Annotated in this window: 75 protein-coding genes and 1 pseudogene; 41 read left to right on the top strand and 35 right to left on the bottom strand. The window is 56.5% G+C overall.

Features of this window, described 5'->3' with window-relative positions; all coding sequences use genetic code 11:
- Positions 1-171 precede the first annotated feature (171 nt).
- From JIF53_RS12755 to JIF53_RS12690, 14 genes are all read left to right on the top strand, one after another.
- The gene (locus tag JIF53_RS12755) at positions 172-789 is read left to right on the top strand and encodes a hypothetical protein (protein WP_199452666.1); all 618 of its coding nucleotides are present in this window, start codon (positions 172-174) and stop codon (positions 787-789) included.
- Positions 790-823: 34 nt separating this feature from the next.
- Positions 824-3,292, top strand: a complete 2,469-nt coding sequence (locus JIF53_RS12750) for a dynamin family protein (RefSeq protein ID WP_199452664.1) — start codon at positions 824-826, stop codon at positions 3,290-3,292.
- The gene (locus JIF53_RS12745) at positions 3,289-4,200 is read left to right on the top strand and encodes a diguanylate cyclase regulator RdcB family protein (protein ID WP_199452662.1); all 912 of its coding nucleotides are present in this window, start codon (positions 3,289-3,291) and stop codon (positions 4,198-4,200) included. The genes JIF53_RS12750 and JIF53_RS12745 overlap by 4 nt, the downstream gene beginning before the upstream one ends.
- Positions 4,197-5,228 (top strand): patatin-like phospholipase family protein, encoded by a 1,032-nt coding sequence (locus JIF53_RS12740; protein ID WP_199452660.1) that lies wholly within the window; start codon positions 4,197-4,199, stop codon positions 5,226-5,228. Before JIF53_RS12745 ends, JIF53_RS12740 begins: the two co-directional genes overlap by 4 nt.
- A gap of 57 nt (positions 5,229-5,285) precedes the next feature.
- A complete protein-coding gene (locus JIF53_RS12735) occupies positions 5,286-5,624 on the top strand; it encodes a hypothetical protein (RefSeq protein WP_199452658.1) in 339 nt (112 codons plus the stop codon).
- Between the two features lie 10 nt (positions 5,625-5,634).
- Positions 5,635-6,669 (top strand): hypothetical protein, encoded by a 1,035-nt coding sequence (locus JIF53_RS12730; protein WP_199452656.1) that lies wholly within the window; start codon positions 5,635-5,637, stop codon positions 6,667-6,669.
- A gap of 112 nt (positions 6,670-6,781) precedes the next feature.
- Positions 6,782-8,404 (top strand): MotA/TolQ/ExbB proton channel family protein, encoded by a 1,623-nt coding sequence (locus JIF53_RS12725; protein WP_199452654.1) that lies wholly within the window; start codon positions 6,782-6,784, stop codon positions 8,402-8,404.
- Positions 8,405-8,413: 9 nt separating this feature from the next.
- Positions 8,414-9,121 (top strand): OmpA/MotB family protein, encoded by a 708-nt coding sequence (locus JIF53_RS12720; protein WP_199452652.1) that lies wholly within the window; start codon positions 8,414-8,416, stop codon positions 9,119-9,121.
- Positions 9,118-10,236, top strand: coding sequence for an HNH endonuclease (locus JIF53_RS12715; protein WP_199452650.1), 1,119 nt, complete (start codon positions 9,118-9,120; stop codon positions 10,234-10,236). Before JIF53_RS12720 ends, JIF53_RS12715 begins: the two co-directional genes overlap by 4 nt.
- A gap of 66 nt (positions 10,237-10,302) precedes the next feature.
- Complete coding sequence (locus JIF53_RS12710) at positions 10,303-12,546, top strand: GmrSD restriction endonuclease domain-containing protein (protein ID WP_199452648.1); 2,244 nt, start codon at positions 10,303-10,305, stop codon at positions 12,544-12,546.
- A gap of 72 nt (positions 12,547-12,618) precedes the next feature.
- A complete protein-coding gene (locus tag JIF53_RS12705) occupies positions 12,619-13,686 on the top strand; it encodes a helix-turn-helix domain-containing protein (protein WP_199452646.1) in 1,068 nt (355 codons plus the stop codon).
- Positions 13,667-14,146 (top strand): PIN domain-containing protein, encoded by a 480-nt coding sequence (locus JIF53_RS12700; protein ID WP_199452644.1) that lies wholly within the window; start codon positions 13,667-13,669, stop codon positions 14,144-14,146. Before JIF53_RS12705 ends, JIF53_RS12700 begins: the two co-directional genes overlap by 20 nt.
- Positions 14,147-14,266: 120 nt before the next feature.
- The gene (locus JIF53_RS12695) at positions 14,267-20,713 is read left to right on the top strand and encodes a DEAD/DEAH box helicase (RefSeq protein WP_199452642.1); all 6,447 of its coding nucleotides are present in this window, start codon (positions 14,267-14,269) and stop codon (positions 20,711-20,713) included.
- A gap of 1 nt (position 20,714) precedes the next feature.
- A complete protein-coding gene (locus JIF53_RS12690; RefSeq protein WP_199452640.1) occupies positions 20,715-22,835 on the top strand; it encodes a UvrD-helicase domain-containing protein in 2,121 nt (706 codons plus the stop codon).
- A 325-nt stretch (positions 22,836-23,160) separates the two neighbouring features.
- Here the strand turns inward: JIF53_RS12690 and JIF53_RS12685 are convergent, their stop codons facing one another.
- Positions 23,161-23,625 (bottom strand): hypothetical protein, encoded by a 465-nt coding sequence (locus tag JIF53_RS12685; RefSeq protein ID WP_199452638.1) that lies wholly within the window; start codon positions 23,623-23,625, stop codon positions 23,161-23,163.
- A 441-nt stretch (positions 23,626-24,066) separates the two neighbouring features.
- Here JIF53_RS12685 and JIF53_RS12680 point away from each other — a divergent pair, with 441 nt between their 5' ends.
- Together JIF53_RS12680 and JIF53_RS12675 are read left to right on the top strand one after the other, a co-directional pair.
- Positions 24,067-25,557 carry a Fic family protein gene (locus tag JIF53_RS12680; RefSeq protein ID WP_199452636.1) on the top strand — a complete coding sequence of 497 codons (1,491 nt, stop codon included), beginning with the start codon at positions 24,067-24,069 and terminating at the stop codon, positions 25,555-25,557.
- 118 nt (positions 25,558-25,675) lie between these two features.
- Positions 25,676-25,996: a metallophosphoesterase gene (locus JIF53_RS12675; protein WP_379944482.1), complete on the top strand. Its 321-nt coding sequence runs from the start codon at positions 25,676-25,678 to the stop codon at positions 25,994-25,996.
- A 29-nt stretch (positions 25,997-26,025) separates the two neighbouring features.
- On the opposite strand, the gene JIF53_RS12670 is transcribed toward JIF53_RS12675, so the two are convergent.
- Entirely contained in the window at positions 26,026-27,756 is a 1,731-nt protein-coding gene (locus JIF53_RS12670) for a putative bifunctional diguanylate cyclase/phosphodiesterase (RefSeq protein ID WP_199452634.1), read from the bottom strand.
- A gap of 150 nt (positions 27,757-27,906) precedes the next feature.
- Here JIF53_RS12670 and JIF53_RS12665 point away from each other — a divergent pair, with 150 nt between their 5' ends.
- A complete protein-coding gene (locus JIF53_RS12665; protein ID WP_011784826.1) occupies positions 27,907-28,758 on the top strand; it encodes a putative RNA methyltransferase in 852 nt (283 codons plus the stop codon).
- On the opposite strand, the gene JIF53_RS12660 is transcribed toward JIF53_RS12665, so the two are convergent.
- The 3 genes from JIF53_RS12660 to JIF53_RS12650 all read right to left on the bottom strand — a co-directional run bounded on the left by JIF53_RS12660 (position 28,740) and on the right by JIF53_RS12650 (position 31,005).
- A complete protein-coding gene (locus JIF53_RS12660; RefSeq protein WP_011784827.1) occupies positions 28,740-29,486 on the bottom strand; it encodes a DUF3581 family protein in 747 nt (248 codons plus the stop codon). The genes JIF53_RS12665 and JIF53_RS12660 overlap by 19 nt on opposite strands.
- 193 nt (positions 29,487-29,679) lie before the next feature.
- Positions 29,680-29,886 (bottom strand): cold-shock protein, encoded by a 207-nt coding sequence (locus JIF53_RS12655; protein ID WP_011784828.1) that lies wholly within the window; start codon positions 29,884-29,886, stop codon positions 29,680-29,682.
- A gap of 246 nt (positions 29,887-30,132) precedes the next feature.
- Positions 30,133-31,005 carry a LysR family transcriptional regulator ArgP gene (locus JIF53_RS12650; protein WP_199452632.1) on the bottom strand — a complete coding sequence of 291 codons (873 nt, stop codon included), beginning with the start codon at positions 31,003-31,005 and terminating at the stop codon, positions 30,133-30,135.
- Positions 31,006-31,094: 89 nt separating this feature from the next.
- Between JIF53_RS12650 and JIF53_RS12645 the strand changes: the two genes are divergently transcribed.
- From JIF53_RS12645 to JIF53_RS12625, 5 genes are all read left to right on the top strand, one after another.
- Entirely contained in the window at positions 31,095-31,700 is a 606-nt protein-coding gene (locus JIF53_RS12645) for a LysE/ArgO family amino acid transporter (protein ID WP_023008268.1), read from the top strand.
- Positions 31,701-31,816: 116 nt separating this feature from the next.
- Positions 31,817-34,174, top strand: coding sequence for an EAL domain-containing protein (locus JIF53_RS12640; protein WP_199452630.1), 2,358 nt, complete (start codon positions 31,817-31,819; stop codon positions 34,172-34,174).
- Positions 34,175-34,281: 107 nt separating this feature from the next.
- The gene (locus JIF53_RS12635; RefSeq protein ID WP_011784831.1) at positions 34,282-35,436 is read left to right on the top strand and encodes an efflux RND transporter periplasmic adaptor subunit; all 1,155 of its coding nucleotides are present in this window, start codon (positions 34,282-34,284) and stop codon (positions 35,434-35,436) included.
- Positions 35,433-37,367 (top strand): MacB family efflux pump subunit, encoded by a 1,935-nt coding sequence (locus tag JIF53_RS12630; RefSeq protein WP_011784832.1) that lies wholly within the window; start codon positions 35,433-35,435, stop codon positions 37,365-37,367. Before JIF53_RS12635 ends, JIF53_RS12630 begins: the two co-directional genes overlap by 4 nt.
- Before the next feature lie 4 nt (positions 37,368-37,371).
- On the top strand, positions 37,372-38,805 hold the full coding sequence (locus JIF53_RS12625) for an efflux transporter outer membrane subunit (protein WP_199452628.1): 1,434 nt from the start codon (positions 37,372-37,374) through the stop codon (positions 38,803-38,805).
- Here the strand turns inward: JIF53_RS12625 and JIF53_RS12620 are convergent.
- The 7 genes from JIF53_RS12620 to JIF53_RS12590 form a co-directional block, all read right to left on the bottom strand.
- The gene (locus JIF53_RS12620) at positions 38,753-39,547 is read right to left on the bottom strand and encodes an RES family NAD+ phosphorylase (protein ID WP_199452626.1); all 795 of its coding nucleotides are present in this window, start codon (positions 39,545-39,547) and stop codon (positions 38,753-38,755) included. The two genes, JIF53_RS12625 and JIF53_RS12620, sit on opposite strands and share 53 nt — an antisense overlap.
- Positions 39,544-39,909 (bottom strand): MbcA/ParS/Xre antitoxin family protein, encoded by a 366-nt coding sequence (locus tag JIF53_RS12615; RefSeq protein WP_011784835.1) that lies wholly within the window; start codon positions 39,907-39,909, stop codon positions 39,544-39,546. Before JIF53_RS12615 ends, JIF53_RS12620 begins: the two co-directional genes overlap by 4 nt.
- Positions 39,910-39,975: 66 nt before the next feature.
- Positions 39,976-41,535: an FGGY-family carbohydrate kinase gene (locus tag JIF53_RS12610; RefSeq protein WP_199452624.1), complete on the bottom strand. Its 1,560-nt coding sequence runs from the start codon at positions 41,533-41,535 to the stop codon at positions 39,976-39,978.
- Positions 41,528-43,126: a glycerol-3-phosphate dehydrogenase/oxidase gene (locus JIF53_RS12605; protein ID WP_199452622.1), complete on the bottom strand. Its 1,599-nt coding sequence runs from the start codon at positions 43,124-43,126 to the stop codon at positions 41,528-41,530. The genes JIF53_RS12610 and JIF53_RS12605 overlap by 8 nt, the downstream gene beginning before the upstream one ends.
- Before the next feature lie 7 nt (positions 43,127-43,133).
- On the bottom strand, positions 43,134-44,738 hold the full coding sequence (locus JIF53_RS12600) for an FAD-binding oxidoreductase (protein WP_199452621.1): 1,605 nt from the start codon (positions 44,736-44,738) through the stop codon (positions 43,134-43,136).
- Between the two features lie 123 nt (positions 44,739-44,861).
- Entirely contained in the window at positions 44,862-45,521 is a 660-nt protein-coding gene (locus JIF53_RS12595; protein ID WP_014421651.1) for a transglutaminase-like cysteine peptidase, read from the bottom strand.
- A gap of 8 nt (positions 45,522-45,529) precedes the next feature.
- Positions 45,530-46,186 carry a type II secretion system protein N gene (locus tag JIF53_RS12590; RefSeq protein ID WP_199452620.1) on the bottom strand — a complete coding sequence of 219 codons (657 nt, stop codon included), beginning with the start codon at positions 46,184-46,186 and terminating at the stop codon, positions 45,530-45,532.
- A 206-nt stretch (positions 46,187-46,392) separates the two neighbouring features.
- On the opposite strand from JIF53_RS12590, the gene gspE reads away from it, so the two are divergent.
- From gspE to gorA, 11 genes are all read left to right on the top strand, one after another.
- Positions 46,393-47,901 carry a type II secretion system ATPase GspE gene (gene gspE, locus JIF53_RS12585; protein WP_022992398.1) on the top strand — a complete coding sequence of 503 codons (1,509 nt, stop codon included), beginning with the start codon at positions 46,393-46,395 and terminating at the stop codon, positions 47,899-47,901.
- 3 nt (positions 47,902-47,904) lie between these two features.
- Entirely contained in the window at positions 47,905-49,116 is a 1,212-nt protein-coding gene (gene gspF / locus JIF53_RS12580) for a type II secretion system inner membrane protein GspF (RefSeq protein ID WP_011784842.1), read from the top strand.
- An 88-nt stretch (positions 49,117-49,204) separates the two neighbouring features.
- Positions 49,205-49,651, top strand: coding sequence for a type II secretion system major pseudopilin GspG (gspG, locus tag JIF53_RS12575; protein WP_031210904.1), 447 nt, complete (start codon positions 49,205-49,207; stop codon positions 49,649-49,651).
- Between the two features lie 6 nt (positions 49,652-49,657).
- Entirely contained in the window at positions 49,658-50,185 is a 528-nt protein-coding gene (gene gspH / locus JIF53_RS12570) for a type II secretion system minor pseudopilin GspH (RefSeq protein WP_014421646.1), read from the top strand.
- Positions 50,182-50,559: a type II secretion system minor pseudopilin GspI gene (gene gspI, locus JIF53_RS12565; RefSeq protein ID WP_011784845.1), complete on the top strand. Its 378-nt coding sequence runs from the start codon at positions 50,182-50,184 to the stop codon at positions 50,557-50,559. Before gspH ends, gspI begins: the two co-directional genes overlap by 4 nt.
- A complete protein-coding gene (gene gspJ, locus JIF53_RS12560) occupies positions 50,559-51,323 on the top strand; it encodes a type II secretion system minor pseudopilin GspJ (protein ID WP_199452619.1) in 765 nt (254 codons plus the stop codon). The genes gspI and gspJ overlap by 1 nt, the downstream gene beginning before the upstream one ends.
- The gene (gspK, locus tag JIF53_RS12555; RefSeq protein ID WP_011784847.1) at positions 51,316-52,314 is read left to right on the top strand and encodes a type II secretion system minor pseudopilin GspK; all 999 of its coding nucleotides are present in this window, start codon (positions 51,316-51,318) and stop codon (positions 52,312-52,314) included. Before gspJ ends, gspK begins: the two co-directional genes overlap by 8 nt.
- A gap of 2 nt (positions 52,315-52,316) precedes the next feature.
- Positions 52,317-53,624: a type II secretion system protein GspL gene (gene gspL / locus JIF53_RS12550; protein ID WP_011784848.1), complete on the top strand. Its 1,308-nt coding sequence runs from the start codon at positions 52,317-52,319 to the stop codon at positions 53,622-53,624.
- Positions 53,625-53,628: 4 nt separating this feature from the next.
- Entirely contained in the window at positions 53,629-54,162 is a 534-nt protein-coding gene (gene gspM / locus JIF53_RS12545) for a type II secretion system protein GspM (protein WP_011784849.1), read from the top strand.
- Between the two features lie 39 nt (positions 54,163-54,201).
- Positions 54,202-54,876, top strand: a complete 675-nt coding sequence (locus JIF53_RS12540; RefSeq protein WP_199452618.1) for a GNAT family N-acetyltransferase — start codon at positions 54,202-54,204, stop codon at positions 54,874-54,876.
- Positions 54,877-54,893: 17 nt separating this feature from the next.
- The gene (gene gorA / locus JIF53_RS12535) at positions 54,894-56,255 is read left to right on the top strand and encodes a glutathione-disulfide reductase (RefSeq protein ID WP_023010225.1); all 1,362 of its coding nucleotides are present in this window, start codon (positions 54,894-54,896) and stop codon (positions 56,253-56,255) included.
- Between the two features lie 50 nt (positions 56,256-56,305).
- Here the strand turns inward: gorA and JIF53_RS12530 are convergent, their stop codons facing one another.
- The 3 genes from JIF53_RS12530 to JIF53_RS12520 form a co-directional block, all read right to left on the bottom strand.
- On the bottom strand, positions 56,306-58,240 hold the full coding sequence (locus tag JIF53_RS12530) for an ATP-binding protein (protein WP_199452617.1): 1,935 nt from the start codon (positions 58,238-58,240) through the stop codon (positions 56,306-56,308).
- Complete coding sequence (locus JIF53_RS12525) at positions 58,237-59,151, bottom strand: ABC transporter substrate-binding protein (protein ID WP_227548824.1); 915 nt, start codon at positions 59,149-59,151, stop codon at positions 58,237-58,239. Before JIF53_RS12525 ends, JIF53_RS12530 begins: the two co-directional genes overlap by 4 nt.
- A 117-nt stretch (positions 59,152-59,268) precedes the next feature.
- Complete coding sequence (locus JIF53_RS12520; RefSeq protein WP_153740127.1) at positions 59,269-61,482, bottom strand: TonB-dependent receptor plug domain-containing protein; 2,214 nt, start codon at positions 61,480-61,482, stop codon at positions 59,269-59,271.
- A 123-nt stretch (positions 61,483-61,605) separates the two neighbouring features.
- Here JIF53_RS12520 and JIF53_RS12515 point away from each other — a divergent pair, with 123 nt between their 5' ends.
- A complete protein-coding gene (locus JIF53_RS12515; protein WP_199452616.1) occupies positions 61,606-62,298 on the top strand; it encodes a J domain-containing protein in 693 nt (230 codons plus the stop codon).
- On the opposite strand, the gene JIF53_RS12510 is transcribed toward JIF53_RS12515, so the two are convergent.
- The 4 genes from JIF53_RS12510 to JIF53_RS12495 all read right to left on the bottom strand — a co-directional run bounded on the left by JIF53_RS12510 (position 62,254) and on the right by JIF53_RS12495 (position 66,525).
- Positions 62,254-63,276, bottom strand: a complete 1,023-nt coding sequence (locus tag JIF53_RS12510; protein ID WP_199452615.1) for a bile acid:sodium symporter family protein — start codon at positions 63,274-63,276, stop codon at positions 62,254-62,256. The two genes, JIF53_RS12515 and JIF53_RS12510, sit on opposite strands and share 45 nt — an antisense overlap.
- Before the next feature lie 3 nt (positions 63,277-63,279).
- Positions 63,280-63,954: a FadR/GntR family transcriptional regulator gene (locus JIF53_RS12505; RefSeq protein WP_011784857.1), complete on the bottom strand. Its 675-nt coding sequence runs from the start codon at positions 63,952-63,954 to the stop codon at positions 63,280-63,282.
- A gap of 113 nt (positions 63,955-64,067) precedes the next feature.
- A complete protein-coding gene (locus tag JIF53_RS12500; RefSeq protein WP_011784858.1) occupies positions 64,068-65,549 on the bottom strand; it encodes a flavin-containing monooxygenase in 1,482 nt (493 codons plus the stop codon).
- Positions 65,550-65,616: 67 nt separating this feature from the next.
- Positions 65,617-66,525 (bottom strand): LysR family transcriptional regulator, encoded by a 909-nt coding sequence (locus JIF53_RS12495; RefSeq protein WP_011784859.1) that lies wholly within the window; start codon positions 66,523-66,525, stop codon positions 65,617-65,619.
- A gap of 107 nt (positions 66,526-66,632) precedes the next feature.
- Here JIF53_RS12495 and JIF53_RS12490 point away from each other — a divergent pair, with 107 nt between their 5' ends.
- Both JIF53_RS12490 and JIF53_RS12485 read left to right on the top strand, forming a co-directional pair.
- Entirely contained in the window at positions 66,633-68,246 is a 1,614-nt protein-coding gene (locus JIF53_RS12490) for an NADH-quinone oxidoreductase subunit L (RefSeq protein WP_199452614.1), read from the top strand.
- Positions 68,243-70,648, top strand: a complete 2,406-nt coding sequence (locus tag JIF53_RS12485) for a YbcC family protein (protein ID WP_199452613.1) — start codon at positions 68,243-68,245, stop codon at positions 70,646-70,648. The genes JIF53_RS12490 and JIF53_RS12485 overlap by 4 nt, the downstream gene beginning before the upstream one ends.
- A 7-nt stretch (positions 70,649-70,655) precedes the next feature.
- On the opposite strand, the gene JIF53_RS12480 is transcribed toward JIF53_RS12485, so the two are convergent.
- From JIF53_RS12480 to JIF53_RS12455, 6 genes are all read right to left on the bottom strand, one after another.
- Positions 70,656-71,777 carry a sulfate/molybdate ABC transporter ATP-binding protein gene (locus tag JIF53_RS12480; protein WP_014421629.1) on the bottom strand — a complete coding sequence of 374 codons (1,122 nt, stop codon included), beginning with the start codon at positions 71,775-71,777 and terminating at the stop codon, positions 70,656-70,658.
- Position 71,778: 1 nt separating this feature from the next.
- The gene (gene cysW / locus JIF53_RS12475; protein WP_011784863.1) at positions 71,779-72,636 is read right to left on the bottom strand and encodes a sulfate ABC transporter permease subunit CysW; all 858 of its coding nucleotides are present in this window, start codon (positions 72,634-72,636) and stop codon (positions 71,779-71,781) included.
- Entirely contained in the window at positions 72,637-73,509 is an 873-nt protein-coding gene (gene cysT, locus JIF53_RS12470) for a sulfate/thiosulfate ABC transporter permease CysT (RefSeq protein WP_011784864.1), read from the bottom strand.
- A gap of 9 nt (positions 73,510-73,518) precedes the next feature.
- Positions 73,519-74,523: a thiosulfate ABC transporter substrate-binding protein CysP gene (cysP, locus tag JIF53_RS12465; RefSeq protein ID WP_011784865.1), complete on the bottom strand. Its 1,005-nt coding sequence runs from the start codon at positions 74,521-74,523 to the stop codon at positions 73,519-73,521.
- A gap of 117 nt (positions 74,524-74,640) precedes the next feature.
- The gene (locus tag JIF53_RS12460; protein ID WP_199452612.1) at positions 74,641-75,609 is read right to left on the bottom strand and encodes a beta-ketoacyl-ACP synthase III; all 969 of its coding nucleotides are present in this window, start codon (positions 75,607-75,609) and stop codon (positions 74,641-74,643) included.
- A 128-nt stretch (positions 75,610-75,737) separates the two neighbouring features.
- Positions 75,738-76,793 (bottom strand): NAD(P)-dependent alcohol dehydrogenase, encoded by a 1,056-nt coding sequence (locus JIF53_RS12455; protein ID WP_011784867.1) that lies wholly within the window; start codon positions 76,791-76,793, stop codon positions 75,738-75,740.
- Between the two features lie 123 nt (positions 76,794-76,916).
- Here JIF53_RS12455 and JIF53_RS12450 point away from each other — a divergent pair, with 123 nt between their 5' ends.
- Entirely contained in the window at positions 76,917-77,498 is a 582-nt protein-coding gene (locus tag JIF53_RS12450) for a hypothetical protein (RefSeq protein WP_011784868.1), read from the top strand.
- Positions 77,499-77,520: 22 nt separating this feature from the next.
- Here JIF53_RS12450 and JIF53_RS12445 read toward each other — a convergent pair whose 3' ends face one another.
- Positions 77,521-78,477 (bottom strand): peptidoglycan-binding domain-containing protein, encoded by a 957-nt coding sequence (locus JIF53_RS12445; RefSeq protein WP_199452611.1) that lies wholly within the window; start codon positions 78,475-78,477, stop codon positions 77,521-77,523.
- A gap of 209 nt (positions 78,478-78,686) precedes the next feature.
- On the opposite strand from JIF53_RS12445, the gene JIF53_RS12440 reads away from it, so the two are divergent.
- Entirely contained in the window at positions 78,687-79,676 is a 990-nt protein-coding gene (locus JIF53_RS12440) for an XdhC family protein (RefSeq protein WP_011784870.1), read from the top strand.
- Here the strand turns inward: JIF53_RS12440 and JIF53_RS12435 are convergent.
- From JIF53_RS12435 to JIF53_RS12420, 4 genes are read right to left on the bottom strand one after another with little or no spacing between them, the layout of a single operon-like run.
- Complete coding sequence (locus JIF53_RS12435) at positions 79,669-81,510, bottom strand: protein kinase domain-containing protein (protein ID WP_011784871.1); 1,842 nt, start codon at positions 81,508-81,510, stop codon at positions 79,669-79,671. The two genes, JIF53_RS12440 and JIF53_RS12435, sit on opposite strands and share 8 nt — an antisense overlap.
- 9 nt (positions 81,511-81,519) lie before the next feature.
- Positions 81,520-83,106 carry a dihydrolipoyllysine-residue acetyltransferase gene (locus JIF53_RS12430; protein ID WP_199452610.1) on the bottom strand — a complete coding sequence of 529 codons (1,587 nt, stop codon included), beginning with the start codon at positions 83,104-83,106 and terminating at the stop codon, positions 81,520-81,522.
- 26 nt (positions 83,107-83,132) lie between these two features.
- The gene (locus tag JIF53_RS12425; RefSeq protein WP_199452609.1) at positions 83,133-84,110 is read right to left on the bottom strand and encodes an alpha-ketoacid dehydrogenase subunit beta; all 978 of its coding nucleotides are present in this window, start codon (positions 84,108-84,110) and stop codon (positions 83,133-83,135) included.
- A 1-nt stretch (position 84,111) separates the two neighbouring features.
- Positions 84,112-85,296, bottom strand: a complete 1,185-nt coding sequence (locus JIF53_RS12420) for a thiamine pyrophosphate-dependent dehydrogenase E1 component subunit alpha (RefSeq protein ID WP_199452608.1) — start codon at positions 85,294-85,296, stop codon at positions 84,112-84,114.
- 275 nt (positions 85,297-85,571) lie between these two features.
- Here JIF53_RS12420 and JIF53_RS12415 point away from each other — a divergent pair, with 275 nt between their 5' ends.
- On the top strand, positions 85,572-87,035 hold the full coding sequence (locus JIF53_RS12415) for a malate:quinone oxidoreductase (RefSeq protein ID WP_011784875.1): 1,464 nt from the start codon (positions 85,572-85,574) through the stop codon (positions 87,033-87,035).
- Between the two features lie 29 nt (positions 87,036-87,064).
- Positions 87,065-87,526: a methyltransferase family protein gene (locus JIF53_RS12410; protein WP_041656281.1), complete on the top strand. Its 462-nt coding sequence runs from the start codon at positions 87,065-87,067 to the stop codon at positions 87,524-87,526.
- Here JIF53_RS12410 and JIF53_RS19460 read toward each other — a convergent pair.
- Positions 87,523-87,915: a pirin-like C-terminal cupin domain-containing protein gene (locus JIF53_RS19460; RefSeq protein WP_049756870.1), complete on the bottom strand. Its 393-nt coding sequence runs from the start codon at positions 87,913-87,915 to the stop codon at positions 87,523-87,525. The genes JIF53_RS12410 and JIF53_RS19460 overlap by 4 nt on opposite strands.
- Positions 87,854-88,051 carry a pirin family protein gene (locus JIF53_RS19595; RefSeq protein WP_236078988.1) on the bottom strand — a complete coding sequence of 66 codons (198 nt, stop codon included), beginning with the start codon at positions 88,049-88,051 and terminating at the stop codon, positions 87,854-87,856. The genes JIF53_RS19460 and JIF53_RS19595 overlap by 62 nt, the downstream gene beginning before the upstream one ends.
- A gap of 397 nt (positions 88,052-88,448) precedes the next feature.
- Between JIF53_RS19595 and JIF53_RS12400 the strand changes: the two genes are divergently transcribed.
- Positions 88,449-88,754 carry a hypothetical protein gene (locus tag JIF53_RS12400; RefSeq protein ID WP_014421613.1) on the top strand — a complete coding sequence of 102 codons (306 nt, stop codon included), beginning with the start codon at positions 88,449-88,451 and terminating at the stop codon, positions 88,752-88,754.
- 602 nt (positions 88,755-89,356) lie between these two features.
- Here the strand turns inward: JIF53_RS12400 and JIF53_RS12395 are convergent.
- From JIF53_RS12395 to JIF53_RS19650, 3 genes and pseudogenes are all read right to left on the bottom strand, one after another.
- Entirely contained in the window at positions 89,357-89,941 is a 585-nt protein-coding gene (locus JIF53_RS12395; protein WP_011784878.1) for a hypothetical protein, read from the bottom strand.
- On the bottom strand, positions 89,938-90,573 hold the full coding sequence (catB, locus tag JIF53_RS12390; RefSeq protein ID WP_011784879.1) for a type B chloramphenicol O-acetyltransferase: 636 nt from the start codon (positions 90,571-90,573) through the stop codon (positions 89,938-89,940). Before catB ends, JIF53_RS12395 begins: the two co-directional genes overlap by 4 nt.
- Before the next feature lie 459 nt (positions 90,574-91,032).
- Positions 91,033-91,148, bottom strand: a pseudogene (locus JIF53_RS19650) (cytochrome c biogenesis protein CcdA); the annotation flags it as partial.

Genomic DNA, 91,148 nt, shown 5'->3' with positions numbered 1-91,148 from the left:
GTACCACCAAACCCTTGATTACCAAACGCCCGATGAGGTGTACTACGGGCAACCCATATCTCTGGCAGCCTGAGCCAGGGAAACAACCGGATCATAGCTTAGGGACACCATCAGGTTGTCCAACTGAATGGGTCCATCTCATATTATCGACCGGCGTTGCATGCTCGTGGTTTGTCTTTAATCAGCCTCACTAATCACTACGCCGACCTCTGGCAATCCAATTGGCAAGATAGCTTCCGCCAACAACACTGGGCCACTCGCGAACCCATCGCCGCGCTGCCGCAGGACTTCTTCGCCAACCTCACCCCCGAGTGGCAACGCAACAACGCCCTGCGCACCGACTACGCCCGCCGCCAGGCCCTGGTCGAAATCGACGTCCTCGTCGCCCAGGCCCTCGGCCTCACGCTGGAAGAACTGCTCACCATCTACCGGGTCCAGTTCCCCGTCATGCGCCAGTACGAAGCCGAAACCTTCTACGACCAAACCGGCCGCATCGTCTTCACCCCCAGCAAAGGCCTGGTCGGCGTAGGCCTGCCCAGAAAAGCCAACAAGAAGGAGCTCACCGAAGGCACCTTCTACTGCATAGACACACCAGAAAGAAAAGAAGACGACATCGCCCTCGGCTGGGAAGATATCCAGCATTTGCAGGAAGGCAGCGTTTACAAAACCTATACGGACGACACATTGCCCGGGGGGCTTGTTGAACGGACAGTAGAGTATAAACCCCCGTTCTTCCGGCCAGATCGGGAACTGGACTATCGGGTGGCTTGGGAGATTTTTGCGTCTTGAGCACACCATGGCAAACCGTTATCGAAGGATCAGTATGCACGCAGATAACCTGGAAGTTTTAAGAAAAGAAGCTGTTCGGCTAATTCAACTTGAAAGTTCGCTGCTGTCAAAGGTTTCAGACACGCCGGGGCTGGTGTCTGTGGCGGGCTCGTCAGATCAGCAGACGTTGGATTCCGGCATAATTCAGCAATCACTGGAAATGCTCGAGGGCGAGAAAACCAAGTTAGAAGCAATGGATATGGTGGTGGCGGTTGTCGGAACCATGAAGGCGGGTAAGTCCACCACTATCAATGCGATTGTGGGGGCAGAGGTGCTGCCGAACCGAAATGCGCCGATGACGGCGATACCAACGCTGATACGTCATACCCCCGGCATGAAAGAGCCAAAGCTCCTGTTCCGCAATAACGCACCGATTAATAACCTGTGCGAATCCATTAACAAGGCTCTTTCCCATACTCCTGGGCTTACAGACCAAATTGTTCAGGAGGCGCCGGAACTAGAGGGTGCTCTCGCATTCGTGACACGGGGAGCGAGTGTCAGTGAGGAATACTCGGGGCAGTCGGGAATTTTTGAGTTTCTGAAATCGATAAACGATTTGGTGAGAATCTGTCGGGTGCTTGAGCTCGAATTTCCCTTTTCCGATTACGATGAAATGCACGAGCTGCCGGTTATTGAAGTTGAGTTTGCTGCGCTCTCAGACAAAGAGGCGGCACTTGGCCGGCTAACCTTGCTCGACACCCCTGGCCCCAACGAGGCGGGCCAGAAACATCTGAAGGTTATGTTACGTGACCAATTACGAAAAGCCTCTGCCGTTATTGCTGTGCTCAATTACAACCAGCTGAAATCACAAGGCGATCAGGATCTTCAGGATGAGATCAATGCCGTGACAACTCTGGCGAAGGGGCGGGTGTATGCGTTTGTAAACCGGTTTGATGAAAAACGGCGCAACGACCCAGATGAAGACAGTATCAAAACAATGGTTAACCGTCGTTTTGATAACGATATTCCTGTCGAGAGTATTTTCGCCGTGTCGGCGTATCGTGCCTTTATTTCAGAGCTTGCACAGAAGAGCCTGGAGGAGCATGGGCACCTTCCCGATCCTGACCAGCCGGAGAATGCCTGGGTGGAAGAGTTCGGGCAAACCTGTCTGGGGATGGATTGGGAAGACAAGCTGGATGATATCGATACGGTATCCAGGGCTGCAGCATTTTTCTGGGAAAAGTCCGGCTTCGGGGTTCCGCTGGAACGTGTGATACATACCGCGCATCAGAATGCCGCCTATTATGCGCTGGACTCTACTGCATCCAAGCTTGTGAACCTTTCAGAGCGGCTATCTAACTTTATCAATAGCCGCGACACAGCGCTCAGCAAAACCGCTGCTGAATTGCAGAAACATATTGACTCCCTTAGAGGCGATGCCCAGCGGATTACAGCGCTGCGTGAAGAAAAAGAAAAAGAAGCAGAAGATTTGTTGGGCGATCTCAGGGGTCGCGTTTCAGATGCGCTCGCAAAGACTAAGAAGCAAGGTCAGGCCATTACACGAAGCTTGTTTGAGAAGGGCGTGATTGCACAGGTAGCGCGGGAAAAGGAAGTCATGAGCCTTACAAAAGCCGAGCGGGAACGCCTGGGCATTGATACGGTTTCCGACGAAAAGAAGCGTTCCGTAGTGTCGCTTGGCGATTTGATGGCTGGTAAACGTACTTTGGCCGCTGGAGGTGAAAATTCCAAAGAACAGGTTGTTGACCCGAACGAGCGGGATCTGGAGTTTACCAGTGCTGACGATGCCAAATCTTTTTTGACCAAGATTGAACAGGCTCTTGAGGTACCAATCAGTGATCTTAGTGAGCAGTTGAGGGAGGCTTTGAGCTCTACCTTCCAACATTTCAATGGCCAGTTGGAGTCCGAAATCGCCAGAAAATCCGGTGAAATCCTGAATGCTGTCAGTAAGCGTCTCGGTGAGGACGGCTTCAATATATCGCTGAAGGTGCCATCGACCATCAACTCGTCTGCCTTTGAGCTGAGCTCACTGGATATGAGCGATGGTATTAAAAAGGACAAGAAGTCGGTTACGCGGCTACGCAGGCAAAGCTCAGCCGGCGCGGGTGTAAAGCGTTTTTTTGGCAACATTTTCGGCACGGACTGGGGGTATGACGAATACCAGGAAAAGATAAACGTGTTCCGCGTGTCTCTCGATGAGTTGAGTACAATTACCGATCGGCTATTAGAGCAACAGGAAAATAGCTGGCATGACGTTGTTAGAGAAGATGTAGAGGTTCCAATTAATACCTCTCTGGAAGATTTTTTCGGAGAACTTGAGAAAAAAGTTGAGGGGCTGCGCGGAGATCTCCTGCAGGGAGTAGCGGACAAGGAGAAAAGCAAGAATGAGCAGGACGAGCTGCTCAAAGCGTTAAAATCGATGATTCGGGATCTCCCTGCGTTGCAGGAAGACTCTGAGGCATTACATACCGATGCCCACGGCAGGTTAAAGGATCGTATCCATTGACTACAGAAACTGAACTGCAGCAGGCAGCCGATCTGTTTCCGCCGTTAAGGGACAAGTGTGCGATTCGTCTGGTTAGCAGGTTGAACGTTGCACGTGAGCAAACGAGAGTGCAAAAAGAGAGCGAGGGTTTCTTGAAAGACCTGGTTTCATTCTTTACGGGTGAGTCTGCCAGGAGGCAAAACCAGATCAACGCCTCGCTTACGGATGTTGTTGGGCAAACTGTTGAGGACTTGTCGCTGGTGATGGAGTCCTTGGCGAATAACAGTCGTACCCTGGGCCTCGTTCATGATGAGCTTCGGAATATCCAGAATCACACCGAGGTAATTGGTCTTGAAGTTTTGAACCTTAAGGATCGTGTTACTGAGCTTGATGCGCGGGTTACCGAGCGTTTTGCGATATTAACAGAAGCCGTTGAGCGTGTGGATTTTCGGGTTCGGGCGGCGCACCACCTGGACCGGGTTATCTGGAGGTGGAAGGGGGGAGCTCTCGCCGGGCTTCCCATCCTGTTGCGCTGTTACAGTGTGTACGAAGATCTGTGGTGGGGGGACTTTGGTTTCTACATTCAGAGGTTCCCGGGCAAGGATGCAGACCAGTTGCTCTCGGACTTGCGCTTACGGATTGCTAGCTGTCTTGCGGAAACAGTTGAGGCCTTGCCGAGGGAAAGGTTGCCCCGCGATGATTGGTTTGCTGGTTCGACGGGCGGGCATCAAAAGGTTGCTCCAGTTTTATCCCATAGTGTGGCTTTATTGTCGGATTGGGCTGAGTCGGTTAAGGCACCTTATGTCTCTATGGTTTGTGAAGCCCTGCCGCAGGATTCAGAGTCACTAGTGGTTCCACATTTGTTCAGTGCCGAACGATTAGGACGAGAGTTCACCAGAGAGTTTTTTGTTGACAGGATGGCCGTATGAAAATTGGATTGGTGCTATCCGGGGGGGGCGCAAAAGGAGCGTACCAGGTAGGCATGGTGCAGTCACTTGCAAAGCATGGCATTGAGGTGGCAATGGTGTCGGGAGCGAGTATTGGTTCGCTCAATGGAGGTATTGTGGCTTCGGCACCAAATATCGCTATAGCAGCTCAGCGGCTGAATGAAGTTTGGGCGCTAGTTGCGGAAGAGGGGGTCCTTGAGGTCAATAAAAAAGCGATACCCCGTTATCTCATGATGCTGGCAGCGGCAGGTCTTACTGGCCCTGGCAGAGTTGGCGTTAGTCTTCTTTCGAGTATTTACGGAGCCACGGATCATTCGGGTATTCTCGCAACCACACCATTAAGCCGCATTCTTGATCGTTATCTTTCGCCCACTGATCTGGCCAATGGTAAAAACCTATTTGTCTCACTGTACCCCTACAGTGGGCGTCTCGGTGCGCTATCGGACCTGTTAAAAGGCGAGTTTCTTCAACGATTCGATACTCGTGAATCTGTATTTCGGCATATCCAGTCACTGAATGAAGTCGATCAGCGTGAGGCATTGTTGGCTTCGGCTGCAATACCTGTTTTGTTTACTCCAAGGAAGGTGGAGGGTGAGATTTACTCAGATGGAGGGCAGGGAAATTACAGGAAGGCTCAGGGAAACACGCCTATTACCCCTCTTCTTGATAAGGGCCTTGATGCAATCATTGTTTCGCATTTGAGCGACGGATCATTGTGGAGTGCGGATGATTTCCCTGATGAAACTATTCTCGAGGTTCGACCTGCTAGCCGCATTTCGGATAGTAGCCTCGACATGCTGGGTTTTGATGGCGAAAAGATCCAAGCCTGGATAGATCAGGGGCGTGCAGATTCCGATGTGCTCCTGGACAAGTTATCCCGTTACGCTGGTGCCAGGTCTAGCCTGAGAGAGGCAGATGCAACGCTTGGGGACAAGGTGGATAAGCACGCGGAGGGGCTTGAGAGTACTTCTTTGGAGGCAGTGATGCGGAGATTGCGGGGTTCGGATTAAACAGGTTAAAGACTTTTAGTATAGGACTAATCACCAAAGGAACTGACATTGATCCCTATGAACAATATTACCGAAGCGGCTGAACAAAAAGGATTTTTCTCCAAACTCTCTACCGGCGATTTCGGCCTGGCTAAAACCTATTGGCTGTACGGTGTTGTGGTCGGCATCGTTATTAACGTCGTCATACAGATTGTGCCATCTATTGGCGCAATTGCTGTCGTCCTCGCATTAGCGACTGTCTATCAGGTGATGGTTCTGCTGGGTATATGGCGAGCTGCGACCCGGTACCAGGGCCGGAAGGTATGGGCCATTTTGGCCAAGATCGCCACGGTGCTGGGGTGGATGGGCGTGCTCACGAATATTGGTGTGTTCTTCCAGATTGTTGGCTACCTGTAAGGAATAGGGCATGAGAAGTTTCTTACTTCTGGTGTGGATGCTTTTATGCGCCACACCGCTAAAAGCCATTGAAGTGAATCAGGGAAACCTCCCAGGCCTGGCGGAGGCTTATGGCTTTGTGCTGGGCCAGAAACTGTCCCTGGAGCGCATTGCACGTGAGTACCCGGACCTGGCTCGGGACGCTTTGCTGGCAAGGTTAGCGTTTGAGCGAGCGTTTGGAGATATTCATGGGAAGCTCCGACCGAAGATGGTTGCGTTCATGGGCCAGGAGCTTTTCCAACAATTCCATTCGGATTTGAACGCTCATTTAGAACAAATAAACGGGCACCAAGAAATAACACGGGAGATTGCAGAGCAGTTCCTCGAGGAGGTGGGTAACCGCCGAGCCAAGGGCGATATTTACAGCCCCACACTGGAATACCTGCTGGCTATAAGGTTTGGCGATAACCCCGCGCAGGAATACACGAAAGGTTTTCGCCAGCGATACCACACTGATGGCACCGGCAAATCTCTTGGTGTGATTTTAAACCTGCAGTTGCCGAAATCCTGGCAAGAGCAGGAGGGAAACCGGCCGCATATCGTACGCAAATGGAAAAGCGAAGCAGGCACAGGCATGGAGCTGATTATGCTCCAGGTTAGAGGGACTGAGGGTGTTTCCGTAACCCGCGCAGGTGTCGCGGAGATGATGCAATCAGGCGAGATAGAGGGGCTTGTTCCGGAAGGTGGCGTTTTGCTGGATTACGGTATGGTGTCGGTTGAGGGGTTGCCGGGTTACTTCATGGATTTCGATGTACTGATGGAGCGAGCAGGGATGGCTGTGTACCAAAAAATGCGGCAATACTCGTTCTTCTATCACGACCGCATGATTTCTGTGCAGTGCTCTGCCGGTGCACTCGAAAGTGATTATGAGAGCGCCGAGGCTCGGTTTGAGAGGGTGAAGCCGCTATGTGTGCAGGTTTTTAATTCCGTGGTGTTGCCGGATAAGTATTTGCGGCCGGAGCCGGAAAGGCGCGGTAATGAGGGTGTATTAATGCCGGCTATTTAGGGTTGTCTTAAAGGTATTCAGTGTGTGAATGAATTGCTGGGCTCAGGATGAGCATGTTGTTTCGAAGGATTTGAAGCTGCGTTGTATCTAACTTCGAAGATATGGAGTTCTTATGTTCTCGGCACCTCTGGAGAACGCGGTAGCGTCTGTTGAGATTGGTCTGGTTACCGATGTATTTCTTGGCCTTTTGTTGGCTGTATTTTTGTTGTCGTGTGTTTGGAAGCGCGGTAACAAACATCATCCTTTCACCCAGTACGCACCAACACTGCTAACAACGCTGGGTATCTTGGGGACCTTCTTCGGTATTGTTGCCGGCCTCCTGGCTTTCGACGTTCAAGACATTGATGGCAGCATCCAGGGCCTGTTGTCCGGGATGAAAACCGCTTTTATCACCAGTTTGGCCGGTATGCTCCTGTCCATCGTTTACAAAGTCCTGGTGTCCACAGGGATCCTGACCGTGGCGGCCACGGAAGAGATCGATGAAGACCAGATAGGTGCCGCAGAACTTTATGGCGTAATGGTTGAGCAGCGTGAGGGTATTTCCGCGCTGAATCAGGCCATTGGCAGTGGCGATGAGTCCAGCCTGACCGGCCAGATGAAGTTACTCCGCTCTGATGTGAACGATGCTGAAAAGCAGTCCCGCAAGGAATTCGGCGAGTTTCAGGAAAAGCTCTGGATCAAGCTTCAGGATTTTGCCGATATGATGTCGAAGTCCGCGACTGAGGCGGTGATCGATGCGCTCCGCCAGGTGATTACTGACTTCAACCAGAATCTGACCGAGCAGTTTGGCGATAACTTCAAACAGCTGAATGAAGCGGTTGAGAAGCTGGTTGAGTGGCAGGATAACTATAAAGGCCAGCTGGATGACATGACCAAGCAGTACGCCCAGGGCGTTACTGCGATTACGGAAACCCAAACGGCGGTTTCCAGCATTCGGGAGAATGCGGGCCAGATTCCTGAATCCATGAACCGGCTTGGTGAGGTGATGACGGTGAACCAGCATCAGATTCAAGAGCTGGGCCGGCACCTGGATGCGTTCAAGGATGTGCGGGACAAGGCGGTTGAGGCGGTTCCGCAGTTGAAGGAGCAGATTGGGCTGACGGTTGAAGGCGTTGAAAGCGCCTCGAAAATGCTGACCGACGGAATCACCAAAACCAGTGAGGCCCTGAAGGAGTCGATCTCTCAGAGTGCGAGTGAATTCCAGGAAAGCGCATTCAGTGCCAACCAGTCTTTGGTCAGCGCGTCGGATGTTATCCAGAAGAGTTCAGAGCAAACCGGTGAGTTGTTGAAAGACCTGAGTGAAGAGCTGAATAACAGCTTCCGAAACCTCGTGGCTGATATGAACGAGCAGAACAAATCGATCTCAGAAGCACTTCGTGATTCTGGTAGGGCTGTGGTTGAAGAGGCAGCTCGCAGCCGGGAAAGCTTCGAAACCGGCCTTGAGTCTATGCGTAATCAGCTGGTTAACAGCCTGGAGCAGATGGCGGATCAGCAAGCCAATCAGGTTCAGGGTCTGATTGCTGGCCTGAAACAGTCAATGGAAGAAGCGATGCGCAAGAGCGCGGAGTCTGTTGAGGGCAGTGTCGAGATTCTGGACCAGGCTCTGCAAACCGAGATTAACCGTTCAATGGAGCAGATGGGGCAGGCGCTGGTGTCGATTACTGGCAAGTTCACAGAGGACTACCAAGGCCTGGTACAGGAAATGAACCGTGTTGTCCGGACTCAGTCTGCGTAAGGAATCGAAATGGCTGAGTTTTTGAAACCCAAGGCTTCCGAGCAGGAAGAGAACCACTGGCTTTCGGTGTCGGACCTGATGGCAGGTTTGATGGTGGTGTTTCTGTTCATCGCGATTGCCCTGATGCGCGACGCGTTGATTGAGCGTGACCGGATTAAGGAAGTAGCGGTGGCCTATCAGGAAACCCAGGTGAATATCTACCAAGCATTGATAGGGGAGTTCTCTGAGGACCTTCCTCGCTGGGACGCAGAGATCGATAAAGACACCCTCACGTTTACGTTCAACTCGCCAGAGGTTCTGTTCGCGAGGGGAAAGATTGAGCTGAGTGACGACTACCAGGAGCTACTTTCCGACTTTTTCCCGCGCTATATGGAAGTACTGAATCAGTTCAAAGATTCTATCAATGAGGTGCGAATTGAAGGGCACACCAGCAGTGTCTGGAACAACTCCACCAGTCCCACTGATGCCTACTTCCTGAACATGGCGCTCTCTCAGGGGCGGACGCGGAGCGTGCTTGAGTATGTTTATCGGCTGGCGGAGGTTAGCCCGCATCAGGACTGGATCAAATCTCATGTGGCGGCTGTTGGTTTTTCATCTGCGAAGCCAGTGCTGAATTCTCAAGGCGCCGAGAACTTTGAGAAAAGCCGAAGGGTTACCTTTCGGGTTATCTCCAATGCGGATATTCGGATAAAGCAGATTCTGGAGATTGATGGATGAAACTGCGGTTTCCGGTTGATGCACTGTGGGCTCAGGTTAACAAGATGGGAGGCAGCAAGCGTGAGTACTCCCTGAATCATCGCATTCAGACTCCGCTTCCTGAAATCGTGACATCGAAGAAAGGGGTAGATGTCACGATTGATGAGGTGGATACCGAGTTTGGCCTTCTTAGTTGTAACGGTGCCCAGGTTGTTCTTTATATTCCGGATCATGGCCGAAATGTTGATGGAGTGCTGCAAGATGGAAGTACCGGTAGAAGGGTGCACGTTGCGGACTGCACTACGCTGGAGCAGATGCGCCAGAAGAACAGGTTCCAGCGCTATCGTGCAGTGGTGAATGTGACGGGCGAATTCGAAGTTTTTGGTTTTTCGATGTTTACTCAAAAGAGTGTTGAGGGCACTGCAAGGCTTCAGGTTTGTATTAACTGCCTCAAGCACCTCAATTACCGGGGCTATGTGACAGACCCCCGGCGGCAAACAGAGATTCGGCGTAGCTTTAGCCTTAAGGATTTCTTCGCCGAACACAGCACGCTTTTTCGTTATTTGCCCAGCTCGTTTATTGAGCGCAAAGAGGGCTATGCGCCGGACTGGCCGCAGATCTCGGAAAACTTCAGGGCCAGCAAAGACTATCGCTGCGAGAGCTGCCGACTGGACCTCAGTTCAAATAAGTATCTTTTGCATACTCATCATATTGATGGCAACAAACGGAATAATCAGGAAAGCAATCTGCAGGCTCTATGTGCTGACTGCCACCGAAAGCAGCCATTACACGACTATATGTCGATCAAGAGCAAGGATATGGCGCTGATCCAGCGACTCCGCAAAGAGCAGGGCATATTGGGCAGTGCGGCTGACTGGGACGATCTGTACAAACTGGTGGATCCACCCTATGACGGGCTTTTACGTTACCTGAAAGGTGCCGGGGACGGTAAGCCGGAAATTGGTTATGAGATAACGGATGCCAACGGAGCGGTTGTGGCGGAAGTTGAGATTGCGTGGCCACACGCTAAAGACGGCATTGTTGCTGACGATGCGGAGAAGAAGGTTCTGGAAGGGCTGGGCTGGAAGGCCAAGACGCTTGAGGTGGCTCTTCGGGAGTTTAGGGAGAAGCGGTAAGCATGATTCTTCAGATCAAGCAGGCTGAGTACCTCTTGATCAAAATAAACTGACACGGGATGTAACATGAAAATCTCCACCCTCCTTGATCAAATCGAAATCGGCCAGATTGCCCTGCCGGAGTTTCAGCGAGGCTACGTCTGGAACCGGGATCAGGTTCGTGGCCTGGTGCGGTCTTTGTACAAACGCTATCCGGTGGGCAGCTTGCTCGCCTGGATCACGGACTCTTCTGAGGCGCAGGGGAGGGGGACCAGTGCGCTGGCGTCTGGGCAACAGGTGAAGATGTTGTTGGATGGCCAGCAGCGAATGACCTCGTTGTACGGCATTATCAAGGGTGAGCCCCCTGCTTTTTTTGACGGCGATGCCAATGCCTTCAAGGGGCTGTATTTCCATGCGGAAACAGAAGAGTTCTCCTTCTACATGGCTTCGAAGATGCAGGGCAATCCGCTGTGGGTGGATGTGACGCGTCTGATGAAAGAGGGCGTGGATACCATTCTTGAGGAGATTCTGGAATCCACCCAGGATTTCAAGCGCACAACTCACTGTGGCAATCGCCTTAACCGGCTGCGGGATATCCGTGAGATTGATGTTCACATCGAAGACGTCTCCGGCCCGGAAATGACTCTGGATGTGGTGGTGGACATCTTCAACCGGGTAAACAGTGGTGGCCGCAAGCTATCCAAGGGTGACCTGGCCCTGGCTCGGATCTGCTCGGTTGAGCCGGATGCCCGGTCCCGCATGCGCAAGGCTCTGGACGAATGGAACGCAGCGGGTTTTGCATTCACGCTGGACTGGTTGTTACGCAGTGTGACTACGATTGCCACTGGCGACGCGCGCTTCGTGGCTCTCCATGACCTTGATGCGCCATCGTTCAACAGTTCGCTGCAGCGAGCTATTAATCATATCAACACAGTTCTCGATTTGATCGGTGCCCGGTTAGGCCTCGACCATCAGCAGGTGCTGACCGGCCACTTCGCTTTCCCGATTCTGGCGCGTTTCCTGGATGATGCCGGTGGCGCTGCACAGGGCCATGCAACTCAGAACAAGATCCTGTTCTGGTATGTGCAAACTGCCATCTGGGGTCGTTATTCCGGTTCCACTGAGAGTGTGCTCTCCCGAGATCTGAATATCCTGCTGGACGCCGGGCCGGAGGAAGGGCTGGACGCGCTCATCCGGGAGTTGCAGCTGTGGCGAGGCAACCTGCGTATTCGACCTGAGCACTTCACGGGCTGGAGCCGCGGCAACCGGTTCTATTCCATTCTCTACATGCTGACCCGGGTTGGCGAAGCACAGGACTGGGGCTCGGGCCTTCCGCTGAAAAAAGGGTTGTTGGGCAAGAACACATCCCTGGAAGTTCACCATGTTTTCCCGCGGGATTACCTCAAGAAAAACGGCCATGACGACAAGAAGGCGGTCAACGCCCTGGGCAACTTCTGCTTTCTGACCAAGAGCAGCAACCTGAAGATCAGTAACCGGCCACCCCGGGACTATTTCCCCGAAGTGGAGGGTCAGCACCCGGGTGCCCTCGCCAGTCAGTGGATTCCTCAAGATCCGGAGCTACGTAAGCCGGAAAACTATATGGAGTTCCTGCGCCAGCGCCAGGCACTGCTGGCTGAAGCGGCTAATCGTTTTCTGGATACTTTGTATGACCTGCCATCGGACGAAGAAGCTCCTGAATATCAGGTTGTAGAGCAGGGCGAATCTGCTCCGGGTGGAATTGCGGATGAGCAGGAGGAGAAGCTTCTGGATGAGATGAATGCCTGGATTACGGAGCGGGGCCTACCGTCGGGAGATAAGGAGTTCGAGTTGAGAGACCCGGATACAGGTGAACTGAAGGCTTTTCTGGATCTTGCCTGGCCGGAAGGTTTGCAGGAGGGTTTGTCCGACCCGGTTGCATTGATTCTCAATGAGGAGATGGATGTCTTTAAACTGGCGACTAATGCGGGATTTCAGGTGTTTGATGATGCCGAGAGCTTCCGGGTTCATACTGCCCGTAAGGTACTTGGTGACCTACATTATGGCCTGCCTGATTGGGCGCAGCAGGTTGAAGAGGCTGCCATTCCGGTAGTGAACCATATTCTGAAGAGCGAGCTGCCTGCGCCTGAGTGCGGCGCTGAGATCCAGATGGATACCGGTGAGGTAGCCGGTGAGTTCGAGTTTGTGTGGGATGATCAGCGGGTTGCTGTGTGGGTGTCGGCAGAAAGGGCACCCCAGCGTGCAATGCTGGCAGCCCAGGGCTGGCGGTTATTCTCCCTTGAGGAGGTGGTGGAGTTGCCTAAGTTGTTGGAGGTGGCTTTGGAGAGGTCTTAGTTGAGGTGGCAATCACACCTGGGAAGGTTTACGATTACTAAAGTTAATTTAGTTTTGTAAACCGGTGATTCTATGATTGGTGACCGCTTGAAACGCGCCCGGGCTGCTGCTGGCCTTTCAATGAAGGCTTTGGGGGAGCAGGTTGGGGTAAGTGCGAACATGATCAAGAAGTACGAGCATGACGATAGTATGCCGACTTCTCCTGTGCTTATTCGCTTGTCTCGTGCCCTCGGTGTCCGCTCAGAATACTTCTTCCGTCCAGTTCGGGTATCGTTTAATCGCGTTGAGTATCGAAAACGTGCCAGTACCACTAAAGCTGAGCTCAAACGAATCGAAGCAGATGTTCTCGATCAGGCCGAGCGTTGGCAGGAACTTGCTGACCTGTGGCCCGAGTTTCCGGTTGCCGGGTTTTCGGGTGTTGAGGGATTGCCTGAGAGAATAACCGATTACGCTGAGCTGGAAAGCGTTGCCAACCAGGTTCGCCGCAGCTGGAAGCTGGGCCTGAATCCGCTGCCGGAGGTCATTGATGTTCTGGAGTCCAAGGGCATTCTGGTGATCACTACCGATGTTGATGTGGCTGGCAAGTTTGATGGTTTGCAGGCAACCGTAGCCGGGCAGCCATTAATCGTCGTCTCTAATCAGTGGCATGGTGACCGGCAGCGGTTCACGCTGGCACATGAGTTGGGCCATCTACTTCTGGAAGAACGGTTATCGCCAGATCTTGATGAGGAGAAGGCGTGCAACCTCTTTGCGTCTGCGTTCCTTTTACCAGCCGAGAGTGTGCGCGAGCAGATAGGCGAATCTCGCCATAGTATCGAGGTTCGTGAGCTGTACATGCTCAAGCATGAGTATGGCCTGAGCATGCAGGCGTGTCTGTATCGCCTCAAAGTGCTCAAGATTATCTCCGATAGCTTGTTTGATAAGTTAATCAAACGATTTTCAGCGGCGGGATGGCGAAAGCAGGAACCCGGAGATCAGGTGCCTCAGGAGAGCACCATTCTATTTCAACAGCTCGTTTATCGTGCGCTGGCAGAGGGAATTGTTGGTGAGTCAAAGGCCGCAGAGCTTCTCAAACTTCCCTTGATGCAGTTCCATCAGATGCGGAAGTTGGAGGCGTTCGATGCAGTTGTTGATCAGTGATGCAAACATCCTTATTGACCTTGAAGAGGGTGGGTTACTGAGGCAGCTTTTCGGCCTTCCGTATGAATTCCGGGTGCCGGATATTCTTTTCTACGAGGAGTTGGAGGACCAGCATGGTTACCTGGTAGATCTTGGCTTGGGATTGGGGGAACTGGATGAGAAGGGAATGCGTGCAGCCTTCGAATACACCCGGAAATACAATGGCCCCAGCCGAAACGATTGCTTTGCACTGGCACTGGCCCGTCAGGAAAGATGTCCACTGCTGACAGGTGACAAGGCCCTGAGGAAAGCTGCTGAGAAAGAGGCGATATTGGTCAATGGAACCTTGTGGGTTGTCGAGCAACTGGTCATTCACTCTGTGGTTACTATTGATCAGGCCAGAAATGCCTACCAACGGATGAAAAATAGTGGGCGCAGATTGCCTTGGGCTCTTGCTTTGCAGCGGCTGGAGGCTCTTTGAAGCAATAGAGATGTTGTTGTCTTGGCCCCGAGCCTTCAGCTATACCTCATTCAAAACAAAGACATATTTCTGAATCTAAGCTAAGGTTACTATCTTGTAGTAACCACCCACGGAGCCCTCATGATCCCCGGTTTGTTGGCCACGGAAGTTTCAGCAGCCCTGCGTGAATTCATCGTTACCGGTTACGAAACCGAGACCGATCCCTTCAAGGGGGAGTTCCGCCGCCTGGTGGAGGAGCAGCAAGACGGTGAGGCGTTTATCAAAGGGCCTTACGTTTCTGTTGGCCTGCCTTTTCTGACCGGCTCTTCTGGCCAGGATTTCTTCAAAAGTTTTGAAACCGAACACCCGCCTTATGCCCATCAGGAGCAGGCCTGGCAGAGGTTGGCTTCAGATCGCCGTGCTGCAAATACCCTGGTAGCTACCGGCACCGGTTCCGGTAAGACCGAATGTTTTATGTATCCGGTTCTGGACCACTGCCAGCGTGCGGCCGCGCCGGGCATCAAGGCTATTGTGATATACCCGATGAACGCGCTGGCAACGGATCAGGCCAAGCGCTTTGCTGCGGAGATTCATCGGCAGTCCACGTTAAAAGGCCTGCGCGTAGGGCTGTTTGTGGGTGGCGATGGCCAGGGCACCAAGGCCATGGGGCCGGATCAGGTAATTACCGACAAGGAAACCCTGCGTAATAACCCGCCGGATGTCCTGCTCACCAACTACAAGATGCTGGATTACCTGTTGATGCGCCCGCAGGACCAGAAGCTGTGGGCCCATAACGGGCCGGATACCCTGCGCTATCTGGTGGTGGATGAGCTGCATACCTTTGATGGCGCCCAGGGCACGGATTTGTCGTTGTTGATCCGCCGGTTGCGCGCCCGGTTTGATTTGAAGCCTGATCAGCTTGTATGTGCGGGTACATCCGCCACCTTGGGTGGTGATGACAGCATTAATGGCCTGCTTGCCTATGCTTCGGATATTTTCTCAAGCCCGTTCCGGCGTGATTCGGTGATTGCCGAGCAGCGGCAGAGTGATTCGGAGTTTCTCGATAATTTGGCCTATCTGGGTCTGAACAATCGAATTGGGCCGGATGATCTTTCCGCTGCTTTGAACGAAGGGTTGCAGGCTTACCTGGTCAAAGCTTACGACCTGTATTTCAGCAAGCAGCCGGAAGTGTCGCTGGATTCCAAAGAAGGAAGGATTCAGCTGGGCAGGGAACTCAAGCAGCATGGCCAGTTGGCGAATTTGCTAAGGCAGCTGAAGCTGGGGCAGGGCACGCCGCGATTCCGTGAGCTGGTACAGAAGCTGGCTTCGCAAATTCCACCTTTGTTCGCGCGCCAGCCGGATCAGGCTCTGATCGCGTTGCTGGCATTACTTTCCCATGCCCGGGATGAGGTGGGCCGGCCTTTCGTGCAGTTGCGTTTGCAGCTTTGGTCACGGGAATTGCGGCGTATTGTCGGGACATTGCGGGAGCCTAAGCCTCTCGGGCTGGCGGTTGAGGAGGATGCTGGAAACGGCCATTCTTCGGTTTTGCCGCCACTGCTGGCATTCGGTGATGACAAACCTCCGAAAGATCAGCACCGGGTGCGCTTGCCGCTGGTGCAGTGCCGTGAATGTCATGGTACCGCCTGGTTGACTCGCATGGAGAAGAGCCACGTTTCTGAACAGGTGGTAGAAACGGAGCTGCAGAATATCTATAGCGCGTTTTTTGGAAACCACGAGGAAACAGCTTTGCTGCTGCCCTGGCAACAGGGAGCGGGAATATCTCCGGCTGGCATGCACCTGGATAATTTCCGGGTGTGTCGGGACTGCGGCCGCACCGCAACTGCGGATTATTCCGGTGAGTGTAAGGGCTGCCAGGCCGGGAACGAGGCTCTGGTGCGAGTGAGCAAGCCGCATCAGCTAAAGGAGGTGAAGCGGGACAATGTGAATCGGATGGTTCACGAACACGATTGCCCGTATTGCTCAGCTAAATCTTCGTTGGTGGTATTTGGTGCCCGGGCCGCTAGTTTGAGTGCGGTGGCCATTCACCAGTTGTTCAGCAGTCGTGATAACGACGATCGCAAGCTGCTCACCTTCAGCGACTCCGTGCAGGATGCAACCCACCGTGCGGGTTTCTTCGCGGCGCGTACCTGGCAGAACAACGTGCGCATGGCGCTGACCCAGCTTCTTGAAAACCAGCCGCAGCCGGCTCCGCTGCTGCAGTTGCCGGAGCTGTTCGAGGCTTACTGGCTGAACCATGGCGAACACCAGGGGCGATTGGAGCTTGCCATATACCTGCGCGAGTTCATGCCACCGGACAAGCGTTTTACCGCCGAGTTCGAGCATTTTGAAACCACCGGAGAAGTGCGCGACCCTGCCCGGTTGCTCAAGCTGATTCGCGGGCGCATGTTGTGGCAGGTGCTGGAGGATCTGGGCTGGCGGTCTCAGGTGGGGCGTTCTCTTAACCGCTTGGGCATCGCCGCGCTGGACTGGCCGGCGGAACCCGTGGCCCGTGCAGCGGCTTCGTGGCGCGAGGTTGCTGATAACACGCTGGGTTATCGGATTGATAAAGAGGCGGCTGCGGGCCTGATGACCGGGCTGGTTCAGCACATGGTGAATCTGGGGGCTTTCGGGCTGAAAGACCTGGCCTTTTACCGGGAGAAATCCGGCAAGAGCTACCTGCTCAAGTTTGTGGATTATGCTCCGCCTTTGGGCCCTTCATCGCCCAGGCCCCGGTATCCGGCGCTTGCTACAGCGGAAGGTTATGAGCCGCTGAGCCATAACAACGCCTCGCGCTCCTGGTATGAGAACTGGCTGAGTTGCCTAAACCCGGATGCCATGGCGGATCGCAAGCAACTGGAACACGTGCTTGCCGCTGCACTAGATGCGTTAGCCAGCGCCGGCATGGTGCAAACCGAAACCAACGAACGCGGCGTGAAACTCTGGGCCCTGAACCCGGAAGTGCTGACTATCGCTACGGATATTCAGGCGGTGGAGTGTGAAGGCTACCGCCCGGTGCACGTGCCGGCAGGTAAAGCTCGTGGCTGGCTCGGGCTGCCAATGATCAGTGCGGCCGGGCCGGAGCTGTTGTATGAAAACGTGGTACCTGTGCGCAATACGTTGTACCGGAACCTGTATCGGCATGGCGAAATCCACCGGGTGATTGCCCACGAACATACCGGGCTGCTGGCCACCAGTGAACGGGTTCGGGTCGAAAACAGCTTTATCAAAGGCGAAAAGCCCTGGGAATATAACCTGCTGTCTGCCACGCCTACGCTGGAAATGGGTATCGATATTGGTGACCTGTCCAGTGTGCTGCTGTGCTCTGTGCCACCGGCCCAGGCCAACTACCTGCAGCGGGTGGGCCGGGGTGGCCGCCGCGATGGCAATTCCTTTGTGCTGACGGTGGCCAACGGCCGTCCCCATGACCTGGTGTTCTACGCAGACCCGGGCCGGATGCTGGACACCCCGGTGGAACCACCGGCGGTGTTCCTGAAAGCCCGCCACGTGCTGCGCCGACAATTACTGGCCTACACCATGGATTGCTGGACGAGCTGGGCGAGCGGGGACAATCAGGTGCCGCACACCATGCAGCCGGTACTGGATGCGGTGGAAAAGGCCCAGGAAGATCGTTTTCCATACACCCTGCTGAATTACCTGAAACACAATATGCAGGAGATCTGGGACGGTTTCAGTAGCCATGTGGCCACGGAGCTGAGCGGGGATGACCTGGAGTTGCTGCGCCAATATCTGTTCGGCGGGCCGCAGTACGATGAAGATCGCCTGGAGTTGTACCTTATCGCGCGCCTGAAGTTGGTTGCCGATGAGCGTAACCGCATGGCCACGACCATCAAGAACCTGGACAAACAGCTGGAAAAGCTGCGCAAACAGCCCCAAGACGAGCATACCCAGGCAGAGATTCTGGAACTGGAGCGGGAAGCGGCCGGGTATCGTGGCATGCGCATTCGTCTGAACAAGCGCGAGACCCTGAACTTCTTCACCGACGAAGGTTTACTGCCCAACTACGCCTTCCCGGAAGAGGGCGCGACGCTGCATTCGGTGATTTTCCGTTCCGAGAAAGGCGCGGGCGGCGATGGTGCCGAAAACGAGTTCGTGAAGCGCGAATACGAATACCAGCGCCCGGCCCAGGCAGCGCTGACGGAGCTGGCACCGGAATCGGTGTTCTATGCGGGCAACCGCAAAGTGAAGGTGACCCGGGTGGAAACCGCCAAGGGCCGCAACATTCAGGACTGGCGTTTTTGCCCGCGATGCCATTATTCCGCGCCGGCCGATGAGCCGGATGCCGGCTTCAGCGCCAAAACCTGCCCCCGTTGTCACACTAATCAGTGGGGCGATGAAAGCGCCCGCACCAAGATGCTGAAGATGACGCAGGTTTATGCGTTCACCAACGCCAGGGACGCGATTCTGGATGACCGCTCGGATGACCGGGAACCGGTGTTCTTCAATAAGCAGATGTTGATTGATTTCAAGCCGTCTGACGTGCCGATCACCTGGGTGCTGGACGACAAAGACAAGCCTTTCGGTTTTGAGTTTATCCGTTCCGCCCGGTTCCTGGAGGTCAATTTTGGCCGCCGGGAAGGGGAAGAGATGTACTTCGATGTGGCCGGTGAGCACATTCAGCGCGCGGGTTTTCCCATCTGCCGCGAATGCGGTTCGGTGCAGACCAAAGCCGCAGCCAAGGGCAAGAAAGAAGCGGAACACCTGAAGTCTTGCAGCTATGCTCGTGGGCCCAAGAAGTTGCCTGGCGGCAAGGAAGACACTGGCCTTGAAAACTGCCTGTACCTGTACCGCCAGTTTTCCTCTGAGGCGTTGCGAATTTTGCTGCCCCGGTTGTCGACCGGTGGCACCGAGGAGCAGGTGAATTCCTTTGTAGCAGCCCTGCAGTTAGGCCTTAAGCGCCGGTTTGGCGGCAAAGTGGACCACCTGCGGGTGGCGTACCAGAGCGAACCGGTGGGTGAAACTGACGAACGCAGGCACTTTATCGTGCTTTACGATTCCGTGCCCGGTGGCACGGGTTACCTGCATGAGCTGCTGAGCCGTGTCGAGAACATGCAGGAGGTATTCCGCAAAGCCTATGAGGTGATGGATGCATGTGACTGCTACCAGAACACCATGGACGGCTGCTATCGCTGCCTGCTGGAGTATCGCAATGCCTACGGCATGGAGAGCACCAGCAAGGCGCTGGCTCTGGAGATGCTCAAGGATATTGTGGACGGCGACCATCAGTGGGTTCAGGACAAACAGGGCCTGAGTGCTTTGGGTGGCAATCCCTGGATCGACTCCGAGCTGGAGGCGCGTTTTCCAGAGGCCTTGGCGCGATTCTCCGGCGAAGACTGCGTGGGCAACCACAAAGTGCGGGTAGGCAAGGATATTATCCGTGGCAAAAGCGGTTACCGGCTGACCATTGGTGACCTGGCCTATGAAATCGAGCCCCAGGTGAATTTGAGCATGGCGGAGGGCGTTCAGTTCGCCAGCAAGCCGGATTTCGTGCTCTGGCCCGTGCGCACGGGCTTGCTGCCGGTCGCTGTTTTCCTGGATGGATACAAGTTCCATGGTGATAAGGCCAGCGAAGACCTGCTCAAACGCCAGGCCCTGATGCGCGCCGGTTTTGTGGTGTGGACCTTGAACTGGTACGACGTAAACAAAGTGATGGGCGACAAGGCTATGGATGTGCCCCTGCCATTGGGCATGACCTCGCCAGAGCAACATCACCAGGCGATCGCCGGGCTGGCCAAAGTGGCTGGGGTAAATAACACGGCACAACACCTGAACAAGAGCACCTTTGACTTGCTGATGCACTTACTCACTGAGCAAGATGTTACGTTGCTGAGCCAGCAGGCGCTGTTTTTCCTGCTGCAGTGCCTGCCGGCGCGTTCGATTGCTGACCCCTCCGTTAAATCGGGCGTTCTGGACAGCCTGAACGGACTGCCAGCAAGTTTCACTGACCTGACACCAGATCCGGCTGCATTGGCTGCCACGGTGGATCTGACGGACGAGAAGGCTGCAGCGGCGATCTCTCTGAGCTTGCTGGCCGGCCCGGATCTGCTCAAAACCTTTGACCTGAACAAAGCGATGGTCTCCGCCAGTTACACGTTGAAAAAAGGCAGCGAAGACCAGGCCCGCTATCAGTGGCAGCGATTCTGGAGTGCTGTCAATTTCCTCCAGTTCCTGCCCGTGTTCTACGCCTGGACTCCCGACTCCAAAAACAGCGGCCTAGCCGCCGGCCTCGAGTGGGGTAAGACCCAGGCCCAGAATGACAAGCCTGAAAAGCGCGAGCAGGCTCCCGCCTGGTTTGAAAATCTAGAGGAAGAGCTCCGCCTGAAGCTGGACGCTCATTCGGCAAACTGGCCTGATGAGGCGTTGGTGGCTGAGGCTGTGGTTGCCGGCGAGCTGGATGAAGTGGTTGGTGAAGCAGAGCTGATGTTTGTTGATGCGAAGATTGCTTTGTTGCTTGAGGACATTGAGGATCAGGTGGCGGCGGGGCCACACCTGGAAGCGGATGGATGGCGGGTCTGTACTTCGGTTGAAGAGTTGGTTGCTGCCATGAATGAATTGGAATCGGGAGCCTGAGATGGCGAGTGTTGCATTCTCTGACAAGTACTTTGAAAGCCTGCTGGAGCTGACCCCCAAGGAGCAAAGCCAGGCGAATAAAGCGGTTATGCTGTTCCAGCAGGACCGTAACCATCCCAGCCTCAACTATGAGAAATTGCCCGCATTCAAAGACAACAAGGTTCGGTCCATTCGCGCCAATCAGGATGTACGTATCATTCTGGCCGCTGCCGAGAAGGAAGATCTTTATCTGATGCTGTACGTGGATCACCACGAGCCGGCGTATAAATGGGCGGAAAAGCGCAAGATCGAGATCAACCCGAATACCGGTAGTCTGCAGGTATTTACGGTTGAGGAAAGTACGCTCGAGCAGGCAACCGGTATACAGCAAACGCCCGCTCAGCCCGGTCTGTTTGATGCCGTGCGCGATCGCCAGTTACTTCAACTCGGCGTTCCGGAAGAAGCACTTCCCGTAATTCGCTCCATGAGGATCGAGGCAGATCTGGAAACGGCTCTGATTAACGAGCAGATTCCCAAAGACGCTCACGATGGCCTGTTCATGCTGATGGCCGGAGCCAGTTTTGAAGAGGCCTACAACGAAGTAGTTCCTGCGGCACCGCAGACAGTGGATACCGAAGACTTCACCGCAGCACTGACTCGGCCCGAATCCCGCGCGTTGTTTACGGTGGCCGAAAACGAGCAGGCTCTGCAGGAGGTGCTCAATCAGTCCATTGAGAAATGGCGGGTATTCCTTCACCCGGCCCAGCGCCGCCTGGCGGAGGGAAAGAAGAACGGCCCGGTTCGGGTACTGGGTGGTGCCGGTACGGGTAAGACGGTTGTTGCCATGCATCGGGCCAAGTGGTTAGCCAATCATCTTGATGAAGGTGACGGAAAGATTCTGTTCACGACCTTTACCAAAAACCTCGCTGCAGATATCCAGCAAAACCTGAACAAAATCTGCTCCCAGGACGCTCTTTCCTGGATTGAGGTACAGAACCTCGATGCCTGGGTGATGAACTTCCTGAAAAAGCAGGGCTACGATTACGGATTGCTTCTGGATAGCCGTGAGGAGAAGAAGCTCTGGGAGCAGGCCTATTCGGAAAAGCCTGCCGGCATTGATCTTGGGATGTCCTTCTTTCAGGAGGAATGGGCGAGGGTGGTTCAGTCTCAATCGGTTAGCAATGTGGATGAGTATAAAAAGGCATCCCGTATCGGCCGAGGCACTCGTCTGAATCGTCAGCAGCGGGTGGAGATCTGGCCGGTTTTCGAGCGTTACCGGCACCTGCTTGCCAGCAACTATCTGAAAGAAACCGATGACGCCTACCGGGATGCCCGTGAACTGATCGAGAACAAGCCAGAGCTTCGGCCTGCCCTGGCGGCTGTCATCGTGGATGAGGCGCAGGACATGGGTAGTCAGGCATTCATGCTGATCCGCGCCTTAGTACCACCCGGCCAAAACGATCTGTTTATCGTGGGTGATGGCCACCAGAGAATCTACGGCAAGAATAAGGTTGTCCTGGGCCAGTGCGGTATTGATATTCGGGGCCGTAGTGCTCGCCTTAAAATCAATTATCGAACCACGGATGAAACCCGCAAGATGGCGGTGAGTATTCTGGAAGGTGTGGCAGTGGATGACCTGGACGGAGGGGAAGACACTCAGAAATTCTACCATTCACTAATGCATGGCCCGGTACCGGAGGTGCGTTGTTTCGATTCCATGGATCAGCAGGCGGAAGCCATTCTGGAAGCTGTGAGAGCAAATGATCTTGCGCCGGAAGCCTGCTGCGTGATCGCCCGAACTCGCCGGGAGGTCAACGAACTGAAAGCCGCACTGGAAAACCGGCAGCAGCTTTGCCACGTTCTGGAAGGACAAAGTGCCGCCACTCCGGACGGTGCTCTGAATCTGGCCACCATGCACCGCGTAAAGGGCCTGGAATTCGATGGAGTATTTTTGGCCTCCGCGAATCAAGGGCTTGTACCGCTGGACTTTGTCGTTAATGCCGCCGCAGATGCGGTTACGCGCCTACAGCGAGAGAATGAAGAACGGGCTTTGGTGTATGTCAGCCTCACCCGGGCCAGGAAATTGGCCTTTGTATTTGGGTATGGGCAGATGAGTGAGTGGTTTTCAGGGTTCACGAATTAAGGTTTATAGAAGGGATTTTGAGCATAGAACAGCAAAATCCGCCGTGCAAACGTGACCAGAATAACCAAACTCAGGATCGATACACCACCTGTCTCCTCGGCGGCGAAATAGGCGATGCCCAAGCTTGACGGTTTTTGGAATTTTACCCGGCTTTCTAGCTTTTAAGCTTACGATAAGCCCAAGCCTCGAGCTCGTCAGCTTTCCAATACCCAACGGCGCCAATGAACAGCAGGGATACTACAAACCCGCCGTAACCGAGAAGGGCTGCTGCCATGTTCATAGTGATTCCGAATCTATCCTCAATATGTGTTGATCATACCTGTTTTTAGAGGTCCGAAGCGAGCAGCAAGACCTCGTTGAGGTCTTGCTCAGTTGCCAGCCAGTCTCGAGGCGAAACGATGCCGCTCGGTAGTTCTAGATCGGGATGTTTGCGGGTCATAAAGCGGTTTATGGTGAGCACTGATAACTCTGGCGAAAGTCGATTCAGAATTTCAGAAAGGTGAGGTAGGGCTCCCTGATTCGTAAACTGCCATCCGGGCAACAAAAGGGTTCCATCGGGTGCTTCAAATGCAAAGAACTCTGGGGATTCTGTGGTTGCAAGGCCTCGAATTACTTCTTGTGGTAAGGACAACCACTGTGAAGCCTCTTCAAGGGTCATGGCTTCTCGAATCATGGTACCTATTTCGTTCTGAAGCTCTTGGCGACGGCTTTGGGCGATCTCAGCAGTATGAGTTCCGTGAACATTCTCGAACCGTGCTCCACCTGCTGCTTTTTCGCTGCGAAGATGCACTACTAAGCTATTGATTCTAATGACTGCTAAAGGTGTATTTAGGGCTAACAAAATACCTTAAAAAATAGCGTTAACATATTGTATATCCGGTAATTTTGTTTCATTAGGGTTTCGAACTGCAACTCCGTGTACGCCGGTTCGATTCCGACCCGCGCCTCCATTTTACCCTTGCTTTTCAGTTGCTTACGATTTCGGAAAATAACCGGCGTCTTTCCCGCGAACGTTTTCCTAATTTTTTCCATCTCTCTCAGCGATTTCAGCGTCGATTTTGACTATAACGGCGAGATGATTTCCTGCTCTCGCTTTTAGTGCCTCGCAGCAGGTACAGTCAATGTGAGCACCCGGACCTTGCGTGTAAAAAATGTTGCCTATATTATCAAAAGTGTAAAAAAAGGGAGTTTCGTGTAAATAAAGTTTTGGCGAGGGGATGAAAGGGAAAACATGCAGTACGCAGGTTACGCACATCTTATTAATCAGGACAGTATCTCGGCCATAGCGCCGGCGATATCTGCGGAAGTGCGCTCGGTCACCCGCAAGGAAACCATCGGCCAGACTATTGCTGTGCCCGCAAAGCTGGCCCCGGCCCCGGACGATCGCCTGGGGCACGTTCTGTTTGCCATCAAACACGAAGGTATCAACTTGCAAGTATTGGCCCAGGCACTGCCGGCCATCCCAGAGCCTGAGATCCGGCAGGCCTTTGATGCCTCCCCAAACAGCCAATACCTGCGCAAGGCCTGCTTCCTGTGGGAACACTTTACCGGTGAGACGATTCGACGCGCCACGGAGAGCATCCAGCAGGCTTACGTGCCGTTGTTTAACCCCAAAGCCTACATTACCGGCCAGGGACAGAAGAATCCCCGTTGGCGAGTGATATTCAATGGCCTGGGCACACTGGATTACTGCATCACAGTGCGGCGAACCAGAGAGCTTCAGGCGTTGCTTGATGAACACTTGCTGCAAAAAGCAACCGAGTTTACCGAGTCGCTGCCGAAAGACATTCTTAACCGCACGCTGGCCTGGGCCTACCTGCACGAAACTAGGGATTCCTACGCCATTGAAAACGAAGCACCGTCGGAAGATAAAGCCACCCGCTTTGTGAACCTGCTGAAACAGGCCCACAGCCCCCGAAAACTGGATGAAGACTACCTGGTAGACCTGCAAAACGCCGTTATCAGCAACGTGTTCTCCCAGGCGGTGTCTTTCCGAACGGAACAGAACTATCTCAGTAACGGCCTGCGCGGTGCGCTGGGTGTTAGCTATGTGCCGCCGGCCCCGGAACTCTCGCGTTCCTTGATGGAACATCTGATGGTGCTGGCAAACCAGCAGCCGGAAGATACGGACCCACTGGTATTGGCCAGCATCGTATCTTTTGGTTTTGTTTTTGTTCATCCCTTTATGGACGGCAATGGCCGCCTGTCCCGGTTTTTGTTTCACCAGGTACTGTGCCAGCGTGGAGCCCTTCAGAATGGCCTGGTGCTTCCTGTATCCATAGTGTTACGCCAGAATGAATCCGAATATCTAGGTGTGCTGCAAGCGTTTTCGGAACAAGCGAGGCAGTACTGGGATGTTACTTACATCGACGAAAACCAGTTTCAGTTCGAATTTAAGGGCCATGAAGCCCTTTACCGGTACTGGGATGGCACCCACTGCGCAGAATTTATGGCCCGTGCAACCAAACAGGCTATTGAACAACACCTGAAAGAAGAGACCGTGTTCCTCACGCGGTACGACGAAATCTACCGCCGCATAGACCAGTCCTTCGATATACCCAACACCGATCTCTCCAGGCTGGTGATGTTCTGCCTGGACCAGAACGGCCGCATTTCGAATCACCGACGCAAGCAATATCAGTACAAGGTTCCAGAAGAGATCTTCGATGCGCTGGAACAGGCATATCGAATCCTGGTAAATGAAGACATCAAGCCTATGTAGCAGCGAGGGCTTCTACCCCTGATTGTCGAAAAAGGGTTACCGAAATTGCCAACAGCTTGCTGTTATCTTGTATACAGTGGAGCGAAATCTCTAACCCATTAAACACAGATTGAATGAAATGAAATTGGTCTGTATTTCCGACACCCACAGCCTGCATAGGTGCATTCCAGGCATCCCGGACGGTGATGTGCTGATTCATGCCGGGGACTGCCTGGGGCAGGGTACGTTAGAAAACGTCATAGACTTCAACGACTGGCTTGGGACTTTGCCTCACAGGCACAAGATTGTTGTTGCCGGTAACCATGACTGGGCTTTTCAGGAAACTCCGGAACTCGCGCGGCAGGCATTAACCGAAGCCATCTATTTGGAAGACAGCGGTGTTGAAATCGAGGGAGTCCGATTCTGGGGGCCCCCTGGCGTACCCCTTCAGCAAGGCTAATCCGAATGAAATCAGGCTTCGTTCGTTGCTTATAAATTGCGCGAAGTCCGGAGCTTCATAAACGCCTCTGCCGCTTTCGCCGGCATCGGTTTGGCGTAAAGAAAGCCCTGAGCGAAATCGCAACCGAGATCACGTATCAGCTTTGCCTGTTGCTCCGTCTCTACACCTTCTACAAGAATGCTCAACCCGAGACTCTGGCCGACCGTAACCATGGCTTTCATGATGGCCATGTCGCTTTCGTTTTCCATGGCATAGTGAAGAAAGCTTCGATCGATCTTGATGCTGCATACCGGGAGCTTCCGAAGATAAACCAGGGAAGAGTATCCGGTGCCGAAGTCGTCAATGGATATATGGAGCCCGGCAGCCTTGAGGCGCTCCAGTTGCCTGGTTTGGTCTTCTTCGCTGCCAAACACCTCGTTTTCCGTGAGTTCTACCCCGAGTTGCTCAGGTTTCAAACCATAGTGTTCGATGGTTTCCAGGATCTGGTCAGCCAGGTGTGGATTGGTCAGTTGGCGACCGGACAGATTGACGTCAATGCGTACGCCCGCGAGCTCAGTTCGCTGCCAGGCTTTGAGCTGCTTGCATGCGGCATCGATGACCCAGTCACCGATACGGTTTATAAGCCCCGATTTTTCAGCAACAGGGATGAACGTCGCCGGCGAGACAAGGTTTGATGCCTTGTCGAAACACCGCAACAGCGCCTCGCAGGAGGTGGCCCCGCCAGTTCTCAGATCTATTTGTGGCTGGTAGTAAAGTTCCAATCCGCCGTTCGTCAGTGCCTGTCGGAGCAGGGCGGTAATCTGTTGGTATTTGACGAGCCGGTCGTTGATATCAGAGGTGTAGAAGCAGACCGCATTCTTTCCGATCTCCTTGGCGCGGTACATGGCCGCGTCTGCGTTGCCCATAAGTTCCGCTGCGGTGCCGCCATTGTGTGGGTACAGGCTGACGCCAAAACTCGCCGATACCTGATAGCAATCACCGTGAAGCTGCACCTTGCTTTCGAGTGCCTTGACCAGCCGTTGAAGTAATTCATGGATGCCTTCTGGGCCATGAAAATCGAACAGTAACAGAACGAATTCGTCGCCTCCGAAACGGCAGAGCAGATCGCTGTGTCGTAATTCCTGCTTTAAGGTGTCAGCAACCGATTTGAGGAGGGTGTCGCCCTGATAGTGGCCGAGGGTATCGTTAATCAGTTTGAAGTTGTCCAGATCCATGAAGATCACCGCAACTTCGCGATTGCAACGATCTGCCTCGGCCAGCCGGCTTTCAAGTTCAGACTCCATCAGGCGTCGGTTGGGTAACCCGGTAAGATCATCAAAACTGGCGCGGCGAACCAGTTCTGCCTTGGCTTGCGTTTGTTCTTCCAGGCTGATGTCGATACAGAACATTTCGCACTCGCCGGTATCCTGTTTGATCATGACATGACTGGAGTAAACGGGAACCAGGTGGCCATCCTTGTGTTTCAGTGCCAGTTCTTCTGCGGGAATGCTGATGTTGTGATCGAGCCAGTTGGTGTGGGCCTCAATGACGGCTTCGCGCATGGCTTTCGGAATAATCAGGTCCTCCAGCCGTTTTCCCTGAGCCTCATTTCTGGAGTACCCGTATAGTCTTGTGCTGGCTTCATTCCAGTAGATGACCCTCCGATTCCGGTCGTAGCCCTGAACGGCAACCATCGGAAGGCTCTCAATCAACTCATGGAACTTTTGTTCACTTTGCTCCGATTGTGACGATGACGACGATCTGTCCTTCTTCTTATCCATGACGGACGAGACTCCTCCCGGTTGGGTGAGAACGCATCTATGCGCTTTCCAGTCGTTCACAACAAGAATAGGAAGCCATTCCTCCGTTTGCGAGCCTGATGGGATATTCCTTGTTAGAATACGCCGGCATTTCCAACGTTTGGACGCTCAGTGAACACCACTTCCTTTGAATCCCTCGCCTGTCCGCTCGACGGCAATCCGCTACAGCGGGAAAACAAAGTCTGGCGCTGTCCGCAGGGCCATAGCTTCGATATTGCCCGCCAGGGCTACGTAAATTTGCTGCCAGTTCAGAAAAAGCGCTCGAAAGAACCTGGTGACAGCAAAGCCATGGTGGCCGCGCGCCAGCGCTTTCTGGAGGCGGGATACTATCGCCCGATTGCGGATGCCGTGTCGGCTGCAATCCTGAACGGCGCTGCCAGGGGCAGCGAACTCAGTTGCCTGGATGCCGGCTGTGGTGAGGGCTATTATCTGCGCCAGCTAGCGTCCCCGAACGGTGAAATCTCACTATCGTTGCTCGGATTGGACATTTCCAAGTGGGCGGTGCTGGCGGCTGCGCGCAGGGAAAAACGCGCAGGTTGGGTGGTTGGCAGCAATGCCAATTTGCCGGTGTTACCAGCTTCAGTCGACCGTCTTCTTTGCCTTTTCGGGTTTCCGGTGTATCCGGAGTTTGCCCGGGTTATGCGGCCGGGTGGGCGATTGGTGCAGGTAGACGCCGGCCAGGATCATCTGAGGGAATTGCGGGAGATTGTCTACCCGGAAGTTCGCGCAGACTCCCGTAAAGTGGCTCCGGTACCGGAGGGATTTCGGCGAATCGGCACTCAGGACTTACGCTTTACAGTGCATCTCGAAGGCGCCGAGCCCATTGCCGATTTATTGGCAATGACCCCGCACCTCTACCGGGCGAGTGCGGAAGGCAGGGCACGGGCTGCGGCGCTGAAAACGTTATCGGTAACCGTGGATGTCTGCCTGCAAACGTTTGAGCGTTATAATCCTGCCGGCTGATCAGCGCTTTCCATCCCCCAGCGGGTGCCTCTCGCCTTGAGCCGGTAAAACTCCTCGATGATGCCGGCCATGGCCTCAGGGCAGTACTCTCGAAGGCCGCCCAGTACCAGCCGCTTGGCAACCTCGCCAACGGTTTTGCCGGAAGACTGCAGGTTGTATTCAAGCGTTACGTTGCCGCGTTTACCCGCAACTTCCAGGTCCGCGTTGTTCAGTTCGAGGTCTGGGTGAGGATTCTCCAGCTGTGTGAGAGCCAGGCTCATGCTCTCATACATCACCATTGGCCGGTCGGGATTGAACATCACCCCGTGTGATTCCATCAAGGGCTTGAGCGTGTGCGGAAAGTTTTTCCCGGACGCCGCAACATAGCACCGACTGAACTCTTCAATCACTTTTTCATCCCGGGTTACCGCGCCTTTACGGGTAACTTCCAGGTAGACCTTACCGGCTTCGTCGACAACGTTGATGGCTTCGCCATTGTCGCTTTCGCGGAACTCAAGCGGAACCTCGGCACCAAGCAGGTTACGGAACTTGAAGGTCATATTTTCTGAGAGCCCGAAACGGGACACCACAATGGTGAACAGCAGGTCGCCGGGCACGCAAAAACGACGGGCGTCCGGATCGTGGATCGGATTGAAGTCCCCGGCGATCTCTTTGGCAAAGTAGCTGGCCTGGGGTGCGGAAATCACAATACGTCCGTCCTGGACGGAATAGAACTGTTCAGAAAACATGGTGGGCCTTTTCTGGTTTGCTGAGCCTCGAGGGCCTGGGGAGTGAATTCACCCGAGCGGGCATTATAGGCCTTAGCGTGGCTCAAGGTGAGCCCGACCATGGTACTAATAAGGATGAATACGGACTAACACGGAAATTCAGGCAACAAAAAAGGCAGCCGAAGCTGCCTTTTTGATCGTACTGGGCTGTTATTTACAGACCAACTACGTTTTCCGCCTGAGGACCTTTCTGGCCCTGAGTCACGGTGAATTCAACCTGCTGGCCTTCTGCCAGAGTCTTGAAGCCGCCGCCCTGAATGGCGCTGTAGTGAACGAAAACGTCCGGGCCGCCTTCACGAGTGATAAAGCCGAAGCCTTTGGATTCGTTGAAGAACTTAACAGTACCGGTAACAGTAGACATATTTTACTATCCTGAATTCAATCATTTAATGTGCTGCCTGGTCTCGTTGTGAGGGCAGGTCAGCGGTGTGCGGAAACATAAAAACTGGCGTGATCAAAAACAGGACGAACACTACTTATAACAACAGGGATGCGTCTTATTGATGAATGCTTTGCTAAATCTTTCCAACGACGGCCACTGTACTCCTGTCTCGATGGTTTGCATAGCTATTTTTTCTAGGCAGATACCCTGATCACCGGAAACCACTCAAACCAACTCGCTCGAATCCTGCAGTTTGCGCGTTAACCGGGACATCAACTCCCCACCGTGACGCCAGAAGTGCCAGTAAAGAGGAACTTCCAGGCCGCTGCCCGGGGAGATACTAACCAGTCGATTTGCCTCGATATGCTCCCGGGCCTGAATTTCCGGAATCATTCCATAACCCATGCCGGCCAGCGCAAGCTTTACGAAGCCCTCGGATGAAGGGCACAGGTGGTGCGGAAATTTGCCCTGATAGCCCACCTGGGCCAGGAACCGATGCTGGAGTTGATCGTTGGGCCCAAACACAATGGCAGGCGCGGATTGCAGGCTCCCGTTGTTCAGCCCGTCAGGAAAATAGCGGCGGGTATACTCCGGTGTGGCCAATGGCTGATACGTCATCACTCCCAGCGGTATGCACCGGGCGCCGGCAACCGGCTGAGGGCTGCTGCAAAGGCAGGCGGCTACATCGCCCTCGCGCATGCGCCGCAATCCGACGTCCTGGTCTTCTACCACCATGTCCAGAAGTATTCCCTCTTCGGTACAGAAGTCGCCGACGGCAGAGGCCCACCAGGTTGCGAGGCTGTCCGCATTGAGCGCGACGCGGAATCGAGTGGCTGGTTCGGCCAGGGAGGGAATGGAACTGGTCAGGTCGCGTTCCAGCAGGCGCACCTGATGAACATGATTGAGTAATCTCTGGCCTGCGGGCGTTGCTCTTGGGTTTTGGCTTCGCACCAGCACAGGCTGGCCAAGCCTGACTTCAAGTGTACGAATTCGCTGAGAAATGGCGGACTGGCTGATGCCCAGCATGTCGCCGGCTTTGTCAAAACCGCCGGCGTCGACCACGGCCGCAAGGGCTTCCAGCAATTTGTAGTCAAGCATAAGAAAAACTTATCAGGTATTAACAGGATGAATTTCAAGTATAGCGGTAACGGGGTAGGCTTTCGCCATTAATCATAAGGAGTGCAGTGGTGTTTGAGAGTTATCTGACAGGCCTGGTTGTGTGTGGTGGAATTATCGTGGCTATTGGTGCCCAGAATGCCTACGTTCTCAGTCAGGCCATTCGTCGTGAACACCATTGGTGGTCGGCCGGTTTGTGTATGACCTCGGATATCCTGCTGTTCACTCTGGGCATGTTTGGTGTGAGTGCGGCACTGATGGCCATGCCCGAGGCGCTGGACGTGCTCAGATGGCTGGGCGTTGGGTTTCTCGGTTTGCTGGCAGGACAGGCGTTCTATCGGGTTCTGAAGGGGAGGGCGTCACTGGCGGCTGGGGAAGCTCGGCGCAGCACCGTCAAAGGCGTGATCCTGACAACCTTGGCTGTCACCTTGCTGAATCCCCAGGTTTACCTGGATACGTTACTGTTAATTCCGGCAGTGGGAGCCCAGCAATCGGATCCGGCCACGTTCGTGGCGGGTGCCAGCAGCGCGTCGGTGCTTTGGTTCGGCGCGCTGGCCTGGGCCGGTTCCCGGCTGGCGCCCTGGTTGGCCAGGCCTGCGGCGTGGCGTGTGATTGACGGTGTTATCGGGCTGATGATGGCTGCGATTGCCATTCAACTGGCGGCCGGAGGACTGTGAAGCCCGAGTGTGGCGGCCTGTATTCTGCAAATTGCTGATATTCATTCCGGCATGGGTGAACTAGGATAAACATAACCGAGTGTTCGTAGTTGCCGCCCACAGGGGAGCATGCCCGAATGACCACGGATCCTATCGAAAAACGTCGCCTTGCGGCGCTGAAGTTGTTAGGGATTCTGGATACACCGCCGGAGGAGCGTTTTGATCGCTTGGTAAGAATCGCCCGGCAGTTCTACGGTGTGAAAACCGCATTGTTCTCGATCCTGGACGAGGAGCGGCAGTGGTTTAAATCCAAAGACGGCATGGATGTACAGGAAACACCCCGCTCTGTGGCATTCTGCGACCATGCCATCCGGCAGGACAAAGCCTTTATTGTTGAAGATGCCACCCGGGATCCCCGGTTTCGGGGCAATCCGTTAGTGACCGGCGATCCTCACGTTCGATTTTATGCCGGTATCCCTGTTCGCGAGCCCGGCGGTTTCAAGCTTGGCACCTTGTGTATCATTGATGACAAGCCCCGTGCAGTTCGAGAAGTGGACCTCGATGTACTGCGCACTCTGGCGAGCTTGATCGAGGACCAGCTTGAGTGTGCCGTTCGGGAAAGCAGTGCCGACGATGAACTACGGGTCTCTCACTTGAGCCGGGCTATTCAGCGTGCCCAGAATGTTTTTCTGACCAGTGATAACGAGCGTGCAGCCTTTGAGCTGATGCTTACGGACCTTCTCTCCTTAACCGGCAGTCAGTTCGGCTTTATCGGGGAGGTTCTCTATCGGGATGACGGTGCGCCCTATCTGAAAGTCGGGGCCATTACCAATATTGCCTGGAGCCCCGAAACCCAGGCCCTGTATCAGGAAGTCGAACGCCGCGGCATGCGGTTTGAACGGCTAGACAACCTGCTGGGTGCCGGGATGCTGTCCGGTGGCCTCGTGCTCACCAATGACTACTCCAATGACAGCCGGCGCGGGGGATTGCCTCCAGGCCACCCGCCTATTGAAAGCTATGTTGGCTTGCCAGTGTACTCCGGGGATGAGCTCATTGGGCTGGTTGGTCTTGCCAACCGCAAGGGTGGATTTCAGCCAAGAATGGCAGATGAACTTGCGCCACTACTGCAAACGGTCGGAACACTGCTTGAACGCCGCCGCTTGTATCAGGAGAAACGGGAGCACCAGCGGAACCTGGAAAAGGCGGCGAACTTCGATGCATTAACGGGCCTGCCCAATCGTCGTCGACTGACGGAACTGTTCGAGCAGGAGTTGTTTGAAGCCGACCAGCGCAAAGGCACGCTCTCGGTGTGTTTTGTCGACCTGGATGGCTTCAAGGACATTAACGACGAACATGGCCACGCCGTGGGCGATGCGGTGCTTAAATCCGTTGCCGAGCGGCTTAAATCGGCGGTTCGGGCCCATGATGTGATTGCCAGGCTTGGTGGTGATGAATTTGTCGCCATCCTTCGGGATGTGAACGACGAACGCGTGTATTCCCGGATTCTGGAATCTATTCGGCAGCCCATCAGTTATCGGCATTTCGTGCTTCAGCTTTCAGGCAGCATGGGCGTGACGGTGTATCCGGACGACGATGCCGACACAGATCTGCTGCTGCGACATGCGGATCAGGCTATGTATGCCGCCAAGGAATCTGGCAAGAACGCCTACAAACTGTTTGATCTGGAAACGCATCTGAACCGCAAGGAAAGGGTCAGGGTGCTCGAACAGATTGGCCAGGCCATCGCGAGGCAGGAGCTGGAGCTCTACTATCAGCCAAAGGTGGACTTTAACCGCCAGTGCGTTGAGGGATTCGAGGCGCTGATTCGCTGGAACCATTCCGTCGACGGTCTGCTGGGCCCGGGGCATTTTCTGGATCACATTGAGTACACCGAGTACGCCAACAGGGTCGGGCAATTTGTTCTGTCAGAAGCGGTCCGGAATCTCATCCACTACCAGAAGCAGGGGTTACCTTATTCCCTGAGCGTGAATCTGAGCCCTTCCCACTTTCTGGGAGACCAGTTCATCGATGATCTCCAAGCCGCCATCGCTCCGCTGGAGCCAGCGCTCCGCAATCGATTGATTCTGGAACTACTGGAAACCACCGCATTGGATGATACGGAAAAGGTCATCAAGACCCTGCTTGAATGCCGGGCTCTGGGCGTGGAAATAGCGCTGGACGATTTCGGCACCGGATATTCTTCCCTAGACTACTTCCGGAGGTTGCCGGCCCAGGAGATCAAGATTGATCGCTCTTTTGTGATGGACATGGAAGGTGATATCGAGGGCGAAATGGTGATCAAGGCGATTCTGGGGCTGTCGAAAAGCTTTGGGCGCCGTGTTATCGCCGAGGGCATAGAAACCGAGCAAGCCCATCGGCGACTGATCGGGCTTGGTTGCGATCTGGGCCAGGGGTTCTATTACGCGCGCCCAATGCCCCATGACCAGGCCCTTGGATGGGCTCAGAGCTTCCAGTGGCCATTCAGTGCGGCGTGACCGGCAACAGCTAGTGTAAAGGTTTCGCAAAACCCTGATCCCCGGCTTCTTTTTCCCGTATCAGTTCTCTATGGTTCGGTCTGACTTGAACTCTTGGAGATATCTGAATGGCCTCTGCTACCCGTGCCGGGCATCGCTGGCTGAAGTGGGTTGGATTTCTGTGTGTGCTGTGCGCGATAGCCTTCGCTGTCGTTTGGTACGCCCGCAATGCTAACGGCAATGAACCGGCTTTGAATACCGTGGCGGTTAGCCGAGGCGACATCCAGAACCTGGTTTCGGCCACCGGCGTGCTTGAGCCGAGTAATTATGTGGATGTGGGTGCACAGGTTTCCGGCCAGCTGGAGCTGATTCACGTACGAGTGGGCCAACCCGTTAGCACCGGCGATCTGCTGGCGGAAATCGACCCTACCGTGTATGTGGCGAAAGTGGATGCCACCCGCGCCCAGTTGAAGAACCAGCAGGCCCAGCTAGCCGATCGCAAGGCCCAGCTGCGCCTCGCCGAGATCCAGTTCCAGCGCCAGCAGAACCTGTGGCGTGAAGATGCGACCACACGGGAATCCCTGCAGACCTCCGAAGCATCTTTAGCGTCCGCCCGGGCGCAGTTGGCCATGCTTGAGGCACAGATAGAACAGACCTCCTCCACCCTGAGGGCTGAAGAAGCCAATCTGGGTTATGCCCGCATCTATGCGCCGATGGATGGCACTGTGGTATCCATCGAAGCCCGCCAGGGGCAAACTCTGAACGCGAGCCAGACCGCGCCGTTGCTTATGCGCATTGCCAATCTGAGCACCATGCGGGTGCGGGCCCAGGTGTCTGAGGCCGACGTTGGCAAGCTGCAAGCGGGCATGCGGGTGTACTTCACCACACTCGGCGATGCCGAGCATAAGCTCTACGGAGAGTTGCAGTACATTGAGCCAACTCCCGAAGTAACCAACAACGTGGTGCTCTACAACGCCCTGTTTACGGTGGATAACCAGGAGGGACGGTTGCTGCCCCAGATGACCGCCCAGGTGTTCTTTATTCAGGAAGAAGCGCTGGACGTATTGCGGGTGCCAGTCAGTGCGGTGGCGAGAAACCAGGTCAAGGTCCTGGATGCGAAGGGGCAGCCACAGATTCGGGCCATCGAAACCGGCATCAGCAACCGCGTATACGTGGAGGTTCGGTCCGGATTGAATGAGGGTGATCAGGTGGTTCTTGCAAACCGGGATCCGCGGGCCGGTCAGGGTGAGAGCCGGGCTGCCTTTCGGGGTATGCTGAGATGAGCCCGCGACCGTTGATTGAGCTTCAAGACATTACCCGATCCTTTGGCGAGGGCGAACTGGCGGTTCCTGTGCTCAAGGGCATTGATCTGAAAATCTGGCCCGGTGAGTTTGTGGCCATCATGGGGCCATCGGGCTCCGGCAAATCTACCCTGATGAACATCCTCGGCTGTCTGGATCAGCCCAGCGCTGGCCAGTACCGGTTCAATGGCAGGGACGTGTCTGCCCTGGACCGGGACGAACTGGCACGGCTTCGGCGCGATGCCTTTGGTTTTGTGTTCCAGAGCTATAACCTGTTGCCTGGAATGACTGCCCGGGAGAATGTTGAGATTCCGGCAATTTATGCCGGTATGGCGCCGGCCGAGCGGCATGCAAGGGCGGAACGGTTACTCACCGGGCTCGGGCTGGGCGAGCGCCTGTCCCACAGGCCGGCCCAGTTATCCGGTGGCCAGCAACAGCGAGTGTCAATTGCCCGGGCCCTGATGAACGGCGGCCAGTTAATCTTCGCAGACGAACCGACCGGTGCTTTGGACAGCAAAAGCAGCCAGGAAGTGATCCGGCTGTTAACCGATCTTTCCAGACAAGGCCATACCATCATCTTGATTACCCACGATCCCGACGTGGCAAAAGTGGCCCGCCGTCAAATCCGCATTGCCGATGGTGAGCTTGTTGAGGACACCGGCGCCGAAATGCCATCCGCGCAAATACCAGAAACTGACCAGAATGGCCGTCGCCACTCTCGTCTTGGGGATTGGCAGGAGGCCCTGAAAAGCGCTGTGCGTTCCCTGCACAGCAACCTGTTTCGGACGGCGTTGACACTGCTTGGCATCGTGATCGGGGTTGCCTCGGTGATCACCATGCTGGCGATCGGGGAGGGGGCCCGAAAGGATGTCGTCGACCGAATCAGCACCATGGGCAGTGATCTGCTGCTGGTGCGCCCGGGTGGTCCCGATCAGCGGGGTGGGCGCTGGAGCGTGACCACACTGGTGCCATCTGACTTCAAAGCAATCAATGAGATAGAGGGTGTTCTTGCAGCAATACCTGAGCTTACTGGCGGCCAGACGCTGCGCTATTCCAACCGGGATCACTCGGCTGAGATCAATGCCACCTCCTTCCGGTTCCCGGTGGCCCGCCAGTGGCCTGTTGTTGAGGGCACCTTCTTCAGCGCCCAGGATGAAGCCAGTTACGCAGCCGTAGCAGTATTGGGCAAAACCACCGCCAACGCTCTGTTTCCTGACGAAAGCCCCCTTGGTAAACACCTGATGGTTAACAACGTGCTGTTTCAGGTGATTGGCGTGATGGATGAAAAAGGCGCCTCTCCCATGGGACAGGACCAGGACGATGTGGTGTTTGTTCCCTACACCACGGGCAGCCTGCGCATTTTCGGGCAAACGCACCTGCGCAACATCACCGTGGCTGTGGCCGACATCGACCGTATGGATGAGATCGAAGCCCTCATTCACGACACTCTGATGGCCCGCCATGGCATTGAGGACTTTACTATCCGCAACATGGCTTCATTGATTGAAACCATTTCGGAAACCCAGAATACACTCACCTGGCTGCTGGGCTCTATTGCAGCAATTTCCCTCCTTGTGGGTGGCATCGGGGTGATGAATATCATGCTGGTGAGCGTCACTGAACGTACCCGCGAAATCGGTATTCGCATGGCCACCGGTGCCCGGGCGTGGAATATCCTGCAGCAGTTTCTGACCGAGGCCTGGCTGGTATCGGCCATAGGCGGGTTGATTGGTGTTGTCATCGGCATTGCCGCAACCCGGATTATTGGCTCTCTGGGCACACCCATTCACATGACGCTGCTACCCATGGCTCTGGCCTTTGGTTGCGCTTTTGCCACAGGCCTGCTGTTCGGGTTTCTGCCCGCCCGTAAGGCCGCCCATCTGGACCCTGTTCATGCCCTGGCCTCGGAGTAATGTTATGAGCCTTCGCCATATTGCACTGTTGTCGGTGTTGTTGACCGGGTGCGCGAGCTTTCCGCCACAACCCATTGAGCTGCCGTTGAATCCGCCAGCCCATTGGCACATCGGGGCTGGCGCCGGTGAAGCGGTTGGTTCGCGTTGGTGGTATGCCTTCGGTGACGAAGAGCTCAACCGTTTAATAGACCGGGCACTTTCGAATAATCCGGATCTGGCTGCCACCGCTCAGGCAGTGATTCAGGCAGACTTGCAGTTGCGCAACGCCGGAGCTGCCTTGCTGCCGACCCTTGGTGCGTCGGGAAGCACGGGTAAACAGGCAAGCGAGGCCTCCGGCCAGGATCGTGTCACGAGTGGTTCGAGTAGCCTCGGGCTGTCGGTTGACTACGAGCTGGATCTCTGGGGTCGCCTGTCCGCCGTGGAAGCCGGGGCTCTCGCGGGTTTCCAGGCCTCGGAGTATGACTATGACGCCGCCCGAATGACGCTGGCTACCTCGGTAGCCAGTACCTGGTTCGAATGGCAGGAGTTGCAGCAGCGTTTGGATATTGCGCGTCGGAATCTGGAACTGGGTGAAAAAACACTGGCCCTCGTCGAGGCCCGGTATCGTAACGGTGTGGCCGATCGCTCGGAATTGTCCCGCCAGCAAACCTCCGTACTGAACCTGAAGAATGAGGTGCCGCCACTGGAGTATCAGGCCCGGCAACGGTTAGCGGCTTTGCGGCTACTGACCGGGGATTATCCGTTTACGGAAGAGATTCCGGAGGCTGGGCTACTTGCGGTTCAAGTGCCGGAGATCAACCCGGAAACGCCGGCCAGCCTGGTTACCCGAAGACCGGACCTGGCGGCTGAGGAGGCTCGGCTGATGGCCGCCAGTGCGGACGTCGAGCAGGCCAGGGCGGCCTTGATGCCATCGGTGTCGCTCAGCGGCGCGGTTCGCTTCTCTACCAACAGCTTTTTAAGCCTGGCAGACCCACTGCAAACCGCCAATGGCCTGCTTGCCCTCAGCCAGACTCTGTTTGATGGAGGCCAGCGTCGCAACAATGTGGCCATTTCGGAATCCCGGCGGGTGGCTTTGTTGGAGAATTACCGTGCCAGCCTGCTCTCGGCATTCCAGGAAGTAGGGGATGCACTCGACAGAGAAGCGCTGTACCTGGATCAGGAGCAGCGGTTACAGAGTATTCTCGCCCAGGCGGAAGAGACCTTACGGTTGACCGAAGTGCGCTATCGGGAAGGGGCAGATGACCTGCTCACCTTGCTGGAAAGCCAGCGAACGGTGTTTGATGCCCGGCAGCAGCTCAGTCAGGTACGACTGAACCGACTGATTGCAGCGGTGGATCTTTACAAGGCGCTGGGAGGCGGCTGGCAGACAGAGCCTCAAGGGCGTGCTACGGCGCCGGCTGAGGTAGTTCGCCTTCGATCAGAAACTGGTCCAGGCTGAATTCGTAAACCTGCTTGCTGCCATCCGGCTCCGACAGGCTCATGGACACCTGGCTGGGCGACGTCACGGCAATCAGTTTTTGATAACTTCTGGGGGCGGCGTCCCGGAACACACTGGCATTGAACAAAGCTACATTGACGCCTTCGACGCCGTTGTCCGGATGGACGGGGAGCTCATAGAGGCCTGCCTGCAGAGCGCGGGCTGAGAGAAACTGGAAGGCGCCCACTTGCAGGCTGCGCATGTCGGTACCCAAGGCCTGGCTTTCCCGGTAGCTGACTGGATCTGCCAGCGTATGATGCAGATCCTGCCAGTGTTCAGACTGCAGCCGAACACCTCGTTCCGTGCGGAATCGGGCGCTGAACACCGTATGCAAGGTGGTTAACGGGCGCTTGAACGGGACTTTCAGATGGCTCATGAATACAAACCGATAAAACGCGGTTTCCGCCAGAGCCGTGGGAATGCTCATGGCTCCGTAAAACAGACTGGGTTCGAAACTGCGGCCAAAACGTGAGCCGTATTTCAGGGGCGGGTAGCGGAACGGGGTGGTCAGCAGGTAATGGCGTTTTCGGGCCGTGCCGGGCACCGGTGGTTTGTTGCTTTCCAGCAGTTCCTCCAGTCGATTCTGTTCCTGCATACTGTCTACGATGCGTGCCGTCGCGATGTCTTCCTGACTTTCCACCACCCGAAACAGGTTGCCTTGCAGCGGTGTGATGGACTGGGCAATCCGTTCCCGATAGTTCAAATCCGCCCCCGCATGGCGTCCAGGTAGTGAACCACCCGAACCAGGCCTTCCGTGCTCTGGATCATTTGTCTGGGTGTATCCTCAAAATAGTGGTTGGGCGTGTTCAGCCAATGGGTCATGGCCTCCCGTTCACCGCCGGTCAGTGCATAGACGCTGCGGTAAAGCCGGATAAACAACAGTGCCAGTTCACCCGACTTACTGGCCGGATCAATGCCGTCGCGGGTCAAACCTGTGCGGTTGCGGCCAACCACGGCCGCGATTTCCGCTTGTGGCAAACCAAAGGCTTTGGCTGCGTTCAGCAGGGCTTTGGACAGCAGAGCTTTATCGCTGGTTTCCGGTGCTGCACTAACAGCTTCTGGCATGCCCTGGCCTCCGTTGATGAATTTTCATCATTATAGGCTCCCCTGAATAAAAAGTCACCAAAAGGGCTAGCGCGGATAGCCGGTAATCTCCCGGATCTTTTTGTACAGTGGTTGCAGGCGAGGATACATATCCTGATAAACCTCCCGGTAGAGACGTTGATAAAGCGCAGATGCTTCCGGGTTGGGCTCGAATACCCGGCCGGTTCTGGTCATAGCCGTGACCGCCGTGTCGAAATCCGGGTGTAATCCCAGCCCCACGGCGGCATCAATAGCCGCTCCCAGTCCGGAGGTTTCATAGGTATGCGGGCGTTCCGCCGGCAATCCAAATATATCAGCCGTCAATTGCATGGCCGCATCACTCTGGGACCCGCCGCCTGCCACTCGAAGCCGCTTGATAGCCTGGCCGCTGCGTTTCTCGATGCGTTCCTTGCCTTCCTTCAAGGCGTAGGCCAGCCCTTCCAGTATGGCCCGATAGACGTGAGCTCGTGTGTGCACGTCGCCAAAGCCGATAATGGACCCCTTGGCTTCCGGGCTAGGTTGGCGCACGCCGGGGCTCCAGTAGGGCTGTAGCATCAAACCCATGGAGCCTGGCGGCACCGCATTCACCAGTTCGTCAAACAGGGCTTCGGGTTCAATGCCTTTCTGTTCTGCCAGCTTTTGCTCACGCAGCCCGAACTCCCGCTTGAACCAGCTCACCATCCAGAAACCCCGATAGATCATGACTTCGGTGGAGTAGTGGCCGGGCAGGGCAGACGGATACGGCGGCATGAACCGGGTGGGTTCCACATAGCGGGCATTGGTGGTGTTGATGGTGGCCGTGGTTCCATAGCTCATGCAGCCGGTCTCCGGAGACAGACCGCCGGAGCCGAGAATTTCGCAGGCTTTGTCTGATGCCGCGGCGATGACGGGCAGTCCACCCGGCAGGCCAAGGTGCGCCGCCGCCTCAGGCAGCAGGGTTCCGATCTGTTCACCAGGCGGTATCAGTTCAGGCAGCATACCCGGGGTCACCGGCATCACCTGCCATTTGAAATCCCGGGGCCCCGCCCAACGCTGGCGTTTATAATCAAAGGGCAGGTAGCCCACCTGACTGCCGGTGGAATCGCGGTATTCACCGGTCAATCGGTAATTCAAATAGCCTGATAACAGCAGGTACTTGTGGGTTTTCGCCCAGATGTCCGGCTGATTCTGCGCGATCCAGTTCGCCTGGGTTTTTTCCCGGAAGCGGCCAATGGTCTCCTCCAGGCGGGCAAGCTTGAACAGCCAGCCCCAGGGGCCTTTCACCGCCCCGTCTACCCGTGCATGGCGCTGATCCAGCCAGATGATGGCGGGCCGCAGGGGCTTGCCCCCACGATCGAGGTTGACCACCGTGCCGCGTTGCGTGGTGACGGTCACGCCCACCACCTGCTCCGGGCGGGCGCTGGTGGTTTGCCAGAGTTGCTGGCAAGCAATGCCAAGGTTGTCCCAGAAGTACTCCGGGTGCTGTTCTGCCCAGCCGGGTTGCTCGGAAAAGTAAGGCTCGATTTCCTGCTTGCCCTTACCCAACAAGTTACCCTGGGTGTCAAACAGCAGGGCGCGGATGCTCTGGGTGCCGTTGTCTATCGCCAGTATCAGTGGGGTCTCAGGCATCCCGGGCATCCTCGCCCATCGGCAGTTGGTAGGCCTTACGGTAGGTTGCCAGATACCGCTCTTGCTCCTGATCCCAGCGGGCATCATTCCAGCCAAGCAGGCTCTGGCATCGGTTGCGGATTTCAGGAAGTAAGCTGGCCGCCCCGTCAGGCAGGATCAGCCCCAGGCGGGTACGCCGCAGCATCAGATCATCCAGATGCTGAACCTGTTCATGGCGACAGGCCCATTCCAATTCGGCCCAGAGCAAACCGGTGTCCGGGATTTCGGTCGCGTCACCCTGGTTCAGAATAGACTGGCGGTGCGGGCCGTAATAGCCGCCCAGCCGATGCCAGGCCAGCGTCGGAATATCATCGGGTTTACGGTCGTTTGGCGTGGCCGTGAATACCCGTTGCTCGTCGCTACGAAGCCGGTCTTCATGCTGATCACCCAGGGCCATGGCCAACGCCTGTCGTGCCATCTGGCGGAAGGTGGTGAGCTTCCCGCCGGCGATGCTGATCAGGCCCTTGTCGTACCGAATGGCGTGTTCCCGATTCTCCCGGGACGGAGCTCTACCTCCGCCGTCGGTGACCACAGGTCGAACGCCCGCCCAGGTGGACAGCACGTCGGCCCGTTCAATGGTCGCACCGGGGAATAAACGGGTGGCAATTTGCAGCAGATAATTTACTTCCCCACCGGTGATGGCCGGCTCCTCGTTCAGATCTTTGGCGTGTTCGAGATCGGTTGTTCCCAGAACCGTGGCACCTGCCCAGGGGAAGGCAAATACAGGCCTTCGGTCATCCGGGTGCATCAGAGAAACCGCGCAGGTCACCGGCAGCTTGTGCCACGGAATGACCAGGTGACTGCCTCTCAGCGGTCGGATGGTGAGCGGGTGATCTGTCGCTGATTGTTTCTGCAACCGATCGGCCCAGGCGCCGGTAGCGTTAATAACGCATCGGGTATTGACCGTGATGGCGCTCTGCTCTGCATTCTCTTCGGCAGTCAGTCTTAATCCGCAGACAGTTCCGTTATCATCCCGATCGACGGCGGTCGCGGCGACGTAGTTCAGGCACATGGCGCCGTCGTGGGAGGCTTCGGCAATCAGCCTTTGGACCAGGCGGGCATCGTCTGTCACCGCATCGGTAAAACGACTGGTGGCGCGCAGGTTGGTAGTATCGAGCCCCGGGGCCCAGTTCAGGGTTTCCGCTGGCGTATATTTCTGATGGCTGCGGGTGCCGGCCAGGCGGTCGTACATGGCCAGCAGCATCTGGAACAGCCCGGGGCCCGGGAAACTGCCTTTGTAGTGGGGCATCAGGAAAGGCAGTGGATCGACCAGTCCAGGCGCTTCCAGCAACATGCGTTCGCGTTCCCGGACAGCATCGCGGGTTAACCCGATGTGTCCGCTGGCCAGATAGCGAAGTCCGCCATGGACCATCTTGGAAGAGCGGCTGGAGGTGCCCCAGGCGAAATCTTTCTGCTCCACCAGCAGCGTCTTCAATCCGCTGCCCGCGGCTTCGCGGGCAACGCCGGCGCCGGTAATGCCGCCGCCCACCACTACCACATCGAAGGTCTGCGTTTCGCCCTTCAGGTTTTCCAATATCTGTTGTCGATCCATGATCACTTCAATCCAGCAGAGTTTTGGGATTCAGGCGCTGGTCCGGATCAAAGCTCTGGGTCAGCGAACGAATTGCACGCATACCCAGCTCTCCCTTTTCGACAGGGAGGAAGGGGGCATGGTCCTTGCCTACGCCATGCTGATGGCTGATGGTGCCCCGGTTCCGCACGATCAGGTCTGAGGTGGTGTTTTTCAGATGTTGCCAGCGGCTCAGGGTCTCGTCATAGCTATCCGCAACCCGGAAAACATAGGTTGTATAGATGGAACAACCCTGGCCGTAAAAGTGGGACAGGTGGGTAAATACGTGGGTTCGCTCGTTCTTGTCTGCCAGACCTTCCCTGAGGTTGGTTTCAATCCGGTTCATCAGGGTATCAACGTTGTCCCAGTCGGTGGCGGTTTCCAGGGTGTCCACGGCATAGCCCATTTGCCACAGGGCTTCGCGCAGGTAGGGCATGGTGAAGCGCTTCTCCGCCCACTTCGCGCCAAGTTTTGTGCCGGTATAGACACCTTTGTAGTCACTGCAGAGTTTGCGGGCCTCCGTAAGTGCTCCCCGGCACTGGGCTTTGCTGCCGGTTACGCCAAAGGTCATCATGCATTTGCCGTCTTCCGCACCGCGGAAAGCCAGAAAACGTTCCAGTAGCCCGATCAGTTTCGGATGCCCGGCCAGCGCCAGCTGGGTTTCGGTTTCAATGGCGTTGCTCAGTCGTAGCATGGAAAGCTGAACCCGGTTCTGAACCAGCTTGCGAGCGGCGGTTCGGGCCTTGTCCCAGTCCGGGAAGAACACCACGTGAAAGCTTTCCTGTTCAGGCAGACGGCTGATCCGGGCTTTGACCTCGGTAATCAGGCCCAGCCGGCCCTCCGAACCGAGGATCATTTCCCTGACATCCGGGCCGGCGCTGGAGGCCGGAATGGTGGGGATTGTCAGGGTGCCTTGCAGGGTTTCAATCCGGCCGCCGGCAAACAGCTGTTCTATGCGGCCGTACCGCAGTGACTGCTGGCCACTGGAGCGGGATGCCACCCAGCCGCCAATCGTGGAGAGCTCGAACGACTGAGGGAAGTGTCCCAGGGTATAGCCATGGGCTCTTAACTGGGATTCCACCAGTGGGCCGGGGGTGCCTGCTCCGAAGGTGGCGATCTGGCTTTCCCGATCGAGGTCCATCAGGCGGTTAAGATTTGCAAGACTGACGGTCAGAACCGGTTTGCCCTGGTCTACCGGGTTGATGTGGCCAGCCACGCTGGTGCCACCCCCGTAGGGGATCAGTTGGATATCCTTGTCGTTAGCGTAATGGAGCAGGGCGCGAACATCGGTACTGGTGTTCGGGAAGGCCACGCCGTCCGGGAACTCGCCAATATCACCGCTGCGCATGGCCAGCCAGTCTGGCAGGCTTTGGCCCCGGGCGTGCCGGACCCGGGTTTCCGGGCTTCGGTCAATCAGATCGTCAACTCGGGCATCCGAGGGCAACCGGGATCCCGGAACCTGCTCACAAGCGGCATCCAGGGTGATATCCGCCAGCGGGGAGCCGCCTCCCACACGATCTGTGAGAAAGGCCTGACCTTGCTCCGGTAATTCCAGTGAGAACTGTTCGTCACCCCATCCATTCCAGCGTCGCATTCTGTACTGCTCCATCGTTTATCGAATTGCGGGCATTCTAACGGCTGGCCGGCCGTTACCAGTGTCAGAGAGCGACAAGCTCACTGTCATTTGCCGACAATCGGTATTCACAGCGCGTTCTTCTCAAGGGCGGAGGGCTTCGGTCAGCCTGTCGTTAAGATCCCGCCAATGCTCCAGCTTCCGGGCATCGCCAATTCTGGCATTGTCGCCGGATGTGCGATTCAGCCACAGGCCTTCACCGTTGAAGCTGTATACCGGTTCCAGATCGTTTCTCTGGGAAGCCGGTTTGATGTCATTGATCAGGTTGTCGAGAATCAACGGGTCGGAGCCCGGCGTTTTATACCAGGCCAGAACCATATGGGCCTGGTTCAACTCCAGTGCCTTGACGTAGATAATCCGGAGTTGGTCATCCGGGACGCCCATGGCCCTCAAGGTGAGGTACTTGGCGATGGAGAAATCTTCACAGTCACCGCCGTTGGTGGTGAGCAACTCCACCGGCGTGGCCCAGTAGTCTTCCTGGCCCCAGTGGCGGATGTCGCTGACAAACGTCACCCGGTTGAAGAAGGAATTAACCAGCCGAAGCTGGCGATCTGTCGGAGCGTTGGCAGCCAGCGCATGCAGGCGTTGCCAGTTCTCAAGCCGCTGGTGCGCGGCCTCGCCGAACTCTTCCAGCACATAGGTCATCAGGCGGCTGCTTAATTCAAGTGCGCTGACAACAGACACGGTAAGGATAAGGGGAAGCAACAGGGACTGGCGACGTGTAAGTCTGCTTGCCGCTTCCATGGCGGGCCTCAGTTGTTGTTCTGAAGCCGCTGGCGTAACTGTTCCAGCCGTTGACGGATTTCCTCTCGCCGCTGTTGCTGGTCGGCCGACGAGGCGCTGGTTTGGGGGCGTGCTCTTTGCACCTGAACCTCTTGCTGTGGGGGAGCTTCGTAGGCAGGCTCGTCATTGCTTGCGAAATCGTCCCCGGAGCGATCTTCGGTCTCCGGGAAGTAGAGGTTTTCCAGTTTGCCGGATCGTTCAATGATGACCCGATTGGCAAACACAGTACGAAGCCTGGCATTTCCGGGCAGTTCATCACCCACCAGAAAGGCCTCGGTTTTGCCTTTGTCGTCTTCGATCAGGGCGCTGCCGGGGAAGTCGCCGTCTGCTGCCAGCACACCGCGCAAGGACAGGCGAAGGTTGGTTTCCGGCAGGTTCTCTGTGTTGGTGTCTTCATTTTGCGGGGTGGCAGTCGCCGAGCCGAACACTTCCAGATCCGACAACTGAACATCAGGCACGGTTCTGGCCTGATCTGCACCTGTTGAAGCTTCCCGGGTCGGTTGCGGCAGGGTACGTTGGGTTTCATTCTGCCAGAACTGATAGCCTTGCCAGCCGGTCAGCGCCAGCATGGCCGTTGCTGCTGCTATGGCCAGAAGCAGCGGAGTCCTTCGATCAATTGCAAGCATTGTCGTTCCTGAATGCATTGGGAAATCGTAAAAAGCTCACAGGTTATCAGACTGCAATGAATTAGTGGCAGTATAGTGTATAGAGTTGTTCAGTGGTTCCCATTCCTGTGGTAGCCTTTTTGCTTACGCTGACAACGTGGAGGGCCGTCGCAACGGGTGGCCCCATAAGAACAATCAGTGACCAGACGGATTTAACGAGGACGAGCTTGACCACCCAAACCGACATTCAGCCGCAGGATGCGCCGCTGGGCAGACTTCCCTTTACCTTCGCCAAGCGTAATGGAGTCATCCTTACCCGCAACGAAGAGGGCGAGCCGGTCATTCTCGTGCGCCCGGGGGCTTCCCACACCGCACTGGCCGAGGCAAACCGCGTGAGCGGTGGCCGGGCGAAGTTCTCTACCGTCGAACCGGACCGCTTCGACCAGGCCCTGAATGCCGCCTATCAGAATGATTCGGCGGAAGCCATGCAAATGGTGGAGGGGATCGGTGACGACATGGATCTGGCCTCCCTGGCGGACTCAGTTCCGGAAACGGAGGATCTGCTGGAGCAGGAGGACGACGCTCCCATTATCCGCCTCATTAACGCCATTCTTACCGAGGCGGTCAAAACCAACGCCTCGGACGTTCACATCGAAACCTATGAGAAACAGCTGATTGTCCGGTTCCGGATTGACGGCGTGTTGCGGGAAGTGGTCCAGCCCAAGCGGGCGCTGGCACCATTATTGGTCTCGCGGATCAAGGTTATGGCAAAACTCGATATTGCAGAAAAGCGGGTACCCCAGGACGGCCGCATTGCTTTGAGGGTGGCCGGCCGGGAAGTTGATATCCGGGTGTCGACCATGCCTTCGTCCAGTGGTGAACGGGTGGTACTGCGCCTGCTCGACAAACAGGCGGGCACCATTCGGCTGGAGTCACTCGGCATGGCCGGGCAGGATCTGAAAACCCTGCGCAAGCTGATCTATCGTCCGTACGGTATTCTGCTGGTGACCGGTCCCACAGGTTCCGGTAAATCCACCACGCTTTACGCCTCGCTGCAGGAAATCAATGATCGTAGCCGCAATATACTGACGGTCGAGGATCCGATCGAGTACAACCTGCCGGGGATTGGGCAGACCCAGGTGAACCCGAAAGTGGATATGACCTTTGCTCGGGGCCTGCGAGCCATTCTGCGCCAGGATCCGGATGTGGTGATGATCGGGGAAATCCGGGATCTGGAAACCGCGGAGATTGCCGTTCAGGCGAGTCTGACCGGGCACCTTGTGTTGTCTACCCTGCACACAAATACCGCCGTGGGTGCCATTACCCGTTTGATGGACATGGGTATCGAGCCTTTCCTGATCTCCTCCAGTCTTGTCGGTATCGTTGCGCAACGGCTGGTGCGGGTGCTCTGTACCCACTGCCGCGAGCCCTATATGCCTACCGAAGAGCATTGTGAGTTCCTCCAGCAGGACCCGGCCAACCCGCCCACCATCTTCCGCGCCAAAGGCTGTGAGCATTGTAACCAGTTGGGCTATCGGGGCCGGATTGGTATCTACGAAGTGGTCGAGATCACGGAAGAAATCAGCACCCTTATTCATAAACGCGCAGGGGAGCTGGATCTGGAACGGGAGGCCCGCCTGCACAGCCCGAGTATTCATGCCGATGGCGTTCAGAAGATTCTGGATGGCGTAACCACGGTGGAAGAAGTACTGCGTGTGACCCACCGGAGCCAGTAATCCATGCCGGCCTACGAATACAAAGCTCTGGATGCCAGAGGCAAGCAGAAACAGGGCGTGCTGGAAGCCGACGCGCCCAGAGCGGTGCGCCAGCAACTCCGGGAAAAGGGGCTGACCCCGCTGGCGGTAGAAGCGGCCGTAGAAAAACAGGCCCGTAGCAACCCACTGAGTAGCCGCGGCTCTCTGAGCGCAGCCGATCTCGCGCTGGTCACCCGACAGCTGGCCACGCTAATCCAGTCCGGGATTCCGGTCGAGCAGGCACTGAGTGCGGCCGCCCAGCAATCCACCAAGCCGCGGATTCGCAGCATGCTGATTGCTATCCGGGCCAAGGTGATGGAAGGCTACACACTGGCGGACAGCTTCGGTGAATTCCCCAAGGCCTTTCCCCGGCTCTACCGCTCCACGGTCGCTGCCGGTGAACATGCCGGGCATCTGGACCTGGTGCTGAACCGGCTGGCGGACTACACGGAAAGTCGCCAAGAAGCCCGCCAGAAGATTCAGTTGGCTGCGATTTACCCGATTATCCTGAGTGTCGTAGCTATTGCCATTGTGGTGTTCCTGCTCACCTATGTGGTGCCCGACATTATCGAGGTCTTTCTCAAGCAGGGACAGGAGCTGCCCGGGCTGACGGTGGCTATGCTCTCGGTGTCGGAATTTCTCGGCAGTTTCGGAGTCTACCTTCTAGTCTTGCTGGTGGTGGCGATCATCGGCTTCCGTTTCGCGTTGACGAAACCGGCGGTGCGCCTGAAGTTTCACAAGCGGCTACTTCACCTGCCGCTGTTTGCAGGCATGGTACGAGGCGTGAATACGGCCCGCTACGCCAGTACCCTGAGCATTCTGACCACCAGTGGTGTACCACTGGTTGAAGCGATGCGCATTGCCGGGGAGGTGCTTTCCAACGATTATCTCCGGCAGGAACTGCGGGAGGCTGCCCGGAAGGTCAGTGAAGGGGGATCGTTGCACCGTTCACTGGACCAGACCGGTTACTTCCCGCCAATGATGCTGCATATGATTGCCAGTGGCGAGGCCAGTGGCGAGCTGGACAGTATGCTTGAACGCACGGCCCGCATGCAGGAAAACACCCTGCAATCCAAGATCGCCGCTATTGTGGGATTGTTTGAACCCATGATGCTGCTGTTCATGGGGGCGGTGGTGCTGATTATTGTTCTGGCGATCATGCTGCCGATTCTGAACATGAGCAACCTGGTGGGATGATGGCCCGCCGTCGGGCCAGCAAGGAAGCCAGAAAACTTTTCTGAAAGCGACGAGAAACAACGGACCCAAGATGAGTGAAACTATGAGCATGAACCAACCGAAAGCGCTGGCCCGGACCAAGGGCTTCACCCTGATCGAAATCATGGTAGTGATGGTCATTCTCGGCCTGTTGGTGGCAATTGTGGCGCCCAACATCATGGGGCGCAGTGATCAGGCCAAAGTAACGGTGGCCGAAACCCAGATCAGTAACATCGCCAACGCACTGGACCTGTATCGCCTGGACAACAGCCATTATCCCTCTACCCAGCAGGGCCTTGAAGCACTGGTCAACAAGCCCAGCGGCAGCCCTGAGCCCAAGAACTGGAACCCGGATGGCTACCTGAAAAATGTTCCCGAAGACCCCTGGGGTAACAACTACCAGTATGTCAGCCCTGGTGTAGACGGGCCGTACGATCTGTATTCCTATGGTTCTGACGGCCAGGAAGGCGGGGATGGCGATGCCGCTGATATCAGCGTCTGGGACAGCGGGAACTGATTGATTGTGGGCCGCAGGGCTGACCAAAACGGCTTTACGCTGATCGAGATTCTGGTAGTCCTGATCATCGTCGGACTGCTGGCGGCACTGGCGGTGTTCAATATGGCCGGCAGCTCCCAGCAGCGCGAGCTGGAAAGCCAGGTTCGGGAGCTCTACCTCCTGATGCAAACGGCACAGGAACAGGCGGTTCTCAATAACCTGGAAATGGGCTTGCTGCTGGAAGAAGACGGTTATCGGTTCGTGGCGTTTCAGGATAAGACAGGCGAGTGGAAATCCTCAGGTGAGCGCATATTCCACAAGCGAACCCTCCCGGAATGGTTGACCGTTACCCAGTATATCGAAAGTGACGCTCCGCGACTGGCCTCGGCCGAGGATCGGCTCAGGCCAGACGTGGTGTTCTTCTCCAGTGGTGAAACCACACCGTTTGAAATCGAATTCACCCTGGGCCGGGACACTGACCTGATGCACGTGGTTGCTTCAGATGGCGTCTCGCCGTTGGAATGGCGCAAACCTGGTTCCGGGGATGAGTCATGAGTCGGCCTCAGCGTGGTTTCACCCTGATTGAAGTCCTCGTCGCATTGCTCGTGTTCGGTCTGATTGCAACGGCCGCCGCCGAAGTGGGCGGGAATTACATCACCAGTTTCGAGCGCATACGTGACAAGACGCTGGCAGGCTGGGTGGCGGAAAACCGGATTAACGAACTACGGCTTCAGGATGAGCTGCCAGGGATTTCGGAGAATTCGGAAGATACCGACTTCGGAAATTTCCGCTGGCGGGTCACCACCGTTGTTGAGGCTACGGCAGAGCCCACGATGCGGCGGATTGAGGTAACCGTAGCCAAATACTCCGGGGCGCAATCAGAACCGTTTGCCGTCCATACCCTGGCTGCCTTCCTGGGAGAAACCTGATGAGCATGCCCGCGCGCCAGGTCAGGTTAGCCGGGGAGTCCGGTTTTACGCTGATGGAGGTACTGATTGCCGTCACTATCACAGCCGTGATCGGGCTGGGTGTTTGGCAGGTGGTGAGCAGTGTAATGAACTCCCGGGACCGGGTGGATGAGGTTGCCCAGGCGTTCGACGGTTTGCAGAAAACCATGTTGCTGCTGGAACGTGACATCACCCAGATCATCAACCGGCCCGCCCGGGATGTTTATGGTGATTATTCACCGTCCTTAACCTCAAGGGATGATGCGTTTGCGTTGATGCTGACCCGCCAGGGTTGGCGCAATCCGCTTGGTCTCCGGCGTAGCGGTCTGCAGCGCGTCGGCTGGGAATATACCGGAACTGAACTGCGCCGTCGGTATTGGCCTGTGGTGGATCAGGGGCAGGAAGACGAAAGCCTGGACATTCTGATGCTGGACGAGGTTCTGGAGTTTGAAATCCGGTTTCTGGATGAGAACGGTAACTGGCAGGAGCAATGGCCGGAAGATGACGCTTTGGCGCAGATGACGCCGGGTACCCGACCCGACATCTCCTTGCCTCGTGGGATTGAGATTACACTGGAACATGAACGCTTTGGTGAGTTGGTCCGCACATTCAGCTTGCCGGATTTTGAACCGTCGCAGGCCCAGGCGGTGATCAATCAGCAACAGGAGACTCAGACCGAGTCGGAAGATGACGCGGCTGAAGACGGATCTGGCCAGGCCGCGGGCGGGGTGACCGGCAATGATTAAGTTTGCCGGGAGCAGGCAGCAGGGCGTCGCCCTGATCATGGTGCTGTTGGCGATGGCTCTGGTGGTATTGATGGCATCGGGCATGACCCGCCAGCAAAGCCTGCGGGTGTTCAAGGCTGGCCATTACCTGGCCCAGCAACAAGGCCAGAGTATTGCTCTGGGTGCCGAGGAATTTGCCAAGCGTATTCTGGTTCGGGACTACGAAGAGGATAAGGAAAACAGTGTGATGGTCGACAGCCCGGATGAGTTCTGGGCCATGCACGCTGCCATTCTGCCTCTGGACGACAGTGGTGTTGCCGAGGTCCAGATCGATGATCTTGGAGGAAGAATCAACCTGAATAATCTGGTCACCGCGAGCGGAGAAGTGGACCCCATCACCAAAGACCGGCTCACCCGGTTATTTCGTGCTCTGGGTATCACCGGCCTCACCGTAGACCCGCTCATTGACTGGATGGACGCCGACGACCAGGCCATCAGTGCTTATGGCGCCGAAGACGGCCAGTATCTGATGGCAGACCCTCCGTATCGCACTGGCAACCAGCCCTTTGTTTCCATTACCGAGTTGCGTCTGATTGAGGGCATGACCGAGGAAATCTATGCTGCGCTGCGGCCTCATCTGGTGGCACTGCCAGTCTCTGGCGTCGGCATTAACGTGAATACTGCGACGGCGCAGGTTCTGATGAGTCTGCACGAGGATATGAATGAGGCTCAGGCGGAATCGATTATTGCCAAGCGCGAAGAAGAACGATTCGAAAACCTTCAGGATTTCCTGGCACTGCCGGAGTTCTCGGGGATGGGCCTGAAAGCCAACGGGTTAACGCTTCAGACCCGTTTTTTTGAAGTTGTCTCACGGATTACCTACGATAATCGTGTCGTCAATATGGTCAGCACCGTGTATAGAAACCCGGAGGGCGAAGTCCGGACGGTTCACAGGGATACCGGGCAGAAGAATCGCATTACCAAGGAACCTTACACTTTCTCAGAAGGATAACCATGTCTTACCGCCTTTTTGTCCGGCCGGTGCCTCCGTATGCGGACCCGGACCAGAGCCCCGATGCCCAGCTGTTCAGCTGGGTGCTCCAGGATGCCAGTGGCGATGCTCAGGCCAGAGGCACGGCTGATACACGGGAGCATATCGAGCAAACGCTGGCACAGAATGCGCTGGAGAAAGTGCTGCTGATCGGGCTGATTCCCGGTGACGAGGCGGTTTTCTGTCTGGCGGATATACCGGCGAAACAGACCCGTTTTATTCAGCAGGCCCTGCCGTATGCCGTTGAGGAGCAGATAGCCCAGGACATTGACTCGGTGCATCTCGCGCTGGGGCCGCACACGCCTGAGGGCTACCGGGTTGCTGCCATCGATCGCGAGCAGATGGCCCGCTGGCGCCAACTGTTTTCTGGCTGGTACCACGCCCGTCTGGAGGCCGTCTATCCTGACGCTTCACTGTTGCCGGCAGCGGAATCCGGATGGGTGATCTGCCTGGATGCAGAGTCGGCACTCCTGCAGAGCCAGCGGGGAGAGTGGCTGCGCATGCAGGCAGATAATCTTCCGCTGCTTGCAGTGACACTTGCTGCGCCTTCGTCTGACGAAGTGGTGGCCGAAATTCCGGTGCAGCTATATGGCACCGAGGCAGATCTGGACGCGAGCCAGGCCCTGGTGAGCGAGCTTTCGGGAACCACCGGGCTTCTTCGTATCGAAAAGAAGCCGTTGGAGTTTTCAGTAACCGAGTTCCTGGCGTGGTCGTACCACCATCACCTGAGCCAGCCCATTAATCTGTGCCAGGGGGCGTTCGCGTTCAAGGCGGAGGGCAGCAGCCCCCTGAAACCCTGGAAGCCGCTTATCGCCGTAGCATCACTCTGGTTCGTGATCCAGATGGGGCTGGAGATCGGTATGGGAATCTACCAGCAGCAGCAAGCGGAGCAGCTTGAAAGCCAGGCCATGGCAGTTTACCGGAATGCCTTTCCCTCGGACCGCCGAACCCATGCCGGAAACGTACGACGTGTGATCGAAGGCCAGTTACGGGTTGCTGGCTCCCAGGGCTCTGACGTCGATTTTATCACCCTGATGAAATACACCGGCGATCAGTACGGCCGGCTGCAGAATCCCGGAGCTGTTACCTTTAACTCGATCAACTACAGCCGGAGCCGGGGCGAACTCGTGGTGGATATCCGGGCCGACAGTTATGATCGGTTAAGCCGTCTGCGTAACGGACTGGCCAGCGAAGGGCTGCAGGCCCAGATCGGTTCCGTGGTCAACGAATCCAGCGGCGCCCGAGGCCGCCTCACGGTCTCAGGAGGATAAGCCCATGTGGTCACGCATCAAGGATCAACCAGCCGTGGGCAAACTGATTGCTCGCTATGATCAGTTACCCACCCGCGACCGTCAGGCATTGACTGCTCTGGGTATAGCCCTGTTGCTGGCATTGATTTATCTGCTGATCTGGCAGCCGGTGACTCAGTTTCATGACCGGGCTGCCTCGAGTCGTGAGAATGCCGCAGAACTCCTGGCCTGGATGCGGGCTAACGAGACGACCATTCAGCGCCTGGGCTCGGCTGGTGGCGCAGCGACAACTGCGGCAGGGGCTGACAAGCCGGAAGACGGGCGGGCATTGATGGCCCTGGTGACTCGTTCAGCCGGAGAGGCGGGGCTTTCTTTGCAACGCTTCGAGCCCAGCGGTGAGGGTGCCATCCGGGTCTGGCTTGAAAACGCCGCCTATGCGGATGTGGCAGCCTGGCTTGAGCGTTTGCACAGTAATCATGGCGTGGTGATTGACCAGGCCGCACTTGATCGGGGCAATGGGCCCGGGCAGGTATCCGTGAGGCTTACGCTGGCGATCTGACCGGCAAGCGTGACCCCACACTAGCGAGGGAGCAACACAATGGCAGACAATAACAATAATGCTGAAGCTGTTCTGGTTCGCCTAGACGAGACGGCACGAAACGAGGCCCAGTCGGTGCTTTTTCATGCCTATCGGGAGGAGCCGACATTCCAGTACCTGTTCGATCACCGGAAACCCGGTTACAGCCAGAGGGTGAGGGCGACCATCCGGGAATTGATCGACCTTTATCTGGAGCTGAATCAGGATGCCATCGGTGTGATGGTGGACGAAACCCTGGTTGCTGTTGCGTTTGTGGGTGAGCCGGAACTCAGGCTGAATCTGGCAGACCAGCTTGGCTGGCGGGTGCGTATGGTTCTGACGGCGGGCTTTTCATCTACGCGCCGGTATCTGGAGTATCATCGCAGGATTCGCGACCTTTTGCCGCAGAGGCAGGCGCATCAGTTGCCGTTGATGGGAGTCAACCCAAAATACCAGCACAAGGGGTATGGTCGGATGTTGCTGCAGGCAGTGGAGCGCCTGTGTGAGGAAAACCCCCGGGGCAGTGGATTGGTGCTCGATACCGGGAACAGCCGTTACCTGCCGTTTTATGAATCCGAGGGGTTCCGAAGCCTGGGCAAGATCCGGCTTGGTGATTTTTTTGAAGACCACGTGTTGTTCCGGGAAGTGCTCGCAGACGAAGATCAGTCGAGTGAGCCCCGGCAACAGCAATCTTGAAGTAAACAGGAGAAACAGTGTCTGAGAGCCATGATTTTGATCTGATCGTTATCGGGGCCGGTTCCGGCGGTGTCCGGCTCGCCCGCATGTCGGCCCAGCGCGGTGCCCGGGTGGCGGTGGTGGAATCCCGTTACCTGGGAGGAACCTGCGTTAACGTGGGTTGTGTTCCGAAAAAACTCTTTGTCTATGGAGCGCACGTCAGGGAAGAGCTCGAAGATGCACACGGATATGGCTGGTCTGTGCCAACAGACGATGTCTCGTTTGACTGGCCAACGCTGGTCGCCAACAAGAATGCCGAGATAGAGCGCTTGAATGGCATTTATGGCCGATTGCTCGAGAATGCCGGCGTCACCATCATTGAGGGTACGGCCAGTCTCCGCGACCCTCACACGGTGATCGTTGGTGATAGAGCTTTTTCGGCAGCGCACATCACAGTTGCCACGGGCAGCTGGCCAGTGGTTCCGGATGTTCCCGGCAAGGAATTTCTGCTCACCTCCAATGAGATGTTTTACCTGCCACAGTTACCTCGCCACGCCGTGGTCTGGGGCGGTGGTTACATTGCCGTCGAGTTCGCCGGCATTCTCGCGGGTCTTGGTGTGGAGACCACGCTGCTGTACCGGGGCGAGCTGTTCCTGCGAGGGTTTGACGAGGATATCCGCAAGTTCACGGAACAGGAGATGCGCAAGAAAGGCGTGGATCTCCGGTTCAATGTCACGATTGAATCTGTCGAGCAGTTGAATGCTCACTACCAGGTGAATCTGAGCGATGGCAGCAGCATGGAGACCGGGCTGGTTATGGCTGCGACAGGTCGCCGCGCGCTCGTAGACGGACTCGGGCTGACCGATCTGGGAGTGGAACTCAATGCTTCGGGTCATGTTGAGGTGAACGATCATTTCCAGACGGCGGTACCGTCCATCTCCGCCCTTGGTGATGTCATCGGAACGCCGCAGCTAACGCCGGTTGCGCTGGCGCAGGCCATGGTGCTGTCCCGGCGGCTGTTTGGTGATGGCCAGGGTGATATGGACTACAGCGCAATACCGACCGCTGTCTTCTGTCAGCCTAATATCGGAACGGTCGGGTTGACCGAGAAAGAAGCGCGGGACGCGGGGCATTCGCTGCGGATTTACCGTTCCGAGTTTCGCCCCATGAAGTACACCCTGAGCGGCCGTGATGAGCGCTGTCTGATGAAGCTGATTGTGGATGATAGTTCAGACAAGGTACTGGGCGCCCATATGGTTGGGCCGGATGCCGGTGAAATCATCCAGGGACTGGCGGTGGCTATTAAAGCCGGTGCCACCAAGGCCCAGTTTGACGCTACGATGGGCATTCACCCGACATCCGCTGAAGAGTTTGTCACCATGCGAGAGCCGGTGGCCTGACAGGGTGGATAGCGCCGGAGTGCAAAGCCTGCCAGCTCCGGCGCTCGTTATTACACGCGAATCCAGCGAGAGAGTACCTCCCGCAACGTATCCCTTCGCACGGGCTTGGTCAGATAGTCGTTCATACCTGCTTCTTTGCAGGCTTTCTCAGTATCCTCAGACACATCGGCGGTCAGTGCGATAATGGGTACGCCGCTCTGACCATTTCCCTGTTCCCAGTCGCGGATCATACGGGTGGCATCATAGCCATCCATTACTGGCATCTGGCAGTCCATCAGAATGACATCATAACCTTCGTGGTCATTTTTGATTCGTCTAACAGCATCGGTACCATTGGTCACGCATTCGGTCTGGAATCCGAACTTCCGCAACAGCGCTTCCGTTACTTTCTGGTTCACCAGGTTATCCTCGACCACCAGCGCCCGGGCGGTACCGGTCACCTGTTCCCGTGGCTCATCGGTTGGAGGATTCTGATAGGCTAGCTCGAAAGGCAGCTCGAACCGGAATGAGGACCCCTGGCCGATGTCGGACTCCACCTGCACATGCCCGCCCATCAATTCGACCAGGCGTTGGACCAGCGACAGCCCGAGCCCTGTGCCACCGTGAGCCCGGTTATCGCCGGCGTCCAGCTGCTCAAAGCTGTTGAAGACACTTTGCAGTCGTTCCGCAGGAATACCAGAGCCTGAATCCTTAACCGAGCATTGGACGAGTACGCAGTGGTTTTCAAGCTCAAGCCAGTTCACCCGGATACCGACGAACCCTTCGCTGGTGAACTTCAGTGAGTTGTCGATCAGCCCGGCAAGGATCTGTCTCACTCGCGGCGCATCCCCCAGCACGGCAGGATGCCGTGGCCATTCACCGAGGAATTGGAGATCCAGGCTCAGCCCCTGCTTTTCTGCGGCGTGACGGTATGAGGCGACGCAATTGGTGAACAGGCTCTGAAGATCGAAGGCCTGTTGGTCCAATACCAGATTGCCATTGTCCATTCTGGCGTAGTCCAGGATATCGGAGATCACGGTCAGCAGGTCTTCCGTGGATTGCCGGGCCGTGGTCAGGTAGTCGCTCTGACGTTTGGTCAGCGGCTCTTCATGAATCAGGTCAACCATGCCGAGCACGCCGTTCAGAGGAGTCCGAAGTTCGTGACTCATGGTAGCGAGAAACTCTGACTTGGCCTGGCTGGCGTGTTCAGCTTTCTCCCGGGCACTTTCAGAAATCGCCAGTGTCTGGTCTCGGGCAGATCGAAGTTGTTCCAGGTGAACTGCGAGTTCGTTCAATTGTTGCTGTATCTCCGCAATTTCCCGGGCACTGCCCTTGCTCGAGACCGGTTGCGTGGTGTAGTCACCAACAATCAGCTTGCCAACGCGGCTGGACAGTTGTCGCATGGGCTGAAGGATATTGTTCAGGAAATGGTTTGCCAGCAGCAGGCTGAACACCAGCAAGGCAAAGCCCACGGTCAGGGAGCTCCAGAGAATATCCTGCCTACGGGTTTCCAGAACGTCGGGGTTCACCCCGACTTGCACCAGTCCGACCCGAAGCGATCCGGAATTGAAGTTCCAGCCGCCGGTAAACCAGTCACCCGCTCCTCCGGAACCGATCTCCAGCGGTTCCTGAAGAATCTCGGCCTCATAGATGTCGAAGATCCCGGTTTCTGTGTGTTCCGATTCAACACCTCGGCTGACAAAACCGAGCTCTTCACCAACAACGTCGGTCACGCGAATCCAGTCTGCTTTGCTGCGTTTCAGGGACTGCCCGAGGACCTGCTCCAGAGCCGTTGAGTTACCGGAGACCACGGCATACTCAAGTGCCGGAGCGAGGCTGTCTGCAAGCATCTGACTGCTTTGGGCCAGATCCAGACGGGCATCTTCAAGACGGGCTGAGGTAAAGAAAACCATCAACGCCACAAAAATCACGACCGCGGGCAGGGCGCCAAGCAGGAGAAGGCGCCGCGAGAGCGACATGCCGGGAGTGTTGGCTGTGTTGCTCATTGGCCGGCCTCCTGGTTGTTCTCGCTAATCATGTTTTGTACCGCCTGGGCAATCCACTCCCGTTCTGGCATCGGGATGTTCAGGGATCGCGCAACCTGCTGGTTTACCTCAACCCGGTATTCGTCCGGGTAGGTTGGCGCCGGGAAGGTACCAGAGTCGAAATAGGCTATCAGGTGACCGGCTGCAAGCTCAGCCATCTCAATGAACGGCGCGTAGCTGGAGGCGAGGGCGCCGGCCTTGACGTAGGCCTGGCTCGGGCCGATCAGGATCTTGTTCCTGCGATAGGCGGTTAGCAGAATGTGTTTGATATTGCGTGGGTTGTAAATGGCATCATCCTGTCCGGCAAGCAGAAAATCACCGAAGCTGAGGGCACGAATCAGGCTTGGGATAAGTTGATCCTCGGTATCGGCAATAAAGACCTTGGCCTCCAGGCCGTAGGGTGCCAGTTGATCGATGAGGGGTTCGTAAAGTTCTACGCTTTCGGTCGTGGCAAGCAAGGCGACGCGGGTTGCCTGGGGCAGGATGACCTTGCCGGTCAAGGCTTGCCGTAATAAGGGCGCATCGTAATAGACGGCAGAAACCTGGCCGGAAAATCGTGTGGTATACCCCTCGATGAAATCCTTATCAACCAGTAATGCCAAAACCGGAAGATCTCTGTTGGCCTGGCGCACCCGTGAGAATGCGGCAGGCCCTATTGCGATCACTGGTTCATTCTCGAGAACGGCGAGCTGGCTTTCAGTCAGTGGCTCCAGTGTGACCTGGTCGCCAAGCTGTTCTGTCAGCAGGCGAGCAACGTGGTCATCCAGAGCCGCGTTTCCAGATCCGGCGATATAGGCTGATCTGGTCCCCGATTCCTGGCCTAGCGCGAGACCAGAATTCACGAACAGCAAAGCCATCAGCCAGACCAACATAGAGGTGAATCTGGCAAGTTTGAGTGTACGGCCCGTTGTAACGTTACCGTTAGGGTTGAGCATCGTCTGACAGCTGGCCCATTCCATTGACTGTTTAGTTTCCTGCCCTGCACACCGTCAAAAGCGAATACCGGCTTCAACAAAAAACTGGTTATGATCTTCGATGTTGTTGTCTGAGCTTAGCTCAGGTTCCCGGTTCAGGTAATGTTGCATGGATAGCGCGATTTCAGCCGTATAACGGGGCTGGAATATCTGTTTCACCAACCGGGTATCAAAGCGCTCAAACCGGGTGTTGAATTCGTCGGCCCAGTAAAATGCACCAGACCACTTAAAGCCTGCGGGAAGATCCTGAATAATCGCCAGGCTACCCGAGTGCCGGACAGACATCCGCTCCAGCAGTTCGGTCATGTAGCGCTGCTCGTTTTCGTTTACCGTGCCGTCAGATTCCAGAATTGGCGCGCCGGTATACCAGGTCTCCTGATCAAGATAACCGTAGCTTGCTCGAAGCAGGGTGCCGGGAAAATCGAGGCTGGCTTCAACCTCAAAGCCCTTCTGGTCAACGGCCACGTTGTTTTCCAGCGTCCACTCCTTGAGCTGGATAACGCCACTGATCATGTCTCTGAGCTCATCGCGAAAGCCTCTGACTTCAAGCGAGAACAACGCTTGATCCAGAGGAAACTGCCCGAAGTAGCTGATTTCGTGAGAGGTTATGGTCTCCTCCTCAAGATCGTTACCCAGTGTGAGGATACTTGTTTCCTGGGCGGCGTCCTCAATCGTGACGCGGCGACCTTCAAGGTCAGAATAGATTGCCGGTCTGACATTACGCAGGGTGTATCCCCAGTCAGGGCTTTGTTCAAAGCCATCAGGAGTTCTGACAGCCTGGGAGAACACAAACCTCAGGGCGTGGTTATTGTTCACCACGAAGTTTGCGGCTGCGCGGGGAGAGAAATAGCTGTCGCCTGTGGTGCTGGTTCGCTCCCAGTTGCCGCCGGCATTAAAGGTGACCCATTGCCAGGGACTGTATTCCAGGTTGCCGAACAAGCGGGACTGATAGTTGTTTCCGCGCCCGTTGAAGTAGGTTTCTGAACGGAAGATATCTTTACGGAAACCCGCGCCGGAAACCAGTTTCAGGCTGTCGCTGACAATCAGCGTATCCTGAGCTTCCAGTTCAATCCGGGTATCTTCGGAATCTGCATCCACTACTGCAAAAGCGTCGGGACCGCCCTGGGATATGAAACAGCGCCGTTCCCGCCCGCCGGCCGTGTACGTGTACTCGTACAATGGAGTGTTGTTTCGGAGGCATTCCACCGTGCTGTCCGGGAAACTGATGGCATATTCCTGGCGCCGGTCAAAGTTCTCAACGCTGGCCTGCAAGTGGATGAAATGCTCGCTTGAGAAACTATGGTTGAGCTTGCTTTGCAGATAGTAGTCCCGCACGTCGATGTCCGGATGATCCAGCGGATTGAGTTCGCCGCTTTTGTCCTTGTCCTGGTATTTGGTGCCATCGACCACGCCGCCCTGAAGTTCCAGGTTAGTCCGCGGCGTAAATGTCAGTCGAGAATCGTAGATAAAAGAGTTAATGTCGTGACCATCATTGAACGGGAAGCGTTCATCGTCATCGACCTGATAATCAAATCCGTCGAACTTGCGTTTCTCGAAACTCAGGCGCCAGTCGTAGCTCGAATCCGCATTGCCGGTGGAGGCAAACGTGCGCAGGTAGCCCCTGGAGCCACTGGTGACCGTCGTTTCCAGGTTGGCGCTGTCCGCAGGATCCCGAGTAATGATGTTGATGGTGCCCAGAAATGCGTTGATACCATAGGCGGCCGAATTCGGTCCTCTGGCAACCTCAATGCGCTCGATCAGCTCGAGGGGCACAGGCATGGTTTCCCAGTCCATGTCGGACAGGGTTGCCCGGTGAGCCGTCCGGCCGTCTACCAGAACCTGCATTCTCCGCTGTTCGTAGTGGACTGTGCCGTGGTAGGTAACCACGGGCTGATGGCTGCCAACAAAGTTCACTACCATGCCTGGCACCAGGCGGAAGACTTCATACAGGCTTCTGATACCCAGGTCCCGAATCAGGTCTCCGGCAATCACCGTCGTACTGCCGGGCACTCGGGTTTTGGGCTGCCGCAGTCTGGTGGTGGTCAGCACTTCCGGTATCGCGGCGTTCAAGCCGGGAATACTGTCCTCGAAACCGGAATCGAGAGTTTGTGCGGTGCCGGGTAATGCCGTCCCGCTCAGGGCCGCAGAGAGAGAAACCGACAACCATATGCGTCCTTGCAAGCGATGAAGAGAGCGTTGCTTTGCAAACAGGTAATTCGTAATGGCCATGTGTGTCGTTCTATAATTTGCCGAGATGAAAATATTGTTATGGTTCTCAACTAATCCTAAGTGAGAGAGCCTCGTTTGTCTCTATAAAGAATACAGATTTTCCATTATCGGAGTTGCTGTTGTATGAACTGTTGGGATCTTCTCGGAATCGAGCCGACGGGCGACCAGGATCGGATACGCCAGGCCTACGAGCGTCAGTTGAAGTTTGCGTCAGGCGATGAGGCTCAAGCCCTGGAGCGGGCCTACCGTGAAGCGACCGGTGGCGCGGAGCCCCAATCGACGGCCAATGCGCCGGACGGGGGCCCGTCATCAAGCCCGACAGACAATGATTCCGGACAACTCCGCTATGAAGACGCTGATTCCCGGGCGCTGACGTCCGAAGAGGCCCAGGTTACCCGGGAAGTCATTATCCAGATCAGGGCGTTGATGAACGATAATTACCGCCAGCAGGACGTTGCTATCTGGAAGGCCATCCTGTGTGAACCCCCGGCAGATCGTGTTGATGTTCGCCGGGAGATTGGTCGCCAGTTGGAGCCCCAGGTTCGCCCGCTGGCAGAAAACGGCGCGCTTCCGGCTCCGGTCGCGCGCTTTCTGGGGGACTGGTTCGAGTGGTTCAGCCTGAAAGATGTTGTTGAAGAACCGGATCCCCGCGCTTACCCGGAATCGGACATGATGTCTGGCCGAGGCCAGGGGGAGGGCGAAAGCGATTCCGCCGACCAGCCCCCACAAATGGTGAATTTCTGGCCGGCGGTTATTGGCTGGATTGTCGGTTTAGCGATTCTGGCGACCATTTTCGGCGGTATGGGCGGCGGCTGAATTCGCCTGCTCGATTTTCTCCCGATACTTCTGGGCGAGAATGGCCCCGACAATCACCTGGATCTGGTTGTAGCACATAATCGGCAACACGATCATGCCAAACCCGGGATGGCCAGAGAACAGCACTTTGGCCATCGGCAAGCCGGATGCCAGGCTCTTCTTGGAGCCGCAGAACACCACCGCGGCCTCATCCTCCAGACTGAACCCCAGCTTTCGCACCATCAATCGAGCGATCAGCATAAACAGCCCCAACAAGCCGAAGCAGATCAGAATCGCCAGGACGATGGCCTGTACCGGAAGGTTCTGCCACAACCCGCTAACCACGGAGTGAGAGAAGGCGGAGTATACGATGACCCAGATCACACACTGGTCATAGCGCGCCATCAGTGCCTCATTGCGTGACAGGTAGCCGCCGAGCCAGGGGCGCAGGGCATGGCCAATCGCAAATGGCAGCAGTAGCTGAAGTACGATGTCTTTCAGTGCCTCGGCAACCGAGAACTCTCCGGCGCCCGAGGTGGATACCAGGAGCAGCAACAAAAACGGTGTCAGCATCATGCCGAACACATTGGACGCGGCCGCACTGCAGATGGCAGCCGGTACGTTGCCCCGGGCCATGGCGGTGTAGGCAATCGAAGAAGATACAGCGGATGGAAGTACGCCCAGATACAGAAAACCCAGCCCCAGGTCTTTGGGCATCCACTCGGGCGCAATAGTGTTCAGCTCATTGACCGGCAGTACGGCAAGGGGGAAAAACACGAAGGTGAGGGCGGTAATCAGGATGTGCAGCCGCCAATGGGTGGCGCCGTCGATGATCTGCTGTCTGGACAGGGCTGCGCCATGAAAGAAAAACAGTAAGGCCACTGCGATGGTGCCTGCGGTGCCGAGCGCTTCTGCCGCCTGTCCCGTCACCGGCAGGAACGAGGCGAGAACAATGGCGCCAAGTAACAGCAGGGTAAAGGTGTCTATCCGGAATTTCACAGCTTACTCCTTACCACTGAGGGCATTGAGGCTTGGTGTCAGAAGCGCCCTCGACAGTGCCTCCGCTTTATCGGCATCTTTCCGGCGAATGGCTGCCAACAGCAGTTCGTGGGCTTCCTGGCTGGGTTCCGGGAGGTCTGAATCCATTTCGGTTCGCTCGATGGTCTGGCTGACCGCGTGAGAGAAATAGTCGTAGAGCTCAATCAGGGCAGAATTGTGAGATGCACGCACCAATGAGTGATGAAACCGCTCGTCGTGCCGTATACGGTCCGTAATGACTTCTCCGGCCGCCGCTCGCGCATCCAGGGCCTCGGTCATGGCTTTAAGGTCCGCTTCGTTGCGGCGCCTTGCTGCCAGGCGCGCCGCTTCCGTCTCCAGCGTAATCCGGACCTCAATCTGCTCTGCCAGTCGGCTCCGGGCAATTCTCCTAAGTGTTTCTCCGGCGTCCCTGTTTGCGCGCACGTAGGTCCCGTCTCCCTGTCGGGTTTCCAGCATGCCAACGTGCACCAGAACCCTTACGGCTTCGCGGATTGTATTGCGACTGATCCCTAAAGCCTCCGAGAGCTCTGCCTCGACGGGTAAGCGAGTACCTACCGGCCATTCCCCGCTCTCAATCGTTTTCCGGAGACTGTCAATGGCGGTTTCGACCAGCGAACCTTTGCGGATTGGTGTCAGCATAATGGATCATCCCTCTATATGGTGATCCAATCATCCTATGTATAAGAGCGCGGTTCAACCCTGGCGTTGAAATTCATGAGAGACCTCGGCGGGGCGGTTCCGTGCTGCCGGGCTCAGGCGTTCACCGGGTCAAGAAACTGGTAGTCGGCGGTATCCACTGACCGGGTCGCAAACCGGTAACTGAAGGTGAAGCCGGGCCAGTTCACGGTGTTTCGCCCATGCTCGTCCAGATACCAGGAGCTGCAGCCAGCATCCCATACACTGCCTTCCAGGCCGCGCTGGACCACCTGGCAGTATCGGCTCTGGCGATCCTCCCGCACATCCATGGCCGCGCCGGGGTAGCGGGAGAGGGCGTCCAGGGCACTTAACACGTACCGGTACTGAGATTCGAGCATGAACAGTATCGAATTGTGGGCCAGGTTGGTATTCGGGCCATAGAGCATGAAAAGATTGGGGAATCCGCTGACTGAGATGCCTTTGAAGGCTTTGCTGCCGTTGGTCCACGCGTCATTCAGCGTCAGACCCTCACGGCCGGCAATGTGGATGGGCGAGAGAAACTCGCTGGCCCGAAAGCCAGTACCGAAGATGATGATGTCGGCAGGCCGGTGCTCGCCTGTTTCAGACACAATCCCGGTCTCGTCTATTCGGGCGATGCCGTCTGTGAGCAAGTTCACGTGGGGCTGATTGACCGCTCGGTACCAATCATTGGATATAAGGATTCGCTTGCAGCCAATGCGGTAATCGGGAATCAAATGGTGGAGCTTATCCGGGTCTGTTACCCAGCGGCGGGCTTCTTTCCGGGCCTGGTGGGCGAACAGATCCAGAATCCACGAGAAACGGGTAAATGCCAGAGCCCGGGATTCGTTCTTCCAGTAGATGAGGCCCCGGTAGAGTCGGTCCCACAGTGGCAGCTTTTTAAACAGTGCTTGCTCAAACTGGTGAAACGGCCGGTCCGGCTTGGGCAATACCCAGGCGGCTGAGCGCTGGTAAAGGTCCAGTTGCCCGACCAGTGGCGTAATTTCGGGCACAAACTGAATCGCGCTGGCGCCGGTTCCTATTACCGCAACGCGCTTGTTGCGAAGCTCGGTGTGGTGCTGCCATCGGGCGGAGTGAAAGCAGGCGCCCCGGAAGGTCTCGAGCCCCGGAATGTTCGGTATGGCTGGCCGGTTCAACTGGCCAGTGGCGGTGATTAACACGTCGGCGTTGAATGTGTCGCCGGTTTCGGTCACCACGCGCCACTGGTTGCTGTGATCGTCAAATGTTGCGGACGTTACCGCCTGATTGAACTGGATGTGAGGCTCCAGTTGGTATTTGGTAACACAGGCTTCCATGTATTCGAGGATTTCAGGCTGAGCTCCGAATTTCCGGCTCCAGTCGTGTTTGGGCTCGAACGAGTAGGAGTAGAGGTGGGACTGAACATCGCAGGCCGCGCCGGGGTATGTGTTGTCACGCCAGGTTCCGCCCACACCGCCGGCTTTTTCCAGCAGAGTCAGGTCCGTAAATCCTGCCTGTTTGAGTTTGATGGCCATACCGATTCCGCCGAATCCGGTACCGATAATGAGAACAGAGGGTTTTCGGGTGCGAGCGTGGACCATGGATAATCCTTGTTATTGTTGTACACCAACGACTATAACGGCCCGTTTGTGTAATACATAGGCCGAATCAACCAGATTGATTGTCCGAAAAGGTCAGTAACTCCTCGGCTTTCTGAGCCATCAACTCCCGCAATACCGGCGACTCAAACTGGCGCCGGATACGAATGGCGTAAAACTCCTCGAATACGCCGGGCAGGGCGCCGTAGTCTTTCAACTCGCCGTTTCTCAACTCATCCCGGACCACCACCGGCGGCAGTATGGCGTAGTGGCCGCTGTCCCGGGTCAGCAAACGCATCATGGCCATGTCGTCAACTTCAGCGATGATTACAGGGTGAATGTGGTGGTGATCACAGAGCTGATCGAAGGCCTGCCGGATGTTGTTGTCAGGCCCGGGCAGAATCAGAGGTCGGTCGCGCAGAATATCGGGAAACCCGGGGGCATCCTGGCTGCCCGGTGGCCCGATTACGCTGACCGACTGGCGGGCTATACGGCGTGAGCGCCAGGGCGTTTCTTCGTCACCTTGTACTGGCTGATTCGACAGAATCAGATCGAGTCGGTGCGCTGATAAACGGCGAAGAAGGTCGTCAAGGCTCCCGCTTTGCAGCTTGAGCTCCAGATCTTTTCGTCCCAGCAGGGGCCGCAGGAAGCCTTCCTGAAAGTTTCTGGAGAGGGTTGCGACCGCACCGACTTTCAGAGTTTCCCGGTTGGCCTGACGCCCGGTACGAAACAGCGCCTCCAGTTCCTCCCCCTGGCGGAAAATCTCCTCAGCGTAGGTAAAGGCTACCCGCCCGGCCTCCGATAGTCGCAGTCGCCGCCCCTCCCGGACAAAAAGATCGTAGCCAAGGCTTTCCTCCAGCTTTCGTATCTGGCCGGACAATGCGGACTGTGAGATATGCAGTGATTCGGCTGCCCGGGTGAGGTGTCCGGTTCGAGCCACAGTCCAGAAATAGTAGAGGTGATGGTAGTTCAGACGCATGGTGGTCTCTTGTCTGTTCTTTAAAAGTGAACGATTTGATCTTTATAAACCATTTTATGTATGAGTGCATTAACGGCAAAGTAGGCGTGAACCTGAAGGAGCCCAACATGACAACACTTACCACGACTGCTTCGCTCGTGCTGTTGATGGCCTGGCTGGCCCTGCCTGTTGCCCTGCTGGCGCTGGCTGGATTCGCCAACTGGACGAAAAACCCTCTCAAACTGGCTCATTGCTGGCGCCTGGCGGAAAGCGGTTTCAGGCTGTTGCTGCTGGCAACTGCCACCATTGGTGCAGTCCTGTTGTTTGACCGGCTGGTGTTTGATACCGGTCTGCCGGAGCTCGGCATTCGACTGGGGTTGTACCCGGACGGTCTGGCGGTATGGATGGCTCTGATGGTCTGTTTCATTGCCTGGGTCATTCTTCGTTATACCCGGGACTACCTGCGTGGCGACCCGGCTTATAATGCGTTTTTGCCCTGGTTCCTCACTACAGTGGACAGTGTACTGGTGCTGGTGTTTACCGATCACCTGCTGGTGCTGGCTGGGGCCTGGGTGGGTGTAAGCCTCTCATTGCACCAGCTCCTGACGCTGTATGCGGAAAGGCCACAGGCTCGCCTCGCGGCAGCTCAGAAATTTATTGCCAGCCGGCTTGGCGATGCCGCCATTCTGGCAGCCGTACTGTTAATCTGGAATCACTACGGCAGCTTCCGCATCCCTGAAATCTATGCTTTGGGCGAAGACCTGGGCCGTGAATCCCAGTCGCTTACCATCGCTTCTGTTTTGCTGGCGGTGGCTGCTGCGCTCAAATGTGCCCAGCTACCGTTCCACGGTTGGCTGATCCGGGTGATGGAAGCTCCCACCCCTGTGTCAGCACTTCTGCATGCGGGCGTAGTCAACCTGGGCGGTTTCCTTTGGCTGCGACTGTTCCCGGTGTTTGAAGGCTTCACGGCAGGGCACATGATCCTGCTGGTTGTTGGCGGGGCAACCGCCATCGTCGCCGTGTTCACCATGATGACCCAGAATTCAGCGAAACATGGCCTGGTCTGGTCCACGAATGCCCAGATGGGCTTCATGCTGTTCGAGATTGCGCTGGGCGCCTACACGCTGGCACTACTGCACCTGCTGGCTCACTCCCTGTACAAGGCGCACTCGTTCCTGGCCGTTGGCCGTACCGTCAAAGTCTCCCGGATTGCGTTTTCAGAGCAAATCAGCAAGTCGCAAGCCGGTCTCGCACTGCTGGCCTCTGGTCTGGCCGCCGCCCTGCTGTGGCAGGCCCCACAACTGGTGGCCCACAAGCCGGTACTGGCGGCCTTGCTGGTGTTCGCCGTTGGCGCTGCCGTTCTGGGTACACCGGGAGCAAGCCAAAAAGGCGCCCGTGTCGTCGTGTTGCTGCTGGCCGTTACCCTGGTCCCCCTGTACGGGGTGCTTAACTGGCTGCTGAGCACCGCTTTGCCTCAGACCGCGCACACAGCCTTGCCGGTTGGTGCTGAGTGGTTCGCCTGGGTAATTCTGGCCGTGCTGTTTATGTTGTCGCTGGTGCTATTCGCCCGCCCGCAGGGCGTGGTGGCGCAGAAGCTCCACTGGCACTTCAGCCAAGGACTCTATCTCGACAAGCCTTTCGAAAAGCTTACCCGCCGCTGGGCACAAACCTGGCTCAATGCCCACGGTAAACCGGCCGACATCCGATTGCGGCACGGGGCTCTGACTGGAGAAAGATCATGAACGCACCTGTTACGTATTCTGCTTCCTGTGAACAGGTCATTCCGGAGCTTGTTAATGAAGCCTGCGAACGAATTGCGCCCATCTGGCCGTTAGATCGCTGGATCGCAGTTAACCCCTGGTGGGGCAGCAGGACTGGACCTGTCGAAAAGGTTTCCCGAGAACTGGACAACCTGTTCGGGGCAGGGTTGTTGATGCCTCCGGCTTTCTACCGGGAAGCCTGGGATGGCGGTCGTATTCAGCGTCCGCACCTTGAGGAAGCTGCCCGCGAAGCGGGTTTGAAAGATGATAGCCAGGCGCTCCTGGCCCAGCTTTCCGGGGCGGCATCAAATCAGCCCGGGTTTGTGTCGGCTCTTGGTTACACCCGCCGTGGTCAACAGGAACCTCCCCTCGAGGAGGTCCGGGAAGAGATCGGCCGCGCCTGTGCGCGCTACTTCGACCTGCGTCAGAATCGCTGGCGGGTTTCTGGTACAAAACAGGATCTGTATCAGTTCTGGCTTAGTCAGTCCGGACGCTCTCTGGCCCGGAAAGCCAGCGTGGAAATGTTGCTGAAGCCTGACTGGCAGGAAGCGGCTGCAACGGTAGCCCGTGAGTTGCCTTACAGCAGCCGCCAACTGCCCCTGGTGATCCACCACCTGCTCGGCCATTTGCTGGGCTGGGCATCCTGGTGCAGAGGTGTGGACTGGCGAGCAGCACTGGGCGATCCTCATGAAAGCGGTACCGAACACTTCTGCGCGCAATTGGCGACCATCTGGCTCATTCATGAGGCCCATGCGCTGATCAATATGACTGAGGCAGAGCGTGAGAGCTGGCAGAATCGTTACGTCAATGCGTTCGATCTGGCGCCGGCCTCCGCTAATGAACAGGCACTCTGGATATGGCATCGGGCCTATGAGCTGGCCTGGCAGTCCCGTTTCCTTGACGATATCCGCTCCAGTGAGCGGAGCTCGCTGGCGGAACCGGATCCTGTGGCGGAAGTGCAGGCCGCCTTCTGCATAGACGTAAGGTCCGAAGTCATTCGTCGACAGCTGGAGAAGGTATACCCTGAAATCAGAACGCTTGGCGTGGCGGGCTTTTTCGGCATGCCCATTGTTCATCACAGGCATGGTCCAACCGATGACGAAGCCCGGCTGCCGGGACTGCTGGCGCCGGTGTATCGGTACTCGGAAACCCTGGGCAGTCCGTCAGAAGACCGGGAGCTGGACCGGAAACTGGACAGCCGCGAACAGGTTCGGGAGTCCGTACGCCGGGCCAAATACTCCAGCCTGTCTACATTCACACTGGTGGAAACCACTGGCCTTGCCTGGGCCTGGAAGCTGGTTCGCGACAGCCTGAACAGAAACTCTGCAAAAGCAGAGGCGGTGGAACCCGGCAGGCTCCACCACTGCGTGGACGGCTATCCTTTGTCAGATCCTGAGCGGGTAAATCTGGCGGAAGGGCTTTTGCGGGCGATGTCCCTGACCAAAGGCTTCGCCAGCGTGTTGTTGCTGGTGGGCCATGGTGCCCATACGGACAACAACCCCAACGAAGCTGGTCTGGCCTGCGGAGCCTGTGGCGGCAAAAACGGAGGGGTAAACGCCAGAGTGGCTGCCGAGCTGCTGAATGACCGGCAGGTGAGGGCGGGCCTGGCAGAGCGCGGCATTGTTATGCCCGAGAGCACCATTGCTCTGGCGGCTGAGCATTGCACGATCACAGACAGAATAACCATTTTCGGGCGGGACCAGATACCCGACAGCCATCATCGGGTACTGAATACGCTGGTTGAGAAGCTTGAGGCTGCTGGCCAGGCCTGTCGCAGAGAAAGAGCCACCAGTCTTGGGCTTAATGGCAAGAGCGATGACGACCTGCTTGCCGAACTCAAACGCCGGACTTGCAACTGGGCGGAAGTTCGGCCTGAGTGGGGCCTGGCCAACAATGCCGGGATGGTGATCGGCCCCCGTTCACTTACTCGCTCACTGGATCTCGGGGGGCGCTGCTTCCTGCACGACTATGATCCTTCGCAGGACCCGTCCGGAGAGGTTCTGACCCTGCTGATGTCTGCGCCCATGGTGGTGGCAAACTGGATTAATCTGCAGTATTTCGGTTCCGTTGCGAGGCCGGATATCTTCGGCGCCGGCAACAAACTGCTGCACTCGGTGGTTGGCGGCAACCTGGGTGTCATCGAGGGCAATGGTGTCGACCTCAAGATCGGACTTCCGTTGCAGTCAGTATTCGACGGTGAGCACTGGCGCCACGAGCCAATGCGCCTTGCGGTGGTGATCGATGCACCGGCGGAACGCATTGAAGCGGTGATCCAGGGTAACGCGGATGTCCGGGCTCTGGTGGAAAACCGCTGGCTCTGGCTGCACCGAGTGGAGGGCGACCAAACGCTGCGTTACGAAGACGGCAGGTGGGTAACCACCTGACCGCCGATCACATATTGCTGGCGTTGGCTGCCTCGGTGTATTGCCAGTCGATCGTTCTCGGTTGAACGCTGTCGGCGACAAAGAGGTGGCCAACGTCGGGTACCGCGTACCAGAGTTCACCGCGGGTGGGGTTCTGGCGCGCAAACTCCGCATGGCTCATGCCGATTTCCCAGATTTCATCGCTCTGCCAGCCTTCCGGGGCAAGTTCAATACGCACTTCCGAGCCGATCAGGCTGATGGCTTCAATGCGCAGGGGCAGGCGGGCCTTGGCCGCGGGGGATCGGGACAGCTGAACTTCGTGGGGGCGCAGGTAGAGCTGGGCTTCCTGATCCTGGCGAATCCCCGGCAGGGATACCCAGGCATCGCCCTGAACCAGTTTCTGACCTTTCACCAAACCCGACAACACGTTGACGTGGCCCAGGAAGTCGAAGACGAACCGGCTTTCTGGCCGGGCATACAGTCCGGTCGGTGAATTCACCTGTTCAACCTGGCCCTGGCTCATAACCACCACCTGGTCTGACAGCTCCAGCGCTTCTTCCTGATCGTGGGTCACGAAAATGCTGGTGAAGTGGTACTCGTCGTGTAACGCGCGAAGCCAGCGGCGCAAATCCTTTCGGACTTTGGCATCCAGGGCGCCGAAGGGCTCATCCAGCAGCAGAATACGAGGCTGAGTTGCCAGCGCGCGAGCCAGAGCAACACGCTGTTTCTGCCCACCAGACAGCTGTGCCGGATAGCGTTTGGCCAGTTCGGGCAACTGAATCATCTCCAGCAGCTTGGCCACCCGTTGGCGGATTTCCGGCTTTGAGGGGCGCTGCTTTTTGGGGAGCGACTCCAGGCCGAACGCGATGTTCTCGGCAACGGTCAGGTGCCGGAACAGGGCGTAATGCTGAAACACAAACCCGATGTTGCGGTCGCGAACGTGTAACTGGCTGACATCGTCACCACCGAACAGGATGCGGCCGGAATCCGACGACTCCAGCCCGGCAATAATCCGAAGCAAAGTGGTTTTGCCGGAGCCAGAGGGGCCGAGAAGGGCGGTGAGCTGGCCTTCGGGAATATCCAGAGAGACATTCTTCAGCGCCTGAAAGCCGCCGAAGTGCTTGTTGATCTGGTCAATGGTGATACTCATGTCACGCACCTCCTTCTTCGGGCGTCGCGTGTTCAGCGCGGGACTGACGCCATTCCACAAATGCTTTTGCAATCAGTGTCAGGATGGCGATACCGGCCAGCAGTGAAGCACTGGCAAAGGCCCCGACAATGTTGTAATCCTGATAAAGCAGTTCAACATGCAGCGGTAAGGTATTGGTTTCTCCGCGAACATTGCCGGATACCACCGAGACCGCACCGAATTCACCTACGGCCCGGGCGTTGGTCAGCACCACACCGTAGATCAATGCCCACTTGATATTTGGCAGTGTGATCTTGCGAAAAATCCGCCAGCCGGAAGCGCCCAGCACCACGCCGGCTTCTTCCTCCTCGCTGCCTTGTTGCTGCATCAAGGGGATCAGCTCCCTGGCCACAAACGGACAGGTTACGAATACGGTGACCATCACGATGCCGGGCCAGGAGAACATCAACTGAACGTCGTAGTTGCTCAGCCAACTGCCCAGCCAGCCGTTCCGGCCATAGAGCAGCAGGTACAGCAGACCGGCAACAACCGGTGATACCGCAAATGGAATATCGATCAGGGTGATCAACAGCTTGCGCCCGGGAAAACGGAACCGAGTAACCGACCAGGCGAGGGCTGTCCCGAAAACCAGGTTAAGCGGCACCGTGAGTGCGGCCACAAACAAAGTCAGGCCGATGGCATCCAGGGTGTATTCATCCAGGACATTGCCGGCAAAAGCGCTCCAGCCTGTGCTCAGCGCCTGCGTAAAGATCACCACTACGGGAATCACCAGCATGATCAGAGTAATTGCGAGGGCCAGCCCGATCAGGCTGCGGCGCACCCAGGGTTGGTCACCAATACGGCGGTTTTGCGCAGCCATCTATCGACCCTCCAGCCTGCGCAGGTAGCGACCCTGCCAGAGGTTGATGGAGAACAGCAGAATCAGCGACGCCAGCAATACCAGCGAGGCAATGGCACTGGCGGCCGCGTAGTCATACTCCTGCAGACGGATGAAGATCATCAGGCTGGTGACTTCGCTGACGTAGGGCGTGTTGCCGGCGATAAAGATAATCGCACCAAATTCGCCCAGGCTGCGGGTGAAAGACAGGGCGATTCCGGTCACCAGGGCTGGCCACAGCGAAGGAAAGATAACCTTGCGGAACACGCGCCCGTCAGACGCTCCCAAACTAACGGCGGCTTCTTCATCGGCTGGCGACAGCTCTTCAAGCACCGGCTGCACTGTACGCACCACAAACGGGATACTGGTGAAAGCCATGGCCACCACGATGCCCAGCGGCGTAAACGCAACCTCTACACCGATTTTGGCCAGCCATTGGCCGTACCAGCCATTCTGGGAAAACAGCGTTGCCAGGGTGATGCCGGCGACAGCAGTTGGCAAGGCAAAGGGCAGGTCGACCACGGCGTCGACAATGCGCTTGCCCGGAAACTCATAGCGAACCAGCACCCAGGCCAACAGCAACCCGAACAGGCCATTGAACAGTGACGCTGCAAGGGCCGTCCATAAGGTAACCTTGTAGGACTCCACCACGCGCGGATCGGTGATGGTGAACCAGAACTGGTCCCAGGTCATGCCGGAGGTTTCAACGACCAGCCCGGTCATCGGCAGCAGCAAAACCAGGCTGACAAAAAACAGCGAAATGCCGAGGCTCAGACCGAACCCCGGCAATACCCGTTTGTTTCGACGACCAAGGCGCCGCACGGGGGCGACGCCTGCTTGAGCGGAGGTGGGCATGGCTTGCTCTTACCGGCGCCGCTGCAACTGGTCCAGCTTGCCGCCACTGCTGAAATGGGTACTCATGGCGTTTTCCCAGCCACCGGCAATCTCTTCGATGGACAGCAGTTTCAGTTCCGGGAAGCGATCGGCATTCTCGGCTTTCACGGCGTCGTTGTGAACACGGTAGTTGAAGCCTGCCAGCAGGCGCTGGGAGTCTTCGGTATAGAGGTGCTCCAGGTACTCCTTGGCCAGCTCGGCGGTGCCATTCTGTTCAACGTAGTCGTCAATCCACGTCACCGGGAATTCAGCCAGGAAGCTTACCTTCGGCGTGACAGCCACGTATTCACCGTTCTCGAAACGGTCTGCAATGTTCAGAACCTCCGACTCGAAGGTCAGCAGGACATCGCCAATGCCGCGCTCAACGAATGTGGTGGTGGCACCACGACCGCCGCTGTCAAAAACGCGTACCTGACCGAGCAGGTCCGCCATGAACTGATCAATTTTTTCCTGATCGTCGCCAAACTGGTCCTGGGCGTAGCCCAGAGCGGCAAGGTAGGTGTAACGGCCGTTTCCAGAGGTCTTAGGGTTCGGCATCACCAGTTGAACGTCTTCGCGAACAAGATCGTCCCAGTTCTCGATATTCTTCGGGTTACCCTCGCGTACCAGGAACGCCATGGTTGAGTAATAAGGCGAGCTGTTGTTCGGCAGGCGATCGGCCCAGTCTTCAGGAATCAGACGACCGCGCTGGTGCAGGATGTCGATGTCGGTCACTTGGTTAAACGTTGCAACATCGGCTTTCAGGCCCTGGATAATGGCCTGCGCCTGCTTGGATGAACCTGCGTGGGACTGTTTGATTTCGACCGTTTCACCGGTCTTTTCCTGCCAGTGCTTTTTAAACTCTTCGTTGTAGGCAGCGAACAGTTCGCGGGCGATGTCGTAAGAGGTGTTGAGCAGCTCCCGGTCTGCAGCCAGTACCGGTTGGGCGGAGAGCAGGGCGGCGCCGAGCGCGATTCCCTTGAACAGTTGCTTCATAACGAGCTCCTCAGAATGATGGTTCTAATCTGAGGAGCAATCTAACAAAAGGTTTTAAGAACGAAAAATATTAAAAATAAATATTGAAAGGCTTGTTTGGCATATAAGCGTCAGCAATTAATAGCGTAGCAGTGCCGACCCCCAGGTGAAGCCGCCGCCAAAGGCCTCCAGCAGAACAATCTGCCCACGCTGGATTCGCCCATCGCGAACGGCTTCATCAAGCGCCAACGGGATGGAGGCCGCCGAGGTGTTGCCGTGGCGGTTGACGGTTACCACCACCTGATCCATCTGCATGTCCAGTTTGCGGGCCGTGGCTGCGATAATCCGCAGGTTGGCCTGATGCGGAACCAGCCAGTCGATATCGGATTTCTGCATCTGGTTCGCTTCCAGGGTTTCATCGACAATCCGGCCGAGAGTATTCACTGCCACCTTGAAGACTTCGTTGCCTTTCATCTCCACAAACGCCTGGCCGGCCTTTACAGCCTCAAAATCGTTGGCGATGCCACAGGGGACGTGCAGCAACTCTTCATACCGTCCATCGGCGTGCAGGTGTGTAGACAGAATACCGGTCTCCTCACTGGCCTCCAGCACGACGGCGCCGGCGCCGTCGCCAAAAAGCACGCAGGTGGTACGGTCTTCCCAGTTAAGGATGCGGGAGAATACCTCCGCGCCGATCACCAGCGCTTTTTTGCTTGAACCGGTACGGATGAACTTCTCGGCAGTGGCCAGCGCATAGACGAAACCGCTGCAGACGGCCTGAATATCAAAGGCGGGGCAGCCCTGAATGCCGAGCCGGGCCTGCAGGATACAGGCGCAACTGGGGAACACCTTGTCCGGCGTGGTGGTGGCAAAAACAATCAGATCAATATCCGTGGCTTCGATGCCGGCGGCCTCAATGGCGTTCAGGGCCGCCTGTTCAGCAAGATCTACCGTGCTTTGTCCGGGCAGGGCAATATGCCGCTGTTCGATACCAGTGCGTTCGCGGATCCACTGATCAGAGGTCTCCACCTTCTGTTCCAGGTCGCGATTGGTAACGATGTTATCCGGCAGATAGGAACCGGTTCCGGCAATGCGTGCAAAGGTCATGGACAATTTCCAAGGGTTTATAGGGTAACGATAGACCCATGCTAAACCTTTGCAACCGGATTGGTTATTAGCGGATTGTCAAAGACTGCCCGGGCGACACATTGGGCGCCCGGGCAAGGGGTGGGAGATTAGCCTTCTTTCAACGTTTTCATATCAATGACGAAGCGGTACTTCACATCGCCTTTCTTCATGCGCACGTAGGCTTCGTTGATGTTCCGGATATCCAGCATCTCGATATCACAGGTGATGTCGTGCTCCGCACAGAAATCCAGAACCTCCTGCGTTTCCGGCATTCCGCCAATGAGAGAGCCGGCTACCACGCGGCGCTTGGTCACCAGCAGGCCGGCCTGAAGGGCGGGTTCAATTGGGGTGAGCAAACCCACGAGAATATGTGTGCCGTCGTACTTCAGACACTTCAGGTACGGGTTGAGGTCGTGGGCTACAGGAATGGTGTCGAGCAGAAAATCGAAGGAATCTGCGGCGGCTTTCATCTGTTCCTTGTCGGTGGAAATGATGACGTGGTCCGCACCCTGCTTCTTCGCTTCCGCCACCTTGGCTTCAGAACGGGTAAAGATAGTGACTTCGGCACCCAGCGCCTTGGCGAATTTCACGCCCATGTGGCCGAGACCGCCCATCCCCAGCACGCCTACCTTGTGGCCTTTTCCGACCTTGAAATGCTTTAGGGGTGAATAGGTGGTGATGCCTGCACACAGAATGGGCGCCGCACTGGCCGGGTCGAGTTTTTCCGGCACCCGAACAACAAAGCGTTCGCTGACAACAATCCGCTCGGAATAGCCGCCGTGAGTGACCGAGCCATCGTGGCGGTCCAGGCTACCGTAGGTCATGGTGGAGCCTTCAATACAGTACTGCTCCAGGCCGGAGTCGCAGGCGGAGCAACTGCGACAGCTGTCTACCATGCAGCCCACGCCCACCAGGTCGCCGGCTTTGAAGTGACTGACCTCTGGCCCAACGGCGGTAACCCGGCCAACAATTTCATGGCCCGGAATGACCGGATATTTTGAGCCACCCCAATCATTTTCAACGGTGTGGAGGTCGCTGTGGCAGACACCGCAGTAGTCGATCTCGATCGCTACGTCGTCAGCACGGAGTTCCCGGCGATCAATGGCGTAGGGGGCCAAGCCGGAATCCGGTGCAGTGGCGGCGTATGCTTTGGTATTGGCCATTCGTTCACTCCTTTTCAGTTTTAGAACAAGGATCACGGTTCTGCCGCGGCAGGACAGTTACCTTGTGTAACTCAGCACAGTTCAATTGTAACCTACGTATTCCACTCCATCAGGGATGACCAGATGACAAACACGCAATCTCTTAAAGCTGTGTGGCTGGCGAGCGCAATCGCGCTGGGCGCGGGCCTGGTCAGCGGTTGTATGCCGGGCACCATTGCCACCGGCGTGGGCACCGGCTTTGTGTATGAGCAGAAACAGGACCACAAGCACCGCCATGAAGTGGAGCGGGCGGTGGATCAGTACGTCGAAGACCACGCCAACTCTCCGTGCAGGCACGGGGAAGACCGGGTAATGGAGTCTGCGGCGGAGATTCTCAAGGAATACCGGTTAACCGGTTTGAATGAGGTGCTGGGCCGACTGGATAAGATCTATCAGGATGAAAGTCAGCCGGATCATATCCGGGCCGGTGCCCTGTACAACATGGCGGTGTTGCAGTCGCGCCGCAAGGAACCCAACAAGGTGCTCGCGCGGGAGTACTTCAAGCGCCTGTATGTAGAATTTCCCAATGAATATCGCTGCATCTTTGAAGAATCAGACTGGCGGGATTCAATGATTGAACAGCAGTTGCTGCTGCCCGGCGAGACGGTTGAATCCTTCCTGAGAGATGCGAAAGCCGATGTGGAGCGCATGAAGCGGCAGGACTGAGCCTGCCGCCTTTAAGATCAGATCAGGCTATCCAGCCGAAAAAGAAATCAAACAGCCAGGAGAAGAAACCGCCGCTGCTCTGGGGGCGCGGTTCTGCCTGGGCTTCCTGATTGGCAACCGGCTCGCTGGCGTTTGCCGCTGGCGCATCAACAATCACGGGTTCCGGTTCAGTCGTTTTTGCGGCAACAACCTCTTGTGCTGGCTCCGTTTGCGAAAGCTCGGACTCTTCCTCAACGGCGAGCGGCTCATCCGGGCCCGCTGCGGTGGGCTCGGTGGGCAATTGGGCGATCAGCTCTTCGTTATCACCAGTGACCACCTCGACAACTTCTGCCGAGTCCTGATCTGCGGTGACTGGCGCTTGACTGCTTTCGGCAACGGATGAAGAAAGCTCTGTAACACGCTGTTCTGTTTGGCTTTCATCCGGACCGGTTTCAGATTCTTCTGCTGGGACCGATTGCGCTGCTGTCTCCAGGGCCGCAACCTGAATCTCTCGCGGTTCTGCGGCATCCACGATCTCTGGCTCGACAGTTTCCGGTTCAGGTTCCTGAGCTTCGGGAATTGGCTCCGGCTTGGGCTCTGGTGCGACAGCGGCAACGGAACGGGCTGGTGACGGGACTTTTGCGGTAATTCCAAGTTGACCACGTGCCGCAGACCGGGAAGCCACAGAATTGCTCTGGATCGTCAGGGTCGGAGCCGCCGCCACACCAAGGGATTTGAGCGTGGCTGAATCCAGATTTCCACTTACTGAAAGCTCTGCGCGATCGGACTGGTACTGACGAATGGCCGTGCGCAGTTTGTCGTCTATCCAACCGTCAGCCGTACCGATATCGTAGCCGGACCCATAGAGCGCATTTTCAGCAGCAAAGACGGTGTGAACTGGAGAATTAGCCTGGGCCCAGCCACAGATGGCTATGCTTGAGAAAAGGGCCATGCCTTGCGCGGTAGTCTTGCAGCGTCCCTGCAACGGTGAGCGTTTCATGGCGAATCCCTCCAATGGCTCATTGGTATTGTTGTTTACATATTGTTACTGAGTATCTTCACCGTATCAGGGATTAATAGTTGCGCCTATGAAGTGGTTAACAAGTTGGCGCAAGGTGCCCGTAGGATGTTGCGGAGGTTGCTGGTATTGTCACAACCCATCAGGCACAGAACGGGCAGGGCGTCCCCGGCAGTTTTGGTAGAGCAAGCATGCAGAATCTCGATTATCGCGTTATACAGCAGGCCATTGACTGGCTGGAGCAAGGGCAGACGATCTGGCTGTGCACCGTGCTGTCCACGTTCGGCTCTTCCCCCCGGGAACCCGGAGCGATGATGGTAGCGAAAGCCGACGGAGCGCATGTTGGGTCATTGTCCGGCGGCTGTGTTGAAGAGGATTTCCTGGATCGACTGGTGCAGGGGGAATATACCTTGCCATCCGTTGTTATTAGATATGGTGGCGACAGCGAGGAAAACCGCAATCCAAAGGTGAAGCTGCCCTGTGGAGGCGCATTGGAAGTACTGGTGGAAAAGCGATCTCCGGAGTCACATTTTGTCGATCAGCTGCGGACGCTGCTGCAACGGCTTTCAAGTGGTGAAGCTTTGGAGCGGGAAGTAGGCCTGGCTGGTGGCAACGTCAGTCTCCACCCTGTCGATGATCACGGTAGCCGGGTCATTTGGGAGCAGGGTAGCGAGACCATAAAGATTGTCGTCGCACCCGTCGCGCGATTGATTCTGGCCGGATATTCAACCGTAGCGGACGCCTGCGCCCGGTTTGCTCTGGGTCTGGGTTATGAGGTGGTGCTTTGCGACCCACGGGAAGACATCGCCGGCACCCACAATTTGCCCGAAGGTGTCGAGTTTATTCCCCAACTGCCCTCCGTATACCTTGGCAAAGACGGTGCCTGCGCCCCCTCGACGGCCGTAGTGGCCACCACGCACGATCCAAGGATCGATGATCTGGCGATGATGGCCGCGGTCAAAACGCCAGCGGGCTATATCGGTGTCATGGGCTCAATGCGCACTTCAAAAGCCCGGGCGGAACGGTTGAAACGCAGTGGCGGGCTCACTGAGGCCGAGATTCAGCGTATTCATATGCCCGTGGGGGTGGATATCGGCAGCAAGACACCGGCCGAGATTGCCCTGTCGATTATGGCGGATGTGGTTCGCGCCCGGCGCCAGCTTTTCCGGGCGGTCAATTAACGCTCTCGGCTCGCGGGTTTCGAGGGTAGTACCGGTCGGGCAGCCGCTCGATGTGCGGAAAGAACCGGGTGTCTTTGTAGGGCATCTTCATATATCCGGACACGCCAAGCCCGGTGATTTGCTCCACCGCAGACAGGATCTCGTCCAGCAGCGTCCGGAATTCCGGTTCCCGCTCGGGGTCCAGCAGCCGGTAATGGCTGTGGATCTTCAGGTGCCGGGGCAGGGCTTCGAAGATGATCATGCCGGTGTGGTGAATGTCGTTCAACCGTTCCAGTGCCCGGATAATCGTCTCGGGTAATACCAGGAATTCTTCCGGGTCGGGGCCATCCTCAAAATAGGAATGCACGCGGCTTTCATCTTCCACTTCCGGCGCTGCGCTCACTTCGTAGTGTAGATTCATGCCGGGGGAGACCAGAAACGGCTGGCCCTGATCTTCACGATCAATGTGCAGGGTGTTACGGGCGTTGAACAGGCAGCTTTTGAATATCCCTTTGCGGTAGATGGCCTGGGCCAGGTACACCATGTTATTGACGGCCTGGACAAAGGCCGATTTCAACGTCGGATCATGCAGGTTCAGAGAGGTATCGATATAGATACCGTCGGTTTCCCAGCGTACCGCCAGGCCTCCTTCCACAGGGTAGCGCCCGAGCCGACTGACCGCCGCCAGAAACGCTTTCTCGGTTTCCCCCATGCCCTGCATGAAGTTCTTGTAGTAGCGGTCGAGTTGGACGTCGTTCACATCACTCAGGGTCTCCGGGGCACCTTCCTCCCGCAAAAACGACTTCCGGGAACTGTATACCACGGTATCAATTTCCTGCCCGGACGCCCGCACCCATACCGGCACCTGCGGAGTGGTCGGCCGTGCCGGAAGGTCAATCATCACCGTGCGGGCCATTCGGGGCATTTCCCGCAAGTAGTAATCACCAGCCTTGCGGCGAGTCTCCGGGTCGGGCGACAGCATGCCATCAAGCATTCGGGCAAATTCCATGGGAAGCCCCAGAGACGCAGCTGGAATCGCCCGGTGCCCAAACCGACAGGATTGGGCAGAGGCGAGGGCATACAGGGTTCCGGCAGCCCCCTGTTCATCAAAGCGGGGCGAGGAGAGCCCGCCGTTCAGCTGCTCCTCGCCGATAAAATAGACATCGCCCAGTCTGGCATTGGTTTGCTGCAGGTTATCCGACATCAGTTCCATCACATTGGCGGTGACGAACTGTTGATTGGCATCCAGCTGGGCGAACACCGAGGACCCCCAGTCAATCAGCGCGATGTTCTCGGTACGGGCATCAAACACCAGATTGGACGGTTTGATGTCGCCGTGAACAATGGGGCGGCCGGCGGGCCCGTTTTCCCGGCGCAGGCAGCGCAGGATATCCGCCAGTTGATCGGCAATTCGAATAATAAGCCGGGGTTTCAGGCGGCCTTCCTGCAGGGAGACCTCTTCCAGGTTGAGCCCTGCAGCGCGCTCCATGACCAGGATAGGTTGGTTGTTGGCGCGCTGGAAGGCGATCAGTCGCGGTACTCTGGGGTGGTGCACCTGCTCCAGAATGAAGGCTTCGTCTTCCAGACGATCCTGGAGGTGCTGGGGCAGGTTGATGCGGGTGAACTTGAACACATGTTCCGGCCCCGGCGTATCCAGACCAGGAAAGCGGCCGGCAAACACAAAGCCATAGGCACCCTTGCCAATCAGTTCAACATCCCGGTAACCCAGTTGGCGGAGCTGGGCAACGCAAAGCGCCACCCAGTCCTTGAGCTTCTTGGCATCATCGTGGCTGAGCAGGTAGATCGACTGCTCTTCCGGTATATAGAATTGCTGAAGATGCTTTTCCTGCTCCATCACAGCCCGTTAGCCCATATGCAACAGCATGGTCTGGGGCGACTCCAGATAGCTCTTCCAGAGGTTGCAGAACCGCGCGATGGTGCCGCCGTCAATAATGCGGTGATCGCCGGCCCAGCTGATCGTCATGATCGCCCGCTCAACCACCTGACCATTGGCATCGAAACGCGGTAGCTTCTGGGTGCGGCCCAGCGCCACAATCGCCACTTCCGGTGCGTTGATGATGGGCGCAGCGTAGGTGCCGCCCAATGCGCCGATATTGGAAATGGTGATGGTGCCGCCTTTGAGATCATCCTGGCTGACACGTCCGGAACGGGCGGCCTCAGTCAACCGGGCGATTTCCTCGGCGATCCCCAGCAGCGTGAGCTGTTCAACGTGCTTGACGTTGGGCACCACCAGGCCAGCTTTGCCATCTACCGCCATGCCAATGTTGCAGTGGGGCAGGTAGTGGATTTCGGTCACGTCCTCGTTTAACTGACTGTTCAATACCGGGTATTCCTGAACAGCCAGGGCCATGGCCTTCATGAAGAATGGCATGAGCGTTAGCCGGGTGCCTTTGGCTTCAGCCTCCGGCTTCAGCTGTTCCCGAAGCCTGAGCAAGTCGGTTACATCAATATCCTCACTGTAGATAAAGTGAGGGATGGTGGTTGCCGATTGAACCATCGCCTTGGCCATGGCCGCTTTCATGCCTTTGATCGGTTCCACGCGGACTTGCTGATCACCTTCGGCGTGGCGGCGAGGCGCCGTGCTGGGTTCAGCCTGACGTTCGGTGGCGCTGGGCTCTGATTTGGGCTGTTCCAAATGCGCCAGAACATCTGCCTTAAGCACCCGGCCATCCTTGCCGGAACCGGCAATGTCGCCCAGGTTCAGCTCGTGCTCGCGCACCAACCGACGGACCGCCGGGCTTGCTGGAATCCGGGCCCGGGTGCCGGTTGCCACCGGTGTCGCTTTTGTGGGCGCGGCGTCCGCCGACGGCCTGGATTCACTCTTTGGCTGAGGAGCCTCTTCACGATCCCGCGGGATGAAGGCAAACAGCGGTGAATGCACCCGCGCCATGGATTGCTGCTCGTGGTAGAGCTTGGTGATTCGGCCGGCCTTGGGGGCGGTGATCTCAACCATGGCCTTATCGGTCATCACGTCCACCACCGGCTGATCTTCTTCGATTTCGTCACCCTCGGCGACGCGCCATTCAACCACCTCGCACTCGACAATCCCTTCACCGATGTCGGGCAAAATAAAGTCTTCAGTCGCGTTATCGTCCCCGCCTTGTACGGGTTCCGCTTTGGCTACAGCTTCCGGGGCAGCATCTACCTGCGGCGACTCTTCAGCGCTTGCTGGTGCCGGCGCCCCGGCCTCGCCACTCTCATCCACCAACTCGAACAGTGGCGCATGCACCTTCGCGATATCGCCTTCCTTGTAATAAAGACGGGTAACCCGGCCCTTGTAGGGGGCAGGAATTTCCACCAGCGCCTTGTCAGTCATCACTTCGGCTACCGGCTGGTCTTCCTCGATGACGTCGCCTTCGGCTACCAGCCATTTGACCAGTTCACATTCCACGATACCTTCGCCGATATCGGGCAGAATAAAATCACTCATGCTTGTTCTCCTGTCCTGATATCCGCCTAGAATTCCACGCTTTTCCTGATGGCCTCGTAGACCTTCAGGTGATTCGGCAGGTGCTCCTTCTCAAGCACCAGCGGGAAGGGGGTGTCCATCCCGGTTACCCGCGCAATGGGAGATTCCAGGTACAGGAAGCAGCGCTCCTGAATGGTCGCTGCAATTTCGCCGGCAAAGCCGCCAGTGAGAGGAGCTTCGTGGGTAATCACAAGGCGCCCGGTTTTGAGCACGGAATTGGCCACGGTTTCCACATCCCAGGGCAGGATCGACCGGAGGTCAATCACCTCGCAGGAAATGCCTTCCTTTTCAGCGCGCTCAACCGCCTGGTCTATCACGTCCATCTGGGCGCCCCAGCCAAGAATGGTCACGTCTGTGCCTTCCTTGGTGATCTCGGCTTCACCCAGAGGCAGGCGGTAATCTTCATCTGGCACCTCGCCCACAGACGCCCGGTACAGGCGCTTGGGTTCAAAGAAAAGTACCGGGTTGGGGTCGTGGATGGCAGCCAATAGCAAGCCCTTGGCCTGATGGGGGTTGCGCGGCACCACGATTTTGAGGCCCGGGGTATGGGCAAAATAGGCTTCCGGAGATTGCGAATGGTAAAGGCCGCCGGCAATGCCACCACCGTAGGGTGCACGAATGGTCAGACCACCAACGTTAAAGAGGTTGCCGGAGCGATAACGGTATTTCGCCGATTCGTTCACGATCTGATCGAAGGCCGGGAAGATGTAGTCGGCAAACTGGATTTCAGCCACCGGCACAGAGCCCTGGGCGGCCAGACCGTTGGCAAAACCGATGATGCCCTGTTCCACCAGCGGTGTGTTGAAACAGCGGGACTTGCCGTATTTCTGTTGAAGATTACTGGTAGCGCGGAACACGCCGCCAAAAACGCCCACGTCCTCGCCGAAACACAACACTTTGTCATCGGCCGCCATGGCGGTATCCAGGGCATTGTTGATGGCCTGGAGCATATTCATCTTGGTCATCTCACGCTCCTCCCTTAACGTGTTCGGCGCTCTTTGGGTACTCATCCGGATATCGACTTATGTGAGCCTTCAGTTTCTCAAACTGCTCGGCCAGCATGGGAGGTACTTCGTCGTAGACATCGGTAACCAGAGTTTCGAGGGCTGGTGGTGGACGCTTCTGCGCCCGCTTCATGGTTTCCAGCACTTCCCGGCGCATGTTTTCCTGGAACTGTTTTTCGTCGTCCTCACTCCACCATTTCTTGCTTTCCAGCCACAGGCGCATGCGCAGGATCGGGTCTTTCTCGCGCCATACCGCTTCCTCGTCTTTGCTGCGATAACCGGACGGGTCGTCGGAGGAGGAGTGGGCCGCAAGGCGGTAGCTCATGGCCTCGATCAATACCGGTCGATTGTGTTTGACGGCCAGCTCCCGGGCGGCTCTGGTGGCTTCATACATGGCCAGTACGTCGTTACCGTCTACCCGGATAACGTCCATCTTGTAGCCATAGGCTCTGGGTGCTACGCCGTCGGCTGCGAACTGTTCGGCTGCGGGGGTGGAAATGGCATAACCGTTGTTCCGGCACAGGAAGATGACGGGTACGCGATGGACTGCAGCCATGTTCAGGGCCGCGTGAAAGTCACCCTCGGACGCGGCGCCTTCGCCAAAATAGGTGATGGTGCAGTGGCCGTCTCCCGCCAGCTTCTGGCCATAGGCATAGCCGGTGGCCTGGGGAATCTGGGTGGCCAGGGGCGAAGAGATGGTCATGTAATTCAGCTTTTTCGAGCCGTAGTGCACGGGCATTTGCCGGCCCTTACCGTAATCAAGCTCATTGCCGAAAAGCTGGTTCATGAATTCGTCGATGGAAAAACCGCGGTAGGCGAGGGCGCCTTGCTCCCGGTACTGCGCCATGATCATGTCGTTATCATCCAGCGCGGCGGCGCTGCCGATCACGGCGGCTTCTTCACCGGTACACTGCATGTAGAAGCTCAGACGCCCCTGGCGCTGGGCAGCAAGCATACGCTCATCGAGAATCCGGGTGGTGACCATGGCCCGGTAGATGCGAAGGGCTTTCTCTTTTTCAAGATCCGGCGCTTTGGCGCTCTTATAGAGCTTGCCATCCTGCTTCAGGAGCTTGAACGTGGGAATACGGAATTCCGCACCATCGGTGAACGAGGGGGAATACACAACTTTCGATTTTGTTGTTGTCATAGTCCTCTTCCTGGGGTATTGGCCTGAGGAAACAAAACACGCCTTGTGGGCGTGTCGTTAATGTCATTGTAGACAACCTGGGGAAATCTGATGTGGATCATTCCAGGCTTACCTTTACCTTAACGTAAACTGCATCCATCGGGTAGACCCAGAATGCGGATTTTTATTTAACTGAGCCAAACCGATGAATTTTCCGTGTTGGCCGCAAGCATGCTAACGTCAATACAGGTACTCTATTGAATAGCTTCATTAAACGGACTCTGGTGGGCAGGCATATGAATGTGATCGTGATCGGCGCAGGGATAATGGGAACCACTTTTGCCACCCTGGCGAAGGAACTGGCGCCCGAACTGGATATCACCATTCTGGAGCGACTGGACAGCCCGGGCGCAGGCAACTCCTGGTCTTTCAACAATGCCGGCACGGGCCACGAGGCCAACTGCGAGCTTAACTATACGCCGGTGGATGGCGAGGTAATCTCGGTGGAGAAAGCCTTGAAAATCCATGCCCAGTTCAACGTTGCCAAGCAGTTCTGGGCCTACCTTGTTCGAAAAGGTGCGATAAAAGAGCCCACTAGCTTCATCAACCAGACCCGCCATTGCACCCTGGTCTCCGAGCCGTCCATCGAGGAACTCAAGCTACGCTTCAAGGAAATGTCCGCCCACCACTTTTTTGAGCACATGCGCTTTTCCGAGGAATTTGACGAGATCAAGAGCTGGATTCCCTACACCATGGACGGCCGTCCCCATCACGAGAAAATGGCAGCGACCGTTGTGGAAACGGGAACCGATGTGAATTTTGGTTCCCTGACTGAACAGATGGCGGAATATGCGACGAAGCAGTTGGGCGTAAAAGTCGAGTATGGCGTCCATGTAAAGCGGGTGCACCGAAACCCAGCGGGGAGCTGGTTGGTAGAAACGCAAACCCGGGGCGCTGCCGTTCAGCATCGGGCCGACATACTGTTTGTTGGCGCGGGCGGGGGTGCCTTCCCCATTCTCAAGAAAAGTCATTTACCGTTTGCCCGGAGGTTCACCGGTTTTCCGGTGGGCGGGCGTTTTCTGCAGGCGGAAATTACCGAAGAGCAGGCCCGTCAATACCGCGCAAAAACCTACGGCAAGGCGGAAGTTGGTGCACCTCCAATGTCTGTACCGCATCTGGACCTGCGGGTGGCTGATGGCAGGCATTATTTGCTGTTCGGCCCATTTGCCTCATTCAAGCCCGTTCTGGAAAAAGGGCGCGGATTCATTGATTATCTGAAGGCCATGCGCCTGCACGATATCCCCGGGTTGCTGAGCGTCGCGATAGAGCATTTCGCTCTCGTGAAATACCTGGTTTCTGAGACCTTCAAAGGCGAGAAAAGCATGCTGGAGTCGCTGGAGAAATTCGCTCCGGGCCTGAGCTCCAGGTTTGACTGGAAGCCTATTGAGGCTGGCCAGCGGGTACAGATCATCAAGGATGGGGATCTGCAGATGGGTACAGAGATTATCGTGTCGAAGGATAAAACCTACGGCACAATACTTGGGGCGTCGCCTGGCGCCTCGGTGTCACCTGAGGTGATGCTGCGTGCCCTGGAGCAATTGTTCCCGGCGGTATTTGCTGGAGAGTCCGCCAGATCCAAGCTGAAAGAGATGTTCCCTGAGGACAATCTGGATACACTGATCAGCAATCCGGAGCGGTATCGCGAGATTCGGGACGCCGTAAACTCAGCCTTGGGCATCCAGTCAGAGATACCAGCTTAGCCAAACGTTCTCAGGGACGAACACAAATAGTGAAAGCACTTGAACTCAAGGTTCCACCCGTTGTTCTAGTTATCCTTTTCGGGGCGGCCATGTGGGCTATTTCGAGGCTGTTGCCGTCTGGCTATTTTACCGTTCCGGGCAGGCTGATTCTGTGCACCCTCATGGTCCTGGCTGGCGCAGGTATTGCCCTGGCCGGCGTTCTGGCATTTCGTGCAGCAGGCACCACCGTGGATCCTCGTACGCCCCATCAGTCTGCCAGCCTGGTGGTTGACGGGATTTACCGTTACACCCGCAATCCCATGTACCTCGGATTTCTGCTGATGCTTATTGCCTGGAGCCTGTACTTGGGCAGTGTATTTGCCGCTCTGTTACTGCCTCTGTTCATGCTGTACATGAATCGCTTCCAGATCAAACCCGAGGAACGACACATGCGGGCGTTATTCGGTGACGACTACACCCAGTACGCCTCACGGGTTGGGCGCTGGTTCTAGCCGGATAAGGGAATAAAGTCTTCTTCATCACCGGGTACGGTGGGAAAACGTCGGTTCTGCCAGTCATCCTTGGCCTGTTCGATACACTCCTTACGGCTGGACACAAAATTCCATTCAATAAACCGTCGACCCAGTGGTTCGCCGCCAACAAGGGCGATCCGGGTATCTTCAATCGCCTCAACCGTAACGCCCTCGTGAGCCGCCAAAACGGCCATGGAATATTCAGGCACCTCCGTTCCGCCTGCCCGCAGCTTTCCTTTGGCAACGTACAACCCTCGTTCCTCGGCATCAGGCAGAGTAAGCTTTTGCCCCGGTTTCAGCCATGCCTCAATGTATAGGGTATCGGCAAAGGTCTTGACCGGCGACGCGGCAGCGAAAGCGGTTCCCACGGTGCAGGATTTCACCTTCAAACAGGTAGGTAACGGTCGCAATGCCAATATGGGGGTGAGGGCGCACGTTAATGCCATCCCCGGCCGCAAAATGGGCCGGCCCCATATGATCAAAAAAGATCCATGGCCCGATCATTCTCCGGCCAATTACCGGCAGAACCCGCCTTACCGAAAAGCCCCCGAGGTCACGGTTTCTGGGCTGAAGGAGCTGAACTATGGCGCCACATTCTTCGGTGATGGGGAAATCCATTTCAGTGTCGGGCGCGAGATTGCTCATGGTCAGCTCCGGACTTGAGTTCAATTAAGTGGTGCTCTTGGAGCTTGGTGCCAGCATGGGAAAGTGTCAAATGGGAACGATGGCTATGCCAGAGTTTGGCTTGGCTCAATACTTGTGCCAACAGCTGGCATCGCTATAATTGGCGCCCGCTTTGGTGTGCCCAGGCTGCGAATTTACCGCTCGCCGGCGGCTACGCCAGAAACTGGCACCGGCAGAAGCTCGTGCCACTTGTTGGCATGACGCCTCCAGAGAGTCTATGTACCGCGATTTCAAGACCACCCTTGAGCTCATTACCACTGTGCTGGATAACGCTGATCTGACTTCAGATGAGATCCGAAGACGTTATGCCAACATGCCTGACCGGACATTTAAGCGACACATGGCGATTGCCCGCAAACACGGCGCACAGATGGAATGTGTCTCTGATCCTGCCGGCCGCTATACCTGGATTTGTCGCAACAGAAATCAGATAGAGAGCCGAGTCCGAACCTGGCTGATCTTTGAGCGCGAACGAACACTGGTGGGCGATTCCCAGCTCGACCTTTTGCACCAGTCGCTGTAGTGGCTTTCATTCGCCCGAATGTGGCGCGTGTCGAAATCGCCACCATTGCCTCGATTTTGCTAAGCTTTCAGAGAGCAGGGAGAAGATGCAATGGCCTTCCATAACCCGGATCCAAAAATCCGTGAAATCGAACGTGACAATGCCCGACTACGTGCCGAATTTTTCGCCGAACTGTTTGGCGGTGCGTGGCGTGTGTTTCGCCGGGTTTTGTTGCGCTGTCGGGTCCGCCAGCCGCGCGTTTGTTGCCTGAAAACTGAGTGCGCACCCCACGAAAATTCTGATCAGCGAAGTGCAAGCTGCTCACAGGTACCGCGCTGAGGTTTGCCCGTATACCTGACGAACAACGACGAGATGAGCATTTCATGGCTGCGGCAACTGAAAGTGAGCTTTGGAGTAACCGATATAAGGAGATCGCTCGGGAGGCTTATGTGTTGCTTCGAAACCAAAAACGCACCGTCTCTGGTTCCAAGACGCAAATGAAGCAGCTATAGCTCAGCCGTGGCTTTCGGGCTGAACCTGGCCGCGGATAACAATCTGACCGCTGTATGGGGCCGGTTTTGCTGCATGGTACTCAGCGTCGCGATCCTGAATTTCACCGCGAATCACGATCTGTCCGCTATAGGGGGCGGGCTGAGCCTGCTCCGAGCGGGCCTCATCGGATTTGCGGTCTGCCAGGGTTGCGTTGGCGAGGCTGCCGGGAGAAGCTCGCCGCGCTCCCCGAAGGTGAAGGTGACCTCCAGTGGTTTGGCCGGGCAGCAGAGTGGGTCTTCAGCCGCATAGCTAAACCCGGACAGGACGAGGCCTTTTCCGGTTTCGCGAACGCCAGTGAACAGGCGGTCACCCTTGCCCCCAACGTGACGAACAGAGAGTAAGCGATAGGTCTTGACCGGCGACACGCCAGCAATGCTGTCGTTGATGGCGTACAAGGCAAGGTACTGATTGTTGGTTGCTCCGCCTCCCCAGCCCCCCAGAGTCATGAGCACGGCAACACCGTTGCTGTACCCGGGGCCATTCAGCGATGAGAGGGAGAGGTAAGAGGCACTTTCGGGATAGAAAACCGCCCGCCCATCACTGAGTATGCTTCCCAGCATGCCGGCCTCCTCGGCAAGCTCGTCTGGCAGGGAGGCAGGGTCTGCCAGAGCAAAGCCGCTCCAGAGCAGAAATAGCAGCATTAGAAGGGGATTCATGAACGGACGGACTCCTGCCAATAGTGATACAGATCGCGGATGTTACCAGAGCAGAGTAGTGGCATCGCAGCCTGAATGTCGTCCAGCGGCCAGTCCCACCAGGCCATCTCCAGAAGCCGCGCAATGTCTTCGTCGCAGAAGCGCTGTTTAATAGTTTTCGCTGGGTTGCCGCCCACGATCGTGTAGGGTTCGACATCCCGGGTGATCAGCGCACGGCTTCCAATAACGGCGCCATGACCGATGGTGATGCCGGGCATAATCATTGCCTCTGAGCCGATCCATACATCACTGCCAATCACCGTGTCGCCAGCCCGCTGAAATCCATCCAAGGCACTGGTGAAGGCGGCTTCATCTATCATATAAAAGAACGGAAACGCGGAAACCCAGTCGTGCCGGTGGCCCTGATTGCCTGCCATGATGAATGATGCACCGGAGCCGATGGAACAGAAACTGCCGATAACGAGCCGATCAACGTCATCACGATCAGGCATGAGATACCGGGCGCAATCGTCGAATGAATGGCCATGGTAATAACCGGAATAGTAACTGTATCGCCCGACCCTGATGTTTGGGTTAGTCACCTGGTTTGCGAGAAACTCGCCTTTGAAGGGGCCCTCAAAATGGTTGGTCATGGGGTCTGGAAAGCTCCTGATTCCTTGTGGGTTTCCTGGCTGTGAGGGCTAGCCCATTCTGGTAAGTTTAGCGGGCCCGGGGCAAACAAAGTAGGGGCTGCACTACTCACAGGTTCTATTTCGGAGCCGGAACCCCAGGGTATGCTGGACGATCACACAAGGTGCTAAATTCGTGGTCCGACTTGGCGTTCGGATGAATATCGCTGGAACCGCATGATTGGGAACGCGTAACAGGCATGAGTAGCAGGGGGCGCTATAAACAAAAGCGAACGTTCTAGATCCTCCACTGCGAACCGGTTTTTAATTCAGTCCTGAAGAACAATGAGCCGCTTCAATGGTTCGGCAATGCAAAGCCATTAGTTAACGAAATAGCGGCCCCATTTGTTCATGAAACCTGTTTATACGCAGTATTTGAGCATGAAGCCATGGACCGTTCCCTGTAGTTTGGCTGTAGGAAGCTCAACCAAGCCTTCCGAGAACCGGAAACGTCGACAACATCCACGACGCAAAGAGTGTCATCCGACCGGTGAGCACCATTACTCCCATTACAACGAGCACCAAGCCAGCAAGCGCTC

It is taken from the genome of Marinobacter sp. bablab_jr008 (assembly GCF_016464145.1).
Taxonomy (GTDB): Bacteria; Pseudomonadota; Gammaproteobacteria; order Pseudomonadales; family Oleiphilaceae; genus Marinobacter; species Marinobacter nauticus.
This window is presented reverse-complemented; position numbering and strand designations above follow the sequence as displayed.

Excerpts from the sequence above, each read along its gene's own strand:
- JIF53_RS12750 (WP_199452664.1), top strand. The coding sequence starts at position 824 with ATGCACGCAGATAACCTGGAAGTTTTAAGAAAAGAAGCTGTTCGGCTA.
- JIF53_RS12740 (WP_199452660.1), top strand. The coding sequence starts at position 4,197 with ATGAAAATTGGATTGGTGCTATCCGGGGGGGGCGCAAAAGGAGCGTAC.
- JIF53_RS12735 (WP_199452658.1), top strand. The coding sequence starts at position 5,286 with ATGAACAATATTACCGAAGCGGCTGAACAAAAAGGATTTTTCTCCAAA.
- JIF53_RS12730 (WP_199452656.1), top strand. The coding sequence starts at position 5,635 with ATGAGAAGTTTCTTACTTCTGGTGTGGATGCTTTTATGCGCCACACCG.
- JIF53_RS12725 (WP_199452654.1), top strand. The coding sequence starts at position 6,782 with ATGTTCTCGGCACCTCTGGAGAACGCGGTAGCGTCTGTTGAGATTGGT.
- JIF53_RS12720 (WP_199452652.1), top strand. The coding sequence starts at position 8,414 with ATGGCTGAGTTTTTGAAACCCAAGGCTTCCGAGCAGGAAGAGAACCAC.
- JIF53_RS12715 (WP_199452650.1), top strand. The coding sequence starts at position 9,118 with ATGAAACTGCGGTTTCCGGTTGATGCACTGTGGGCTCAGGTTAACAAG.
- JIF53_RS12710 (WP_199452648.1), top strand. The coding sequence starts at position 10,303 with ATGAAAATCTCCACCCTCCTTGATCAAATCGAAATCGGCCAGATTGCC.
- JIF53_RS12705 (WP_199452646.1), top strand. The coding sequence starts at position 12,619 with ATGATTGGTGACCGCTTGAAACGCGCCCGGGCTGCTGCTGGCCTTTCA.
- JIF53_RS12700 (WP_199452644.1), top strand. The coding sequence starts at position 13,667 with ATGCAGTTGTTGATCAGTGATGCAAACATCCTTATTGACCTTGAAGAG.
- JIF53_RS12695 (WP_199452642.1), top strand. The coding sequence starts at position 14,267 with ATGATCCCCGGTTTGTTGGCCACGGAAGTTTCAGCAGCCCTGCGTGAA.
- JIF53_RS12690 (WP_199452640.1), top strand. The coding sequence starts at position 20,715 with ATGGCGAGTGTTGCATTCTCTGACAAGTACTTTGAAAGCCTGCTGGAG.
- JIF53_RS12680 (WP_199452636.1), top strand. The coding sequence starts at position 24,067 with ATGCAGTACGCAGGTTACGCACATCTTATTAATCAGGACAGTATCTCG.
- JIF53_RS12675 (WP_379944482.1), top strand. The coding sequence starts at position 25,676 with ATGAAATTGGTCTGTATTTCCGACACCCACAGCCTGCATAGGTGCATT.
- JIF53_RS12670 (WP_199452634.1), bottom strand. The coding sequence starts at position 27,756 with ATGGATAAGAAGAAGGACAGATCGTCGTCATCGTCACAATCGGAGCAA.
- JIF53_RS12660 (WP_011784827.1), bottom strand. The coding sequence starts at position 29,486 with ATGTTTTCTGAACAGTTCTATTCCGTCCAGGACGGACGTATTGTGATT.
- JIF53_RS12655 (WP_011784828.1), bottom strand. The coding sequence starts at position 29,886 with ATGTCTACTGTTACCGGTACTGTTAAGTTCTTCAACGAATCCAAAGGC.
- JIF53_RS12650 (WP_199452632.1), bottom strand. The coding sequence starts at position 31,005 with ATGCTTGACTACAAATTGCTGGAAGCCCTTGCGGCCGTGGTCGACGCC.
- JIF53_RS12640 (WP_199452630.1), top strand. The coding sequence starts at position 31,817 with ATGACCACGGATCCTATCGAAAAACGTCGCCTTGCGGCGCTGAAGTTG.
- JIF53_RS12635 (WP_011784831.1), top strand. The coding sequence starts at position 34,282 with ATGGCCTCTGCTACCCGTGCCGGGCATCGCTGGCTGAAGTGGGTTGGA.
- JIF53_RS12630 (WP_011784832.1), top strand. The coding sequence starts at position 35,433 with ATGAGCCCGCGACCGTTGATTGAGCTTCAAGACATTACCCGATCCTTT.
- JIF53_RS12625 (WP_199452628.1), top strand. The coding sequence starts at position 37,372 with ATGAGCCTTCGCCATATTGCACTGTTGTCGGTGTTGTTGACCGGGTGC.
- JIF53_RS12615 (WP_011784835.1), bottom strand. The coding sequence starts at position 39,909 with ATGCCAGAAGCTGTTAGTGCAGCACCGGAAACCAGCGATAAAGCTCTG.
- JIF53_RS12610 (WP_199452624.1), bottom strand. The coding sequence starts at position 41,535 with ATGCCTGAGACCCCACTGATACTGGCGATAGACAACGGCACCCAGAGC.
- JIF53_RS12605 (WP_199452622.1), bottom strand. The coding sequence starts at position 43,126 with ATGGATCGACAACAGATATTGGAAAACCTGAAGGGCGAAACGCAGACC.
- JIF53_RS12600 (WP_199452621.1), bottom strand. The coding sequence starts at position 44,738 with ATGCGACGCTGGAATGGATGGGGTGACGAACAGTTCTCACTGGAATTA.
- JIF53_RS12595 (WP_014421651.1), bottom strand. The coding sequence starts at position 45,521 with ATGGAAGCGGCAAGCAGACTTACACGTCGCCAGTCCCTGTTGCTTCCC.
- JIF53_RS12590 (WP_199452620.1), bottom strand. The coding sequence starts at position 46,186 with ATGCTTGCAATTGATCGAAGGACTCCGCTGCTTCTGGCCATAGCAGCA.
- gspF (WP_011784842.1), top strand. The coding sequence starts at position 47,905 with ATGCCGGCCTACGAATACAAAGCTCTGGATGCCAGAGGCAAGCAGAAA.
- gspG (WP_031210904.1), top strand. The coding sequence starts at position 49,205 with ATGAACCAACCGAAAGCGCTGGCCCGGACCAAGGGCTTCACCCTGATC.
- gspI (WP_011784845.1), top strand. The coding sequence starts at position 50,182 with ATGAGTCGGCCTCAGCGTGGTTTCACCCTGATTGAAGTCCTCGTCGCA.
- gspJ (WP_199452619.1), top strand. The coding sequence starts at position 50,559 with ATGAGCATGCCCGCGCGCCAGGTCAGGTTAGCCGGGGAGTCCGGTTTT.
- gspK (WP_011784847.1), top strand. The coding sequence starts at position 51,316 with ATGATTAAGTTTGCCGGGAGCAGGCAGCAGGGCGTCGCCCTGATCATG.
- gspL (WP_011784848.1), top strand. The coding sequence starts at position 52,317 with ATGTCTTACCGCCTTTTTGTCCGGCCGGTGCCTCCGTATGCGGACCCG.
- gspM (WP_011784849.1), top strand. The coding sequence starts at position 53,629 with ATGTGGTCACGCATCAAGGATCAACCAGCCGTGGGCAAACTGATTGCT.
- JIF53_RS12540 (WP_199452618.1), top strand. The coding sequence starts at position 54,202 with ATGGCAGACAATAACAATAATGCTGAAGCTGTTCTGGTTCGCCTAGAC.
- JIF53_RS12530 (WP_199452617.1), bottom strand. The coding sequence starts at position 58,240 with ATGAGCAACACAGCCAACACTCCCGGCATGTCGCTCTCGCGGCGCCTT.
- JIF53_RS12525 (WP_227548824.1), bottom strand. The coding sequence starts at position 59,151 with ATGTTGGTCTGGCTGATGGCTTTGCTGTTCGTGAATTCTGGTCTCGCG.
- JIF53_RS12520 (WP_153740127.1), bottom strand. The coding sequence starts at position 61,482 with ATGGCCATTACGAATTACCTGTTTGCAAAGCAACGCTCTCTTCATCGC.
- JIF53_RS12515 (WP_199452616.1), top strand. The coding sequence starts at position 61,606 with ATGAACTGTTGGGATCTTCTCGGAATCGAGCCGACGGGCGACCAGGAT.
- JIF53_RS12505 (WP_011784857.1), bottom strand. The coding sequence starts at position 63,954 with ATGCTGACACCAATCCGCAAAGGTTCGCTGGTCGAAACCGCCATTGAC.
- JIF53_RS12500 (WP_011784858.1), bottom strand. The coding sequence starts at position 65,549 with ATGGTCCACGCTCGCACCCGAAAACCCTCTGTTCTCATTATCGGTACC.
- JIF53_RS12495 (WP_011784859.1), bottom strand. The coding sequence starts at position 66,525 with ATGCGTCTGAACTACCATCACCTCTACTATTTCTGGACTGTGGCTCGA.
- JIF53_RS12490 (WP_199452614.1), top strand. The coding sequence starts at position 66,633 with ATGACAACACTTACCACGACTGCTTCGCTCGTGCTGTTGATGGCCTGG.
- JIF53_RS12485 (WP_199452613.1), top strand. The coding sequence starts at position 68,243 with ATGAACGCACCTGTTACGTATTCTGCTTCCTGTGAACAGGTCATTCCG.
- JIF53_RS12480 (WP_014421629.1), bottom strand. The coding sequence starts at position 71,777 with ATGAGTATCACCATTGACCAGATCAACAAGCACTTCGGCGGCTTTCAG.
- cysW (WP_011784863.1), bottom strand. The coding sequence starts at position 72,636 with ATGGCTGCGCAAAACCGCCGTATTGGTGACCAACCCTGGGTGCGCCGC.
- cysT (WP_011784864.1), bottom strand. The coding sequence starts at position 73,509 with ATGCCCACCTCCGCTCAAGCAGGCGTCGCCCCCGTGCGGCGCCTTGGT.
- cysP (WP_011784865.1), bottom strand. The coding sequence starts at position 74,523 with ATGAAGCAACTGTTCAAGGGAATCGCGCTCGGCGCCGCCCTGCTCTCC.
- JIF53_RS12460 (WP_199452612.1), bottom strand. The coding sequence starts at position 75,609 with ATGACCTTTGCACGCATTGCCGGAACCGGTTCCTATCTGCCGGATAAC.
- JIF53_RS12455 (WP_011784867.1), bottom strand. The coding sequence starts at position 76,793 with ATGGCCAATACCAAAGCATACGCCGCCACTGCACCGGATTCCGGCTTG.
- JIF53_RS12450 (WP_011784868.1), top strand. The coding sequence starts at position 76,917 with ATGACAAACACGCAATCTCTTAAAGCTGTGTGGCTGGCGAGCGCAATC.
- JIF53_RS12445 (WP_199452611.1), bottom strand. The coding sequence starts at position 78,477 with ATGAAACGCTCACCGTTGCAGGGACGCTGCAAGACTACCGCGCAAGGC.
- JIF53_RS12440 (WP_011784870.1), top strand. The coding sequence starts at position 78,687 with ATGCAGAATCTCGATTATCGCGTTATACAGCAGGCCATTGACTGGCTG.
- JIF53_RS12435 (WP_011784871.1), bottom strand. The coding sequence starts at position 81,510 with ATGGAGCAGGAAAAGCATCTTCAGCAATTCTATATACCGGAAGAGCAG.
- JIF53_RS12430 (WP_199452610.1), bottom strand. The coding sequence starts at position 83,106 with ATGAGTGATTTTATTCTGCCCGATATCGGCGAAGGTATCGTGGAATGT.
- JIF53_RS12425 (WP_199452609.1), bottom strand. The coding sequence starts at position 84,110 with ATGACCAAGATGAATATGCTCCAGGCCATCAACAATGCCCTGGATACC.
- JIF53_RS12420 (WP_199452608.1), bottom strand. The coding sequence starts at position 85,296 with ATGACAACAACAAAATCGAAAGTTGTGTATTCCCCCTCGTTCACCGAT.
- JIF53_RS12415 (WP_011784875.1), top strand. The coding sequence starts at position 85,572 with ATGAATGTGATCGTGATCGGCGCAGGGATAATGGGAACCACTTTTGCC.
- JIF53_RS19595 (WP_236078988.1), bottom strand. The coding sequence starts at position 88,051 with ATGATCGGGCCATGGATCTTTTTTGATCATATGGGGCCGGCCCATTTT.
- JIF53_RS12400 (WP_014421613.1), top strand. The coding sequence starts at position 88,449 with ATGTACCGCGATTTCAAGACCACCCTTGAGCTCATTACCACTGTGCTG.
- JIF53_RS12395 (WP_011784878.1), bottom strand. The coding sequence starts at position 89,941 with ATGAATCCCCTTCTAATGCTGCTATTTCTGCTCTGGAGCGGCTTTGCT.
- catB (WP_011784879.1), bottom strand. The coding sequence starts at position 90,573 with ATGACCAACCATTTTGAGGGCCCCTTCAAAGGCGAGTTTCTCGCAAAC.